Source organism: Bacillus methanolicus PB1 (genome assembly GCF_000262755.1).
Classification (GTDB): Bacteria; Bacillota; Bacilli; order Bacillales; family Cytobacillaceae; genus Bacillus_Z; species Bacillus_Z methanolicus.
Window position 1 is genome coordinate 461,373 of the sequence record NZ_AFEU01000002.1, and the last position, 115,343, is coordinate 576,715.

Annotated in this window: 112 protein-coding genes and 1 pseudogene (2 of these 113 cut by a window edge); 89 read left to right on the plus strand and 24 right to left on the minus strand. The window is 41.4% G+C overall.

Translation table 11 applies throughout. The features are described 5' to 3' along the window. Positions 1-684, plus strand: partial view of an NAD(P)/FAD-dependent oxidoreductase gene (locus PB1_RS07390; RefSeq protein WP_034645100.1) — the 3' portion only. 210 nt of this gene lie to the left of the window's left edge; 684 of the gene's 894 nt are visible here — the last part of the coding sequence; its start codon lies beyond the left edge, outside the window; its stop codon occupies positions 682-684. A gap of 365 nt (positions 685-1,049) precedes the next feature. Here PB1_RS07390 and PB1_RS07395 read toward each other — a convergent pair whose 3' ends face one another. After that, positions 1,050-1,607: a Uma2 family endonuclease gene (locus PB1_RS07395; protein ID WP_003351650.1), complete on the minus strand. Its 558-nt coding sequence runs from the start codon at positions 1,605-1,607 to the stop codon at positions 1,050-1,052. 214 nt (positions 1,608-1,821) lie between these two features. After that, positions 1,822-3,363, minus strand: a complete 1,542-nt coding sequence (locus PB1_RS07400) for an FAD-dependent oxidoreductase (RefSeq protein ID WP_003351651.1) — start codon at positions 3,361-3,363, stop codon at positions 1,822-1,824. 267 nt (positions 3,364-3,630) lie between these two features. On the opposite strand from PB1_RS07400, the gene ybaK reads away from it, so the two are divergent. From ybaK to PB1_RS18555, 4 genes are all read left to right on the plus strand, one after another. Next, a complete protein-coding gene (gene ybaK / locus PB1_RS07405) occupies positions 3,631-4,107 on the plus strand; it encodes a Cys-tRNA(Pro) deacylase (RefSeq protein WP_003351652.1) in 477 nt (158 codons plus the stop codon). Positions 4,108-4,446: 339 nt separating this feature from the next. After that, complete coding sequence (locus PB1_RS17700; protein WP_162139920.1) at positions 4,447-4,623, plus strand: hypothetical protein; 177 nt, start codon at positions 4,447-4,449, stop codon at positions 4,621-4,623. Beyond that, positions 4,616-5,248 (plus strand): Fic/DOC family protein, encoded by a 633-nt coding sequence (locus PB1_RS07415; RefSeq protein ID WP_003351654.1) that lies wholly within the window; start codon positions 4,616-4,618, stop codon positions 5,246-5,248. The genes PB1_RS17700 and PB1_RS07415 overlap by 8 nt, the downstream gene beginning before the upstream one ends. Before the next feature lie 209 nt (positions 5,249-5,457). Further along, complete coding sequence (locus tag PB1_RS18555; protein WP_003351655.1) at positions 5,458-6,180, plus strand: hypothetical protein; 723 nt, start codon at positions 5,458-5,460, stop codon at positions 6,178-6,180. Between the two features lie 62 nt (positions 6,181-6,242). On the opposite strand, the gene PB1_RS07425 is transcribed toward PB1_RS18555, so the two are convergent. From PB1_RS07425 to PB1_RS07440, 4 genes are read right to left on the minus strand one after another with little or no spacing between them, the layout of a single operon-like run. After that, positions 6,243-6,971, minus strand: a complete 729-nt coding sequence (locus tag PB1_RS07425; RefSeq protein WP_003351656.1) for a hypothetical protein — start codon at positions 6,969-6,971, stop codon at positions 6,243-6,245. A gap of 6 nt (positions 6,972-6,977) precedes the next feature. After that, positions 6,978-7,676: a fluoroquinolone export ABC transporter permease subunit gene (locus tag PB1_RS07430; RefSeq protein WP_003351657.1), complete on the minus strand. Its 699-nt coding sequence runs from the start codon at positions 7,674-7,676 to the stop codon at positions 6,978-6,980. Further along, positions 7,673-8,527 (minus strand): ABC transporter ATP-binding protein, encoded by an 855-nt coding sequence (locus PB1_RS07435; protein WP_003351658.1) that lies wholly within the window; start codon positions 8,525-8,527, stop codon positions 7,673-7,675. The genes PB1_RS07430 and PB1_RS07435 overlap by 4 nt, the downstream gene beginning before the upstream one ends. Beyond that, the gene (locus tag PB1_RS07440) at positions 8,520-9,116 is read right to left on the minus strand and encodes a TetR/AcrR family transcriptional regulator (RefSeq protein ID WP_003351659.1); all 597 of its coding nucleotides are present in this window, start codon (positions 9,114-9,116) and stop codon (positions 8,520-8,522) included. The genes PB1_RS07435 and PB1_RS07440 overlap by 8 nt, the downstream gene beginning before the upstream one ends. A 288-nt stretch (positions 9,117-9,404) precedes the next feature. On the opposite strand from PB1_RS07440, the gene PB1_RS07445 reads away from it, so the two are divergent. Both PB1_RS07445 and PB1_RS07450 read left to right on the plus strand, forming a co-directional pair. Next, positions 9,405-10,061 (plus strand): DNA alkylation repair protein, encoded by a 657-nt coding sequence (locus PB1_RS07445; protein ID WP_003351660.1) that lies wholly within the window; start codon positions 9,405-9,407, stop codon positions 10,059-10,061. A 211-nt stretch (positions 10,062-10,272) separates the two neighbouring features. Then, complete coding sequence (locus tag PB1_RS07450) at positions 10,273-11,361, plus strand: PQQ-dependent sugar dehydrogenase (RefSeq protein WP_003351663.1); 1,089 nt, start codon at positions 10,273-10,275, stop codon at positions 11,359-11,361. A 148-nt stretch (positions 11,362-11,509) separates the two neighbouring features. Here PB1_RS07450 and PB1_RS07455 read toward each other — a convergent pair whose 3' ends face one another. The 6 genes from PB1_RS07455 to pdxK all read right to left on the minus strand — a co-directional run bounded on the left by PB1_RS07455 (position 11,510) and on the right by pdxK (position 16,770). Then, complete coding sequence (locus tag PB1_RS07455; protein ID WP_003351664.1) at positions 11,510-12,154, minus strand: TetR/AcrR family transcriptional regulator; 645 nt, start codon at positions 12,152-12,154, stop codon at positions 11,510-11,512. 212 nt (positions 12,155-12,366) lie between these two features. Then, on the minus strand, positions 12,367-13,395 hold the full coding sequence (locus tag PB1_RS07460; RefSeq protein ID WP_003351665.1) for an ABC transporter permease: 1,029 nt from the start codon (positions 13,393-13,395) through the stop codon (positions 12,367-12,369). Next, positions 13,392-14,123 (minus strand): ABC transporter ATP-binding protein, encoded by a 732-nt coding sequence (locus PB1_RS07465; RefSeq protein ID WP_003351666.1) that lies wholly within the window; start codon positions 14,121-14,123, stop codon positions 13,392-13,394. The genes PB1_RS07460 and PB1_RS07465 overlap by 4 nt, the downstream gene beginning before the upstream one ends. A gap of 350 nt (positions 14,124-14,473) precedes the next feature. Continuing rightward, complete coding sequence (bshB2, locus tag PB1_RS07470) at positions 14,474-15,172, minus strand: bacillithiol biosynthesis deacetylase BshB2 (RefSeq protein WP_003351667.1); 699 nt, start codon at positions 15,170-15,172, stop codon at positions 14,474-14,476. 26 nt (positions 15,173-15,198) lie between these two features. Next, entirely contained in the window at positions 15,199-15,546 is a 348-nt protein-coding gene (locus PB1_RS07475) for a YojF family protein (RefSeq protein WP_003351669.1), read from the minus strand. A 384-nt stretch (positions 15,547-15,930) separates the two neighbouring features. Then, a complete protein-coding gene (pdxK, locus tag PB1_RS07480; RefSeq protein WP_003351671.1) occupies positions 15,931-16,770 on the minus strand; it encodes a pyridoxine/pyridoxal/pyridoxamine kinase in 840 nt (279 codons plus the stop codon). Between the two features lie 208 nt (positions 16,771-16,978). On the opposite strand from pdxK, the gene mobA reads away from it, so the two are divergent. The 4 genes from mobA (at position 16,979) to PB1_RS07500 (ending at position 19,395) form a co-directional block, all read left to right on the plus strand. Next, positions 16,979-17,593, plus strand: a complete 615-nt coding sequence (gene mobA, locus PB1_RS07485) for a molybdenum cofactor guanylyltransferase (RefSeq protein ID WP_003351672.1) — start codon at positions 16,979-16,981, stop codon at positions 17,591-17,593. Positions 17,594-17,783: 190 nt separating this feature from the next. After that, positions 17,784-18,248 carry a molybdenum cofactor biosynthesis protein MoaE gene (locus PB1_RS07490; protein ID WP_003351673.1) on the plus strand — a complete coding sequence of 155 codons (465 nt, stop codon included), beginning with the start codon at positions 17,784-17,786 and terminating at the stop codon, positions 18,246-18,248. Next, complete coding sequence (moaD, locus tag PB1_RS07495; RefSeq protein ID WP_003351674.1) at positions 18,241-18,474, plus strand: molybdopterin converting factor subunit 1; 234 nt, start codon at positions 18,241-18,243, stop codon at positions 18,472-18,474. Before PB1_RS07490 ends, moaD begins: the two co-directional genes overlap by 8 nt. Before the next feature lie 234 nt (positions 18,475-18,708). Beyond that, complete coding sequence (locus PB1_RS07500) at positions 18,709-19,395, plus strand: uracil-DNA glycosylase (RefSeq protein WP_003351675.1); 687 nt, start codon at positions 18,709-18,711, stop codon at positions 19,393-19,395. A 685-nt stretch (positions 19,396-20,080) separates the two neighbouring features. Here the strand turns inward: PB1_RS07500 and PB1_RS07510 are convergent. Then, a complete protein-coding gene (locus PB1_RS07510) occupies positions 20,081-21,310 on the minus strand; it encodes an IS110 family RNA-guided transposase (protein WP_003351428.1) in 1,230 nt (409 codons plus the stop codon). 432 nt (positions 21,311-21,742) lie between these two features. Here PB1_RS07510 and iscB point away from each other — a divergent pair, with 432 nt between their 5' ends. The 3 genes from iscB (at position 21,743) to PB1_RS07525 (ending at position 23,939) form a co-directional block, all read left to right on the plus strand. Continuing rightward, on the plus strand, positions 21,743-23,011 hold the full coding sequence (gene iscB / locus PB1_RS07515; RefSeq protein WP_003351677.1) for an RNA-guided endonuclease IscB: 1,269 nt from the start codon (positions 21,743-21,745) through the stop codon (positions 23,009-23,011). A 228-nt stretch (positions 23,012-23,239) separates the two neighbouring features. After that, positions 23,240-23,512, plus strand: a complete 273-nt coding sequence (locus PB1_RS07520) for a YwdI family protein (protein ID WP_003351678.1) — start codon at positions 23,240-23,242, stop codon at positions 23,510-23,512. A gap of 55 nt (positions 23,513-23,567) precedes the next feature. Further along, the gene (locus tag PB1_RS07525; RefSeq protein ID WP_003351680.1) at positions 23,568-23,939 is read left to right on the plus strand and encodes a DUF423 domain-containing protein; all 372 of its coding nucleotides are present in this window, start codon (positions 23,568-23,570) and stop codon (positions 23,937-23,939) included. A 281-nt stretch (positions 23,940-24,220) separates the two neighbouring features. Here PB1_RS07525 and gerQ read toward each other — a convergent pair whose 3' ends face one another. Continuing rightward, a complete protein-coding gene (gene gerQ / locus PB1_RS07530) occupies positions 24,221-24,700 on the minus strand; it encodes a spore coat protein GerQ (protein ID WP_003351682.1) in 480 nt (159 codons plus the stop codon). A 369-nt stretch (positions 24,701-25,069) separates the two neighbouring features. After that, positions 25,070-25,816, minus strand: a complete 747-nt coding sequence (gene hemQ, locus PB1_RS07535) for a hydrogen peroxide-dependent heme synthase (protein ID WP_003351683.1) — start codon at positions 25,814-25,816, stop codon at positions 25,070-25,072. 290 nt (positions 25,817-26,106) lie between these two features. Here hemQ and pta point away from each other — a divergent pair, with 290 nt between their 5' ends. Continuing rightward, positions 26,107-27,084: a phosphate acetyltransferase gene (pta, locus tag PB1_RS07540; RefSeq protein ID WP_003351684.1), complete on the plus strand. Its 978-nt coding sequence runs from the start codon at positions 26,107-26,109 to the stop codon at positions 27,082-27,084. Between the two features lie 128 nt (positions 27,085-27,212). Here the strand turns inward: pta and lgt are convergent, their stop codons facing one another. The 3 genes from lgt to PB1_RS07555 are packed head-to-tail and all read right to left on the minus strand — an operon-like array spanning position 27,213 to position 30,436. Further along, positions 27,213-28,031, minus strand: coding sequence for a prolipoprotein diacylglyceryl transferase (gene lgt, locus PB1_RS07545; RefSeq protein ID WP_003351685.1), 819 nt, complete (start codon positions 28,029-28,031; stop codon positions 27,213-27,215). Between the two features lie 56 nt (positions 28,032-28,087). Continuing rightward, entirely contained in the window at positions 28,088-29,176 is a 1,089-nt protein-coding gene (locus PB1_RS07550) for a class II aldolase/adducin family protein (RefSeq protein WP_003351686.1), read from the minus strand. A gap of 36 nt (positions 29,177-29,212) precedes the next feature. Beyond that, on the minus strand, positions 29,213-30,436 hold the full coding sequence (locus tag PB1_RS07555) for a zinc-dependent alcohol dehydrogenase (protein ID WP_003351687.1): 1,224 nt from the start codon (positions 30,434-30,436) through the stop codon (positions 29,213-29,215). A 269-nt stretch (positions 30,437-30,705) separates the two neighbouring features. Here PB1_RS07555 and PB1_RS07560 point away from each other — a divergent pair, with 269 nt between their 5' ends. From PB1_RS07560 to lipL, 3 genes are all read left to right on the plus strand, one after another. Continuing rightward, a complete protein-coding gene (locus PB1_RS07560) occupies positions 30,706-31,602 on the plus strand; it encodes a diacylglycerol/lipid kinase family protein (RefSeq protein WP_238533111.1) in 897 nt (298 codons plus the stop codon). Between the two features lie 501 nt (positions 31,603-32,103). Then, the gene (locus tag PB1_RS07565) at positions 32,104-32,622 is read left to right on the plus strand and encodes an undecaprenyl-diphosphatase (RefSeq protein ID WP_003351690.1); all 519 of its coding nucleotides are present in this window, start codon (positions 32,104-32,106) and stop codon (positions 32,620-32,622) included. Positions 32,623-32,727: 105 nt separating this feature from the next. Next, positions 32,728-33,576 (plus strand): octanoyl-[GcvH]:protein N-octanoyltransferase, encoded by an 849-nt coding sequence (gene lipL / locus PB1_RS07570; RefSeq protein ID WP_003351692.1) that lies wholly within the window; start codon positions 32,728-32,730, stop codon positions 33,574-33,576. Positions 33,577-33,735: 159 nt separating this feature from the next. On the opposite strand, the gene PB1_RS07575 is transcribed toward lipL, so the two are convergent. After that, entirely contained in the window at positions 33,736-34,440 is a 705-nt protein-coding gene (locus PB1_RS07575; protein ID WP_003351693.1) for an RsfA family transcriptional regulator, read from the minus strand. Positions 34,441-34,749: 309 nt separating this feature from the next. On the opposite strand from PB1_RS07575, the gene PB1_RS07580 reads away from it, so the two are divergent. The 5 genes from PB1_RS07580 to PB1_RS07600 all read left to right on the plus strand — a co-directional run bounded on the left by PB1_RS07580 (position 34,750) and on the right by PB1_RS07600 (position 41,600). After that, a complete protein-coding gene (locus PB1_RS07580; protein ID WP_003351694.1) occupies positions 34,750-34,974 on the plus strand; it encodes a YuzB family protein in 225 nt (74 codons plus the stop codon). A 587-nt stretch (positions 34,975-35,561) separates the two neighbouring features. Next, complete coding sequence (locus tag PB1_RS07585) at positions 35,562-37,682, plus strand: efflux RND transporter permease subunit (RefSeq protein WP_003351695.1); 2,121 nt, start codon at positions 35,562-35,564, stop codon at positions 37,680-37,682. A gap of 40 nt (positions 37,683-37,722) precedes the next feature. Next, entirely contained in the window at positions 37,723-39,231 is a 1,509-nt protein-coding gene (locus PB1_RS07590) for a hypothetical protein (RefSeq protein WP_003351696.1), read from the plus strand. 504 nt (positions 39,232-39,735) lie between these two features. Next, a complete protein-coding gene (locus tag PB1_RS07595) occupies positions 39,736-41,034 on the plus strand; it encodes an HD domain-containing protein (RefSeq protein WP_003351697.1) in 1,299 nt (432 codons plus the stop codon). Positions 41,035-41,090: 56 nt separating this feature from the next. Then, positions 41,091-41,600: a YwgA family protein gene (locus tag PB1_RS07600; RefSeq protein ID WP_003351698.1), complete on the plus strand. Its 510-nt coding sequence runs from the start codon at positions 41,091-41,093 to the stop codon at positions 41,598-41,600. Between the two features lie 23 nt (positions 41,601-41,623). On the opposite strand, the gene PB1_RS07605 is transcribed toward PB1_RS07600, so the two are convergent. Beyond that, complete coding sequence (locus tag PB1_RS07605) at positions 41,624-41,809, minus strand: 2-hydroxymuconate tautomerase (RefSeq protein ID WP_003351699.1); 186 nt, start codon at positions 41,807-41,809, stop codon at positions 41,624-41,626. 150 nt (positions 41,810-41,959) lie between these two features. On the opposite strand from PB1_RS07605, the gene PB1_RS07610 reads away from it, so the two are divergent. After that, positions 41,960-42,619, plus strand: coding sequence for a site-2 protease family protein (locus PB1_RS07610; RefSeq protein WP_003351701.1), 660 nt, complete (start codon positions 41,960-41,962; stop codon positions 42,617-42,619). A gap of 37 nt (positions 42,620-42,656) precedes the next feature. Then, on the plus strand, positions 42,657-43,169 hold the full coding sequence (locus PB1_RS07615; protein ID WP_003351703.1) for a YwhD family protein: 513 nt from the start codon (positions 42,657-42,659) through the stop codon (positions 43,167-43,169). Between the two features lie 268 nt (positions 43,170-43,437). On the opposite strand, the gene PB1_RS07620 is transcribed toward PB1_RS07615, so the two are convergent. After that, the gene (locus PB1_RS07620; protein ID WP_034645010.1) at positions 43,438-45,498 is read right to left on the minus strand and encodes a transglycosylase domain-containing protein; all 2,061 of its coding nucleotides are present in this window, start codon (positions 45,496-45,498) and stop codon (positions 43,438-43,440) included. Between the two features lie 234 nt (positions 45,499-45,732). On the opposite strand from PB1_RS07620, the gene speE reads away from it, so the two are divergent. The 5 genes from speE to PB1_RS07645 all read left to right on the plus strand — a co-directional run bounded on the left by speE (position 45,733) and on the right by PB1_RS07645 (position 50,287). Further along, complete coding sequence (gene speE / locus PB1_RS07625) at positions 45,733-46,560, plus strand: spermidine synthase (RefSeq protein WP_003351705.1); 828 nt, start codon at positions 45,733-45,735, stop codon at positions 46,558-46,560. Positions 46,561-46,679: 119 nt separating this feature from the next. Continuing rightward, on the plus strand, positions 46,680-47,552 hold the full coding sequence (gene speB, locus PB1_RS07630) for an agmatinase (RefSeq protein WP_003351706.1): 873 nt from the start codon (positions 46,680-46,682) through the stop codon (positions 47,550-47,552). Between the two features lie 113 nt (positions 47,553-47,665). Next, the gene (locus PB1_RS07635; RefSeq protein ID WP_420796291.1) at positions 47,666-48,094 is read left to right on the plus strand and encodes a YwiB family protein; all 429 of its coding nucleotides are present in this window, start codon (positions 47,666-47,668) and stop codon (positions 48,092-48,094) included. Between the two features lie 3 nt (positions 48,095-48,097). Next, positions 48,098-49,768, plus strand: coding sequence for an arginine--tRNA ligase (argS, locus tag PB1_RS07640; RefSeq protein ID WP_003351708.1), 1,671 nt, complete (start codon positions 48,098-48,100; stop codon positions 49,766-49,768). Positions 49,769-50,107: 339 nt separating this feature from the next. Next, positions 50,108-50,287: a XapX domain-containing protein gene (locus PB1_RS07645; RefSeq protein ID WP_003351709.1), complete on the plus strand. Its 180-nt coding sequence runs from the start codon at positions 50,108-50,110 to the stop codon at positions 50,285-50,287. Positions 50,288-50,427: 140 nt separating this feature from the next. Here the strand turns inward: PB1_RS07645 and cls are convergent, their stop codons facing one another. Continuing rightward, a complete protein-coding gene (cls, locus tag PB1_RS07650) occupies positions 50,428-51,624 on the minus strand; it encodes a cardiolipin synthase (protein WP_003351710.1) in 1,197 nt (398 codons plus the stop codon). Between the two features lie 206 nt (positions 51,625-51,830). Between cls and PB1_RS07655 the strand changes: the two genes are divergently transcribed. From PB1_RS07655 to PB1_RS07700, 10 genes are all read left to right on the plus strand, one after another. Then, positions 51,831-53,942 carry a (Fe-S)-binding protein gene (locus PB1_RS07655; RefSeq protein ID WP_003351711.1) on the plus strand — a complete coding sequence of 704 codons (2,112 nt, stop codon included), beginning with the start codon at positions 51,831-51,833 and terminating at the stop codon, positions 53,940-53,942. 266 nt (positions 53,943-54,208) lie between these two features. Continuing rightward, positions 54,209-55,399, plus strand: coding sequence for an acetyl-CoA C-acetyltransferase (locus PB1_RS07660; RefSeq protein WP_003351712.1), 1,191 nt, complete (start codon positions 54,209-54,211; stop codon positions 55,397-55,399). A gap of 64 nt (positions 55,400-55,463) precedes the next feature. Beyond that, positions 55,464-56,315, plus strand: a complete 852-nt coding sequence (locus PB1_RS07665; RefSeq protein WP_003351713.1) for a 3-hydroxybutyryl-CoA dehydrogenase — start codon at positions 55,464-55,466, stop codon at positions 56,313-56,315. A 74-nt stretch (positions 56,316-56,389) separates the two neighbouring features. Next, entirely contained in the window at positions 56,390-57,520 is a 1,131-nt protein-coding gene (locus PB1_RS07670) for an acyl-CoA dehydrogenase (RefSeq protein WP_003351714.1), read from the plus strand. A 23-nt stretch (positions 57,521-57,543) separates the two neighbouring features. Continuing rightward, complete coding sequence (locus PB1_RS07675; protein ID WP_003351715.1) at positions 57,544-58,683, plus strand: acyl-CoA dehydrogenase; 1,140 nt, start codon at positions 57,544-57,546, stop codon at positions 58,681-58,683. Between the two features lie 37 nt (positions 58,684-58,720). Continuing rightward, entirely contained in the window at positions 58,721-59,353 is a 633-nt protein-coding gene (locus tag PB1_RS07680; RefSeq protein ID WP_003351716.1) for a TetR/AcrR family transcriptional regulator, read from the plus strand. Positions 59,354-59,359: 6 nt separating this feature from the next. Further along, the gene (gene icmF / locus PB1_RS07685) at positions 59,360-62,608 is read left to right on the plus strand and encodes a fused isobutyryl-CoA mutase/GTPase IcmF (RefSeq protein WP_003351718.1); all 3,249 of its coding nucleotides are present in this window, start codon (positions 59,360-59,362) and stop codon (positions 62,606-62,608) included. A 148-nt stretch (positions 62,609-62,756) separates the two neighbouring features. Further along, positions 62,757-62,984 (plus strand): hypothetical protein, encoded by a 228-nt coding sequence (locus tag PB1_RS07690; RefSeq protein ID WP_238533101.1) that lies wholly within the window; start codon positions 62,757-62,759, stop codon positions 62,982-62,984. Positions 62,985-63,103: 119 nt separating this feature from the next. Beyond that, positions 63,104-63,685 (plus strand): DNA-directed RNA polymerase subunit delta, encoded by a 582-nt coding sequence (gene rpoE, locus PB1_RS07695; RefSeq protein WP_003351720.1) that lies wholly within the window; start codon positions 63,104-63,106, stop codon positions 63,683-63,685. 400 nt (positions 63,686-64,085) lie between these two features. After that, positions 64,086-65,690 (plus strand): CTP synthase, encoded by a 1,605-nt coding sequence (locus tag PB1_RS07700; RefSeq protein ID WP_003351721.1) that lies wholly within the window; start codon positions 64,086-64,088, stop codon positions 65,688-65,690. Between the two features lie 441 nt (positions 65,691-66,131). Here PB1_RS07700 and PB1_RS07705 read toward each other — a convergent pair whose 3' ends face one another. Continuing rightward, entirely contained in the window at positions 66,132-66,653 is a 522-nt protein-coding gene (locus PB1_RS07705; RefSeq protein WP_003351723.1) for a DUF2529 domain-containing protein, read from the minus strand. Between the two features lie 219 nt (positions 66,654-66,872). On the opposite strand from PB1_RS07705, the gene PB1_RS07710 reads away from it, so the two are divergent. The 8 genes from PB1_RS07710 to PB1_RS07745 all read left to right on the plus strand — a co-directional run bounded on the left by PB1_RS07710 (position 66,873) and on the right by PB1_RS07745 (position 74,881). After that, positions 66,873-67,244, plus strand: coding sequence for a response regulator (locus PB1_RS07710; RefSeq protein WP_003351724.1), 372 nt, complete (start codon positions 66,873-66,875; stop codon positions 67,242-67,244). Between the two features lie 223 nt (positions 67,245-67,467). After that, positions 67,468-68,358 carry a class II fructose-bisphosphate aldolase gene (locus PB1_RS07715; RefSeq protein ID WP_003351726.1) on the plus strand — a complete coding sequence of 297 codons (891 nt, stop codon included), beginning with the start codon at positions 67,468-67,470 and terminating at the stop codon, positions 68,356-68,358. A 172-nt stretch (positions 68,359-68,530) separates the two neighbouring features. Further along, the gene (gene fsa / locus PB1_RS07720; protein ID WP_034645110.1) at positions 68,531-69,178 is read left to right on the plus strand and encodes a fructose-6-phosphate aldolase; all 648 of its coding nucleotides are present in this window, start codon (positions 68,531-68,533) and stop codon (positions 69,176-69,178) included. A gap of 186 nt (positions 69,179-69,364) precedes the next feature. Beyond that, a complete protein-coding gene (locus PB1_RS07725) occupies positions 69,365-70,651 on the plus strand; it encodes a UDP-N-acetylglucosamine 1-carboxyvinyltransferase (RefSeq protein WP_003351729.1) in 1,287 nt (428 codons plus the stop codon). Between the two features lie 56 nt (positions 70,652-70,707). Beyond that, positions 70,708-71,673 carry a class II fructose-bisphosphatase gene (gene glpX / locus PB1_RS07730; protein WP_003351730.1) on the plus strand — a complete coding sequence of 322 codons (966 nt, stop codon included), beginning with the start codon at positions 70,708-70,710 and terminating at the stop codon, positions 71,671-71,673. Positions 71,674-72,342: 669 nt separating this feature from the next. After that, the gene (gene rho / locus PB1_RS07735; RefSeq protein ID WP_003351732.1) at positions 72,343-73,611 is read left to right on the plus strand and encodes a transcription termination factor Rho; all 1,269 of its coding nucleotides are present in this window, start codon (positions 72,343-72,345) and stop codon (positions 73,609-73,611) included. Positions 73,612-73,814: 203 nt separating this feature from the next. Then, positions 73,815-74,015, plus strand: a complete 201-nt coding sequence (rpmE, locus tag PB1_RS07740; protein WP_003346847.1) for a 50S ribosomal protein L31 — start codon at positions 73,815-73,817, stop codon at positions 74,013-74,015. 242 nt (positions 74,016-74,257) lie between these two features. Next, the gene (locus PB1_RS07745) at positions 74,258-74,881 is read left to right on the plus strand and encodes a thymidine kinase (protein ID WP_003351733.1); all 624 of its coding nucleotides are present in this window, start codon (positions 74,258-74,260) and stop codon (positions 74,879-74,881) included. Positions 74,882-75,430: 549 nt separating this feature from the next. Here PB1_RS07745 and PB1_RS07750 read toward each other — a convergent pair. Continuing rightward, positions 75,431-75,622, minus strand: coding sequence for a hypothetical protein (locus PB1_RS07750; RefSeq protein ID WP_003351734.1), 192 nt, complete (start codon positions 75,620-75,622; stop codon positions 75,431-75,433). A gap of 136 nt (positions 75,623-75,758) precedes the next feature. Between PB1_RS07750 and PB1_RS07755 the strand changes: the two genes are divergently transcribed. From PB1_RS07755 to spoIID, 41 genes and pseudogenes are all read left to right on the plus strand, one after another. Then, a complete protein-coding gene (locus PB1_RS07755; protein WP_003351735.1) occupies positions 75,759-76,214 on the plus strand; it encodes a hypothetical protein in 456 nt (151 codons plus the stop codon). A 128-nt stretch (positions 76,215-76,342) separates the two neighbouring features. After that, positions 76,343-77,416, plus strand: coding sequence for a peptide chain release factor 1 (gene prfA, locus PB1_RS07760; protein ID WP_003351736.1), 1,074 nt, complete (start codon positions 76,343-76,345; stop codon positions 77,414-77,416). 1 nt (position 77,417) lies between these two features. Next, on the plus strand, positions 77,418-78,278 hold the full coding sequence (prmC, locus tag PB1_RS07765) for a peptide chain release factor N(5)-glutamine methyltransferase (RefSeq protein ID WP_003351737.1): 861 nt from the start codon (positions 77,418-77,420) through the stop codon (positions 78,276-78,278). A 444-nt stretch (positions 78,279-78,722) separates the two neighbouring features. Next, positions 78,723-79,412, plus strand: a complete 690-nt coding sequence (gene spoIIR, locus PB1_RS07770) for a stage II sporulation protein R (RefSeq protein WP_034645113.1) — start codon at positions 78,723-78,725, stop codon at positions 79,410-79,412. Positions 79,413-79,651: 239 nt separating this feature from the next. Next, a complete protein-coding gene (locus PB1_RS07775) occupies positions 79,652-80,710 on the plus strand; it encodes an L-threonylcarbamoyladenylate synthase (protein ID WP_003351740.1) in 1,059 nt (352 codons plus the stop codon). A 229-nt stretch (positions 80,711-80,939) separates the two neighbouring features. Beyond that, positions 80,940-81,234, plus strand: a pseudogene (locus PB1_RS16940) (HAD-IC family P-type ATPase); the annotation flags it as partial. Positions 81,235-81,297: 63 nt separating this feature from the next. Beyond that, positions 81,298-82,344, plus strand: coding sequence for a flavin-containing monooxygenase (locus PB1_RS07780; protein WP_003351741.1), 1,047 nt, complete (start codon positions 81,298-81,300; stop codon positions 82,342-82,344). A 334-nt stretch (positions 82,345-82,678) separates the two neighbouring features. Further along, complete coding sequence (locus PB1_RS07785; protein WP_003351742.1) at positions 82,679-83,230, plus strand: manganese efflux pump MntP; 552 nt, start codon at positions 82,679-82,681, stop codon at positions 83,228-83,230. Between the two features lie 129 nt (positions 83,231-83,359). Continuing rightward, on the plus strand, positions 83,360-83,845 hold the full coding sequence (locus PB1_RS07790; protein ID WP_003351743.1) for a low molecular weight protein arginine phosphatase: 486 nt from the start codon (positions 83,360-83,362) through the stop codon (positions 83,843-83,845). After that, entirely contained in the window at positions 83,823-85,118 is a 1,296-nt protein-coding gene (locus PB1_RS07795) for a methyl-accepting chemotaxis protein (RefSeq protein ID WP_003351744.1), read from the plus strand. Before PB1_RS07790 ends, PB1_RS07795 begins: the two co-directional genes overlap by 23 nt. 255 nt (positions 85,119-85,373) lie before the next feature. Further along, complete coding sequence (gene rpiB / locus PB1_RS07800; protein ID WP_003351746.1) at positions 85,374-85,820, plus strand: ribose 5-phosphate isomerase B; 447 nt, start codon at positions 85,374-85,376, stop codon at positions 85,818-85,820. Between the two features lie 247 nt (positions 85,821-86,067). Then, complete coding sequence (locus PB1_RS07805) at positions 86,068-86,637, plus strand: TIGR01440 family protein (RefSeq protein ID WP_003351747.1); 570 nt, start codon at positions 86,068-86,070, stop codon at positions 86,635-86,637. A 548-nt stretch (positions 86,638-87,185) separates the two neighbouring features. Next, positions 87,186-88,427 carry a serine hydroxymethyltransferase gene (locus tag PB1_RS07810; RefSeq protein ID WP_003351749.1) on the plus strand — a complete coding sequence of 414 codons (1,242 nt, stop codon included), beginning with the start codon at positions 87,186-87,188 and terminating at the stop codon, positions 88,425-88,427. 218 nt (positions 88,428-88,645) lie between these two features. Beyond that, positions 88,646-89,275 carry a uracil phosphoribosyltransferase gene (upp, locus tag PB1_RS07815; protein WP_003346822.1) on the plus strand — a complete coding sequence of 210 codons (630 nt, stop codon included), beginning with the start codon at positions 88,646-88,648 and terminating at the stop codon, positions 89,273-89,275. 293 nt (positions 89,276-89,568) lie between these two features. Next, a complete protein-coding gene (locus tag PB1_RS07820) occupies positions 89,569-90,540 on the plus strand; it encodes a nuclease-related domain-containing protein (protein ID WP_238533102.1) in 972 nt (323 codons plus the stop codon). Positions 90,541-90,701: 161 nt separating this feature from the next. After that, positions 90,702-93,014 (plus strand): S8 family serine peptidase, encoded by a 2,313-nt coding sequence (locus tag PB1_RS07825; RefSeq protein ID WP_003351751.1) that lies wholly within the window; start codon positions 90,702-90,704, stop codon positions 93,012-93,014. Between the two features lie 320 nt (positions 93,015-93,334). After that, the gene (locus tag PB1_RS07830; RefSeq protein ID WP_003351752.1) at positions 93,335-93,556 is read left to right on the plus strand and encodes an AtpZ/AtpI family protein; all 222 of its coding nucleotides are present in this window, start codon (positions 93,335-93,337) and stop codon (positions 93,554-93,556) included. Positions 93,557-93,562: 6 nt separating this feature from the next. After that, complete coding sequence (locus PB1_RS07835; protein WP_003351753.1) at positions 93,563-93,937, plus strand: ATP synthase subunit I; 375 nt, start codon at positions 93,563-93,565, stop codon at positions 93,935-93,937. Positions 93,938-93,959: 22 nt separating this feature from the next. Beyond that, positions 93,960-94,670, plus strand: coding sequence for a F0F1 ATP synthase subunit A (atpB, locus tag PB1_RS07840; RefSeq protein WP_003351754.1), 711 nt, complete (start codon positions 93,960-93,962; stop codon positions 94,668-94,670). A 77-nt stretch (positions 94,671-94,747) separates the two neighbouring features. Further along, positions 94,748-94,960, plus strand: a complete 213-nt coding sequence (gene atpE / locus PB1_RS07845) for a F0F1 ATP synthase subunit C (RefSeq protein ID WP_003351756.1) — start codon at positions 94,748-94,750, stop codon at positions 94,958-94,960. A gap of 155 nt (positions 94,961-95,115) precedes the next feature. Then, entirely contained in the window at positions 95,116-95,649 is a 534-nt protein-coding gene (locus tag PB1_RS07850) for a F0F1 ATP synthase subunit B (protein ID WP_003351758.1), read from the plus strand. Next, a complete protein-coding gene (locus tag PB1_RS07855) occupies positions 95,646-96,182 on the plus strand; it encodes a F0F1 ATP synthase subunit delta (protein WP_003351759.1) in 537 nt (178 codons plus the stop codon). The genes PB1_RS07850 and PB1_RS07855 overlap by 4 nt, the downstream gene beginning before the upstream one ends. A gap of 24 nt (positions 96,183-96,206) precedes the next feature. Beyond that, the gene (atpA, locus tag PB1_RS07860; protein ID WP_003351760.1) at positions 96,207-97,715 is read left to right on the plus strand and encodes a F0F1 ATP synthase subunit alpha; all 1,509 of its coding nucleotides are present in this window, start codon (positions 96,207-96,209) and stop codon (positions 97,713-97,715) included. A gap of 39 nt (positions 97,716-97,754) precedes the next feature. Beyond that, entirely contained in the window at positions 97,755-98,612 is an 858-nt protein-coding gene (locus tag PB1_RS07865) for a F0F1 ATP synthase subunit gamma (RefSeq protein ID WP_003351761.1), read from the plus strand. 108 nt (positions 98,613-98,720) lie between these two features. Then, a complete protein-coding gene (gene atpD, locus PB1_RS07870; protein WP_003351762.1) occupies positions 98,721-100,142 on the plus strand; it encodes a F0F1 ATP synthase subunit beta in 1,422 nt (473 codons plus the stop codon). 22 nt (positions 100,143-100,164) lie between these two features. Next, positions 100,165-100,569: a F0F1 ATP synthase subunit epsilon gene (locus PB1_RS07875; RefSeq protein ID WP_003351763.1), complete on the plus strand. Its 405-nt coding sequence runs from the start codon at positions 100,165-100,167 to the stop codon at positions 100,567-100,569. 1,043 nt (positions 100,570-101,612) lie between these two features. Beyond that, complete coding sequence (locus tag PB1_RS07880) at positions 101,613-101,981, plus strand: NADH-quinone oxidoreductase subunit A (RefSeq protein WP_003351764.1); 369 nt, start codon at positions 101,613-101,615, stop codon at positions 101,979-101,981. Then, on the plus strand, positions 101,972-102,484 hold the full coding sequence (locus tag PB1_RS07885; protein ID WP_003351765.1) for a NuoB/complex I 20 kDa subunit family protein: 513 nt from the start codon (positions 101,972-101,974) through the stop codon (positions 102,482-102,484). Before PB1_RS07880 ends, PB1_RS07885 begins: the two co-directional genes overlap by 10 nt. A gap of 3 nt (positions 102,485-102,487) precedes the next feature. Continuing rightward, complete coding sequence (locus tag PB1_RS07890) at positions 102,488-103,177, plus strand: NADH-quinone oxidoreductase subunit C (RefSeq protein ID WP_003351766.1); 690 nt, start codon at positions 102,488-102,490, stop codon at positions 103,175-103,177. A 3-nt stretch (positions 103,178-103,180) separates the two neighbouring features. Then, complete coding sequence (locus PB1_RS07895) at positions 103,181-104,281, plus strand: NADH-quinone oxidoreductase subunit D (protein WP_003351767.1); 1,101 nt, start codon at positions 103,181-103,183, stop codon at positions 104,279-104,281. Beyond that, positions 104,281-105,279 (plus strand): NADH-quinone oxidoreductase subunit NuoH, encoded by a 999-nt coding sequence (nuoH, locus tag PB1_RS07900; protein ID WP_003351768.1) that lies wholly within the window; start codon positions 104,281-104,283, stop codon positions 105,277-105,279. Before PB1_RS07895 ends, nuoH begins: the two co-directional genes overlap by 1 nt. A 108-nt stretch (positions 105,280-105,387) precedes the next feature. Further along, positions 105,388-105,807: an NADH-quinone oxidoreductase subunit NuoI gene (gene nuoI / locus PB1_RS07905; protein WP_003351769.1), complete on the plus strand. Its 420-nt coding sequence runs from the start codon at positions 105,388-105,390 to the stop codon at positions 105,805-105,807. Next, on the plus strand, positions 105,804-106,325 hold the full coding sequence (locus PB1_RS07910) for an NADH-quinone oxidoreductase subunit J (RefSeq protein WP_003351771.1): 522 nt from the start codon (positions 105,804-105,806) through the stop codon (positions 106,323-106,325). The genes nuoI and PB1_RS07910 overlap by 4 nt, the downstream gene beginning before the upstream one ends. Then, positions 106,322-106,636 carry an NADH-quinone oxidoreductase subunit NuoK gene (gene nuoK, locus PB1_RS07915; RefSeq protein ID WP_003351772.1) on the plus strand — a complete coding sequence of 105 codons (315 nt, stop codon included), beginning with the start codon at positions 106,322-106,324 and terminating at the stop codon, positions 106,634-106,636. The genes PB1_RS07910 and nuoK overlap by 4 nt, the downstream gene beginning before the upstream one ends. A 179-nt stretch (positions 106,637-106,815) precedes the next feature. After that, on the plus strand, positions 106,816-108,681 hold the full coding sequence (nuoL, locus tag PB1_RS07920; protein ID WP_003351773.1) for an NADH-quinone oxidoreductase subunit L: 1,866 nt from the start codon (positions 106,816-106,818) through the stop codon (positions 108,679-108,681). After that, entirely contained in the window at positions 108,678-110,189 is a 1,512-nt protein-coding gene (locus PB1_RS07925) for an NADH-quinone oxidoreductase subunit M (protein ID WP_003351774.1), read from the plus strand. Before nuoL ends, PB1_RS07925 begins: the two co-directional genes overlap by 4 nt. Before the next feature lie 6 nt (positions 110,190-110,195). Continuing rightward, on the plus strand, positions 110,196-111,704 hold the full coding sequence (gene nuoN / locus PB1_RS07930; protein ID WP_003351775.1) for an NADH-quinone oxidoreductase subunit NuoN: 1,509 nt from the start codon (positions 110,196-110,198) through the stop codon (positions 111,702-111,704). Between the two features lie 160 nt (positions 111,705-111,864). After that, positions 111,865-112,101, plus strand: a complete 237-nt coding sequence (locus PB1_RS07935) for a DUF1146 family protein (RefSeq protein ID WP_003351776.1) — start codon at positions 111,865-111,867, stop codon at positions 112,099-112,101. A 220-nt stretch (positions 112,102-112,321) separates the two neighbouring features. Further along, positions 112,322-113,056, plus strand: coding sequence for a YwmB family TATA-box binding protein (locus PB1_RS07940; RefSeq protein WP_003351777.1), 735 nt, complete (start codon positions 112,322-112,324; stop codon positions 113,054-113,056). Positions 113,057-113,088: 32 nt separating this feature from the next. Further along, entirely contained in the window at positions 113,089-114,399 is a 1,311-nt protein-coding gene (gene murA, locus PB1_RS07945) for a UDP-N-acetylglucosamine 1-carboxyvinyltransferase (protein WP_003351778.1), read from the plus strand. A gap of 308 nt (positions 114,400-114,707) precedes the next feature. Next, positions 114,708-115,343, plus strand: the 5' portion of a protein-coding gene (gene spoIID, locus PB1_RS07950) for a stage II sporulation protein D (protein WP_003351779.1). 390 nt of this gene lie beyond the right edge of the window; 636 of the gene's 1,026 nt are visible here — the first part of the coding sequence; its start codon is at positions 114,708-114,710; the stop codon falls past the right edge of the window.

Genomic DNA, 115,343 nt, shown 5'->3' on the forward strand with positions numbered 1-115,343 from the left:
GGAGTCAATTTTGTTGATGATAAAATTGAAAAAGCTGAATCGATTGATGGAAATTTTGTACTTAGCGGCAAGGATGGGAGCAAATACACCGGAAAAAGGCTTTTGATTACAACCGGGGTGATGGATCGGATTCCAAATTTTCCGGAGCTTTTTCCATGTCTTGGCTTAAGTGTGTTTGTTTGTCCGGACTGTGATGGATATGAGGTCAAAAATAAACGAACAATTGTATTGGGATCGGGAAACCCTGGCGCTAATATGGCATTGACGCTATATTATTGGACGAAGGAGCTTATTTATATTAATCATGAGCAAGCCGAAGTAGATGAAAAGGTTTTAGAAAAGTTAAAAGTAAAAAATATTGAGTATATAAATGTTCCTATTCAAGAAGTGATGGCAGATGGGGAGAATTTTCAGGGAGTAAAGCTGGCAAACGGGGAAAATGTCATGAGCACTCGAGCATTTATTGCTTTTGGCGGAAAAGAGGTGCGGTCAGATCTGGCAAGACAGCTCGGAGTAGAAGTCCTTGAAAACAAGCATATTCTTGTCGATTCGAGAACAAAAATGACGAACATCCAAAACGTTTGGGCGGCGGGAGATGTAGTTGCCCATTCCGAGAAAGCAGTAATTGCCATGGGAGAAGGAGCTCAGGCAGCCATTTGGATTCATAAAAGTTTATTGAATTGACACTTTAAAGCGTTAATGCAATGAGGGACAGGCCCGCACCACTTTAAAGCGTTAATGGAGTGCGGGCCAGACCCGCGCTGCTTTAAAGCGTTAACGCATTGAGGGTCTTGCCCGCGCTGCTTTATGCAATTGACAACCCTTCTATGGTTGGAAAAATTGTCCGTGAGGGCGATGTTTACTTTCGCTGTCATGAAATTAAAGAAATTGGCAAACTGGACATGGAAAAGACTATGCCCAGCCTAATATAAGGATAAAATGCCTATAAATATAGGAAGAAATAGACAAACCCAAACTCAAATGGAGAATTTAAGTTTGGGTTTGTCGACAGTCTGGAATTGACGAGAGAATCTCGTAATTCTTTTGTGTTATAGAATATTTTTTAAATTTAGTGTAAAGTCTTTAAAAAGAAAAGATTGTAAGGAACTATCTTCTCCGAATACCTCTCTTTGAGTAAAATGGTTCTCCACTAAACCATATACTTCTATTGTCTTATGAATCGGATCCACCATCCAGTATTCTTTTACCCCGTACTTTTCATACAGCTTGAACTTTTCATTTCGATCTTTTAAAGCGGTAGATGGTGATAGAACTTCTACCACTAAACCAGGAGCACCTTTGCATCCTTTTTCATCTATTTGTTTTGGATTACAAATGACAGATATATCAGGTTGAACAACAGTATCAGGATTGTTATAGTCTTCTGTTTCACTTAATCGTACATCAAATGGAGAAATAAAGGCTTCACAAGTTCCTTTACTTAAATAAGAACTTAGAGCAACATATAATTGTCCGACTATCCTCTGATGCTGTGTAGAGGGTGCTGGTGACATGTTATAGGGAATACCGTTTATTAACTCCCATCTTCCTTCCCATTCACAATAATCTTGATAAGTGTATCGTTTTCTTGGCTCTGGAGTTTTCATGCTTATCCCCCACTCAATGTTCTCACCTTTTCCTTATGTTATCACCATTTCTCCGCCGAAGGAAGCCCCAACTTTAGTCATTGGGTAGTTGACATTTATTTGGTGAAAAGTAGAAGAAATGCCCCTTTCGAAAGAGGCATTTAACAGCTCAAATAGCATCCTGTTACCGTTTAGCTGCACTTTTTTTCATCTAATACACGCGTCAATATAGATGCTATTGATTTTCGATTTGTTTTAGAGGAACTTCCGCAGGACCTTCGACTACTTCTCCTTTATAAGAATAACGCGAGCCATGGCAAGGACAGTCCCATGTTCGTTCCCCATTATTCCATTCCAATTCACAGCCCATGTGCCTACATGTTGTATCTACAATATACAACTTGCCTTCTTCGTCTTTATAAGCTCCGGCGCGTTTGCCATTAACAGTCACAGCCGCTCCTTCATCAGTACCTAATTCTTCAGGATATTTTGCAGGGTGTTCAAGTTTGCCTTCAATGAGATCTTTTGCAACCTGTAAATTTTGTGAGATAACTTTCTTTAAGCTTGGATCAGCATTAAATCTGGATGGCGTAAACAAGTCTTCATAACGGTTTTCTTTATTTAAGATAAGATCTGTAATCAACATGGCAGCTGCCGTTCCGTTTGTCATTCCCCATTTGCGGTAACCGGATGCAACGTATATATTTGGATTGTTTGAGGAAATCGGTCCGATATATGGAACTTTGTCCAATGTAGTTAAATCCTGGGCAGACCATCTGTAGGGGATTTCCTTTATGCCGAATGTTTCTTCGGCAAATGCTTCAAGAGCTTCATAATGTTTCATTGTATTAAAGGCATGTCCGGTTTTATGTCTTTCGCCGCTAAATAAGATAAGCTTTTCCCCGTCTATTTCTGCATAACGAAGAGACCGGGTCGGCTGTTCAGCATTAATATACATTCCGCCTGAATACTCTTTCTCTGTTTTTACCGCGAGTACATATGAACGTTCGGCATACATCCTCGCAAAATATGCACCGGTTTTATCAAAGAATGGGAAATGGGAAGCGATGATGACACTCCGGCATGTGATCTTATGGCCGTCTCTTGTCGTGACAACGGGATGTTCGCCTTTTTCGATATCAACGGCTGTTGTATTCTCGTATATGCTGCAGCCGTTTTGGGATAGATATTCCACAAGCCCGGATAAGTATTTCAAAGGATGAAATTGTGCTTGTTTTTTCATGACAATTGCAGCCTTCATTTTTACCGGAATGGGAATTTCAGATAGGAATTCGACGTCAATCCCCAGTTTTTCATAAGCTTTCAATTCATTGATGATTTTTTGCGTGTAGTTGCTCGAGTTTGTATAAACATAGGCATCCTCTTCATTTAAATCACAATCAATTTGCCGATCTTTTACTGTATTCTTTATAAATGTCAGTGCATCTATGCTTGCTTGATAGTAAAGCTTAGCTTTCTCTTCCCCAAAGTGGCTGATCAATTCATCATAAATCAAGCCGTGCTGGGCAGTGATTTTTGCAGTTGTATGTCCGGTCGTTCCGTTTAAAATATTCCCCGCATCCAGGAGGGCAACTTGAAGCCCCTCTTTTACCAGTAAATAAGCGGCAGTGATCCCGGTTATTCCGCCTCCGACAATGACGACATCCGCTTCTCTGTCGCCCGTCAGTTTTTCAAACGACGGAAGATTGGCAGAATTCCTCCAATACGGTTCGGGAAACTGAGGCATTTTTTTGCTAACTTTGTCATTTTCAGCCATTCTTCTACCTCCTTTAGAATCGGTATTCCTGTATTTTCTTCCACGCAATAAGTCAATGTGAACAAAGTGCCCACTCTGTTACCACTATTTCCCTTGAGCAAGAAAGTTATTCATTTAACATCGGGCTTTATTGCTTTAAAGCATCGCGGGCCAGACCCTCACCACATTAACGCTTTAAAGCGTTGTAAGGGCCAGACCCCTTTTTTTGAAATCGTTCATTCAAGTGCTAAAATAAATTTAGATAACAAGCAAGGGAGCAGCGAAAGAATGGCACAGATAAAAACGAATGCGATGCGAATTCTTGACGCAAAGAAAATTCATTACCAAACTATTACATACGACAATAAGGATGGAAAAATTGACGGGGTTTCCGTCGCGGAAAAAATAAATAAAGACCCGAGGCAGGTTTTTAAAACGCTGGTAGCGCAAGGAATAAGCAAGGAAGTATATGTATTCATCATCCCGGTCGCGGAAGAACTGGATTTGAAAAAAGCGGCAAAAGCCGCCGGGGAAAAGAAAGTAGATCTCATTCCTGTAAAAGATATTCAAAAATTAACAGGTTATATCAGAGGCGGCTGTTCTCCTGTCGGCATGAAAAAGCAGTACAAAACATTTCTCGAAGAAACAGCCTCTGAATGGGAAACGATTGTTGTTAGCGCCGGGAAAATCGGTGTGCAAATGGAACTAGCAGTCGACGATCTTTTAACAGTGACGGAAGGGGTATTAGCAGATTTAATTAAATAAAGATCGCCATGCCTGTAAAAGGTGTGGGTTTTTTCAACATTTTAAAACAAATAGAGTGCTGATGATACAAAAAACGAAAACAAATGTCAATTTCTGATGCATATTGCGATCAATGATATAATAAAAGGTACAATATACGACTGACTTCTTTTTATTGATTTGCAATAATTAATTGGAGTGTTTCTTATGTCATTAAATGGACAAGGAATAAAATTTGCTAAATCGTCTGTTTCAGCTAGGGTAAAAAAGGGCAAATTGGTTAAAAATCGAACATTCTCTCGTGCATATAAGAAAAGAAATAGAATTGAAAGTCATTTTATGAGGGGAGGATTAACTTCTTTGTCAAAAAATCCTTTTTTTGATTTGAATGAAGGAATGAAACAGGTAAAAGGTACAATGGCAATTGAAGGATTTTATTTACGAGCTGAAGAAGAGGAGCTAATAAAAGCAAAAACATTAGGTTTGATTTCTGAAGAGGAATTTCTTAGAAAGGTTCTAGAACTATCGTATGAGTGATCGATATGTATATCCTGGAACCAATGTTTTAAAAAATAAGCTGCATGTTAAAGAACAAGATCGGCTTCACAAAATCGAACGTATTCTTACCGGAAGAAGATTGTTAGAACTTTTTGAAAATCCTATTATTGGGAACTTTGATTTATTACATTTACAAGCGATTCACCGTTATATTTTTCAGGATTTGTATGATTGGGCAGGAGAGATAAGGGTAGTTGATATATCAAAAGGGAACCTTTTTGCACGGCATATGGTATTGAGCACGTATTTTAGAGAATATGTGGAAATACCATTAAGAAATGAAAGCTATTTAAAATATATTGATAATAAAACTGATTTTGCTACAAGGCTAGCGTACTATTTTGACCATGTGAATGCGGCTCATCCCTTTAGGGAAGGAAACGGAAGAACACAGAGAGAATTTTTTAGGATACTAGCACTGAGCAATGGTTTTTTATTGGACTGGTCTAAGGCCAGCTCTGAAGAAATGATAGATGCCTCTATTAAAGCTTTAGAAGATTTAAATCTTAAGAATCTGGAAAAATTAATTTTCAAATGTATTCAAAATGAAACACCTGATGCTAACTTAATTAAGGCATATAATACTCTAAAAGAAAAAGGCTGATATAACAGGATAAAAACCTAATATCAGTCTTTTTTGTTTTTGCAAAAATATTACAGATTTTCTAATTGTCTTATAGGTACTCACCAACTTACGGAGAACATTACAGATGAGTTTAAGAAACTGGATGAAATAACTGTTTAATACTTTTTTCACCATAATAGATGTTTTGCATACATTACAAAGTAAGCCATTTGAAAGGGGATTATCAATTGAATTTTTATCCATATTTCCCGACAGTTTTTCCGAATTTCTCAGTTCAAGACGGATTTCGCCAATTTAATATTCTGCCAGTACCCGGCAGTCATCAAGGGTATTCACCGGTCCCGGCTTACGGCAGTGACGGATCTCCTTCCGACGATTTCAGAAGTTATCCGTACCCCGGAGGCCAGCAGGGATATCCGACAGCCCCGCAGTTCGGCACCCCTGGATTTCCTTCCGGCAATTTCGGAAGTTATCCGTACCCCGGAGGCCAGCAGGGATATCCGACAGCCCCGCAGTTCGGCACCCCTGGATTTCCTTCCGGCAATTTCGGAAGTTATCCGTACCCCGGAGGCCAACAGGGATATCCGACAGCCCCGCCGTTTGGTACTCCCGGATCTCCTTCTGATGATTTCGGAGGTTCTCCATTCCCGGGCGGCCAGCAAACAGGAGGTTCTCCATTCCCGGGCAGCCAGCAAACAGGAGGAGCGCCGACATCGCCTCCGCCTTCGTTTACTCCCCAGCAGTCAGTTTCCCTTCAGGCAGTCGACCCAGGAGCGATAAGGGGCTGTTTATACCGTTATACTTATATTTGGTTAGATAACGGCCGCAGTTTCTGGTTTTATCCAACTTATGTCGGCAGAACATCTGTTTCGGGTTTTCGCTGGAGAGGCAACAGATGGGTGTATTACGGAACAGACTTGCAAAGAATCCGTTCGTTTCAGTGTTTCTAGAAGAGAAAAGAAGAAAAGTACCTGTGCGCAAGAGGGGCTGCCCCGGTTCAGCCCCTCTTTTTCTACAAAACGGCATTTTTAAATCGATTAAATAGAATCGATATACAAAACAAATGGGTAGCAATAGAAATTCCTATAAAAATCAACCACTTTTCGACTTCTGAATGCAATGCTGAAAAGAAGGCAGAAACAAGCCAAAATGGCGGTAAAATCCCTGCAATATACTTCAACGGCCCTTCGATAAATTCGAAAATAAGCGGCACAAGCAGCAAAATGCTTGCTACTTTGGCGACTGCGAGGCCTTCAACTTTATTTTTTGCTGCTCCGGCAACGAACAAAGCAACGAGCGGTGCCTCGAGAGATAGCAGAAATATAACCGGGATCGTCTGCCATGAAAGAATATCCGCGTATCCTGCTATAAAGAGTGCCGCAAAAGTTAGCAGTGTACTGATGAAAACAGGGGTCCCTAACCGGTATGCCAGATATTCTTTTTTCGAAAGAGGGGTAACGGCTAAAAAAGTTAGTACGTTTTCATCCCGTTCATCTAAAATGATGAAAGCTGCAAACATCCCGAGTAAAACTGGCACTGTGATCATAAGGATTATGGCTTGTAATTCGAAATAGTTTTTTAATGTAATCGAAAACCGGCCCTCTAAATAAGAAAAGATGAACGGGACTCCGAAACGGAATACGAGAGCAAGCAACAGAGGGGCAAGGATCGAAACCATAAGCATAAAATCCCGATATGCGTATTTCAGATCAAAAAGAGAGAGAGCGAATATTTTTTTCATGCCCGGTCAGCCTCCGATATTTAAAATAATATGTTGATAGAAAGCTCTGTAGGCAAGTCGGTATGCCAGATAAATATAGACACAAAACATACATATCGCATAGAGCCAATCCGCAGAAGATAGCGGGTGAAAGGCCCCTTCCATCAATAAAAGCCCTGCCTTTCCCGGAATAAGTGAAAACAAAGGAGATTCATAGAAATGCATCACTTCCAAAACGGGAAGGAAGAAGACTGTTGCGAATAAAGGAGAAATCATTAAATACTCATTGATTGATTTGACTCTGACAGTAAAAATCAATCCTAATAAACTTGCAAATACGGAATTAAGGGCAATTCCAATTGCCAGAGGAATTATTTTCAAGGAAAACCCAAATGAAAGCAAAAAGATAAACAAACCTGACACAACTGATAAAACGCCAAGCGAAATAACTTTCGACCAAAGAACTTCGGAAATTTTCAGAGGCGTGACAAACAGGTGGTCGTATATCCCTTGTTCTTTTTCCAAAAGGACAATTCCTCCTATAAAGAAAGACCCGAGGAAAGAACAGTCTGTAAACAACAAAAACATTGCTGTTTCCTCTTTCCAGTGATAAGGAATCCAGTATAAAAGCGCCACATAAAGCATGCAGACAATAAAGTATGCATAGTAAAGATAGTTCCGGAATTGAAACTTCATATCAGTATGAATGGCAGCCAATAGTCTCATAACAGGCTCCTTCCCGTAACCTCAATAAAAATTTCTTCAAGTGAGGCTTCTTGTGTATGAATCGTTAAAATCTGGCCGGACTGGATTAATGTTTGAAATTCGCTGTTGTCCTTTAATGTTGACAACGGAAAATCTTTTTCTTTCGTTTCGTTCCCTTCCATATACTCAATTCTTACTGTCTTTTTTCCTTTTTGGAGTTTTAAACTTTTAGGGGAATCAATCAAATGGATCTGGCCGTCTACGATAAAGGCGACCCGGTCGCACAATTCTTCCGCTAAAGTCATGTTATGGGTCGTAATCACAATGGTTTTTCCAGCTGCTTTTAATTCTAAAATTTTGCTGCGCATCATCTTCCCGTTTACCGGATCCAATCCGGAAGTTGGTTCATCCAGAAAGATAATTTCAGGGTTGTTTAATAATGCACGGCAAAAATTCAGCCGCATTTTCATCCCCTTTGAAAAGGCTGATACTTTTGTATCCCTGTCTTTCCACAGACCCACCATTGAAAGGAGCTCATCCGGATCAGTTGTTTCAACGGAATACAGCCTGCTGAAATGGCGCAAATTTTCGATGGCGCTGAATTTGCTGTAAAAGTTAGGAAATTCAAAAGCAACGCCGATTTTTTCATAATAATCGGATTGAAGGTCGCGAACTTCTTTTCCAAAAACACGGACGGAACCGCTGTATCCTTTCAGAAGCCCGATTAATATTTTTTGCGTTGTGCTTTTTCCAGCACCCGATGGACCAAGAAGGCCGAAAATTTCTCCTTTTTGAATCGACATTTGAATTTCTTTTACTGAAGGGCTTTTTTTCCCCGGATATGCATAAGTTAAGTTTTTTACATCAATCATTAGAATTCACGCCTTTAAAAATTTGATTTGAAATGGCTTCGGCAAGGAAACGTATTGTTTTTTCATAATGGTTTTCACCAATTTCTTTCCGGTGCAGCGTCATTAAGAAAAATGCCCGAATTGCCCCGCTTATTGTCTGTTCATCAAATCCGGAAAAACCCCATGAATATAAAAGCGGCATTAACAAGTTATTGTCTTTTTGAATATGGGAAGCGATCGTTTCAGCGGGAAGTTTTCTGACGAGCAGTTCCATGTCCCCTTCAAAATATAAACGCTGTATAAACGAGTTGCCTTGAATCAGATCAATTCCTTTCAGAAGAAAGGAAGCGAAATCTTCGGGAGTTTCCGGCTTGCTAAGATGATGAAGCAGGCTTTCTTTCATTTGTTCTTCTTCTTTTTCAAGAATCCGAAAATATAATTCCTCCTTTGATTGAAAAAATAAATAAAATGATCCCTGGGCAATTCCGACTGATTCAGTAAGATCTTTAATGCTTGTTTTTTTTAATCCGTGAACAGAGAAAAGCTCTTTACCTTTTTCCAGCAATTGTTGGCGAATATAATCCCGTTCCTGTTCTGTAAAACCTCGCATCGGTCTACCACCTTATGAATATATGAATACTTTATTTTTTTATTCATATAAAGAATACCATAAACCATAAAATAGTAAAATTAAATTTTTCGACAAATTTTTCCTTAAACCATAAATCCTCTTCCATTAGAAATGTCAAGTGAAACATCTTAAAATGGAAATATATAGCGGGGGGGGGGCAGTCCCTCATTGAATTAACGTATTAACGCATTACCGCACTGCGGGCCAGTCCCTCATCACTATAACGCGTTAACGCAGAGCGGGCCAGGCCCCGAAAGGAGAATCAAATTGATAAATGTGTTAAAAGAAATGATGGAATTGAATCGCAATAGTGAAAACGCTGCAGCGATGGAGAAATATATGAAAGGGCATTTTCTGTTCTTGGGGATCAAAAAGCCGGAAAGAGCACAGATAGAAAAAGAATTTTTTAAGGCAACAGGCATTTTAAAGGAGCCCTTTCATCCTGATTTTGTCAAAGAGCTTTGGAATTTGCCGGAACGAGAGTATCAATATACAGCTCTCACATATATCGAGAAATCGCTGAAGAAACTTGGCAAAGAGCACGTAAAGCTGATGGAATTTTTGATTACGGAAAAATCCTGGTGGGATACCGTTGATATGCTTGCACAAAAAGCGGTTGGCAAGATTGCAGCTGATTATCCTGAGGTGATCTCCGAAACAATCGAAGAATGGGCCGGCAGCCATCATTTATGGCTGAGAAGAACGGCTATCTTGTTTCAGCTGAAATATAAGGAAAAAACAAATGAAGAACTTCTTTATCGATATATAAATATGAACGCTGACAGTAAGGAATTTTTTATTCAAAAAGCGGTCGGCTGGGCGCTTCGGGAATATTCGAAGACGAATCCTGATTCCGTCAGACGTTTCATTAAAAACAACAGTCTGGCTCCCTTAAGTATTCGAGAGGGAAGCAAATATCTTTGAAAGAATGTTTAAAATATCAGTCTGAAGGCGAAAACATGATTAAACGTATTGCCATTAATATGGACAGAACATTGTTAACAGCTGAACAGAATGTTACGGAAGAAAATGTAACAACCATTAAAAAGGTTCAAACATAAGTCATTAATGGCGTCATCGCGGCGGGCAGGCCTTTTCAGGAAAAAAGTTTTGTTTTAGGGAAAGGAGTGTACAAATGAAAAAAATCTTATTATCGTTAAGTCTCTTTCTGCTGTTGTTTGGATGTTCAAATGAACCTGAGAAAGAACAAGGTCAGACCCCCACTGATTCCGGAGAGAAGGAAACTATTAGCCCGGTGGCCCAACCGGAAAAAATCGCCGACCTTTTGGATATTCCCTGGTCCATTAATAAGACCGGAAACATTTTTTACATAAGCGAGAGAACAGGCAGCATCGTAAAAATTGAAAATGGCCGAAAAGAGAGGCAAAATGTTTTGCTAAAAAAACGGCTGGCTGGTGCAGAGGAAGCAGGCTTGCTTGGTTTTGTGCTTGCTCCTGATTTCTCTGAGACAAACAAAGCTTTTGCCTATTATACATACGAAGATCCAACAGGCCAGTTCAATCGGATTGTTGAACTCGTTTTACAAGATGGAAAATGGAATGAACAGCGTGTTTTGCTTGATAAAATCCCAAGCGGCCAATTTCATCACGGTGGAAGGCTGGCAATTGGCCCTGGCGGCAAGCTGTACGCAACCACAGGAGACGGTGCCGCCAATCCTGAAACTGCCCAAGATCCTAAATCTCTCGGAGGAAAAATTTTGCGGCTGAATCTCGATGGATCCGTTCCAGATGATAATCCGATTTCCGGTTCCTATACGTACAGTTACGGGCACCGGAATCCTCAAGGGCTTGCCTGGAGTCCTGATGGAACACTGTATGAGAGTGAGCACGGACCGTCCGGCCACGATGAAATTAACTTGATAAAAGCCGGCGGAAACTATGGATGGCCTGTGATTATGGGCGAAGAAAAGCAAGAAGGAATGATCCCGCCGCTTTTCCAATCCGGTGAGGACACATGGGCGCCATCCGGCATGGTTTATTATAATGGCAAACTGTATGTTGTAACATTACGGGGAAACGCTGTAAGAGAGTTTGACTTAGAAAAAGGGACGACAAGGGAAGTTGTGAACGGGCTCGGCCGAATCCGCGACGTTTTTATTGAAGGAAACGATCTTTACTTTATCAGCAATAACACAGACGGACGCGGAACCCCTGACGAGAACGATGATAAGCTATATAAAATATCACTATCGGATTTACAATAAGATGCAAGGCCTGGCTGCACATAAACAGCCAGGCCTTTAACACTTTAAAGCAGAGCGGGCCAGGCCCTCATCACATTAACGCTTTAACGTACAGCGGGCCAGGCCCTCATCACATTAACGCTTTAACGTACAGCGGGCCAGACCCTCTTTACGGTTTCAGTCCTTGCATGATGAAATGGATGGTCCTTTCAATTTCTGCTTCGTCATCCCAATCTGCTTCCGGGAATAACAGATAGCGGCCAAATAAATAGCCGAAAATGGACGAAGCAACAAGCCTGACAACGCTATAAGAAGGCATCTCAATAATCTGTCCTTTATCCTGATAATGTTTGATAAGCTCCATGAACCGTTCATAGACTTTGTTTGCAATATGTTCTTTAAACAGTGCTTTCAGTTCAGGATGAAAAGGAATTTCTTGGATGAAAATTTTAATCATCGGCAAGTTGTTTTTTAAAAACTCTGCCCGGTTTTCAATCATTGCTTTCAAGAAATCTTCAAATCGCTCAAACCGTTGGTCAAGGACTTTATATAAATCTTTAATGACGAATGGCGCAATGAATTTCGCCATCATCGGGGCGACAATCGAAACGAGCAAATCCTTTTTCGTTTTATAATGCCTGAAAATGGTGCCTTCGGCGACTCCTGCTTTTTTGGCTATTTCACTTGTTGAGGTTGCTGCATAGCCTTTTTCAGAAAAAGACTCGATCGCCGCAATGATGATTTTTTTCTGCTTTTCTGTCAATCCTTCTTCATTCTCAAATAATTCCTTCATCATAAAATCTTCGTTGTACATCACGTTCTCCTTACGCTCTTTTCTAAAAGATTGTTGCTTTAAGTGGAAGAGGTTTTAAACCTCCACGGCATATCAGCCTCCACGATTGATGAGTCTTCTGGATAAGACACCGCTTAAAAAGCCTGAGGGTCAGACCCCGTATATTGAAAATGCACATGAGGTCAGCCTCTTATGAGACAGCCTCATGCCGAAAAAGCCAGCGTTCATCGTTCTTAAATCTTTCTGTACTTCTTTAACGCAAAAATATTTAGTGTGATAAATATGGCCGAAAAACCTGCAAGGATGAGCAAATCAACATAAATATCATCCCATCCGTATCCTCTTACCATAACATCCCGGAGTGCATCCGCAGCATAGTAGAGCGGAGTGAACGGTCCAATCCAGCTTAACCATTCAGAAATGGTTTCAAGGTTAAACAACCCGGAGAAGAATATTTGCGGCACTACGATGACCGGAATGAATTGAATCATTTGCAACTCATTATTTGCAAAAGCCGACAAAAAGATTCCAAGTGTTAAAGCTGTCAAGGACAAAAGCAAGATGATCAGCAGGACATAGCCAAATGACCCTTCTATTAACATACCGAGAACATAAATGGCGTACCATGCAATAATCCCTGCCTGAAGCATTGTAAAAATTCCAAAGCCGAGAATATAACCGCAGACTATCTCCCAGCGGCGGAGCGGGCTTGATAAAAGCCTTTCCAACGTACCGGTCGTTCTTTCCCTTAAAAATGAAACCCCGGCAATCAAGAATACGAAGAAAAAGACAAAAAATCCGAGCAGCACAGGCCCAAAGTAATCAAACTGCCCCATATCTTTGGATCCGTGTAAATAGCTGATGTCCGGTTCCGGGGTTGTTCCAGTTTGCTGCAGCGGCTTGAACGCTTCCTGGAACCATTTTAAAACAGCCCCATTGATACTAGGATCGCTTCCTTCGAGCGTGATGGAGGGAATTTGTCCATTAAACGCGATATAGGCGTCCAGCTTTTTCTCTTCAAGATCTTTTTTTGCCAGTTTGCTATTTTCATAGTCTGAAAGATTCGCATTTTTTAAGTTTAATTGATCTTGAACAGCCTTTGGAACATTGGCGAGCCCGATTTTCGGCTTGTAGTCATCGCCGTTAAAAACGAGATGAAGCATTGTCAGAACCAAAATCGGGGCAAAAATCATTAAAGCCATCGTCCGTTTGTCGCGGATAAATTGCCGTAAAATTCGGATAATCAGGGCGCCTACTCTCATGATTCCGCACCTCCGTATATAAGAAAGGCTTCTTCAATATTTGCTGTGTTTGTGTTTCTTCTTAACTCTTCCGGAGTGCCGACTGCGATCAATTCCCCGTTGCGAATCATTCCGAGCCGGTCACATTTTTCCGCTTCATCCATCACATGCGTTGTAACAATGATGGTAGTGCCTTTTTTCTTAAGGTCGTAAAAAGAGTTCCAAATGTTTTTTCTCAGGACCGGATCAATCCCGACAGTCGGCTCATCAAGGATAAGAAGCTCGGGCTGATAAAGCAAGGCAATCGCAAGCGATAAGCGCCGTTTCATTCCACCTGAATAATTGGACACGAGTTTGTTAAGATGCTCCGATAACTCGACAATTTCCATCACTTCTTTTATTCTTTTTTGGCGCCGCTCTCCTTTTAATCCATAGAGAGCTGCAAAGAATTCAAGGTTTTCTTTTGCCGAAAGTTCCCCGTATAACGCATCGGATTGCGCCATATAACCGATTCTTTCAATGAGAGACAAAGAAGGCATCCGTTTTTGAAAAACAAAATTTTCGCCGCTTGTTGGCAAATCAAGCCCCACCAGCTGCTTTACGAGCGTTGTTTTGCCTGCACCGGACGGGCCAAGAAGGCCGAAAATTTCTCCGCGAAAAATTTCTAGGTTAATATCCTTTAGGACTTCCTGTTTGCCGAAAGATTTTGAAACATTCCTAGTGGATATAATGGCTTCCTCATTATTCATAGTTTCACCTCATTATTTAAAGTGAGTGATCACTCATTTGTAGAGTAAAACAAAATAAATGATTTGTAAAGTGAGTAATCACTCATTTTTACAAAAAATTTTTTCTATTCCCTCTTCGCTATCAAAGTAGTGCTCGAAATCTTCCAAAATGGGCAGTAAAAAAGGGGCTGTCTCAAACCTCCATGGTATATCAGCCACCACGATAAATGAAAATGTTTCGAACCTTGACCTGCAATCTATGATGAAATTAGCGAGTCAAAGGTCGTTGCTTTTTTGCTTTTTACCGGACATTTTCGTATAAAAAGCCTAAGGGTCAGACCCTTATGAGACAGCCCTTTTCATTTTTTACTCTACAATGGCGGATGAAAAGTATTAGTTGGAGCAGAAAATTTATAGGTCCAAAATCTTTCGCTCTGCAGCCAGGCGAGTACTTGCGGATCATTCTTTTTTAGTTTTTCCTCCATTTCTGCTGTCATAAGCTGCGTTTGCGACTTATGGGCTTTCATAGCTTTCATTTTCGCTTCTTTTACTGCACTGACATCGTTGACGATATCCGGCGGTCCCAGTTCTTCCTCGCAATTGTTCGAGAAAGCAACGCAATGGAGTTTTGGCCGGTTTTGTACCGGTATCCGCTCAACAGCTTTGACAACTGCGGCACCTGTTGCTTCATGGTCGGGGTGAACAGAATAGCCGGGATAAAATGTGATAATTAACGAAGGATTTAATTCTTCAATGAGGGAAGAAATCATTTTCGTCAGTCTTTCTTCATTTTCAAACTCGATCGTTTTATCTCTTAAACCCATCATTCTTAAGTCTTGAATTCCGAGAATTTTTGCAGCTTCCTGAAGCTCCTGCTTTCGGATTTTCGGAAGGCTCTCCCTGTTAGCAAACGGGGGATTTCCCATATTCCGCCCCATTTCTCCGAGTGTCAGGCATGCATATGTTACAGGTGTCCCATTTCGGGTATAAGAGGCAATTGTGCCGGAAACGCCAAATGCTTCATCGTCAGGATGGGGAAAAACAATTAATATTTGCCGTTCTTTCTCCACTTTTATGCTCCTTTCAAATGTTCTGATTATTCAAATGGGGTCAGGCTGAGTTGCAAGGCTACTGCGAGTTTGCCGTTAAAATCATGGCCGGCGAGCAAAAGCCGTCCGTTTTTGTCGATTTCAAAATGGGTAAGCCCTTCCGCATAAACCCAGCCAAATTCCATTTTAAGTCCGACACGGTATGGGCCATTTCCGGTAATTTTACCGTGTTCATACTGAATTTGAGCATTTCGGATAAAAGCTCCTGCAGAAAAAAAAGATTGATTATAGTGGGAAGCATAAGCTCCATTAGTCGTTTCTAAATGCAAATAAACCTTTTTATTGGCAAATGAATCGATTTCATTTTGAACTTTTTCAGGAATCACTGGTTCCATCGGAGAGTTCTCCTTTCAACACAAAAATATCTATCAGCATGTGATGGCTGCCTTTAGAAAAATTATCTCAGGAACAAATTTCGCTTGTTTCGAAAACGCTTGCGCTTCTTATTATCATACTAAAAATCACTCACAAATGCGAAACTGACGCTTATCACAGCTGCAACAAAAAATTCAATACTTTAAAGCGTTAATTCATTGAGGGACAGGCCCTCAATGGATTAACGCTTTAACGCAATAAAAGGGACAGGCCCCACTACGTGTATGAAAAAAGGCCGGGTTTCTCCCGGCTTTGCTTTTGAAGAAAATTGTTGACGAATTCCCATTCCAAATCATCGATGTTGAAGGGGTAGTAACCAGTAACCGCGGTTTAAGATGCAGCCATTATTTATTTGCAGCATGCTCAAGACGGCGGCCTGCGCCAAAATAGCGGGATGCGCAATGCATAGTCGGTCCGACATATTGGTTTAATTTAAAGCCGTAGCGAATCGCTTCCGTAATAAAATCTTTTGCTGTTTCTACAGCTTCAAGAACAGTCTTGCCTTTTGCCAATTCAGCTGTAATAGCGGAAGAATACGTACAGCCGGCTCCGTGCGTATAGGTTGTATCGATTTTTTCGGACTCTAAAAATCTAAACTCTGTTCCGTCAAATAGAAGGTCGACTGCTTTTTCGTGCTGAAGTTTGCTTCCGCCTTTAATGAGTACAAATTTTGCACCAAGTTCATGGATTTTTGCCGCAGCTTCTTTCATATCATCAATTTTTTTAATTGGACCTGTTTTTGCAAGCTGCCATGCTTCAAACAGATTTGGCGTAACGACGGTTGCCCGCGGGACAAGCACTTCTCTTAAAGCTTCAGCGGTTTCCGGATGAAGCACTTCATCTTCCCCTTTACATACCATAACAGAGTCGATGACGACTTTGTCCAATTTATTTTCGTCAATTGCTTTGGCTGCTAATTCAATGATTTCAACTGATCCGAGCATGCCCGTCTTCATCGCGTCAATACCGACCGAAAGGATGGTTTCTAACTGTGCTTTCAATGTTTCGATTGCAACCGGAAACACGTTATGATGCCAGTAGTTTTTAGGATCCATTGTCACAATCGTCGTCAACGCCGTCATTCCATAGACGCCGAGTTCCTGAAATGTTTTTAAATCTGCCTGAATCCCGGCTCCTCCGCTGGAATCAGATCCGGCAATCGTTAAAACTTTTTTCATTGTCATTTGTTGCTTCCCCCTTGCAGTCCAAAAGTCCAAATATTTCGTTTATTTAAAGATTATATCACTACAAAAAAAGAGTACAAATTTTAAAAACTGCAAAAAAGGTTTTGAACGAATAAACCATAATTTAATGATTGTATGCTAGAATATCAAGAAAAAGGATTCGGAGTTATCGAACAAAAAACGGCCCGCCAAAAAAGAGGTGATAAAGATGCAAGCAACGGGAATTATTCTTGCCGGCGGAAAATCAAGGAGAATGGGAACAAATAAGGCGCTGCTAATAGTGGATGGTTTGACAATCATTGAACGAATCGCTAAAGAACTAGGAAAAATAACCACTGAAATCATCATCGCAACCAATAATTTTGAAGATTATCAATTTCTGAATCTTCCTATGGTTGAGGACAAAATTAAAGGAAAAGGTCCTCTGGCCGGAATTCAGGCCGGTCTGGCTGAAAGCAAAAATGAAAAGAATTTAATTGCCACTTGCGATATGCCTTTTATCTCCGCTAAACTAGGGGCATTTCTTTTACAATCACTCGATGAATACGAGGCAGCCGTCCCTGAAGTTTCCGGAAGGCTCCATCCTCTATACGCCGCCTATCGTAAAGAAACGCTTGGAGCGGTGAATCGCGCCATAGCTGATGAAAATTTAAAAATCCGGCATTTTCTCAAGACGGTGAATGCAAAAATCGTAACGGAAAACGACTTTCCTTTTACTTTGAACGAAAAGTATTTATATAACATGAATCATCCCGAAGAATACGAACAGGCACTGAGAATACAGTCAGAAATGAAAAAAATAGAAGGAGTTAGCGGCAATTGAGATAGGGGGCAAATCTATTTTTCTAGATTCCAAAATACTTCCAGCAAGAATTCCCTTTTCTAAAGGAAATCTGTTAAATATACAGAATATAAAAAAGTAAGGGAAATATCATCATAAAATCGTATGAATTTTGGACTGTTGCTGTACTGGAAATTGACCCGGTGATGTTTTAAAAATAGAGGTGAGCTCGATGAACTACGAAATTTCCAAAATTCCAATCAATATCCAATCGGTTATTGATAAAGTTGTTCAGCGTGAGGCGGGCGCCATCACGGTTTTTATCGGGACGGTACGCGAACTGACGAATGGAAAAAAGACGCTGTTCCTCATATATGATGCATATGAGGCAATGGCGGTGAAAAAGCTTGAGCAGATTGGAAATGAAATCCAGGAGCGGTGGAGAGGTTCAAAAGTTGCGATCACACATAGAGTCGGGAAATTGGATATTTCGGATGTCGCTGTCGTGATTGCAGTTTCCACTCCCCACCGTGCTGACGCCTATGAAGCGAATCGCTATGCTATTGAGAGAATAAAAGAAATTGTGCCGATTTGGAAAAAGGAACATTGGGAAGACGGGGAAGAATGGGTCGGCAACCAGCTGGAAACCGTCGCTTATCCGACTGGAAAACCGGAGGTGGAAGATTTAGATGAATAAAATTTTATTTTTTGCTCATTTGCGGGAATTAGTCGGTGAAGAATTTGTTCAGCTGGATGCAAGCGGAAAGACAATTGCAGAACTAAAAGGTATCATTGCTGAAAAGTACGGGATTGAAGTTCCGAAAACCGTTATGACAGCCATTAATGAAGAATTTGCAAGAAATGAAGAAGTCATCAAGGATGGAGATACAATCGCTTTTATTCCGCCGGTAAGCGGGGGGTAATAAAATGACAATGGTCTGAAGCGGCAAACCGGCTGCCATTGCTTCATAATGAACACGGGTAATAAATTCGATTGAAAAGGGTAAGCTCCTTTCCGTCAACGACAAATATAGAATGGCTTTTTAAAGTATGTCTATAAGTTATATTTGAGGGGTCTGGCCATTTGCTTATGAGTCAGCCCCTTTGGTTTGAAGCCCGTTTATGTAGGGAATACGAATGACCAGCAGGTGAGTGATTTGGAATTTACTGAAAAAATTTTCCGGAATGATTGGGGCCCGCTTTTGGCGGGCGAATTTACGAAAACATATTTTATGAAGCTGCAAAATTTTCTTGAAGAAGAATATAAAACGACAACGATTTATCCTCCTAAAACCGAAATATTCAATGCTTTGCATTATACGCCGTTTAAAGATGTAAAAGCAGTGATTTTGGGACAAGATCCATATCATGGCCCAAACCAGGCGCATGGCCTTAGTTTTTCCGTAAAGCCTGGGGTAGACATTCCGCCGTCTTTGAAAAACATTTTAAAAGAGTTAAACAATGATCTCGGATGCTTCATTCCGAATAATGGATATTTAGTGAAGTGGGCCGAGGAAGGCATCTTGCTCCTTAATACGGTCTTAACAGTAAGAAAAGGACAAGCTCATTCGCATAAGGGGAAAGGCTGGGAAATTTTCACGGATCGCATTATCACCCTATTAAATGAACGTGAAAAGCCGGTTATTTTTGTATTATGGGGCCGTCCGGCAAAGATGAAGCAAAAATTGATAACCAACGATAAACACTTTGTTATTACATCCCCTCATCCAAGCCCTTTGTCTGCTTCCAAAGGCTTTTTTGGCAGCCGCCCTTTTTCAAAAATCAACAAGATTCTACAGGAATTGGGCGAAAAAGAAATTGAATGGCAGATAGAGAATGTTTGATAAGAATTGACATGTTTCACGTGAAACAGACAATAGGGTCTGGCCCCCTCAATGACAATAAATAGAAAGTTTTTTCAGAAATTGTCTAGGGGCTTGACCACCTGAGAAAGCAAAAGGGAAAGAGTTGTAATGGTGTTGCCGAAAGAAAAATATTGTATGATGAATAATAGTTCGCAATGAAAAGGAAGAGGCGAAATTGGAGAATAGAAAAATTAACTGTGTAAAATGGAGGCACTATTACGTTACATGGGATCGGAATTTTCCAAGAGGCTGCAAAGTTTTTCAATGTCAACTACCCACCACTTAAACTCTAACTAGTTTTGAAGTGGGGGCTTGTAAAAGAAGCCCTAGTTGTCTAGCCTAAGTCCTGCGAGGACTACGTTCGTAGGTTGCATACCCTAGAATGATTCCCTAGTTCTAGGCTCTATGGTGGCTCTGTAACAGTTCTGATTGGGTAGGAACGGTCAACCACAAGCCATACTGAATGGTATGTTGCCAACACCTGCAAACATTGGCGAAGGGAAACTACTCCAAAAAAGTCCTGCGGTAATATGTCAAGCACCAAAATCAATGGAATTGGAAATTCTAAACCGCAAAAGTTCTAAAAAAGGCAATACTAAAGAAACCCAGTAAAATTTATTGCATTTACTGGAAATAATAGAAGGATTTAGGGTCTTGTTACTCCCTATTTATCCACCTTCCTTCTAGGCGTGTAAATTTGGTCGTTACGTAGCAGCGCATCGACCAAACGCACAAGTTTTCTTGCAGTTAAGACGAGTGCTCTTTTATGTTGGTGCTTTGGAACCTCATGATACTTTTTCAGGTAGTATGCCCGAAATTCAGGTTCAAGTCGTTGTACCGAGTTGGCAGCTTCAACTAGGTAGTAACGAAGATAATGATTCCCTGATCGTATCATGTTTGTTTCCTCTGCCTGAAACTTTCCTGATTGATGCTTGGACCATGTTAACCCGGCATATTTCGCTAATGATGCTTGATTATCAAAGCGTTCAATTTGTCCAATTTCAGCTAATATTCCGGCACAATAAACGGGTCCGATACCAGGAATCGACTGTAAGGTGTTTGGAATGCCATCTAGTAGCTTTCGAATAGCTTTATCCAATTCCTTGATCTGCTTGGTAATACTGCGAATGGACTCAATGGAAGTTGCCAACAAAAGGTCAATCGAGTCTTCTACACACTTGGATAAACGATAAGAAGATCTGGCTGCCTTTTGAATGGACTTGGCTATACATTCGGCATCAGTAAAGCGATTTTTGCCCTTTTCCTGAAGATAATGCGCAAGTTCCTGGATATCCATGGAGCTGATTTCATCCAGGCTATACTTTTCGAGTAACAGCTCCATCATGGCGTTCCCAAACACGGAGCTTTCCACTTCAGCCGTAAAGGAACTGCACTTGTAAAAAAGGTGTTGGAGGAAATACTGTTTTTCACGAGTTAAATTGTGAACGAGATGATATCTCATTCTCGTTAATCTTTGAAGGGCAATATATTGTTCCTGCATGACAGCCGAAAGTCGAAGGCGCCCGAAACGGAGTCGATCCGCAATAATCCAGGCATCGATATGGTCTGTTTTATCGAGATCCGTATAAGACTCCTTAAACTTCTTAATTAGTTTTGGGTTAATCGTAAACACTTTCGTTTTAAACTTTTTCAAGGATTCATCTTCATGAAAGAACATGGATGGATGCCAACTGTAAACAGATGTTGCTTCCATTCCAATTTGAATCTCTTGAATCAAGTTTTTTTGGGCAATATCTACAATTTGATTTCGTAGATAAGATGCCCCGGTTAAATTGTTTTCAACAGTTTGAGAAGATAATGTTTCACCATCTAAATTCATGACACAAGCTTTCATATCTTGAGAGCTGACGTCTATTCCGACAAATAACTTCATGGGAGAAACCTCCTTTCATTTTAGGATCAGTGGGAAGGACTCTTCGGGATGTCCCCAGCGCACTTGTTGATCAATCACCCTCGCGTATGAGAACTCGCTCTGATCCATGAGCTGCCTGGAAGCTGCCACTTCCAGCATGGGTTGCCAGAGGGAACAGCCTGCGGGTTAGAAGTTCAAACAAGAGCTGGAGAAACAGACTTTATTAAGTAGTCAAAGCTACAGGAGGGAGAAGGATTTCCCCAAATGATCCTTAAAACCATTATCTAGGGACATCACGAAAAGTCCACCCCTAAAATGGAAATTCTTCAGATAGTGGTGGGCTAGCCCACCACTATCTGAACTAGCTCCTATGAAGTTATGAATGAACAGAAATCTAACTGGAAAATACCTCAAAAGAGAATTCTAAAAATACTATACGAGGAGGGATACTTTATGTTAGTGTTCGTGCAAAACAAGCATGGTGAAGCACTTATGCCATGTAAACCAAGAAAAGCAAGGTTACTACTAAAAGCGAAGAAAGCTGTGATTGTCTCCTATAAGCCTTTCACGATCAAACTACTTTACGGCAGCAGTGGATACAAACAAGCAGTCAACGTTGGTGTTGACTTAGGCACAAAACATACAGGTATTGCTATAACAAGTCAAAATAATGTACTTACGAAAGGCGAGATAGAACTACGCCAAGATGTAAAAAGTTTACTAAATACTAGACGTATTTACAGACGTTCAAGGCGTAATCGTAAAACACGTTATCGTAAGCCGAGATTTCAAAATCGTAAACGACCAGAAGGATGGCTGCCTCCAAGCATAAGAAGCCGAGTAGACAATACGTTCTTTTGGATAGACAAGTTTTGTTCACTTGTACCGAATCCAAATCTAACGATAGAAGTAGGCAAGTTCGATCCACATAAGATGATCAACCTCGATATCCAAGGTGTAGACTATCAAAAAGGGCAAACATACGGTTATTATGATGTACGCTACTTTGTTTTTGCGAGGGATCAATACACTTGCCAAGTGTGCAAGAAAAAGAACAAAATCTTGAAAACGCATCATATTGTTTATCGCTCATATGGCGGAACAGATCGTGCAGATAACTTTATTACCGTTTGCACGGATTGCCATACTCATGAGAATCATCAAAAGGGTGCGATATTCTGGAAATGGATGAACGAGGGAAAGAAGCTCTTACGCTATAAAGAAGGTACGTTTATGAACATATTTCGTAAGCGAGTGTTCACGAAGTACCCACAGGCAGAAATCACCTATGGATCAATCACTACTCCTAGACGTAAAGAGCTAGGCTTAGAGAAAAGTCATGCAAATGATGCGATAGCGATTAGCGGGATAGAATTGATTCATCATAACGAGGAATCTATCTTCAAAATCAAGCAGTTTCGCAAAAAGAAACGTTCCTTACATGAAGCAACCGCAAGAAAAGGCCGTACGACAAAGAATGTAACCTGTAAACGCAATCTAAAGAATGTAAAGCAGCTAAAAGGGTTCTATCTCAATGATAAAGTACGAGTGTATGGTCAAGTTGGTTTCATCACTGGTTTCACTGGCACAAGTATGGCGTATGTAAAAGACATTCACAATCAGTATATTAAGAAGTCAAACAAAATATACAAACAAGTGAATCTAAAGGATTTGACACTCATTAGTCATAACAACAATTGGCAGTATGAACAAAGCCTTTAGTCTATCACCTAACCGAAACTCTCTCCTCACCGCCTACTCATTGGGCTACGCCCTTCAAATTCCTTGAGGCGGGAGACTTCTTTCGGAGTTCTGTTAAAACAAGTAACCTTCCTTCTGTTGAAGTTTTTCGCGCTTCCGGCCAGGCTTGCCTGAAATTTGAACGAAAAGAATAGTATTTAAAACGTTTGATGAAAACTCAATTTTAGGAACCGGTTAATGAGGTGAAATATGAGTATTTCTATTCAGAAAATACTTGGAAAAATAGATCAGGAATTACAGGCGGCAAAAAATGTTTCATCCGCTTCGTTGGTTAGGGAAAAAATTTATGCGATTAAAACGTTGTGCGACTTGATTTTGGAAGAGACAGAAACCGAATTGCCGACAGAGGCGGAAGCTGCCAAGTTTGCTTCTGACTCTCCGTCAGGAAAATTACACGTTCAACAGCCACGGCGAATGGAGATGGAAGATGACGCTAACGGCGAGTCAATTTTCGATTTTTAAAATTATGTATGCAGTGAAAAAAGTTTTATGAAAATTCAATCGAGGGGGAGAAAAAATGAAACTTTTTATTATACTGGGAGCCATTAATGCTTTTTTATCCGTTGCTTTAGGAGCTTTTGGAGCTCATGGACTGGAAGGGAAAATCGAGCCGAAATATTTGGAAATATGGAAGACTGGTGTTACATATCAAATGTTTCATGCTGCCGGATTATTGGTCATTGGACTTCTTTTGGGCAAGGTCCATGCTAATTCTTTGTTGGCCTCATCAGGCTGGCTCATGTTTATTGGAATTGTGTTGTTTTCAGGAAGCCTTTACGTTTTAAGCGTAACCCGAATCAGCGTTCTCGGAGCAATTACCCCATTCGGTGGAATTTCATTTCTCGCTGCTTGGGCGCTGCTCGTGATTGTCGCTGTGAAATACTTATAAGAAAAGCATTGTCTGGGTTATGAGCCTTCAATCTGAAATATGATCCTTTATTTGATTTTATAAGCCTTCATTCTGAAATATAAGCCTTTATTTCGATTTATGAGCCCTCATTCTGAAATATGAGCCTATAATTTCGTTTATGAGCCGTCAATCACATTTATGAGCCTACATTCCAATATTCTAAAAAAGAAAAAACCGGGCAAACCTGCCCGGGTCCTTTTCTTAAAAATTTTTAGAGTCTTTCTCCTGTTAGTTTATCCTATATATCTGAAAACCATATGTTACCGCGGAGGATAAGAAGCCAATCCGGGTCCGCCGCCTAATGGATATTCATATTCAATTTCTTCATCAAAAGAAACATAGTTTAAGTAAACCATAGGCAGCAAATAGCGTGTTCCGGTTTGCGGATCACTGATAATAAGGTGGTCTCTTCCGGCTGCTTCAATTATCCCCTTGAAAACTTTCGATTCTTTGTCTTCAAATGTCATATAAACAGTCGCAAGCTTTCCTTTATTCAAACGAAGAATATTCTCAATGTATGATTCTTCTATAGGAAGCATTCCAGGTACTTGAGGCCCTGTCGTTGGAGTGCTTTGCGGCATAGGAACGCTATACATAGGTCCTCCGGCTTGCGGATACGGATAGCCTTGTTGTTGTGAACCAAAGCCTGGTTGCTGGCGCTGGCCTTGAACACCATAATTATAAAAGCCATAGCCATATGGATAGGTACTATAACTTGCATAAGGATTCGTTTGATTCATGCAGTTCCCTCCTAAATATCTGAATCAAAATGAAATATCTTAATCAACACTTGGATGATCTAATGCTATTGACGAAAAAAGCGGTGAAATTCTTAACGTTATACATTGATTTTATAAACATTTTTTTCTGTCTTTCACCTCTCTTTACATCATGGCAGATTTCGCTGGTGAAATGACTTTCGGCACTGAATATAACTATGATAAATATCCACTGTTTCATACATATGTTTCGCTTTGAAGTTTATGCATAAAAAGAAAGGTCCAGTTCGCTTCGCGGAATTGTAACCTTCTCAGTGATGTGGATCTTGCGAAAGAAGATAGATAAAAAAACTCCCGGCATTTCATTACCGGGAGCTTGACAATATTCTATTAATTTACATGTAAAAACTTGCTGATACGGTCGTCCTCAAGAAGATTTCCTACAAAGAAGGAACCGAATTCGCCGTAACGTGCGCTGACTTCATCAAAGCGCATTTCGTAAACAAGCTTCTTAAATTGAAGGACATCATCTGAAAACAGTGTAACGCCCCACTCATAATCATCAAATCCGACAGAACCTGTTATGATTTGCTTTACAAGGCCTGCGTATTTGCGGCCGATCATGCTGTGGCTTTTCATCAAATTGCGGCGCTCTTCCATCGGAAGCATGTACCAGTTGTCATTTCCTTGACGGCGCTTGTCCATTGGATAAAAACAAATATATTTTGATTTCGGTAGAATCGGATAAAGACGTGCCCGAACTTGAGGATTTTCGTATGGATCCCCTTCAGAAGGCAAGTAATTGCTAAGTTCAACCACAGATACGTAAGAATAGGTTGGAATTGTATATCCAGCTAATTTCGTTTTGTTAAATTCAGTTTCAATTTCATTTAATTCTTCCATTGTAGGGCGTAAAATCATCATCATGAAATCTGCTTTTTGGCCGACAATTGTGTATAGAACGTGACTTCCTTCTTTGCGGTTTTGAGTTGCATTCCATTTTTCAAGAAGGCCTAAAAACTCGTGAATGGCTGCTTGGCGTTCATCACTTGAAAGCATTTTCCATGCGGTCCAATCAATTGCGCGGAAATCATGCAAACTATACCAGCCATCGAGAGTTTGTGTTGCTTCACTCATCCACTATCACTCCTAAAAACTAATGATAACAATACTATAACATAGTTTCGCCAAAACAGATGTGAATAAACACTGAATATTGGCAGTTCACGTTTATAGAAACGGAAAACTAGGATAATTTATGAATAGAATGCGGATATTAATGATGCTCCAGCGAATCAGCCGTTTCAAAATTATGAAAGTTTTCAATACAAAAACATTTAGGTTGAAAACGTTTACATAACTCTAAATGATTGAATTTTAAAATGGGTGAAGTATGCTAAACATGTAGATGTAAGGAGGATTTAGAAATGAGCGATTTATTTGCAGGATTAAAACAAAAAATTACAGGGCAAAATTTAAAAATTGTTTTTCCGGAAGGGCTTGATGAACGCATCTTAATAGCAGCGGGAAGACTCGCGGAAGAGAATGTATTAATACCGATCCTTATCGGAAATATTGAAGAAATACAGAAAAAAGCCCATGGCCTTAACGTATCATTGGACGCAATGGAAATCTATGATCCGGCAAACTATGCGATGATGGACGAACTTGTTCAAGCATTTGTTGAAAGACGGAAAGGGAAAGCAACAGAAGAAGATGCACGCAAAATTTTGCTTGACGAAAACTATTTTGGAACTATGCTTGTCCATACAAATAAAGCTCACGGTTTAGTAAGCGGTGCGGCCCATTCGACAGCAGATACGGTTCGCCCTGCTTTGCAAATCATTAAAACAAAAGAAGGCGTAAGCAAAACATCCGGCGTATTCATCATGGTGCGCGGAGATGAAAAATATGTATTTGCAGACTGCGCCATTAATATTGCTCCTGACAGCAAAGATCTGGCAGAAATTGCAATTGAAAGTGCAAAAACGGCAAGAATGTTTGATATTGAACCGCGCGTAGCCATGTTAAGTTTTTCAACGAAAGGTTCTGCAAAATCACCGGAAACAGAAAAAGTTGCTGCAGCTGTTCAAGAAGCAAAATCACGCGATCCGCAACTTGTTTTAGATGGAGAATTCCAGTTTGATGCTGCGTTCGTACCATCTGTGGCGAAAAAGAAAGCCCCGGATTCACCGATCCAAGGGGATGCTAACGTATTTGTGTTCCCAAGCCTTGAGGCAGGAAATATCGGATACAAAATTGCTCAGCGTTTAGGAAATTTTGAAGCTGTTGGGCCAATTCTTCAAGGATTAAACCGTCCTGTAAACGATCTTTCGCGCGGATGCAATGAAGAGGACGTTTACAAACTTTCATTAATTACAGCTGCTCAGGCGCTGCAGCAGTAATTTTGGCACCTTTTCGATTTTCAATTTTAATTTTTACAAAAAAAGATGAAGCGGGGGATTTCTCCTGTTTCATCTTTTTTATATTAGTACAGCATTTGGCCTCATTTACTTTAAATAATCTTATTCTATTAAATGCCATTATCTAAATAGCGGATATTGGCATATCCATTTTTTCGGCGGTACCAGATAATCAAAATCGCGACAAAGATTAAAACGACGGAAACGACTTGCGCCATCCGCAAATTTTCTGTAAGCATTAAACTATCTGTCCTCATTCCTTCGATAAAGAAACGGCCGAACGAGTAATAGATAATATAAGTCAAAAACAACTCGCCGCGCCTTAAATTTACCCGTCGGAGGAACATTAGAACGATAAAACCTGAAAAATTCCAAAGTGACTCATATAAAAACGTCGGATGATAATACGTCCCGTCTATGTACATCTGGTTAATGATAAAATCAGGCAAATACAGATGTTCGAGAAATTCCCGCGTTACGGGTCCCCCGTGGGCTTCCTGATTGATAAAATTTCCCCAGCGTCCAATTGCCTGGCCCAAAATCAGGCTTGGCGCCAAAATGTCGGCAAGTTTCCAAAACGATATTTGACGGACTTTCGCAAAGACGATGATCGACAATACCGCCCCGATTAGTACACCGTGCATGGCCAGTCCGCCTTCCCTGATAGCAAAAATTTTAATAGGATGTTCGGCATAATATTCCCACTTAAAAATGACGTAATACATGCGTGCGAATATGATTGAAACAGGAAATGCATAAATGACGAGATCGGCAAAGGTTTCTTTTGGCAGATCACGCCGCTCGCTTTCACGAATGGCGAGCCAAAGGCCGAGAAGGGCGCCGGCAATGATAATAACTCCATACCAGTAAATCTGGATCGGACCAAGATTAATTGCAACCCTGTCGATCGGTTCAATCGTATTTTCCATATGATAACTCCTTTCCATAAAATCACTTTCAATTTTTAGTTCTAAATCTCGTCTTTTTATGCCATCGGCACCTGGGGGATGACTTGACCTTCAATACGTTCAAAGATGTCATCTAAATCACGGCCTGTTATTGTAAGACCGTGATTTTTAAGTCCAATGATTGCTCTGGTTGGATCATTGGCATTTCGCACTAGATTTGCTACAGTTTCCGCCAATTGAATCGTACCGCAAGGGTAGTTGATTTCCGTTGCTTTTACCCCATCCATCCATGCATGAATATGCACGATTGCCCCTACTTTTGGATGTTCTTTATAAATCATCCAATGTTCAATCGCATCAACCGACGCTCTTCTTGGTGAAATACCCGGAGGAACACTTATTTCCATCGCATTTTTCTTCGAATTAAATCCTTTTATGTGTAAAATGTCTTGACCAATTACTCGCATATTCGCTTTGTTGACTCCGCTGGCGCTCATCCAAAAACTTCTGTCATCGTGCCGGCTGCTTAGATTTCCATAGCTGAGGCCGCCGATCCCGTACAATTTTTTTAATTGGCGCATATCGCGGGATGATAAATATTTTTCGAGTGGAAATGGTGCAGGCAATAAATTCATTTCATCCAATTTTTTGCCTGCTATATACATTTTTTGAGTGATTTCGTTGCCATTCCATAATTTTTGATCCAAATCATCCGCAAAATCATTGTCAATAACTAATTGTGACGATGCAACAGGTTCCAATCTTTCATAAATCTTTTGGAAAAAGTCTTCTTTTTCTATACTTTGGTAACTTAATTTGTAAAATCCTTGTTCAGGAGTGATGAAATAAACATCTGTTTTTTCATTGGTATTTACAATAAAAATTAAATGGTTTGCTAACGATCTGATTAAATACGGATAAGCAGCCTCAAATATATTCTCCGGTTCTTCATTTTTCTCAAGTATAGATACGACAAAAGTCGCCTGTGCTTTTCTGCGAAAAGGACGCGGATTTTCTTGGTCGATCACATGAAATACAATTCGAATATCATCAACCGGCTCTTCAAAAAATTCGTATCCCTCAGCTGAAAATTTTTCTTTTAATCCTTCCGTATACCATGTAAGAAAAGGAGTTTTTTCGGCACCTGTTATTGTAAAGTTTTTCATTTTGTTTTCCTCCTTAATTTCTATTAAGCATGGTTGTTAAGGTTCAAAAACCACTTTGATCGCTGCACGATTTTTCTTATTTGCAGCAGTATCAAGTGCATTTCGGAAGTCTTCTAATGGAAATCGGTGAGTAACTAATGGTGATAGATCGACTTTTCCGACACGCATTAATTCAATTGCTATGTCAAACGTACGTACTCTTTTTCCTTGAAACATTTCCGTACTATAAGCAAAGCTTCCTTTCACATCTAACTCATTAAGCCAAATGGTCGTCCAATCAATTCCGTCCATAATGCCGGCTAGTCCTAACAGAACCACTTTTCCGCCGCTTTTGGAAAACCGAAGTGCATCATTAATACTTTGTTTTTTTCCGACACATTCAAAGACTAAATCTGCACCTCCCTGAATGACCTCAGGACCAAAAAGCGGCTTTAATACCTGTCCATTAAGAGTTTTTGTCAGATCATCAACATAAGTGTTTTTTCGAAGATAGACGATATCGTCCGCCCCGTAGTTGGAAGCCATCTCAGCTTGAAAAGGATGTTTTACCAATGCAGCAATTCTGCACGGGATTTCCAGTGCTCGAATAGCCGCAATGACACATAATCCAATCACGCCTCCTCCGATGACCAACACGGCGTCGTTCTTACTTGGCGGATTCCTTAAAACACTATGTAAAGCGCAGCTAAAAGGCTCTACCATCACGCCGTTTAAATCATTTACAGCTTCAGGGAGTTTAAAGGCTTGGCTTTTGTGAGCCACTAAATACGAACTCCATCCCCCGCCGGTGTCGCGGCAGGCTCCAATTAATAAACCCGGTGACAAGTTTCCTTCAGTTTTATGCACACACAAACTGAAATTGCCTTCAAGGCATGCGGGGCAAGGATTTTCTATTCCTCTCGATATACACGACAAAATGGGGTCTATCACAACTCGATCACCCGGTTGTAAATTAGTGACTTGTGATCCTGTTTCTGCAATTTCCCCTACGATTTCATGGCCGATTGTGAATGGAAATGAAACAAATGGCGAAGTAGCAGGACTATCATTTAAGAAAATGAGATTAAGATCACTGCCGCAAATACCTCCAAATTTCACCTTTACTTTCACCCAATCTTCATTCGGAAGTTCCGGCTCCGATTGTTCTTGAAATCGTAAACAGGAGAATCGAGAATCCCAATAAACGGAAGGAATAAATCTTCCGACTATTTTGCTGGATATATATCGGGGCATTTTATAATCAAATTGCAAAGCTTTCAAAACAAATCACCCAGTTTCTTAAACGAATTTAGATAATACTCTTTCCTGTTAATTACCTTTCTATTCATCATTTTGATAAATGTGGGAAAACTTCTGGAAGAGGAACGAATTTTTGAAGACAAAAAAAGTACATAGGTGATAAATTCGATTTGGAGGTTCTTGTCGTGCGGGGAACATCTTCGTGTTTCAACATCAAAATAGAAAAGGCTTTATTTCTTGTATATTCACATGTAAAATAGGCTATAATTTTGTTAAAATTTTTTGAAAAGGTGAGACTTTTGTATTGTTTTATTGTAAATAAGGCTTCGGGTAATGGAAGAGCTCTTAAAATTTGGCATCAAATAGAAAAAAAGCTCCAAGAAAAAAACGTCTATTACTGTGTTCGTTTAACAGAGAAACAAAAACATGCCACTTTATTAGTTCAAGAGCTTATCAATAAGGAAAAAGTGACTGCAATTGTTGCAGTAGGCGGCGACGGGACGATCCATGAAGTTATTAATGGGTTGGCAGGTACGAATATACCGTTGGGAATTATTCCCGCCGGCTCAGGAAATGATTTTTCAAGAGGACTAGGTATCCCATTAAAACATGATAAAGCTTTAGAACGTATATTAAATGGGAAACCAAAAATCATCGATATCGGTCTTGTAAATTCCACATATTTTTGTACAGTGGCAGGAATAGGATTTGACGGGGAAGTAGCTCATGCGACGAATGTTTCCATATATAAAAAATTGCTTAATTTTGTCCGGTTGGGGCAAATCTCATACATCATTAGTGCAATAAACGTGTTATTCCATTTTAAACCTATGGATATCTCTTTAATGATTGATAAAAAGCTGTACAAGATTCCAAAAGTGTGGCTAATTGCCGCAGCCAATTCACCTTTTTATGGCGGAGGAATTGCTATTTGTCCAAAGGCCGAAAGTAATGATGGGTTATTTGATATATGTATTGTTCAAGGAATGTCTAAGTGGGAATTTTTACGTATATTCCCATTAGCTTTTAAAGGAAATCATACATCCTCCCCTTTTATTAAAATTATAAAAGGAAAAGATCTGGAAATTTATTCCCCAACTCCATTGATGATACATGGAGATGGGGAAATAATCGGCCAAACGCCTGCCCGAATTAGAATTGAACCAAGGGCATTATATGTTATGTGATTAGTTTAAATCAAATAGATGAAATACCCTTATTTCATTGTTGCAGTTGAAATAAGGGATTTTATTTTTTTTTGTTCATTTCTTCGTAAGCCTTTTCATAATCAAATTCAACTAACGCCACGATCATTTGGTTTAATTTTTCAATAATACTTTTTATGAATTCAATCATGTCTGTTTGAAGAACCCCTTTCTTGATTTAAATGAACGTAATAATTTCTACAAGAATGAAACGTAGAATAATTTTAAATTGTTCAGTAGAAATTTTTTTATGCAGCTTTTTCTTATTTATGTAAAATTAAGCTAGTTGGTTTAGGCAAATTTAACTCCTTTAATGTCCTTCGAAAGAAATCTTTAACCTCAAATAATCAAATGGTTTTCTAATAGGGGCCATTATGCCGTTTTGCAAATTTAAACCCGTATCATGAAAACTAATGACTACATAATTTCCCGCTGGGGAGGGAATTTTATAAATATCAACAAAGTTAAGTAAGGAGACATCTTATGAACTACAAGTCAAAACGCAATGATCATTTTTATCCGTTTGATTTGCTGATGATACTGATATCGAATAAGATTCGTTATGTGTTTATTTTCGTTTTGATTTTCATGTGGTTTAGAAACAATTCTTATAAAAAAGCGGCTTTTCATGCGGTGACATCAACGGCGGCTTCTTTGTTTATAAACATGTTGATTAAGTTGTTTTATTATAGGCCCCGTCCGTTTATGAAACGTCGTGTCGGCATACTTATTCCTTCAAAGATGGATTCTTCATTTCCAAGCAAACATACTTTGCTTGCGTTTGCTGTGTCTGCTTCTATTTTTCTTCATCAACGTTTCCTTGGTTCAATTATGTGGGGATTATCTGTGTTAACGGGCTTCTCGCGCATTTGGGTGGGACATCATTACCCATCAGATATTATCGGAAGTGCGCTTATTGGCACATTAACGAGCATCATTATAGACAAAATTGCACGGTTCAATCATTATTTTGATCGTCTAAAACAGCAAAAACTTGATTGAAATCAATATAAGGGGGTGAGATTCTGCAATCCCTTCCCTAAGTGCTTCCTTCTAAATATGATATAATGGTCGCGAAACTTACTTGCGCAAAAAGGAGTAACAACGATGAACGAGGCGCTTTCGTTATTGCACCAGGAAGAGTGGCGGGTTATCGATCAATCAGCTTTAGGAGTTCACTTTAGTGCGCTCCAGTCTTTTGGCATAGATGATGCCCTTTGTGCTTCGGTCGGATCCGGATTGGCTCCGGCAACGGCGAGATCGTGGGTCCATCATCGTACCATTGTATTAGGCATTCAAGATTCAAAGCTGCCATATTTAGAGGATGGGCTGAAATTCCTTGAATCAAAAGGTTATCAATATATTGTCCGAAATTCAGGCGGACTAGCGGTCGTTCTTGATGAAGGAGTATTAAACCTCTCTCTTATTCTTCCTGAAAAAGAAAAAGGAATTGATATCAATCGCGGCTACGAAACAATGTGGCTTCTTGTCAAAGAAATGTTCGCTGATTTTCAAAAGGAAATTGAAGCGGGGGAAATTTACGGCTCCTACTGTCCGGGAAGCTACGATTTAAGCATAGGAGGAAAGAAATTTGCGGGAATTTCACAGCGGCGCCTTAGAAGCGGTGCGGCTGTACAAATCTACTTGTGCGTGAATGGAAGCGGGAGCGAAAGAGCTCAGCTGCTAAAAGAGTTTTATTCGATTTCAAAAAAACAAATACAAACGAAATTTCAATATCCAAATATTATTCCTGATGTCATGGCCTCATTATCCGAGCTGCTCGGGGTAAGTCTCAATATTCAAGATGTGATGCTCCGGTTTTTAAAAGTTTTAAAACAGTACAGTGGGAATTTTAATGCCGGACAGCTGACAGGAGAGGAAATTCCGCTTTTTTACAGTTATTACGACCGTGTCATCGAACGAAACGAAAAAATGCTCGGATTGATTGCAGATTAAAAAAACGCAAGCTTTTTGGTTAACCCGGACATGCGCCGGAGCTGGACAAATAGAAAAAACCGCATACTAATTGCAGCGGTTTTTTCCTATGGAATTCGAGGGGTTGTTGCCTTTTCCTCTCTATTTTCTTAATTATATTTTTTCTTCGCCGCAAAACGATTATTCTGCAACCATTTCTAAGTTTCCGTTCCGGTCCATTTTAAATTTGGTTGACGGACGGTCCTCTTCTTCAAATAAAACAAGCTTTCTTGCCCGGTTCATGATCTTCATCAGCGTCTCGTAATCTTCCTGCATCGTGACTGTATTTTGCTCAAGCTCGCTGATCTTTTTTCCAAGCTCTTCGTTTTGCTTTTTCAAATCAGAGTTTTCCCGCTTTAATCTTTCATTCTCAATTTTTAAAATATCAGCTTGAAGATTAGAACTATTTAAGTTTTGTAAATAAGAAATTACCATGCTCATTGTTATTCCATTTTGGGAAACTGCCGATTGCTCATGATCTGAACCGGTTACGTTTGCGGAAACAGGAACTTGTACGTCCATTGTTTCAGCTGCTTCAATTGGTGATATTTCTTCGATAGTTGGAGCCGGCGGGTTATAAAGAAGCTTTTTCTTGCCGCCTTGGTCTTTTCCAAGGAGTCTTTGTCTTTGTTTGCGCTGCTTTTTCGCCAGCTGCAATGCTTTTTCATAACGGTGGCGGACAACTGCATTCCAGCGAAAACCGCATGCTGCAGATGTTCGGTTAAGCTTATCGCCCACCTCCTCGAACGCGTTTAATTGTGTGCTTCCTTCTCTTACATGGCGTAAGACAGTTTCTGCTAGTAATAAATCATTTTCTTCAGTCCATGCATCTTGACGAACTTTCATTTCCTCAACTCCCTTGTTTGTTTAAAATATGCGATAATTTAAAAGTTCTAGTCTCATCTTGTCCAATTATTTCGAGTTTTATACAGCAGGAATGAAAGGATAGTAGATTTTTTAGCAAAATATATCGTTCAAGGTGGATTTACTCCCGTTCAAGGAGCATTTACTCCCGTTCAGCAGGTGATTACTCTCGTTCAAGATGCTTTTGCTCCCGTTCAGCAGTGTTTTCAGCTTGCATTAGCTGGTTGGAAACTGTAAAATACCCTTTAGCATAATTTAAGAGATCAGACCGCAGAAAGGATTGTAATATAAATGGCAAACGAATTTCGTGTTTGCGATGATTGTCAAGCAGTAAACTTAAAGACGTTAATTCCCCGACTAAAAAAGCTTGATCCGGAAGCAAAAATAGTCATTGGCTGCCAGTCCTACTGCGGACCCGGACGGAAAAAAACATTCACATTCGTTAACAACCGTCCAGTGGCTGCATTAACAGAAGAGGAATTAATGGAAAAAATCGAGAAAAAACTAAAAAAATAAATCAATAATCTCTCGGAAATTCGATTTCCTTGATAGCTCTAGTCTCGGCTAGGGCTTTTTTTACAATCTCTTTATATAGGTTAAACCACAAAAAAACTAATAAATAAGGAAATCTATCAAACAATCCATCAAACTTATTTCTCAAAGGATAAGCTTAATCGATAAAGGGAGTCAAACAGTTTTTTCTTTTTTGGGTTATTGACAACATTTTTGAATTAGAATTATATTTAATAAGAACTTGTTTTTTGGTCTTTTGGGGATGCGAGGGAAATATTTAAGTCTGGTCCACGAAACCGAATTTTTCAGAAGAATAAAGGTAACGGAAATGCTCTTGATTTTCTGAATGGAGCTTTAACATGTTGTTGGTCAACGGTTTAAACCTTGACCATTTATTTGGTCTTGTTTTTTGGTTTTTTGGGTTATTTGTGTTTTTTTATGAATAAAATTAAGAAAAAAGGGGGGGTGAGGTGATAGATAACAATGATGAACGATTTTCTCTAGAAAATTTTCAGAAAAAATGGATGTCCGTTAGACCGTACCTAACACTTGGATGATAGCCCAATAAATTACTTTGGTAGGTGATCGAGATGCTTGAATTATTTGGGAAATTTGTTGTGAAAAGTAAGGCTTTAATCATCGTTTTATCACTTATATTAATAGTCCCCGCATTGCTCGGAATAGTAAAAACACAAATCAATTATGACATTTTTGCTTACTTGACGGAAAAACTCCCTTCTGTGCAAGGTCAAAACATTATGAACAAAACGTTTGGGTTCGGCGGAACAGGCATCCTGATGGTAAAAAATCAAACTGATGCAGAGGTGGAGAACTTAAAACTAAAACTGGAACAAGTTGACGGTGTTGAAACAGTCAATTGGATCACCGACTTGGCCGATCTCGCGTTGCCTCGTGAATTTCTTCCGGAAGAATTGGTGAGTCAGTTTTACGCCGGAAACAGTACCATGATGCAAATTCAGTTTAAAGAGGAAGCGGCATCAGAAAAAACCCATCATGCTGTACAAGAAATCAAGAAAATTCTTGGGCCGGACACATATTTTGCCGGAACCCCTCCGATGTTGACGGAACTGCGTCAACTGCTTGAAAGTGAAAAGTTTATCTATGCGGCGTCGGCGCTTGGGTTTATTCTGCTGCTTTTGGGATTAACACTCCCATCGTTTTTACTTCCGTTCCTGATCCTATACTCAATCGGGGTCTCAATTCTTTACAACTTGGGATTGGCATACTACTTAAACGGCTCAATGTCGTACATTACCGCAGCGATTGCAGGTGCTTTGCAACTAGGCGTTACCATGGATTTTTCTATTTTCTTAGTGCATCGTTACGAGGAGGAACGTAAGACGAAAGAAAAGAACGAGGCCATGATCGATGCCATACGGCACACGGCGATGGCGATTTTAACAAGCTCGGCAACGGCAGTAGCCGGTTTTATAGCGATGGTAACCATGTCGCTTGGACTGGGTGAAGACTTGGGAATGACGATGGCACGTGGGGTTATCCTTAGCGTTTTGATGATTTTGACATTGTTGCCGTCGTTAATGTTGGTGTTTGATAGGTGGATTCGAAAATATCAACATCGAGTGATGATCCCTAATTTTCATCTGTTAGCAAAATTTGTCACGAATCGTCACAAACTTATTTTTGCAGTGTTCCTGCTTTCATTCATCCCTGCTTTCATCGGTTACAAACATGTGCATATCGTGTATGACTTAGAGCAACTAATGCCGAAGACATTACCTTCTATCCAAAATCTTGATGAAATCAAAAAAGAATTTACATCGACCGATTCGGCTTTCCTCGTCATGGATAACAAGGTTTCTGATCAAGATCGGCTTAAAATCAAAGAGCAGATCGAAAAAACAGATGGAATCAAGAAGGTAATCGGATACGACAATTTTGCAGACCCTGCGATTCCTTCAGAATTTGTCCCTGAAAACTTAAAAACCATGTTTATCAAGGACCAATACAATTACATGTTGGTGCAAATGGAATACGGGTCTTATGATGAACGTACGACAAAAGCCATTAAACAGATCAACAAATTAACCCAGCCATATAAGGGACATATGTATCTGACTGGTCAAGCGGTTTTGCAAAACGATCTGACTGCCACGGTACGGGATGATATTAAAAAAGTGGATTTGATTTCGATTGTCGCAGTATTTTTAATCATTGCGTTGGCCTTCCGCTCCGTGGCGTTGCCGGTGATTTTGGTTGGAGGAATTGAATTGGCGATTTTGTTCAACCAAGGGCTCGATTTCTATCTTGGCCGCTCCATGCCGTTTATCGGTACATTCGCCATTGGAGCCATTCAGCTCGGCAGTACGATCAACTATGCCATTTTGCTCGTAACACGCTATAAGGAAGAGTTGGCGAACTATCCAAAAATTGAAGCCATGTATCGAGCCATGACAGCAAGTGGAGAAGCGATAGTGAGCAGTGCACTTGCCTTGTTTGCCGCTGTCATTGGAATTTGGATGTTCTCTGATATCACTTTGCTCAAGGACTTGTCCTTTATGATCGCACGAGGAGCGATTATTTCTCTTGCCGTGATCCTATTCCTGCTTCCGGCCGTGTTGCTCACATTAGAAAGCTTCACATCCAAAATGACATTCGGCTGGCCCAAGACTGAATCCACGAAGCAAGAAGAGATAGTTTCAAAATCAACTGTGTTGGAAAATAACGCCTAAAAACCAATAACAAACAATATGAAGGAGCTGAAGAAGCACAATGAAAGCGATGAAAAACGTGATACCCGTATTTACTGCCGCCGCCCTCATTTTTTCGTCTGCAACCGGTACTTATGCTATGACTCCCGATAATGTGGTTGACCGTGAAACGGTTTATACACTCCTCCATTCCGATGGAACCGTGAAAAAAACGATTGTTGTAGATTGGTTACATATGAAAGGAAATGGAAATGTCACCGTGACTGATTTCGGGCAATTAAAAAATATTCGCAATATTAGTGGATTGGAAAAACCGGTTGTGCAAAACCGACAAATTATCTGGAATGCGGAAGAAGTGAAAGGAGAAAGGTCGATTTATTATTCCGGCAACACCAATCAACCACTTCCTGTGGACGTCTCGATCAACTACTACCTAAATGGGAAAAAAGTGAATGCTTCTTCATTAGCCGGGAAAAGCGGTTCAGTAAAAATCGAGATTACATTAAAGAACCGGCTGCAACAAAAGAAAAGCATATCATTTGCAGGCTTTAAGGGAGCAAAACATCAGGTAGAAAAAGAGCTGTACACACCGATCCTGTCGCTTGTTTCCCTCAACATTCCGACGGAACATTTCACTGACACGAAAGTCGGCGACGCAATGACTGTAATGACGGGGAAAACCATGAATGCGACCTGGATGGTTGTACCGAATCCGGAAGAGACCATCACCCTTGAAATGAAAGGAACAGATATTGAACTTGAACCAATCTCTATTACCCTGATACCTAAGCTTCCTCCTGTACCGGAAGTACCAGTCAAAGAACAATTGGAAAAATTGGCAGAGGGTGTTCAGCAAATATCTTCTGCATTGGATCAATTGGGAGATGGCGCCAATCAACTTGCCGCTGGTAACCGTCAAGTAAAGAGCGGTTTAAACCAGCTTTCAGAAGGGATTGGACAATTAAACCAGGTAAATCAGGCTCATATGGGCCTTGTGAAACAGTCGATTGATACAAACCGACAACTCCTGACATTGGCTCAAAATATGGCTGCCAAGAATTCGCAGGATGCGAATTTACAGGCTCTCATACAAGGACTAAAAGGCCAGCAACAAATGCTTGCGATGCTTGCTGAAGGGGGAAATTTGCAAGGGCAACCGTTTCCCGGCCTAAATAAGATGGAAGAAGGCTTAAAAGGTTCTAAAGGTGGAGTTGAACAGTTAGGGATTGCAGCGGATCAACTGGAAAAAGGTGCTCTAAATCTTAAAACAGGTATAGAGAAGTTATCCGGCGGAACGGTTGAAATGAAGAATGGGCTGATTACCGGATTAAATAAACTGTATGAAGGGGAAGCCGTTTTAAAACAATCAAAAACGGCTGCGGAACAATACGATACATTTCTCGGTAAACCAAAAGGCGCGAAAGGGGAAGTTCGTTTTATATTAAAAACAGATCCTATTAAATCGGTACAGGTGCAAGGTACTACAGAACAAAAGCCAAACACGAACAACAAGGAAGAGAGCATCTCTTTCTTTGAAAAAATAAAAAAATTTTTCACCAACCTATTTTAATGGTAACATTACACTGCGAAATATTTTGATGCGCACGGAAAAGAGGGGCCGACTGTTTCTAAAAGCAAAAAGCCCCTCTAACTTTTGCCTAGACACTTACTCGATACCTTAGAAAGGCTTTTTGAAACTCTATCACCACTCCGATGGCGATTTTGTCGAAAAATGCGTCGAAATTTGCCAAAAATTGAGGTGAATTGGTGATAGAAACGGGATATAATAGATAACGAGCATGAGTTTTAAACCATGGAAATAGCTTTCATTATAAAACAGAACCAACATAATAAGGCGGTGTGAGCGAAGCCAAGCTCTAAATATTTACAAAGCTGAACAAGTATCTTGCTAAAGATAAGTTGGCCTTTCTATTTTTGTTAGCGTAGCTCCGCCCCTTTTCCACAGAAAAAAGAAAAATGCGAAATTGTCATAAGCATGTTCGCTTGTTTTTGAAAAATTCAGGGAGAAATCTTGCAAAAAAGCAGAACGGGATATTCAGGAAGAGGGTAAAAAATGGACTATTCGGTTGAGAAATTAAGAGAAGAAAAAGTTTTTAAAGATCCGGTTCACCGTTATGTTCATGTTCGTGATAGAGTCATTTGGGATTTAATCGGCACGAAAGAATTCCAGCGCCTCCGCAGAATTAAACAGCTCGGAACTACTTTTCTTACATTTCATGGAGCGGAGCACACCCGGTTTACACATTCTCTCGGAGTTTACGAGATTATCCGGCGCATTGTTGATGATGTATTCGACGGCCGGCCGGAATGGAACAAAGAAGAGAGATTGCTGTCATTATGTGCGGGTCTGCTCCACGATCTTGGCCATGGTCCATTCTCCCATTCGTTTGAAAAAGTTTTTAACCTCGACCACGAAGAATTTACCCTTAAAATTATTTTAGGAGATACCGAAGTTAATAAAATTCTCTCAAAAGTATCTGAGGATTTTCCGAAAAAAGTAGCGGAAGTCATTGCAAAAACTTATAAAAATAAACTGGTTGTAAGTTTAATTTCAAGCCAGATTGATGCAGACAGGATGGATTATCTGCAGAGAGATGCTTATTTTACAGGGGTGAGCTACGGGCATTTTGACATGGAACGGATTTTGCGTGTCATGCGTCCGAGGGAAGATCAAGTTGTTATTAAACATAGCGGCATGCATGCAGTTGAAGACTACATAATGAGCAGGTATCAAATGTACTGGCAGGTTTATTTCCACCCGGTAACCCGGAGTGCTGAAGTCATCTTGACAAAAATCTTTCATCGGGCAAAACATCTTTATGAGCAATCATATTCCTTTTCACTGCCCCCTGTCCATTTTTATTCATTGTTTGAGGGAAATTGTACATTGCAAGATTATTTAAAGATGGATGAAGCAGTATTCCAATACTATTTTCAAATTTGGCAGGATGAAAAAGATTCGATTTTAAGCGATTTATGCCGAAGGTTTATGAACCGGAATTTATTTAAGTATGTTGAGTTTGATCCGGCAAAAGAGTACAAGAAATTGGCGGAACTGTCAGCTCTGTTTGCAAAAGCAGGATTGGATCCGGAATATTATCTTGTCGTCGATTCCTCGTCCGATTTGCCATATGATTTTTACCGTCCGGGAGAGGAAGAAGAAAGGCTGCCGATCCATTTGTTGATGAAAAACGGAGACATTCGGGAGCTGTCCAGAGAATCGGAGATTGTCGATGCCATTTCAGGAAAACGAAGAACAGACCACAAGCTTTATTATCCGGCTGACTTCATTCATGACGATCGTACAAAGAGAAACATTAAGAAGCAAATTCGTACGCTTTTGGAGATTTAGCAACACGCCAATTATTACCAACAAGCGGTATTAAACGTAGTAGGAGATGACGAGTTTTGTTAAAAGACCATGCAAAAATCATGTACGCTGTTGCAGCATCAAGGGAAATAATTGGACGGAAAAAGCTGCAAAAAATTATTTACATTGCGAAAAAAATTGCCTTTCCTTTTCAAGAAAGATTTCAATTTCACTTCTACGGTCCATATTCTGAAGAATTAACTTTAAGAGTCGAAGAACTTTGCAATATGGGATTTTTGAATGAAGTAAAAGAGAAAAAAGGCGGGTATTATCAATATCGCTACACACTGACAGAGTCAGGCAAAGAGTTTTTGAGTTTAAATGAGATTGAAATACCTTTTTTAGAAGACTGCTTAACAGATATGAACAGTAAAAGTGCCAGGTTTTTAGAGCTTGTTTCGACCGTCTTATATTTTGATAATTTAACAAAAGAGGAAGTCCGCGAGAAAATATACACGCTGAAAAGCAAGCAGCGCTATACAGAAGACGAAATTGAAGAAGCTTACTCCTACATTGAGAAACTAAAACAAAAAGCTAAGCTCCAATAATAGCCGGGCTTAGCTTTTTTGTATTATTCGTCGCTCAGACGTTTTCCGGCAACTGCGTAGTGGTTTCTTGACATTTCTTCAATAAAAACAACAATTTTTTCTTTAGAAGCACCGGTTGTTTCGCTGACGGCTTCGGTTACTTTTTCAACGAGCGCTTTCTTTTGCTCTTCAGAGCGCCCTTCCAGCATTTTTACTGTTACATATGGCATGTGAATACCTCCTTGTCCATCTCATTCTAGAAGTAGTTTTTCATATTTTTAAGAAAAGTGCAAGATTTTTCACGTCTCCATTTTTCACAACTGCGATTTGTTCATGTATACTTGAAACATATAAATTTTAGGAACAAAGGAGCCGGGGAAGTGGAACAATTTTTAGCTTTTTCATTCGAGAAAATCCCGTATGTTGCTATAACGTTAATGATTGCATTTACGCTGCATGAGTTTGCCCATGCGTATGTTGCTTATAAATTCGGGGATCCGACCGCACAAAAACAAGGAAGATTGACGTTGAATCCGATTCAGCATTTGGATCCGATCGGGACAATTTTGATTTTTATTGCCGGTTTTGGCTGGGCAAGACCTGTTCCTGTTAACCGCTTTTATTTTAAAAATCCTCGTCTTGCCGGAATTCTTATTTCTGTTGCAGGGCCGCTCAGCAACTTGTTTTTAGGTGCGATTGGATATATTATATGGTATTCGCTTGCAGGAGCGGGGCTTTCAGCAGAAATCCCGGAATTTGTACCGAAGTTTCTCAATATCTTCATTCAATTGAATTTCGTGCTTTTTGTTTTTAATCTTTTGCCGTTTCCTCCCCTTGACGGATTCCGGATTCTCGAAGATTTGGCTCCCGCGGACATTCGTGTAAAAATGACGCAGTTTGAGGCTTACGGCTCATTAATATTTTTAATACTTGTCATTACTCCTCTCAATGAATATACGATACAGCCCATCTTCAATACTGTCTTGCCTGTACTTTTAAACGGATTTAACTATTTTTTCTACCAGTTGTTTATGGGGTAGAATAAATGTAAGGATGTTTTACAAGGAGGAAAGACCAGTGGAAGAAAAAAAGAAAAAGAGCATCGGTTTTAATATAATCAAAAATGATCCGACTGACGGCCATGGCGGATTCGGAACCGGCGCGCTCAGCCTTGAAAATGTATCACCGGTAATTATTGATGTCGAGGCCGGAGAAGCCGTGGTTGATGTCGGAGCAATGCATGCCAGAAGTGCGGTTGAAAAAGGGATAAAGTTCCTTCCTGACCGGGAAGCTGTTCCAAATGGAAAGGCGTATTGGCTTGTCTGGGTAACCATTGACAGAAAAGAAGAAGGGCCCTATTATGCAGGCGTAACTGCTTGTGAAATGACCGTTGACAGAGAAATAAAGAGAGGCTATAAATTGCTTCCAGAGCATGTAAACCGTCTAGATAAATCAATCAAACGCCATATTATCGTTGATCATATGGATGATAAATCAAAAGCGGTATTGGCAGACTTTTTGCGCAATCATGACAGCGGCATGTGGGAACGTTCTTCAGAACAGTTAAAGAAAGATTTGAAGGAGAACTGAGAAAAATATACAAATTTTTTGACGGAATTTTGACATATTTTCGAACAAACTTTTTAACCTACTTGCTCAAATTGGTTAAAAAAAGTAAACTTATATTCAACGTGAACACACGTAAAACTAGGACACGAAAAAGAGGCTGTCTCAAGAGCAAAGGGTCAGACCCTTCCAATACAATATATAGACAATCACTAATAAAACCATTCTATATATTGTAAAAGTTGGAGGGGTCAGATCCTTATGAGACAGCCTCTTTTTCAATTTCTTATGACTAGTCAAAAATCCTTTTATACCATGGTGTCGGGTGTTTTTTTTCTTTCTTTTCGGGTCCGGAGCCGTCGGAATCTTTAAGATGCACGTTGCAATATTCGATCGGTTCGGTTCCTTTAGCAAAGTAGGTAAACCTTTTGACAGGACAATCGTCCGTTGCCAATTTGCCGTTTTGCGGGTTGATATAAACACCCACCACTCCGTCGGGTGCCTTAAAAGTTTTTACAGGCTTATCTTTTAAGGCATTTTCCATAAAATGAATCCAAATATTTTTTGCGTACATTTTATCAACGGTTCGTTCGAGCGGCTTTCCTTTATCAAATCCTGTCCAGACTGCCGCAACAAGCTGGGGGGTAAACCCGACCATCCAGCTGTCCGTTTCTGTCGACCCGGATTTTCCTGCATATGGCCTGGTCATATCTTTGATCATCGTACTTCCGGTCACGCTCGCATATCCATTCAGTTTTGTGTCAAACATCCCTGTCATCATGTGGGTCATCACAAAAGCAAGATCAGGGCGCAGAACGGTTTCTGAATTCTCTTTTTTCTCATAAATCACTTCGCCGCGATGGTTTTCTACCCGGGTGATCAAAACAGGTTCCACCTTTTTGCCGCCGTTTGCAAATAAACTGTATGCATTGGCCATTTCGATGACACGGACACCTGAAGTTCCAAGAGCTAAAGAAGGCACTTTTGACATTTTTGTATGAATGCCGAATTCCTTTGCTTTTTCCACAAGGGAGTTTTCGCCTAAAAATAAATGAGTCTTTACTGCATAAATATTGTCTGACAAAGCGAGTGCCTGGGCCATTGTAATGTCGGAATTCGCATATTGGTTGTTAAAATTATGAGGTGTGTAGTCAGGCCTTCCATCTTCAAAGCGAAAAGTTGTTTGCTCGCTTCTCATTAATGTTGAAGGAGTAAACCCATTTTCAAGGGCCGCATAATACAAAATCGGTTTTATTGTTGATCCCGGCTGCCGAACTGCTTGAACTGCCCTGTTGAAAGGGCTTTGTTCATAATTTCGCCCTCCGACCATAGCTTTTACGTGCCCGTTTTTCGGATTCATCGACACGAGGCCGACTTGAATTTCCGAATCTTTTGAAATCAATTTTTCGATGGTTTCTTCTGCTTTTTTCTGCTGGTCCAGATCAAGTGTTGTATAGACCCTCAGGCCGCCGAGAGCAATCGTCCGGTCATCAAGATGTAATCTTGTTTTTAAAGCATTCCGAACGGCGTCTTGGAAATAAGGCGCCAATTCTGTTTTTGTATGAAGATGTTTTCCGTTAAGATCCAATGGTTCGAGTGCAGCTTCGTCTGCTTTGGCTGAACTGATATATTTGTTCTCGACCATTGATTTCAGCACAACTTTTTGCCGCTGTTTCGCTTTTTCATAATTGGCAAGAGGTGAGTAAATTCCCGGTCCTTTTGGAATTCCCGCCAGCATCGAAGCCTCTGCAACGGATAATTCATTACTGTTTTTTCCAAAATAATATTGGCTGGCTGCTTGAGCACCATATGCGCCATTTCCATAATAAATCGTGTTCAAATATCCTTCCAAAATCTCTTTTTTGGAATAATTCATTTCGAGCCGGATTGTATAAAACGCTTCAAGCAGCTTTCTCTTCCAAGTTTTTTCATGTTCAAGAAAGAGGTTTCTGGCATACTGCTGAGTGATTGTACTCGCGCCCTGCACTTTTGCCATCGCTTTCATATCAGCTAGAGCGGCACCGGCAATTCGCTTGAAATCAAAGCCGTTATGATCATAAAAGTTTTTATCTTCGATTGAAATAGTCGCTTCAACAAGAGAAGGCGAAATTTCATCAAGAGAAATCCAGTATCGTTTTTGGCCGCTGTTGCTTTCTCCAATAACGGTTCCGTCATCTGAATAGTATAGTGTTGATTGCGGAACAGCGAGGGGCGGGGGGCCCAGCAGCTTTGCATAACCGAAAATGCCGAGAAGGATAAGCAGCATAAAGGCAATTCCTATTAAACTTAGGATCACTATGGCTCTAAAGTATTTAATGGTTTTGCGAAAGCGCTGATCCGTAATAATTTCCATCTGAATCACCCCACTGTTTTCCTTTGTAACCAAGACAAAATAAATACCTTAGTCACAGTATGAAAAAAACAGCGGAGTTTTAAACATTCTCTATGAAAAAAACAAATTTTTTCTTGCAATTTTGCTAGATTCCACTATACTTTTTCTCATGTTTGGAATTATCATGTTGGGGAAAGATTAAGAAGAAACTAGACGTAGAAATAGCCATTCAATAGATGAAAGGAAGAATGCAAAATGGGACTTTGGTTTACTGAAAAACAAACAGAAAACTTCGGAATAACGATGAAGGTAAATCGAACATTACATACAGAACAAACAGAATTCCAAAAGCTTGATATGGTTGAAACAGAAGAATGGGGCAACATGCTGCTGTTGGACGGAATGGTGATGACATCTATTAGAGATGAGTTTGTTTACCATGAAATGGTGGCCCACGTTCCTCTTTTCACGCATCCAAACCCTAAGAACATCCTCGTTGTTGGCGGCGGCGATGGCGGGGTAATCCGTGAAGTGCTAAAACATCCGAGCGTGAAAAAAGCGACGCTTGTTGAAATTGACGGCAAAGTAATTGAGTATTCAAAGAAATACTTGCCTGAGATTGCCGGAAAGCTTGATGATGAGCGCGTTGAAGTGAAAGTGGATGACGGTTTTATGCACATTGCCAACAGTGAAAATGAATACGATGTGATTATGGTCGATTCGACTGAACCTGTTGGACCTGCAGTGAATTTGTTCACAAAAGGTTTCTATGCGGGAATTTCAAAAGCGTTAAAAGAAGATGGTCTTTTTGTAGCCCAGTCTGACAACCCATGGTTTAAAGCGGATTTAATCCGCAATGTGCAAAAGGATGTGAAAGAAATTTTCCCGATTACACGCCTATATATTGCCAACATTCCAACATACCCAAGCGGCATGTGGGCATTCACGCTTGGATCTAAAAAATATGATCCTTTAGAAGTAAGCGAAGACCGCTTCCATGACATTGACACGAAATACTACACAAAAGAACTCCATAAAGCGGCATTCGTACTGCCAAAATTCGTCAGCGACTTAACAAAATAATAAATCGGACTCGGGTACATCTCTGCAATACTTTAATGCGGCGGGGGTCAGGCCCTCATCACTTTAAAGCGTTAATATCTGATAGGGGCCTGGCCCCGGACTGTTTAGGAGGGTGAACAATGCGTTTTGATGAAGCTTATTCAGGTAATGTGTTTATTAAGAGCCATCCGAGCTATGAGGAGAGCGAGGCTGTGTTATATGGAATGCCAATGGACTGGACGGTCAGCTACCGGCCCGGATCCCGGTTCGGTCCTGCGCGCATTCGGGAAGTATCGATTGGCCTTGAAGAATACAGCCCATATGTAGACAGGGAACTGGAAGAGGTAAAATATTTTGATGCCGGCGATATCCCGCTTCCTTTTGGTAACGCTCAGAAAAGCCTTGACCTTATCGAAGAATTTGTTGATAAATTACTGGCAGATGGCAAGTTTCCATTAGGGATGGGCGGAGAGCATTTAGTTTCCTGGCCCGTTATCAAAGCCATGTACAAAAAGTATCCCGATCTGGCGGTTATTCATATGGATGCCCATACCGACTTGCGTGAACATTATGAAGGGGAACCGCTTTCCCACTCTACGCCGATTCGGAAAGCAGCGGATTTAATCGGTCCGACAAACATTTTTTCATTCGGGATTCGTTCCGGAATGAAAGAAGAGTTCGAATGGGCAAAACAAGTAGGGCTGCACATTTCTAAATTTGAAGTTCATAAGCCTTTAAAAGAAATATTGCCGAAACTTGCCGGCCGCCCTGTATATGTCACGATCGATATTGACGTCCTCGACCCGGCTCATGCTCCGGGAACAGGAACAGTTGATGCCGGGGGCATTACCTCAAGTGAGCTGCTCGCTTCCATTCATGAAATTGCTCATTCAGATGTAAAAGTAGTAGGCGCAGACCTCGTGGAAGTCGCCCCTATTTACGACCCCTCTGAACAAACAGCCAATACAGCAAGCAAGCTACTAAGAGAAATGATACTAGGCTGGATAAAATAAAACGAGGGTCTGGCCCGCACTGCTTTAAAGCGGTAACGTAATGAGGGCCAGACCCTCAATGCTTTAAAGCGTTAATATATGACAAGGGCCTGGCCCCAATTTGTTAAAAGGAAGTGTTGCCGTTGTCGCTTCGTCCAGCGGAACAAATGCCTGTTAAAATTAAGATAAAAACTGAAATTCACCAAGATGGAAATAAAGAAACTTTTGAATTTATTACATTTGGGCGATATTATCAAAAAGGCGAAAGCTCCTTTTTGCAATATGAAGAAGTATTGGAAGATGGCCGAATTAACACTACCGTAAAAATATCCGGACAGGAAGTCCTCATTTTAAGAAGCGGAGCTGTTAAAATGAGAATGAGGTTTCAAGAACAAAAAACGTTAGCTGGAACATACGAAACGCCTTATGGGGTCCTGCAAACTTCTGCTTCTACAAAAAGAATATATAAAAATACCGGTTTCCTTGAGATTGTTTACGATTTGCAGATGCAAGGCCAAGACGCGGGTACATATCATATGACAATCCGATATGAGGAGGAATGAAAAATGAACATAGTCGAGCAAGTCCAAAGCAAATTAAAGGAAGAAATCAAAGCTGCTGTATTGAAAGCAAATCTGGCTGCTGCTGACGAGATCCCTGATGTCATTTTAGAAGTGCCGAAGGAAAAATCCCATGGCGACTATTCTACTAACATGGCGATGCAGCTTGCCCGGATTGCAAAAAAAGCGCCGAGAATGATAGCGGAACAATTAGTTTCCCAATTTGACCGTTCAAAAGCATCGATCGAAAAAATCGAGATTGCCGGGCCGGGTTTTATTAATTTTTACATGAATAATAGCTATTTGACAGACTTGATTCCAACGATCCTTGACAAAGGCGATGCTTATGGAGAAACAACAGTCGGCGGAAATCAAAAGATTCTGGTCGAGTTTGTTTCGGCCAATCCGACGGGCGACCTTCACTTAGGCCATGCCCGCGGTGCAGCGGTCGGGGATTCTTTGTGCAATATTTTAGACAAAGCAGGGTTTAACGTTTCCCGTGAATATTATATTAATGATGCCGGAAATCAAATTAACAATCTGGCCCGTTCGGTTGAAGCCCGCTACTTCCAGGCTCTTGGAATTGAAAAAGAAATGCCGGAAGACGGCTACTATGGCGAGGACATTGTTGAAATTGGCAAAAAATTAGCTGAAGAGTTCGGAGACATGTATGTAAATGCCGATGAAAAAGAGCGTTTTGACTTTTTCCGCGAATACGGATTGAAGTACGAAATGGAGAAATTAAAAAAGGATTTAGAGAATTTCCGCGTAAAATTTGATGTATGGTATTCGGAAACTTCTCTTTACCATAACGGAAAAATTGATGAAGCTCTTAAAGTGCTTAAAAACAACGGCCATATTTATGAAAAGGATGGAGCTGCATGGTTCCGTTCGACAGAACTTGGCGATGACAAAGACAGAGTATTAATCAAACAGGACGGCTCGTACACGTATTTAACTCCCGATATCGCTTACCATAAAGATAAACTTGAGCGCGGATTTGAAAAATTGATTAACATCTGGGGTGCGGACCATCACGGCTATATTCCGCGCATGAAAGCCGCCATTGAGGCGCTCGGCTATGACCGCGACGCTCTTGAAGTGGAAATCATTCAGCTCGTTCACCTATACAAGAACGGTGAAAAAATGAAAATGAGTAAACGGACAGGAAAAGCAGTTACAATGCGTGAACTTGTTGAAGAAGTAGGCCTTGATGCTGTGCGCTATTTCTTTGCGATGAGAAGCTCGGATACTCATATGGATTTTGATTTGGATTTAGCTGTTTCACAATCGAATGAAAACCCGGTTTATTATGCTCAATATGCGCATGCCCGAATTTGCAGTATTCTGCGCCAGGGAGAAGAACAAGGATTAACAATTGACCGGAATGCAGATTTTTCTGTTATTCAGTCTGAAAAAGAAACAGATCTGTTGAAAAAGCTCGGCGAATTTCCGCAAGCCGTTGGAGAAGCCGCCCAAAAGAGGATGCCGCATCGGATTACCAACTATATTTTTGATCTCGCTTCCGCATTCCACAGCTTCTATAACGCGGAAAAAGTACTTGATCCGGAAAATGAAACAACAACAAAAGCGCGCCTTGCACTTGTCAAAGCAGTTCAGATTACGTTGAAAAATGCTCTTGGTTTAATCGGCGTTTCCGCACCTGAAAAAATGTAAAGCCAAGCACAATAAAGAGGCTGTCTCATAAAGGGTCTGACCCCATGTGCATTTAGGGGTCTGACCCTTAGGCTTTTTATACGAAAATGTCCGGTAAAAAGCAAAAAAAGCAACGACCTTTGATCCGCTAATTTCATTAATAAATTGCAGGTCAAAGGTCGAAACATCTTCATTCATTGCGGTTGCTGATATGCCATGGAGGTTTGAGATAGTTTCTTTTCTAATGACTGTCATCACATTTTCCGTAAAACCGCGAAAAAATTGGAAAAATCTAAGATAATTCTTAAAACAGATTTTTTGGTAAATATAACAGTAGATTGTCTAATCAAGGAGGTAACCGTGAAAATCGTTATTTTATCATTAATTACAGGCTTTGCAGTCGGTTTTATCTTTGCCTTATTCAAGCTTCCGATTCCGGCGCCGCCTGCACTGGCAGGTGTGATGGGCATTATCGGCATTTATCTTGGTTTTAAAGCCTTTGAACTGATAACTCCTTGGCTGGTGAATTTTATTAAGTAAAACTTCTATCAGCGGGGGCTTACGAAATATACAAAGGGTGGGTCCAAACGCAATTACCGGAGAATCCATTTCGGTATCAAAAACGATGACGAAATATACAAAGGGCGGATCCAAACTCTTCGGGCCCGCCCTCAAAAGTATTATAAAAAATGAGAAATCAACTTTGCTGCCATTTCTTTTATTTTTCCCCATAACCCGATATTGTACAAATCGCTTAACTCCATTTTTTTCGCATCTTGGATATCCTTTTGCAAGATTGCTTTTACCTCGCCGATAAAAACTTTGTCAAATACATAACAATTTATTTCATTATTTAAAAAAAGGCTTCGTTTGTCAAAATTTGCAGTTCCAATATCACAAATACAATCATCAATGATAATGACTTTCGCGTGATAGAACCCTTTCATATATTCATAGACCTCTGCTCCTTCCTTAATCAACCTCCTAAAATAGATATAAGACGCTTCCTTTACAAGCAAATGGTCCGATTTAAACGGGACAAGAATCGTTACAGTGATCCCTCTTTTTAAAGCATTTCTCAAATCGTTGAACAGCTGCTGGCTCGGAATAAAATAAGGCGATCCGATAATGATGGATGATTCCGCCTTTCGAATAAGCGCAGAATAGGTTTCTTCAAGAAAGAAACCTTCATACGGAAAAATCTGATGGCGAATCCGGCCCTTCGAAAGGTTAGGGAAATAGGCAGTATTATGCAGCAAATCTGTCTTTGCAGCCTCGCGCCAGTCAAATAATAATTCCCTTTGCAGGTCATGAACTCCCTCGCCAGTCATCTTTAAGTGATAATCCCGCCACGGGTTCAACTTCGGATCTTTATTAATGTATTCGTTTCCGATATTAAAACCGCCCATATAACCAATTTTTCCATCGATTACAGTAATTTTCCGGTGGTTTCTAACCTGCGAAGAATAAAAAAGGAAGGGCAGTTTTGGAACTTGGCTAAAGGAAAAATTAACTCCTGCTGATTTTAAATCACGTATTGTTTTTCGGGAGATTTTCAAGCTTCCGACCCAGTCAAGAAGAAGCCGGATTTCCACGCCCGCTTTCGCCTTTTCTTTTAAAATGGAGAGAAACTCTTGGCTGAATTGATCATTTTTCACAATGTAAAATAAAATATGAATATGCTGTTTGGCAGCTTTCAATTCTGAAAATAAATCATGAAAAAGCTCGGGTCCATTTGTAAAAATTTGAAAATTGCTTTCGCGTATCGGCAAAGTTCTCCGTTCTAACTGAGAAAAGTGCTTTTTTCTTCCTAGTGTATAATCAATAGCCAGCCATAAGACGATGATCAAAAGAATAAGAATGATGATAAAAGTCAATAGAATCTCCACCTCAATTCATATCTCTTATTGTTGCCGAAAATCGTTCCTCTATTACGATTTTCTTTTCATTTTTGAATCGAGCCGAAGTTTTAAAAAATGGTTGACTGAATGCTCATTCATTATATAATGGAACTATAAATGTATTCTGAAAATTTAAAACAATAAAATTTAATGAATTTCCGATGGAAGGAGCGTTGCACATAATGACCCCATTGTTATGGGTGAACCTTATTGCTTTTTTTCTTGTAACCGCTTACGCTGCCGGTTTGTTTGTATACGTGGTGAAGACAAGAATTGCATTCATTAAGTTCGGAAAAAAGACGGAATTTGACAACCGCGTGAAGGAACGTCTTAAAAATATCTTGGTGAATGTATTCGGTCAAAAAAAGCTTTTGAAAGATAAAAAAAGCGGGGCCATCCATGTCATGTTTTTTTATGGATTTATACTTGTCCAATTCGGAGCAATTGATTTTATTTGGAAAGGATTAAAGCCGGGTTCCCATTTGCCGCTCGGGCCTCTGTATTCCGGTTTTACATTTTTTCAGGAAATCGTAACGCTCATCATTTTAGCAGCGGTTTTATGGGCTTTTTACCGCCGCTACATTGAAAAGTTAGTTCGTCTGAAAAGAGGATTTAAATCAGGTATCGTATTGCTGTTTATCAGCGGATTAATGCTTTCTGTTTTATTTGGCAACGGCATGAGCATCATTTGGAACGGACATGAGCCGAGCTGGACGGAGCCGGTTGCTTCGACCATAGCCCAAGCCTTTTCGTGGGCAGGAGAAACAGGTGCGGCTGTTTTATTTTATATCGCCTGGTGGGTTCATTTATTATTCTTGCTTGCATTCCTCGTATATGTGCCGCAATCAAAGCATGCCCACTTGATTGCAGGGCCCGTAAACGTTTATTTTGACCGCCTTGATAAAAAAGGAAAATTGACAAAAATCGATTTTGAAGACGAATCTCAAGAGTCATTCGGAGTAGGAAAAATTGCAGATTTTACCCGGCTTCAAATGATTGATTTCTACGCCTGTGTGGAATGCGGGCGTTGTACAAATATGTGTCCGGCGACCGGAACTGGAAAAATGCTTTCCCCAATGGATCTGATTGTAAAACTCCGCGATCACTTAACAAATTATGGGGCAGCTGTTACTTCAAAGCAGCCGTGGGTGCCGGCATTTGCGTTTAAGCATACACAAGGAAATCAGCTGGCGCTTGCGGCAGCCGGAAAAGGTGCAGAAGAATCGGCAGCCGGGTTAGCTTACAATTCAAGCTTGATCGGCGATGTCATTACGGAAGAGGAAATATGGGCATGTACTACTTGCCGGAACTGTGAAGACCAGTGTCCCGTCATGAATGAGCATGTTGATAAAATCATTGACCTTCGCCGCTACCTAGTTTTAACCGAAGGAAAAATGGATGCAGATGCACAGCGCGCCATGACAAACATTGAACGCCAAGGCAATCCTTGGGGGCTAAACCGCAAAGAGCGCGAAGACTGGCGTGAAGCCCGCGAAGATGTTTATATTCCTACGGTAAAAGAGTTGAAAAAACAAGGGGAAGAGTTTGAGTACTTATTCTGGGTCGGCTCGATGGGATCGTACGATAACAGAAGCCGGAAGATTGCTCTTTCTTTTGCCAAACTGTTAAATGAAGCAGGTGTAAAATTTGCCATCCTCGGCAATAAGGAAAAGAACTCAGGCGATACGCCGCGGCGCTTGGGAAATGAATTCTTATTCCAGGAGCTTGCGGCGAAAAATATTGAAGAATTTGAAAAGAATGAAGTGAAAAAGATTGTTACGATCGACCCGCATGCCTACAACATTTTTAAGAATGAGTACCCTGATTTCGGGCTTAAAGCGGAAATTTACCACCATACGGAACTGCTCGCAAAACTCGTAAAAGAAGGAAAGCTTGTACCGAAATATGCAGTCAATGAAACAATCACATTCCACGATTCCTGTTATTTAGGCCGATATAATGACGTGTACGATCCGCCGCGGGAAATTTTAAAATCCATTCCGGGCGTGAAACTTGTGGAAATGGAGCGCAACCGTGAAACAGGCATGTGCTGCGGTGCCGGCGGAGGCTTAATGTGGATGGAAGAAAAAACAGGCCATCGAATCAATGTCGCGCGTACAGAGCAGGCTTTAGCAGTTAATCCTTCTGTTATCAGCTCCGGCTGTCCGTACTGTCTGACTATGCTGTCAGATGGAACGAAAGCGAAAGAAGTGGAAGAAACCGTTCATACGTATGACGTGGCAGAACTCTTGGAAAAGGCAGTGATCGGGGAAAAACAAACCCTTGTATTATAAAAAATCTATTTAATTTCTCAGTAGAAATTGAATCACATATTATTAATTTTTTCGAAAAGTGTTTCAATTTTTACTTTTCTTGCAGTAAAATAGAGTTTAGGTAAACGCTTTCAATTCGCCGTTTTTCTTTCCGCATTAATTGAGCGAGCGTTCAGTCGCCAAACCGCGCGGTATTTAGAATACATCAATCATGAATAAATGAGTTTTTTTGTTTGCAGTTTTTTGATTATTTAAAATAATAAGTAAATAAAAAGGAGAAGAATGGAATGGGAAAAACCGTCATTTTAAGCGGAGTCCGGACACCTTTTGGAAAATTGGGCGGGAGCTTGAGCAGCCTCAAAGCTTCTGAACTTGGGGGAATTGCCATTAAAGAAGCGCTGAAACGGGCAAACGTGAACCCGGAAGAGGTGGATGAAGTCATTATGGGAACCGTTTTGCAAGGAGGGCAGGGGCAGATCCCATCCAGACAGGCGGCCCGCTATGCAGGAATTCCATGGGAAGTAAAAACGGAGACAATTAATAAAGTTTGTGCATCGGGAATGAGGAGCGTTACCCTTGCGGACCAAATGATCCGCGCCGGTGATGAGGAACTGATTGTTGCCGGAGGCATGGAATCGATGAGCAGCGCTCCTTATTTATTGCCGAAAGCTCGCTGGGGATTCAGGATGGGTGATTCTGCCATAAAGGATTTGATGATTCATGACGGCCTCACATGCAGCTTTACCGGCGTTCATATGGGAACTTACGGAAACAGCACGGCGAAAGAAATGGAAATCAGCCGCGAGGAACAGGATCAATGGGCCTGCAGGAGCCATGAACGCGCGATTGCCGCAATCGAATCCGGAAAGCTGGCTGAGGAAATTGTTCCGGTAGAAGTTCCCCAAAGAAAAGGCGAACCTGTGATTGTGCAAAACGACGAGTCTCCAAGAAGGGACACCTCTTTAGAAAAACTGGCAAAGCTCGCGCCTGTTTTCGATTTTGACGGAACGATTACAGCAGGGAATGCACCCGGAATCAATGACGGGGCGGCAGCTTTAGTGTTGATGAGCGAAGAACGGGCCGAGCGTGAAGGCAGAAAGCCGGAAGCTTATATTTTGGGACATGCAGCTGTTGCGGTGGAAGCGAAGGATTTTCCGAAAACACCCGGTCTTGTCATTCAACAATTGCTAAAGAAAACCGGAAAATTGATAGAGGATATTGATTTATTTGAAATCAATGAAGCGTTTGCAGCTGTTGCTCTTGCAAGCGGAAAAATTGCAGATGTCGATCCTGAAAAAATAAATGTAAACGGCGGTGCAATTGCGCTCGGCCATCCGATTGGCGCCAGCGGAGCCCGCATCATTATCACATTGATGCATGAGCTGAAACGCCGCGGCGGAGGAATCGGAATCGCAGCCATTTGCTCGGGCGGCGGCCAGGGTGACGCTGTGATGATCGAAGTTCCGAAGCAGCAATGAACAAAAGCGATGCCGGAATCGATTTTAGGAGTGTCAAAGGTTTGCTTTTAGAGGGGGAAAAACAGTGAATGTAAAAAAAATCATGGTTGTCGGTGCAGGCCAGATGGGCTCCGGAATTGCCCAAGTATGCGCCCAATCAGGCTACAGCGTCATTTTAAATGATGTAAAACCGGAATTTGTCGAGCGGGGCTTTAGGGTGATCAATAAAAACCTTTCCCGCCAAGTGGAAAAAGGCCGCATGTCCAATAAACAAAAAGAAGAGATGCTTGGAAGCATTCAAGTTTCCACAGACCTTCACGATGCGAAAGATGCGGATCTTGTAATCGAAGCGGCAGTGGAGAACTTGGAAATCAAGACGAAAATCTTTGCCCAGCTGGATAAGATCGCCCAAGAACACGCAATTCTTGCGAGCAATACATCATCGCTCCCAATAACGGAAATTGCCGCGGCGACGAAAAGGCCGGAAAAAGTGATCGGCATGCATTTCATGAACCCTGTGCCGGTTATGAAGCTTGTTGAAATTATCCGTGGGCTGGCGACAGCGGATAAGGTTTATCAAACAATTGAAGACATTACGAAAACGTTAAATAAAGTGCCGGTAGAAGTAAATGACTTTCCGGGATTTGTTTCCAACCGTGTGCTGATGCCGATGATCAACGAAGCGATTTATACATTGTACGAAGGAATAGCAACAAAAGAAGCAATTGATGAAGTGATGAAACTGGGCATGAATCACCCGATGGGGCCGCTTGCGCTTGCTGATTTCATTGGCCTTGATACGTGCCTGTATATTATGGAAACTCTCCACGTAGGATTTGGAGACGATAAATACCGGCCTTGTCCGCTGCTTCGGAAATATGTAAAAGCAGGCTTGCTCGGCAAGAAAACAGGCCGCGGCTTTTATGTATACGAATAACATCTGAGGAAAGTTTCCTTTACGTTCTGACGGAATGGCAAATGAATGTTTTTCTGCATCAGGAGGATCAAAATATGAACCTGAGATTTACGGAAGAGCAAGAAATGATTAGAAAAATGGTCTGTGATTTTGCCCAAAGCGAAATTGCGCCATTTGTTAAAAACATGGAAAAAGGAGAATTCCCGCGCTGCATCCTCAAAAAAATGGGTGAACTTGGTTTAATGGGCATACCTGTGCCGGAACAATACGGCGGTGCGGATATGGATTTTACATCCTATATAATTGCCATTCAAGAACTGTCAAAAGTAAGCGCAGCCGTAGGTGTCATCCTGTCCGTCCACACGTCTGTCTGCACAAATCCCATCCTTTATTTCGGAACGGAAGAACAAAAGCAAACGTATGTGCCGAAATTGGCTTCAGGCGAATATTTAGGGGCATTTTGCCTTACAGAAACGGGCGCGGGCTCCGATGCCGCAAGCCTCAAGTCCAGAGCAGTGAAAAATGGAGACGACTATATTATCAACGGGTCAAAAGTTTTTATTACAAATGGCGGCGAAGCAGATGTTTATATCGTGTTTGCATCAACCAACCTTGAGGCAGGCAAGAAAGGCATCTCTGCGTTTATTGTTGAAAAAGGGGCACCCGGATTTATTGTCGGCAAAGACGAACATAAAATGGGGCTCCACGGTTCAAGAACCGTTCAACTGACATTTGAAGATATGCGCATTTCCGCAAAAAACCTGCTTGGAAAAGAAGGCGAGGGCTTTAAAATTGCAATGGCAAACCTTGATGCCGGCAGGATCAGCATTGCGGCCCAGGCACTAGGAATTGCAGAAGCCGCACTCGAGGCCGCAGCAGGCTATGCAAAAGAGCGGCACCAGTTCGGCCGTCCGATTGCCGCCCAGCAAGGCATTGCTTTTAAGCTTGCAGATATGGCAACAAATGTTGAAGCTGCAAAACTGTTAATCTATCGGGCAGCTAACTTAAGGCAGAAAGGGATAAAATGCAGAAAAGAAGCTTCAATGGCGAAGCTGTTTGCATCAAAAACAGCAGTTGAAGCAGCAACGGAAGCGATTCAAATTTTTGGCGGCTACGGCTATACGGAAGATTATCCTGTTGAACGGTATTTCCGTGATGCCAAAATAACGGAGATATATGAAGGAACAAGCGAGATTCAGCGGCTTGTTATCAGCAAACAGCTGTAAAACAGGAAACGGGGGATAAGGACATGAACTTTCAACTTACGGAAGAACATGAAATGATTCGAAAAATGGTCCGCGATTTTGCCAAAAATGAAGTAGCGCCGACAGCGGCCGAACGGGATGAAGAAGAACGGTTTGACCGGGAGATTTTTGATAAAATGGCCGAGCTCGGCTTAACCGGAATTCCGTGGCCGGAAGAATACGGCGGAATCGGAAGCGATTATTTGGCGTATTGCATTGCAGTGGAAGAATTATCAAGGGTCTGCGCTTCAACAGGTGTCACATTATCTGCCCACACTTCCCTTGCATGCTGGCCGATTTACAAATTTGGCACTGAAGAGCAAAAACAAAAATACTTGCGGCCAATGGCACAAGGAGAAAAAATCGGCGCTTACGGTCTGACAGAGCCCGGAAGCGGTTCCGATGCCGGTGCAATGAAAACTGCGGCCCGTCTTGAAGGGGACCATTACGTATTAAATGGTTCAAAAATTTTTATAACAAACGGCGGGATAGCAGATATATATGTCGTCTTTGCCCTTACCGATCCATCAATGAAACATAAAGGAACAAGCGCTTTTATCATTGAAAAAGACTTCCCCGGCTTTTCAGTCGGCAAAAAAGAAAAGAAACTCGGAATCCGTTCGTCCCCAACAACCGAGATTATTTTTGAAGATTGCAAAGTTCCGAAAGAAAACCTTCTCGGCCAGGAAGGAGAAGGCTTCAAAATCGCGATGATGACCCTTGACGGCGGCCGCAACGGCATCGCAGCCCAAGCAGTCGGCATTGCCCAGGGAGCATTGGATGCTGCTATTGAGTATGCGAAAGAGCGCCATCAGTTCGGCCGTCCGATTGCCGCCCAGCAAGGGATCGCTTTCAAGCTGGCCGATATGGCAACGAGCGTTGAAGCGGCAAGACTATTAACCTATCAGGCGGCATGGCTTGAGTCCGCCGGCCTTCCATATGGAAAAGAATCGGCGATGTCAAAGCTGTTTGCGGGCGATACGGCGATGAAAGTGACAACCGAAGCAGTCCAAGTCTTTGGCGGATATGGATATACGAAGGATTATCCGGTCGAACGCTTTATGCGTGATGCGAAGATTACACAAATATACGAAGGAACCCAGGAAATTCAGCGTCTTGTTATTTCCCGGATGCTGACGAAATAGTTTTTAAAAAGTGTTTTGCAAAGGCGGTAAACATACAATGGAAAAACGTGAAGTGCATGCTTCTGTCAAAGATGAGAGCCTTGTCAATAAACGACGCAATCAAATGATTAAAGGTGCTGTAACCCTTTTTAAACAAAAAGGGTTTCACCGCACAACAACAAGGGAGATAGCGAAAGCAGCCGGATTCAGCATCGGTACGCTATATGAATACATTCGGACGAAGGAAGATGTGTTATACCTTGTCTGCGACAGCATTTATGATCAAGTGCGGGAGCGCCTTCAAAAAGACCTTGATACGAAACAGGGTACACTTGAAAGCTTAAAGCGCGGCATTGCCAATTACTTTCGGGTAATGGATGAAATGCAGGATGAAGTGCTTGTTATGTACCAGGAAGCGAAATCACTCTCAAAAGATGCGCTTCCATATGTGCTGAAAAAAGAAATTGAAATGGTCGGCATGTTTGAAGATGTCATTAATCGATGTGTGGAAAACGGGGAACTGGTACTGGCAAAACAGCAGGTGCAAATGATTGCCCACAATATTTTCGTTCAGGGGCAGATGTGGGGATTCCGCCGCTGGGCGCTTCAACAAATTTACAGTCTTGAAGAATACATTGAATTGCAAACGGAATTGCTTTTTAAAGGGATCACCTTAAACGAACGGGGGTAGAGAAGCGTGTATAAGCCAAAGCATCATATTCGTTTTGTTACTGCCTCGAGTTTATTTGATGGGCACGACGCCTCCATTAATATTATGCGAAGGCTTCTGCAAGCGGGCGGAGCAGAAGTCATCCACCTTGGCCATAACCGGTCTGTCGAAGAAGTAGTGAATGCAGCTATCCAGGAAGATGTCCAAGGAATTGCGGTTTCCTCTTACCAGGGTGGACATGTCGAATACTTTAAGTATATGTATGATTTGTTAAAAAAAAAATGTGCTTCCCACATTCGCATATACGGAGGCGGAGGCGGTGTCATTATTCCGCGTGAAATTAAGGAACTACACGAATATGGAATTGCAAAAATTTTTTCGCCTGAGGACGGACGCATGTATGGCCTTCAAGGCATGATTGAACTCATGTTAAAAGAATGTGATTTTCCAACGGCTGCTCTTGATGCGGAAGGCTATGTCGAAAAACTTCAAACCGGCGAGGTGAACGCCGTTTCCAAACTGATCACCCTTGCCGAACAGCATGTCAGCTTTCAGAAAACAGCTGCGTCCGTTGAATCGGTAATGGAAAAAGTGAAATTACTGGAAAAATCCGCCCCTGTCGTCGGGATTACCGGAACCGGCGGCTCCGGAAAAAGCTCTTTAACCGATGAACTGATCCGACGCTTCCTTAATAAAATTCCCGAAAAAAGAGTGGCCATTTTATCCGTCGACCCAACCAAGCAAAAAACGGGCGGCGCTCTTCTCGGAGACCGGATCCGCATGAATGCCATTTTTTCACCGCGAGTTTATATGCGGAGTCTGGCAACGAGGAAATCAAAAAATGAACTCTCATTAGCCATTAAAGATGCGATTTCCGTTGTAAAAGCAGCCGGCTTCGACCTGATTATTGTCGAAACAAGCGGAATCGGACAGGGAGATGCCGAAATTGCCGAAATCTGCGACGTTTCCATTTATGTCATGACAAGTGAGTTTGGAGCGCCGTCGCAGCTTGAAAAAATCGATATGATTGACTATGCGGACTTAATTGTGATTAACAAGTTTGAGAAGAAAGGTTCAGAGGACGCGAAGCGGCAAGTTCAAAAACAGTATCAGCGCAGCCACATGCTTTTTGACAAAGATTATTCGGAAATGCCTGTTTACGGGACGATTGCAAGCCAATTTAATGACCCGGGAACTAATGCACTTTTTGCGGCATTAATTGAAAAAATTAATGAAAAAGCAGGAACGGATTGGCCGGCATCCTACTCAAAAGAAGCGCATGTCGAAAAGCAAAATGTCATCATTCCTAACGATCGCCGTTATTATTTGCGGGAAATTGCCGAAACGGTCAGAAGCTATCATAAAAAGGCGGAAGAGCAGGCTGCATTGGCCCGCCGCTTGTTCCAAGTAGAAGGTGCCATTGAAGCTGTGAAAGAACGGGAAACAAATGAGGAAATCCTCGCATCTCTTGAAGCGCTGAAAGAAGACATCGAGTCTAAGCTTTCACAGGAATCAAAAAAGATTCTGTCTGAGTGGGAACAGCTGAAAGAAAAGTATTCCGCCGATAAGTTCGTTGCGAAAATCCGTGATAAAGAGATTGTTACAGAATTAAAAACAAAGAGCCTTTCAGGATTAGAGATTCCTAAGGTTGCATTACCCAAATACAAAGATTACGGAGAGATTTTAAGATGGATATACCGTGAAAATGTTCCAGGGTCATTTCCGTATACGGCCGGTGTTTTTCCTTTTAAACGCCAGGGAGAAGATCCGAAACGCCAGTTTGCCGGCGAAGGAACGCCTGAGCGGACAAACCGCCGTTTTCATTACTTGTCAAAAGAAGATCGGGCTAAGCGCTTAAGCACTGCTTTTGATTCCGTCACCCTTTATGGCGAGGATCCTGACTACCGGCCGGATATTTACGGTAAAGTGGGTGAAAGCGGTGTCAATGTCTGTACGCTTGATGATATGAAAAAGCTCTATGCCGGTTTTGATTTATGCCATCCGTCGACATCTGTTTCGATGACAATCAATGGTCCTGCGCCGATTATTTTAGCAATGTTTATGAATACGGCGATCGAACAGCAAGTAGAAAAGAAAGAAGCAGAACTTGGACGAAAGCTGACCGGCGAAGAATATGAACAAGTGAAAGCAATGACTTTGCAAGCGGTCAGGGGGACGGTTCAGGCCGATATTTTAAAAGAAGACCAAGGACAAAATACATGTATTTTCTCGACAGAGTTTGCATTGAAAATGATGGGAGATATTCAGCAATACTTTATTGATCATAAAGTGCGAAATTACTATTCGGTGTCAATATCAGGCTACCATATTGCCGAAGCCGGGGCCAATCCGATCACCCAGCTTGCGTTTACGCTTGCAAACGGGTTTACCTATGTCGAATATTATTTGAGCCGCGGGATGAAGATAGATGACTTTGCGCCAAACCTATCGTTTTTCTTTTCAAATGGACTTGATCCGGAGTATTCAGTCATTGGCCGGGTAGCGCGCCGAATTTGGGCAATCGTGATGAGGGACAAATACGGGGCGAATGAAAGAAGCCAGAAATTGAAGTACCATGTTCAGACATCGGGCCGGTCGCTGCATGCCATGGAAATTGATTTTAATGATATCCGGACAACACTACAGGCATTAATGGCACTTCATGACAACTGCAACTCGCTTCATACAAATGCTTATGACGAGGCGATCACAACCCCGACAGAGGAATCGGTTCGCCGGGCGATGGCCATTCAAATGATCATTACAAAAGAACATGGATTAACGAAAAATGAGAATCCTCTTCAAGGCTCCTTTATTATTGAAGAGCTGACAGATCTTGTGGAAGAAGCAGTCCTTCAGGAATTTGACCGCCTGAATGACCGCGGCGGGGTTCTCGGTGCGATGGAAACCCAGTATCAGCGCGGCAAAATCCAGGATGAATCGATGTATTATGAAATGAAAAAACATTCAGGAGAACTGCCGATCATCGGTGTGAATACGTATGTTAATCCGAATCCTTCATCAGACGAAGAGCTTAACAACATGGAATTGGCGCGGGCAACGAAAGAAGAGAAAGAGCTGCAAATCCAAAACCTCCGTTCATTTCAAGAACGAAATAAAGACCGCGCAAACGAGGCGCTTATCCGGTTGAAGCAAACAGCCGTAAGCGGGGGAAATATTTTTGCGGAGCTGATGGAAACAGTCAAAGCAGCCAGCCTCGGCCAAATCACTCAAGCTCTTTACGAAGTTGGAGGACAATATCGCAGAAATATGTAATCATCATAAAAATAATGGCTTATGTTCGAGGATCTAAGCCGTTTTTTTTATGTAAAGATTTTTAAATTTACACACTTTCCTTTATAATCAAACTATATGGAAGCTGGGGGTTTAAGTCCGCCGTCATATGAAGATGAAAATACAGGAAGTGACTAATTTGAAATCATTTTTTTTTATCGCTTCAATTATCGGTGCCTTAGGTACACTATATTATCTTTACCAACGCCAGTTAGGCGCCATATCCTTTTTCATTTTATCGATTTTTTTCTTCAGTTTAGCTTTTAACCAGCTTTCCAAACGTCCGGATGAAACGAAAACAGACCAATCATTAACTAATAATGATTATATTAAAAAAAGTGAGAGAAACAAAAAATAGAACTAGCATAAACGGGAAGAATTTGTTTATAATGAAGAATATGTATTTTGGGAAACCCTTGCCAATAAAGGGATGAAGCCCTTTATATGGGTTTGATATAGAGAAAGGAAGTGCCAATATTGAGTCTGAACCAATTCTCAAAAGAGGAATTGCAAGAAATGTCTTTCATTGAAATTGCTTATGAACTGTTGAATGAAAAGAAACAAGCATTTCCATTTAAAGACATTGTAGATGAAGTTTCGCAGCTTCTTGGCCTCAGCGAAGAAGAAGTAAGAGCGAAATTGGCTCAATTCTATACAGATATGAACATAGACGGCCGGTTTATTTCACTTGGAGAAAACCGGTGGGGACTTCGTGTTTGGTATCCTGTAGATCAGACTGAGGATGAAACGATTACAACCGTTAAGCCTAAAAAGAAAAAAGCGAAGAAGGCTCTTGATGATGATCTTGATGTTGATGATTATGACGTCATCGATGAAGACGAAATTGATTACGATGATCTCGATGCGTTTGAAGAAGATGAGGACGAGGAACTTCTTGACGACGATTTAATTGATGACGACTTAGATGCTTTAGACGAAGAAGATGACGATGGTGATTTAATAGATAATGAGGATGATTATGGCCTCGATGATGAAGAAGAACTGATCGATGATGATGAATTAATCTCTGAAGATTTAGAGGACGAAGAGGATATATAATCAGCTTGACTTTTTTCGACAAGGCTTGTACAATCTTTTTTGGGCTCTATTAATAAGGAACGGTCTTAAAACAAAGCGGTAAAACGCTCCCTTACAAGATGTAGGAGGAGCGTTTTTTATTTTTTTACTTTTAAAGTTTAACTTTTTTAAGCGGAAAAGGCCCTTAATTAGTTGCGCAGTCTAGCTCCAGCGCCTAGCCACTCAAGGTCGCTTCGGTCATGCCAATGAAGTCAAAAATCGACTTCACTTGCAGGACCGCAAGCAGCTGTCGGGGCTAACCAAGGCGCTTGCGCTTTTCATTTTATTGAATCGTTTTCCCTGTTTTTAAATTAATTTTTTACTGATTAGCCTTTAAAGAGAAGGCATAATGCACAAACTGTTCAAGAGGGGGAATACACACATGACGAAGTATATTTTTGTAACAGGCGGCGTTGTGTCGTCACTTGGGAAAGGAATTACGGCAGCTTCATTAGGGCGGCTGCTGAAAAACCGCGGTTTAAAAGTAACCATTCAAAAATTTGATCCTTATATAAACGTCGATCCTGGGACGATGAGCCCTTACCAACATGGGGAAGTGTTTGTAACGGATGACGGAGCTGAAACGGATCTTGATTTAGGCCATTATGAGCGGTTCATTGATATTAATTTAAATAAATACAGCAATGTTACGACCGGGAAAATTTATTCAGCGGTTTTAAAAAAGGAACGCCGCGGCGACTATTTGGGCGGAACCGTTCAAGTCATTCCGCACATTACGAACGAAATTAAAGAACGTGTTTTCCGCGCAGGCCGCGAAACGAATGCAGATGTTGTGATCACCGAAATCGGAGGAACAGTCGGGGACATTGAATCATTGCCGTTCTTGGAAGCAATCCGCCAGATGAAAAATGATGTCGGCAGGGAAAATGTCATGTATATACATTGTACACTTGTTCCTTATATTAAAGCAGCAGGTGAAATGAAAACAAAACCGACCCAGCACAGCGTAAAAGAATTGCGCAGCCTCGGAATTCAACCAAATGTGATTGTCGTGCGTACTGAACTGCCAATCTCGCAAGATATGAAAGATAAAATTGCCCTGTTCTGTGATATTGATCCGAAGGCAGTCATCGAGTGCCGCGATGCAGATACGCTTTATTCGATTCCGTTAGCACTTCAAGAGCAGAACATGGATAAAATTGTATGCGAACATTTAAAGCTTGAGTGCGGTGAGGCGGACATGACCGAGTGGGTCGAGCTCGTGGAAAGGGTAACAAATCTTTCTCGGAAAACGAAAATAGCCTTGGTCGGAAAATATGTTGAACTGCAGGATGCTTATCTTTCCGTTGTCGAAGCTTTGAAACATGCAGGCTATTACTTTGATGCGGAAGTAGAAATTAAATGGATTAATTCAGAAAAAGTCAATGCTGAAAATGTGAAAGAGCTTCTGAATGATGCAGATGGAATTTTAGTACCGGGCGGATTCGGAGACCGCGGTATTGATGGAAAAATTTTCGCAATCCAATATGCTCGTGAACAGAAAAAGCCATTCTTCGGCATTTGCCTTGGAATGCAGCTGGCTTCCGTTGAATTTGCCCGCAATGTTCTTGGCTTGGAAGGAGCACATTCCTCTGAAATAGATCCTGACACAAAGAATCCCATCATTGACTTGCTTCCTGAACAAAAGGATATTGAAGACCTTGGCGGAACACTTCGCCTCGGCCTGTACGCATGCAAGCTCTCTGAAAATACGAAAGCTTACAAGGCGTATCAAGACGAAGTTATTTACGAACGCCATCGCCACCGCTATGAATTTAACAACCAGTACCGCGAGGCAATGGAGGAGGCCGGATTTGTATTCTCAGGCACAAGCCCTGACGGCCGCTTAGTAGAAATTATCGAAATTAAAGACCATCCATGGTTTGTTGCATCACAATTCCATCCGGAATTTACATCGCGGCCGACCCGTCCGCAGCCGTTATTCCGCGATTTTATTGAAGCATCTTTAAAAGCAGCAGAAAAATAATGGAAAAAGAGGCTGTCTCATAAGGGTCTGACCCTTAAGCTTTTGAGATAGCCTCTTTTTTTAAAAATTACATACTTTGTACTTGTTTTGTTAGCTTCTTTCAGTTGTTTGAACCATTTATGAGCATTTATTCAGAAAAATGAGCCTTCATTTTCATTTATGAGCCTTCGTTCGGAAAAATGAGCCTTCAATCAAAAAAATGAGCCTTCATTCGATTTTATGAGCTTTGGTTCAAACATATGAGCCTTCGTTTGGAAATATGAGCCTTCGTTTTCATTTATGAGCCTTCGTTCCAAAAAATGAGCCTTCATCCAAATTTATGAGCCTTCATTCACTAATATGAGCCTCCATCCTAAATTATGATCCAGCAGCCTCATTAATTAGCCTTCATCCTCATTCATGAACTTTCCAAAATAAATCATAAACCTTCGTCAGCAAGCATCATTCATATTCAGCAATGATTTCATCAATGGTAAATTTAAGCCCGAAGTAAACAAATAACGCAGCGATCGACGCCGGGCAGCCAAACCGGCCGCCTTCTTCATCGGGAAGCAGACCTTTTACAAGCCTTAAATCGATATGAATATCCGCGAGGCTGGTTAAATCGTCACCGTCTTTTTCTACAGCAGTAGAAACTGCAACAAAGGGAATATTTTTTTCGGATAAAGTCCGTGCGATCTCAACAGCTTCCTTGTCCAGAGAAAAGCGGGATAATAGCAGAACTCGATCCGTTTCTTGTATGTCACTAAGATCAGTCCATTTTTTTGCAGAAATCAAAGGTTCGGCACCCTCTATCGCTTCCGCTTCAACAGCAGCCATTTCTTTTAATCCGCAAATATAAATAGATCCGTCGCCGACAGCTGCTTGGGCAAGCAAGCGGGCGCCATCCTCAATTGAGAACTCTTCCTTGTCCTGAATTCTATTAAAAAGCCCTGATAATTGGGTGGAAAACATTTTCAGCAATTGTATTCGCCTCCATCATTCCATTTTCATAAAAAATGCTATTTAATTATAAAATTTTTTTCGGGCGCGGTAAAATTTGAATCCGATAAGAAAAAATAACGTCAATAAATAGGCAGGAATCATCAGAAAGAAAATAGAATATAGCTAATGAAAGTATACATATATATCCGCCAAAAATCGCTGTCAACAGGGGAAAAAAGATAATAGGAAGGTGAGTTTATGAAAGGAAAAGTGCTAATTGTCGACGATCAGTTTGGTATACGAATACTGTTGAATGAAGTGCTGCAAAAAGAAGGATATGATACATACCAGGCCGCAAACGGAGTCCACGCTATTGAAATTGTTACCAAGTACTCCCCGGATCTAGTCCTTTTAGATATGAAAATTCCCGGAATGGATGGAATCGAAATTTTAAAAAGAATGAAAGTCATTGACCCTGACATCAGAGTCATTATTATGACTGCATACGGCGAATTGGATATGATTCAGGAAGCAAAAGAATTGGGTGCTCTCACTCATTTTGCCAAACCGTTTGACATTGATGATATTCGTGCGGCAGTGAAAAAATATATACCGATTTCGACAAACTAAACAGAAATGATGCCAGCGATTGCAGTTCGCCGAATATATAAATAATTTGAAAAATCAAATCTTTAATAGCATTTCTATTTTCTTTTTGGTATGATACAAGTAAAATTCTAAAGGATCGTTTGACTGAGTTTCAAAAGGTACATATTCAAATATGATGCAGGAAAACCTTTATTTGGTTTGTACGGTTAAAATGAAAACGATCCTCTATTGAGGAGGAAGAAAAATGCCTTTAGTTTCAATGACTGAAATGCTGAATAAAGCAAAAGCAGAAGGCTACGCTGTAGGACAATTTAATTTGAATAATCTTGAGTTTACTCAAGCCATTCTTCTGGCAGCAGAAGAAGAAAAGTCCCCTGTTATTTTAGGCGTTTCTGAAGGAGCCGGCCGCTACATGGGCGGTTTTAAAACTATTGTCAACATGGTTAAAGGATTAATCGAAGATTATAAAATTACCGTTCCGGTGGCGATTCACCTTGATCACGGTTCAAGTTTCGAAAAATGTAAAGAAGTGATCGATGCAGGCTTTACTTCCGTTATGATCGATGCTTCCCATCATCCTTTTGAAGAGAACGTTGAAGTGACTAAAAAAGTAGTAGAATATGCTCATGCGAGAGGCGTTTCTGTTGAAGCTGAACTTGGAACAGTTGGCGGTCAAGAGGATGACGTAATAGCAGACGGAGTAATTTACGCAGATCCAAAAGAGTGTGAAGAACTTGTAAAACGTACAGGCATCGATTGCCTTGCTCCTGCATTAGGTTCTGTTCATGGCCCTTATAAAGGGGAGCCGAATCTTGGTTTTAAGGAAATGGAAGAAATAGGAAAAATTACCGGTGTTCCACTAGTATTGCACGGCGGTACCGGAATTCCATTAAAGGATATTCAAAGAGCGATTTCCCTTGGTACTGCAAAAATTAATGTAAATACAGAGAACCAAATTGCTTCGGCAAAGAAAGTCCGTGAAGTTCTTGCAGAAAACCCAAATATGTACGATCCGCGCAAGTATTTAGGCCCTGCCCGCGATGCAATTAAAGAAACAGTCATCGGCAAAATGCGCGAATTCGGTTCTTCCGGAAAAGCGCAAACCGAAGAAAACTCTCAGATGATTAAAGCTTGAAACCGCCTTTTTTGAGGCGGTTTCATTTCATTTTTACATGGTTGAACATTTCTTCGAATACTTTTGGAACGTGCAGTGTAAAATGTTTTTATAATAATTTAAGGTAATATAATATATTCTATGTAAACTAATGATTCAAAACAGCATCCAACGAAATAAAGGAGGAGTCATTATAAAATTTTTTATTGATACCGCTAACATAGATGAAATTCGCGAGGCCCATTCTTTAGGAATTTTATCAGGTGTAACGACAAATCCATCACTTGTTGCAAAAGAAAAGAACGTTAAGTTTCATGACCGGCTTCGTGAAATTGCAGGTCTTGTTCCCGGTTCTGTCAGTGCTGAAGTCATTGCTCTTGATACGGAAGGAATGATCAAAGAAGGAAGAGAACTGGCTTCGATTGCTCCGAATATCACAGTGAAAGTTCCGATGACCCCGGAAAGCTTAAAAGCAGTTCATGCATTGTCAAAAGAAGGAATTAAAACAAACGTGACCCTTATTTTCAGTGCCAACCAGGCTTTGCTTGCTGCACGTGCAGGTGCAACATATGTTTCTCCGTTCTTAGGACGATTGGATGATATAGGACATAACGGCCTTGAGTTAATATCGACAATTGCTGACATTTTTGCGATTCACCAGATTAAAACGGAAATCATTGCGGCGTCCATTCGCCACCCCCAGCATGTGACCGAAGCGGCACTAAAAGGGGCGCATATTGCGACTTTACCTTACAAAGTCATTCTTCAATTATTTAAACATCCATTAACAGATAAAGGGATTGAAGCCTTTTTAGCAGATTGGAAAAAACGCGGGCAATAAGATTGTGGAATGCGGTCATCAGCCATCCGATCAAAAAAATTTAAAAATTAAATTTTTTTTGGATATCTATACATGTAAAACCGTCATTTCGTGTAAACTATAAACTAGGACAAACTGTCGAAATATACCTTATTTTGTTGGAAAAATATGATAATAAGTGTAAAGCAAGGCAGAAGGGAGTCAATAATGGAAAAGCTAAAGATCGCAGGCGGTTATCCGTTAAAAGGTACTGTTCGTATTAGCGGTGCAAAAAACAGTGCAGTTGCATTGATTCCCGCAACAATTTTAGCTGATTCGCCTGTAACCATTGAAGGTTTGCCTGATATTTCGGATGTTCAAACTTTAAAGGCTTTGCTTGAGGAAATTGGCGGGAAAGTTGAATTTGCTAATAATGAGATGACTGTTGATCCGTCTTCCATGATTTCTATGCCTTTGCCGAATGGAAAAGTGAAAAAGCTGAGAGCATCTTATTATCTAATGGGTGCAATGCTGGGCCGCTTTAATAAAGCAGTAATTGGTTTACCCGGCGGGTGCTATCTCGGTCCGCGCCCGATTGACCAGCATATTAAAGGATTCGAAGCGCTCGGTGCAAAGGTTACCAATGAGCAGGGTGCCATCTATTTGCGAGCCGATGAACTCAAGGGAGCGCGTATCTATTTGGATGTTGTCAGTGTAGGGGCAACCATAAATATTATGCTTGCTGCTGTCCGTGCAAAGGGCCGGACAATCATTGAAAATGCCGCAAAGGAACCGGAAATTATTGACGTAGCAACTTTGCTGACCAATATGGGCGCGAAAATTAAAGGTGCCGGAACGGATGTTATTCGCATTGACGGAGTGGAACAGCTTCATGGCTGCCGGCATACAATCATACCTGACCGGATTGAAGCCGGAACGTATTTAATTCTTGGAGCCGCTGTCGGAGACGGAGTCCTTATTGACAATGTGATTCCGAACCATCTTGAATCGCTGATTGCCAAATTAAGGGAAATGGGTGTCGAGGTCGAGTCAGGAGATGACCAAGTCTTTGTTTCTCCTGCGGAAAAATTGAAAGCAGTCGATATTAAGACGCTTGTTTATCCCGGTTTCCCGACAGATCTTCAACAGCCGTTTACATCATTGCTGACGAAAGCAGAAGGGACAAGTGTTGTCACAGATACAATATATAGCGCCCGCTTTAAACATATTGACGAACTTAGGAGAATGAATGCTAATATTAAGGTGGAAGGCCGTTCAGCAATAGTAAACGGGCCTGTGCGTCTTCAAGGGGCAAAAGTGAAAGCCAGTGACCTCAGGGCTGGCGCCGCTCTTGTTATAGCCGGGCTTATGGCAGAAGGGATTACAGAAATAACCGGCATTGAGCATATTGACAGGGGCTACAGCCACCTTGTCGAAAAACTAAATGGCCTCGGTGCGGCGGTATGGCGGGAAGATTTAAGCCAGGAAGAAAAAGAACAAATGGAAAATGCTTGATCCGGTTCTTCCAAAACGACTGACAGGAACAAACATCATGGGGGAGGAACTTAATGATGGAAAGAAGTTTAACAATGGAGCTTGTCCGAGTTACCGAAGCGGCGGCCCTTGCTTCGGCCCGCTTGATGGGCCGGGGAAAAAAAGATGAAGCTGATGAAGCGGCAACATCGGCAATGAGAGATGTTTTTGATACGGTGCCAATGAAAGGGACGGTTGTAATTGGAGAAGGGGAAATGGATGAGGCTCCGATGCTTTATATCGGCGAAAAGCTCGGTACAGGTTATGGACCGCGGGTAGATATTGCCGTTGATCCGCTTGAAGGCACCAATATCGTCGCATCAGGAGGATGGAATGCCCTAGCTATTTTGGCTGTAGCTGATCACGGAAACCTGCTTCATGCACCTGATATGTATATGGATAAAATTGCAGTAGGTCCTGAAGCAGTTGGAATGATCGATATTAACGCACCTGTTTTGGATAATTTGAAAGCGGTAGCAAAAGCAAAAAACAAAGATATTGAAGATTTAGTGGCAACAGTGTTAAATCGTCCGCGGCACGCGCATATTATTGCCCAGCTTCGCGATGCAGGAGCGAGAATTAAGCTGATCAATGACGGGGACGTTGCCGGGGCGATCAATACTGCGTTTGAGTCAACCGGGGTTGATATTTTATTCGGTTCTGGCGGAGCACCGGAAGGAGTGCTGTCTGCAGTAGCGCTGAAATGCCTTGGCGGCGAGATGCAAGGAAGGCTGCTGCCGCAAAATGATGCAGAGGCAGAGCGGTGTAAAAAAATGGGGCTTGATGTCAATAAAGTGCTGCGCATGGAAGACTTTGTAAAAGGGGATGACGCGATCTTTGCAGCAACCGGCGTTACAGACGGAGAACTGCTTCGCGGCGTACAATTTAAAGGCTCATATGGCTCAACGCATTCCGTTGTGATGCGTGCAAAATCAGGAACAGTGCGCTTCATCGAAGGCCGGCACAGCTTGAAAAAGAAACCTAACTTAGTGATCAAACCTTAAAATTTCTAAAAACGCCGCTATTCCTTACACCATGAGGCTTTATCATAAGGGCCTGACCTCATGTGCATTTATCAATATATAGCACATTTATCCAACATTATGTCCTAAATATTGTGTTATGGGGTCTGACCTTAGGCTTTTTATACGAAAATGTCCGGTAAATAGCAAAAAAAGCAACAACCTTTGACCCGCTAATTTCATTAAAAATTGCAGGTCAAAGGTCGAAAACATTTTCATTCATCGTGGTGGCTGATATGCCATGTAGGTTTGAGACAGCCTTCTCTATTTCTTTTCCTCAAAACCCCTTGTAAAAAATAAGTTGATTAAATTTAAAGAAAAAGGGTAAAATATAATTTGTTTTAGCGAATTTAACAGCATTTATATTAAGGCTCCTTTTGCTGCTATTGCTAACATGGGAACGTTCGTTCTATAATAAACATGATATTCTATAGATTTCTAAATTGCCGTGAATGTACGCTTTGTTTGACGGGAACAGACACAAGCAGCCCGCAGTTTTTCTAAAAGCAGCAATCTTTTGAAAATAGCGTCTTCATTAACCCTCTAGTTGGTGAAAACTTATCTTCTTTTTCCATCCATATCTTCTTAAAACCAATCTCTAAAAAATTCATATGGAGGAAATAATCGAATACGGTAAAGCGTGGTGTCTAAATGGAATTAACTATTTCAAGCTTAGAAAATATGAAATTAAAAGAACTGTACGAGCTTGCTCGAGAATATAAAATATCCTATTACAGTAAATTGACGAAAAAAGAACTGATTTTTGCCATTTTAAAAGCAAGAGCCGAACAGCAGGGCTACTTTTTTATGGAAGGCGTCCTTGAAATCATCCAGTCCGAAGGTTTTGGTTTCCTCAGGCCGATCAATTATTCGCCGAGCTCCGAAGATATTTATATCTCTGCATCGCAAATTCGCCGTTTTGACTTAAGAAACGGGGATAAAGTATCCGGAAAGGTGCGTCCTCCAAAGGAGAATGAACGGTATTTTGGTCTTCTGCACGTAGAAGCTGTAAACGGGGATGACCCTGAATCAGCGAAAGAACGGGTTCACTTCCCTGCATTAACCCCGTTGTATCCAAACCGCCAGATGAAACTTGAAACAACCTCCCAAAATTTATCGACAAGAATTTTGGACTTAATTGCTCCTGTCGGTTTCGGCCAGCGCGGATTGATTGTTGCTCCGCCAAAGGCAGGAAAAACGATGCTGTTAAAAGAGATCGCCAACAGCATTACAACCAATCATCCGGAAGCTGAACTGATTGTATTGCTCATCGACGAACGCCCGGAAGAAGTAACCGATATTGAACGATCGGTTGCAGGTGATGTTGTAAGCTCAACATTTGACGAAGTTCCGGAAAACCATATTAAAGTCGCAGAGCTTGTTTTGGAACGGGCGATGCGCCTCGTTGAGCATAAAAGGGACGTCGTCATATTAATGGACAGCATTACCCGTCTTGCCCGCGCTTATAACCTTGTCATTCCTCCAAGCGGACGTACATTATCCGGAGGGATTGACCCAGCCGCGTTCCATCGTCCAAAACGCTTTTTCGGGGCTGCGCGTAATATTGAAGAAGGCGGAAGCCTAACAATTTTAGCAACAGCTCTTGTTGATACCGGTTCACGAATGGACGATGTCATTTATGAAGAATTCAAAGGAACGGGAAATATGGAGCTGCATCTTGACCGTTCACTGGCTGAACGGCGGATTTTTCCGGCTATTGATATTCGCCGGTCCGGAACGCGTAAAGAAGAGCTGCTCATTCCGAAAGAGCACCTTGATAAATTATGGGCAATCAGGAAATCAATGTCCGATTCCCCTGACTTCGCCGAGAAATTTTTGCGCAAATTAAAGCAAACTAAATCAAACGAGGAGTTTTTCGCTCAGCTTGACGAAGAAATGAAGGCGAAACGCTCTATGTAAGTTGTAAAAACCTTATGGCGGAGCGACTAATACGGCTGCACAATATTGCTGCGAAACACCCTTTAAACTTGTAAAACCTTTCTTGCAAAATGAAGGTCTGGTTGTTATAATAGGTTCAGTGTTTTTTTGAAGATTGCGGTTTATGAAGCCGTAACATATATAACTCTGTTTCGAAAGATTCAGGGCGGAAGGAGATGAAAAGAATGAAAGCAGGAATTCATCCAAACTACAAAAAAGTAATGGTGAGATGTGCTTGCGGCAATGAGTTCGAAAGCGGATCAGTAAAAGACGAGGTGCGCGTTGAAACTTGCTCCGAGTGCCATCCATTCTATACCGGTCGTCAAAAATTCGCCGATGCAGGCGGACGTGTTGACCGATTCAACAAAAAATACGGCCTTAAATAATGATTGGAATAAAACAGGCAAGAAGGTTTCGACGCTTGCCTGTTTTTTATTATTACGATTTCAATATAATATTCAAAACAAAGGGGCTGTCTCATAAGGGTCTGACCCCATGTGCATTTATCAATATATAGCACATTTATCCAACACTATGTCCTATATATTGTGTTATGGGGTCTGACCCTTAGGCTTTTGAGACAGCCCCGGATTTTCATTTGTATGAACGAGGAAGGAGAGGCCGCACCATGTACGTCATGAAGCAAAGCGGATGGATTGAAGTTATTTGCGGCAGCATGTTTTCCGGAAAATCGGAAGAATTAATCAGGCGTGTACGAAGAGCTCTATTCGCTAAACAAAAAATTGCAGTTTTTAAGCCGAAAATCGACAATCGCTACAGTGATGAAGCAGTTGTATCCCATAACGGAACATCCTTTACGGCAACCCCGATTTCCCATTCGACTGAAATTTTTCAGCATATTGACACGGATGTAGATGTTATTGCAATTGACGAAGTTCAATTTTTTGACAAAGACATTGCGGATGTGCTTCAGCAGTTGGCCAACAGCGGATATCGCGTCATCGCAGCCGGATTGGACCAAGATTTTCGCGGCGAGCCATTTGGGGAAATGCCAAAAATAATGGCGATTGCCGAGCAAGTGACTAAACTCCAGGCAGTATGTGCTGTTTGTGGATCACCGGCAAGCCGCACACAACGCTTAATCAACGGTAAGCCTGCTTCTTACGATGATCCGGTTATTTTAGTCGGTGCCTCGGAAGCTTATGAACCGCGATGCCGCCATCACCACGAAGTGCCGAAAACTACAAATGCAAACTCCAATCAGGAAACTTCTGAAACATTGTTATCATAACTTCGTACAAATCTCATTCTGCCTGCTTATGGATATAAGCGGGTTTTTTATATTGAACCGCAACATCTCCAACATGATCGCGATTTCAATTTCATATTGTTTAACGGATTATAGGTTTATGATCATTTTTAAAGAGTAATCCATTGAAGCAAAAGCAGTAACTTATGATAGTTGGATTAATCATGATAAAGACAAATTAGAAATAGTCCGTTAAGGATTTTCAATACACTTAACTACCGTCAGCTACCAGCGGACAGAACGTTAACTAACGAGAGAAAGAATCAAAAAATGGAATATTCACATTATGCGAAATTATTTTTATGTAAAGTCAAAAATAAAAAGAGGCTGAAGAGCCTCTCATTAATAGCAAGTATTTACTGATTACAATTTCTCTACTGCCGGACTTCCTCGCTCCCTATAAAGTTTTTCCCCTTTGGTTTCAAGAAGGAGAGGTGGATCACCTATACGATCTGACATATGATCCAATATTTTTAGATTAAAAGGAAATAAATTGCAAATTGTAAATAAGGACTACTACCGCTTATAGCTTTATGTCTTTTTTTTATTAATACCATAATTATAGTTCATTTTTTGGAAAATTTTATTAGCTTTTTCAATCTTTGTTTCATCTTCAATATCAATGCCAATATAAATGGATGGCTCATAAAAGCTTGAAATTGGATCATAAATGGTTAAAATTTCCTCATTTAATACAAGCATTACTTTGTTCAGAAGTTGCATGCACTTTTCATACTGCTGTTTTTTAGTTTTGAAAAAACTGATTCAAGAACAATTTCCCTTAAATTTTTTCCCTAAAATTGGCCTAATGACACCTCCGTGAATGTGGAAATTCTAATAATGGAGGTGTAAATAAGCAATGAAAAAAGCGATCTATATGATGTTCTTGCTGCTTATATTGATAACGGGGTGCAGACAAAATGCTGCAGACGGCTGGATTTACGGCCAAAATGATAAAGATGGAGCACGTCTCATAACAAGCCGTAAGGAAGCACTGCAAAAAATAGATATCGACAACGACCCACGCATGGATCGGACGATGAGCGATCAAAACCCGAATTTTGTTAATTTCAGCGGCAACCGCAACGATATTGGAAAAGATGTCGAAATGGCGCGCCAAGTAGTGAAACAGACGAAAGAATTTGAGCCCGGCCCGATTTGGGTAAATGGAGAGGATATGTGGGTTACTGTTTATAAAAAAGGAATGCTTTCCGAAAGAGATCAAATGGACGCACAATCCCGCATCCATAAAATGTTGCTGAAAGCTTTGCCCCGTTATGACATCGAAGTCAGAGTCCGGGAAGACCGGACTTAGTGATGGTGGAGCACTCGAATTTTTGAAAAATTACCAACTCGACAGGCATTTTTCTTGATTTCGTTTTGACTGTGTCTTTCACCTATACTATAATTAGAATGTTATGGAACAAAATGAGGTGAATGACTGTGTTCGATCGACTTCAAGCTGTTGAGGACCGCTACGAAAAGTTAAATGAACTTTTAAGTGATCCTGAAATTGTAAATGATCCAAAAAAACTGCGGGAATATTCAAAAGAGCAGTCTGATATACAAGAAACCGTGCAAACGTACCGTGAATATAAAGAAGTAAAAAAGCAGTACCAAGATGCAAAAGCGATGCTTGAGGAAAAACTTGACCCGGAAATGCGCGAAATGGTAAAAGAAGAAATCGATGAACTTGAAGAGCGCATTGAAAATCTTGAAGAAAAGCTGAAAATCCTCTTATTGCCGAAAGATCCTAACGATGATAAAAACGTTATTTTTGAAATCCGCGGTGCTGCCGGCGGGGATGAAGCGGCGCTGTTTGCCGGAGACTTATACCGGATGTACAGCCGTTATGCGGAAATGAAGGGCTGGAAAACAGAAGTGATCGAAGCAAGCCCCACCGGTTTGGGCGGCTATAAAGAAATCATTTTTATGATTTCCGGGAAAGGCGCTTATTCGAGGCTGAAATTTGAAAATGGAGCACACCGTGTTCAGCGTGTCCCTGAAACGGAGTCAGGGGGGCGTATTCATACGTCAACTGCAACGGTTGCATGTCTGCCCGAAGCAGAAGAAGTTGAAGTTGAAATTCACGAAAAAGATATCCGCGTTGATACATTTGCGTCAAGCGGACCGGGCGGACAAAGTGTAAACACGACCATGTCGGCTGTCCGCCTTACCCATATACCGACAGGAATCGTCGTATCCTGCCAGGATGAAAAATCACAAATTAAAAACAAAGAAAAAGCTATGAAAGTTTTGCGTGCCCGTATTTATGATAAATACCAGCAAGAAGCGCAGGCAGAATACGATCAACAGCGTAAATCCGCAGTCGGTACCGGTGACCGTTCGGAAAGAATCCGTACGTATAATTTCCCGCAAAACCGCGTCACGGACCACCGCATCGGCTTAACGCTTCAAAAACTTGATCAAATCCTTGAAGGAAAGCTTGATGAACTGATTGATGCGTTAATTCTTGAAGACCAGTCCAAGAAACTGGAAAGCGCGGGTGAAGTATAAAATGGTAAAAGTGTTTGAAGCCCTGAATTGGGCTTCTTCTTTTTTAAAAAAACATGGGCGTGACGAAAATGCTGGAGAAATATTGCTGCGCCATTATACGAAAATGGACCGGTCCCGGCTTCTCGCCGAACTGAAAATGGATCTGGACCTTGAAACAGAGAACCTTTTTCAGGAAGCTGTTTTGCTTCATGCAAACGGAAAACCGGTTCAATATATTACAGGTGCTGAAGAATTTTACGGCAGAACATTTTGTGTGAGCGAAGCCGTCCTTATCCCAAGACCTGAAACAGAAGAACTCGTTTTTGGTGCGCTAAAGCGAATTGAAAAATTTTTTCCGGGAAAAAAAAAGCTTGAGCTTCTTGATGTCGGTACGGGCAGCGGAGTCATTGCCGTTACAATGAAACTCGAATTTCCCGATTTAACGGTAACCGCATCCGATCTATCAAAAGCAGCTCTCCATGTTGCGGAAAAAAATGCTTCTCATCTCGGTGCATCCATTCATTTTGTACACGGAGATTTATTACAGCCTTTTATCGAGTCCGGAAAAAAATTCGATATCATTCTTTCCAATCCACCCTATATTCCTGTCGGAGATTTGGCCGTGTTGTCCGAGATTGTGAAAGGCCACGAACCGCATCAAGCTTTGTTTGCCGGTGAAGACGGACTTGATATATATAGAAGATTGACAAAGGAACTGCCATTTGTAGTACGTGAAAAAGCGCTCATAGGCTTTGAAATTGGAGCGGGTCAGGGAAAAGCAGTTGCAAAGCTTTTACAACAGGCTTTTCCGAATGCTGCGGTGGAAGTAGTTAACGATATAAACGGCAAAGACCGGATCGTTTTTGCCAAAATTAACAACTAGCTCCTTGCTCTTTGGGTAAGGGGGTTTTTTAGCTTTGTAAATGTCATTGGATTCGTTGAATTATCCGTCTGAATGGAGATTTTTTCGTGAAAAAAGCCGATTTTTAGCTTGAAAGAGCGATTTACAACAAGATCAAGGGAATGTTATACGCCTTAATTTTTATTTATGAGCCTTTAATTTGATATATGCGCCTTAATTCTCGTTTATGAGCCTTTAATTTGAGATATGAGCCTTAATTTTCGTTTATGAGCCTTTAAATTCATATATGAGCCCTTAATTGGTTTTATGAGCCTTTATTTCAATTTTTGAGCCTTCGATCAAATTTATGAGCCTTCATTCCAAAGACCGTGCCTTTTTAAAAGTTTTCTAGAAATTTTTTCATTTTACTAGTTTAACAATCTGGCATTTTGTCCACACTGAGGCTAGGAAGGGACGGTGCTGGATATGAAAACAAAAACAATCTCAATTACTTATGTTATTCTATTATCGATTGCAACGATTTTACATTTATATATGCCAAAGACGGAAGCGGTCGCTAATGAAGCGATTGTCATCCCAGATGAAGCGATTCGTTTACGGATCCTCGCCAATAGCGATTCAGAAGCTGATCAGGCCTTAAAGCGAAAAGTGAGAAATGCGGTAAATGCAGAGATTACAAAATGGGTGGAAGAGTTAACCTCTATTGAAGAGGCAAGAAGCTTAATCAAGTCGAGGCTTCCGGAAATCAAGCAAATTGCAGAAGAAGTTGTCGAAAAAGAGCATTCTTCTCAAGCAGTAAAAGTAGAGTTTGCTAAAGTTCAATTCCCTACAAAACTTTACGGCCAATTTCTTTATCCGGCCGGTGAATACGAAGCCATTTTAATTACATTGGGAGAAGGAAAAGGGGCCAACTGGTGGTGCGTGCTATTTCCTCCATTGTGTTTTCTTGATTTTTCAAACGGAGTAGCAGTAAGCGACGAAAAGAATAAGGAAACATCAGAAAAGGCAGAAGGAAAAAATAAAAAAATTGCTGTAACAGGCGAAGCGAAAACGACGGAAGAAGAGAAGCCTGCACTTTATACAGCTAAAGATGAAGAACCGGTTAAAGTAAAATTCTTTCTAGTAGAACTGTGGGAAAAGATTTTCAAATCTTAAACAAGTTTTTATCTGTGGATAACTCTTAAATTTAAAAGCGAAAATTTGTGAGGTTGTGGATACAACCATAAAGTTATCCACAAATTTACCTTTGTTATACACAAATTGTGGATAAAAACTTGTGTTCCCCTTTATCTTCTTTTATACTTTCAAAGGATAATAGATTCTAAATACCTGTAAAACCAATATTTTTTTGAAAGTGACAGGCATTTAGACCTAAGGATAAAAGGTGGATGAAAATGAAAACACAATTTTGGTTTGTGGACAAATCTGTGGATAATATCGAAAATTATCCACAAATTTCACAAGCAGCTGATTTGTTAAAAAAAAATGAAGTAATTGCGTTCCCTACGGAAACTGTATACGGCCTTGGCGGCAATGCGGAAAGCGATGAAGCGGTACAGAAGATTTTTGAAGCAAAAGGCAGGCCGTCTGATAACCCGTTAATTATCCACATAGCTGAAATAAGCCAATTAAATCGTTTTGCCAAGAACATTCCTGAAAATGCAAAAATATTAATGGAGACATTTTGGCCGGGACCGCTGACGCTTGTCTTAAACAAACGGGATGGATTTCTATCAGAAAAAGCGACAGCAGGATTGTCAACTGTTGCGGTGCGAATGCCCGATCACCCTGTCGCACTTGCGGTGATTAAGGAATCCGGGCTTCCAATTGCAGCACCGAGTGCGAACCGTTCAGGAAAACCAAGCCCGACAACGGCAAAACATGTCGCTGATGATTTAGATGGGCGGATTGCCGGCATCGTCGACGGCGGACCAACAGGTGTCGGAGTAGAATCAACGGTGCTTGATTGTACAGAACCGGTTCCGGTCATTTTGCGGCCGGGCGGAATCACAAAGGAACAGATTGAGAAAGCCATTGGCCCGGTTAAAGTCGATCCTGCTCTGCTTGATACAGGACAGGCTCCGAAATCACCCGGGATGAAATATCGGCATTACGCTCCAAATGCACCTTTTTATTTAGTGGACGGAAGCCGGGAGTATATCCAAAAATTGATATCAGAAAATCAAGCCAAGGGGCTGAAGGCAGGCGTCCTGACGACAGAGGAAGGAAAAAGGTTCTACGATGCCCATCTGGTTCTTGCATGCGGCAACCGCTCAAACATTGAAAAAGTTGCAAGTTCACTTTATGAAACATTGCGGAAATTTAATGAATCGGATGTCGATATAATATTTAGCGAAATGTTCCCGGAAGAGGGCGTCGGACAGGCAATTATGAACCGCCTTTTAAAAGCGGCCGGTCACCGGGTCTTGACAGAATTTCAAAAGATGGATTGAGAATTCGGATTTCGTTTAGCCTCAGATTTTTCAGAACATGGGATGAACAAAACCGCATTTTTTCATGCGGTTTTTTCATTATTAATGAGCTTTTTTTAAAAGAAAGTTAACGTTAAGAAGCAGAAAAAGTCATTGGATTAGATGTACTGTCGCTCCAAAGCTTGTCAGGGCTAACCAAGGTGCTTGCGCTTTAGATATATATGTCTAAAATTTCATTTGGTGTTAATGCGGTTGCGCTGAGAATATACTAGGTATTATCACTGTTGTTGATACCATTCGCGAGACAACGGTAAAAGTATTACAAGGGCTTAAAAGTGTGGGTGATGAGCAAATAGTAATGCTCAACGGGTGATAACAAAGGAACTGTTGAAATAATAGCTTATCAAACAGGTGTCAATCGTTATTTTGCCGAACTATTGCCAGAAGACAAGGTAAAAGCCATTAAACAGTTACAAGATGAAGGGAAACTGGTTGCAATGGTTGGTGACGGTATAAACAATGCTTCTACTCTTGCGACAGCGAACTTTTAGCCTTAGAATTATTAAGACGGGGAAATGAAAGTCTAACTCTTTTTGGAGATGGTTGAAATGCAACAAAACGTTGATGTTCTTGTTATCGGTGCGGGTCAAGCGGGATTAGCGATGGGATATTATTTGAAACAAAAGAATATATTGTTTGCCATTGTTGGCAAGGAAAATCGAATCGGAGATGTTTGGAGAAATCGTTATGATTCCTTAGTTCTTTTTACTCCTCGTTGGTTTAGTTCCTTGCCAGGAATGGCTTTAATGGGAGACCAGAACGGAAATGCAACCAGGGACGAAATTGCCGATTATTTAGAGGATTATGCTCAGAAATTTGAGTTGCCTGTTCATCTGAACAAAGAAGTCATTTCCGTTCATAAAGAAAATGGGACTTTTAAGGTCACAACCAACAATGGTAATTATGTAGCAGAGAAAGTGGTTGTGGCAACGGGTCCTTTCCAGAAGCCATACATTCCACCCTTTGCAGATAGTTTATCCGATAATGTATATCAAGTGCATACATCCCGTTATTTGAACTCATCTCAATTACTAGAAGGCTCTGTTTTGGTAGTCGGTGCGGGAAATTCAGGGGCGCAAATTGCTGTTGAACTGTCCAAAGACAGAGAAGTTTTTTTATCTGTAGGTCATAAAATGAAGTTCTTTCCACTTGAAATAATGGGTAAAAGTATTTTCTGGTGGTTTAAAAAATTGGGTTTATTAAATAGCAATATCAACAGCAAATTAGGTCAGATTATCAGTAAACAAAGTGACCCCATTTTCGGGAAAGAACTCAAATACTTAATTCAAGAAGACAAAATCAAAGTTAAACCCAGAACGGAGAGTATTTCAGAGGATATAATTTATTTTCAAGATAACAGTCAAATTCAGGTTCAAAATCTGATTTGGGCAACTGGATTTTATTCTGATTACAGTTGGATTCAAATTCCAAATGTTTTAGACCATAAAGGGAAGCCTGTTCACAACAGAGGAGTAACTTCTGTAAAAGGATTGTATTTCTTAGGATTGCCGTGGCAGTATCGAAGAGGATCCGCTCTTATTGGAGGCGTAGGTACTGATGCAGAGTATTTAATAAATGATTTTTTTAGCCATTGAAGGTGAAAGGTATTACGTGAAATACCTGCTTTAGGAGCAATAAAAGCATAGTTTCCTGTTTCTAGTGCCATCCGAACATATTTCTTTTAGATATGATCCGTCAATCTAACTTATGAGCCTTCATTCAGATAAATGCTCCGTCATTCAAATTTATGAGCCTTCACACCGATATATAAGCCGTTGAACACAATAATAAGCTTCCGTCCCCAATACTTGAAAAAAACCGGGTTATCGAATGCACGCCCGGTTCTTTTTTATAGCCGATTCTAATCAGATTCTATTTTCTCTTGGACGTGCATATATTGAATTAGCATGTCCAAGGGGGCGAAAATAGATGGCACCAATGATTGGAGAAGTTTTAGCTTTAACATTAATGGCATTCGCCTTGGGAATGGATGCCTTTTCCGTCGGCCTCGGAATGGGGATGTTCAAACTCCGGCTGAAGCAAATTTTTAAAATCGGAATTACAATCGGGATGTTTCACGTATGGATGCCCCTCTTAGGGATCACTGCGGGCAAATTTTTGTCAAATCAATTTGGAGCCATTACCGGTTATATTGGCGGATTGCTCCTTCTTGTTCTCGGGTTGCAAATGATTTTGGCCAGCTTTCAAAAAGAAGAAAACAAATTTATTACACCTGTTGGCTTTGGCTTGCTTTTTTTTGCACTAAGCGTAAGCCTTGACAGTTTTTCTGTCGGATTAACATTAGGGATATTTGGAGCAAAGACGATTCTTGTCCTCATTTGTTTTGGCGGAGCGGCAACCATACTGACATGGACCGGCCTATTAATTGGCCGTAAAGTCCAGGGCTGGATAGGTACATATAGTGAAGCACTCGGAGGAAGCATTTTGCTTGTTTTCGGGATTCAGCTTCTTCTGCCTTAAACATACATAACAGAAGCAGCAAGCAATCACTTCATTTATTTTTTTTATGTAAAATTTTCAAAAACTTCATAAAGAGAGTCTATTGAAATACTTAAATTTGGCTTATAATGAAAAAAAAGGAGGTATTCCATGACTCGCATTTTATTTATATGTACAGGGAATACGTGCCGAAGTCCGATGGCTGAAGCTTTTCTAAAAAGCAAATCCATTCCCGGTGTTGAAGTCAAGTCGGCAGGTGTCTTTGCCGTTAATGGTAGCGAGGCATCTCCAAACGCAAAAAAAGTGCTGGAAGAAAACAACATCGAATACAATCATCAATCTACTTCATTGACGAATGAATTAATTGGATGGGCTACACACATTTTAACAATGACATCAGGACATAAAACTTCTGTGATCAGCCAATTTCCGGAAGCCGCCGGAAAAACATTTACGTTAAATGAGTTTGCAAACGGCAAGGCAAGTGATATTGCAGATCCTTTTGGCGGTTCGATCGAAGCATACCGGAAAACGTTTACTGAAATAAAAAAAGCAATTGAGAAATTGATTGAGAATCTAGAAAAAGATTGTACTAAGTTTCAGGGGGAAAATGATGAAGGAGAAAAAACGTTATAAGTTCGGGCTAAAAAAGAAACTAGTTTTATTCACAACTATTCTTGCTGTTATTACATATACAACGAGTGCATTTTTTATTTATGTACTTTATCCCTTGATCAATGACTTCATCGGGATAGGAGAAATGGTTTTTACGATTACCACACTTTGTTTAGGCATTATTTGGTCGGGTATTTTAGCATATTTCGCAGCAGGCTTCATTACGAAACCACTTCAAAAACTTGAAAAAACGGCGATAAAAGCAGCCCAAGGAAATATACAAGATGATGTAGAATTATCTAAATCGGATGATGAAATCCGCTCACTTGGCATGGCTTTCAATCATATGCTGTTTTGTTTAAGAGAAATGGTTCAGAGCATTGAAGAGAATTTCCGTGAAACAAATGAGAAAGTCATCTCCATTTCTCAAGAATCAGCCGCTGCTGCTGACCAGGCTAAAGCGATTGCCCGGACGATAAACGAAATTTCACAAGGTGCCGATAATTCCGCCGTTTCTATTCAAGCGACTGCTGAATCCGTTGAAGATGTGATCAGAATTGCCGAACAAGTTCAGGAAAAAGCGAAAGCTTCCGGCGACGTTTCGAAAGAAATGGTAAAAGATCTTCAGGAATCGAAAAAAGTGATCCATTCTTTGATTGCCGGAATCGAACGCCTCGCAAAAGAAAACCAGGAATCTTTGCATACGGTTAAGCGACTCGAGGAAAATGCAGCAAAAGTTGAACAAATCATTCAGCTGGTCGGGGATATCGCCGCTCAAACAAACCTGCTTGCGCTCAATGCGTCGATCGAAGCGGCCCGGGCAGGCGAGCATGGGAAAGGGTTTGCAGTCGTGGCGGAAGAAGTACGCATCCTTGCAGATGAAAGTGCTAAGGCTGTTCAGGGAATCTCGGATCTTATTAAAAATATTCAGCAAGAAGTGCAAAATGTTGTAAAACAAATTGCTGAACAAGTTGAAACCGCCAACGAAGAAGTGTCAAAAGGGACAAAAACAAACGAAGCCATTGAAGAAATGACAAAAACTGTTAACGAAATGGCGGAATCCGTTGAAACAATAACAGAATTGGTTGACCAGCAAATGGCAAGCATCATGCATACTTCCACACAATCACAGGAAGTTGCCGCCATTGCAGAAGAAACTTCAGCAGGCGCCCAGGAAGTGGCTACTGCTACACAGCATCAGACAGAAGTTATCGCCAATGTCGAAAACCTTGCTGTTGAGCTAAAAGAACAGGCTGAAAAACTAAAAAGCACCATTACAAGGTTCAAGCTATAAGATACAACTCTCATCCAAGAAATATTAACCTGCTATTCAAGGTGCATCGGGGTTCAAGCTATAAGAAACAAGCTCTTTTCCCTTTTGGAGGAGAGCTTTTTTAACTTTCAAAGAAAGGCCATTGGGAGAACATTCCTATATATATAAAATGGAATCTTTGTAAAATAAGAAATTCTTTATAATTTTTTTATTTTATGCAATAATAAAAAAAACTGGCCAAGATGCGGCCGTAATGAAAAGATTGGAGGAGTTTTCATGAAAGTAGCAATTGCATCGGATCACGGCGGTGTAAATATACGTCAAGAAATTATTAATTTATTAGAAGAAATGGGCATCGAATACGAGGATTACGGCTGTGAATGCACAACATCCGTCGATTATCCCGATTATGCTTTGCCGGTTGCAGAAAAAGTGGCAAAAGGCGAGTTCGACAGAGGGATTTTAATTTGCGGAACAGGTATCGGGATGAGTATTGCAGCAAATAAAGTAAAGGGCATTCGCTGTGCACTTGTCCATGATGTTTTTAGTGCAAAAGCAACCCGTGAACATAACGACAGCAACATTCTCGCAATGGGAGAACGTGTAATCGGACCTGGACTGGCCAGGGAAATTGCCAAAACATGGCTGACAACAGAATTTCAAGGCGGACGACATGCAAATCGAATAGAAAAAATCTGCGAATACGAAAAAGTAAACGTGTAAAAGTGCGATCAAGCATTTATTTAATTTTTTAAGGATGTAAGTAAAGAGATAGCGGAACGTGCTTTGGTTCAGGGCATTCTTTTCTGGTAAATTTCGAAAAGCAAAAGAGGCTAGTAAATTGCGAAAATTGGTATAAATGCCCCAAGCGTTTATGAATTTTGTGCAGATTTAAGCGGCCAGTTGGCATGCGCCGCTGGAAAAAAGAAGCGATTTGTTTTTAAATAGCTTCCTGAAAGGATGTGTTTTCATGTCCATCTTACAATGGGAAAAAGAATTAGCAACGATCTTAGAGGAATTTAAACAGCAAATTTCATTGACAGGAAGCGATATTTTTGTCGTTGGCTGCAGCACAAGTGAAGTAACGGGAAACAAAATTGGAACGGCCGGAACAGAAGAAGTTGCTGAGATGATTTTTAGGCAATTAAAAAAATTTCAAGAGCAAACCGGCGTCCAGCTTGCTTTTCAATGCTGCGAACATTTGAACAGGGCGCTCGTCGTCGAACGCGCTACCGCAATAGAAAAAGGCCTAGAGGAAGTGTCCGTTATTCCGGTCCGCAATGCCGGCGGAGCGATGGCAACGTATGCTTATGAACATTTTAAAGAACCCGTGGTAGTGGAATTTATTAAAGCCAATGCCGGGATTGATATTGGCGATACGTTCATTGGCATGCATTTGAAACATGTTGCGGTACCTGTCAGAGTATCGTTGAATCATGTTGGCCATGCTCATGTCACTCTTGCTAAAACCCGCCCAAAGCTGATCGGAGGCGACCGCGCAGTTTATGAACTGAATCCAGATACGAATACATGTCATTGAGCAGAAGAGTTAAGAAAAAGTGAACAGCGAAGTTCAGACCGTCTTTAGAGAAGGGCATTACCTTCAGGCTACAAAGAATATGGCGGTTTGGGTTCTTATCGGTTAAATTTGCTGTACATACAGCAAGCTGACACATAAGTGCCTTGCTCCCCATGGGTGCTTGGCTCTCTTAGATTGGGTCAGCTTTTTTTATTAGAGCAAATATTTATCGCGGAAAAAATAACCGGATAACAGTAAAACGTTGACCGGAAAAGGAAAGTAGCGCGGAAAAATTTGGAGGAAAAAACAAGAAAAGAGAGTTTCTACTTTTGCTCTTTCTTTTTGCGGCTGACTCAAAAGCAAAGGGTTAGACCCCTCCAATAAAATAAATCCCTTCTATATATTGTTATTGTTGGAGGGAGTCAGACCCTTTTGAGTCAGCCCCGGTTTTTCTTTTCATCCCGAAAACGGGATAGTTATTTCTTTTCATCCCGAAAACGTGATAAAATATAAAAGAATTTTCAAAAGGATACATATTTTATGAATGCAATTCAAAAGGGAGGATAACGATGAAGCACATAGCGCAACAGGACGAGCATGTATTACAAGCAATTCAAGATGAGTTAAAGCGGCAGCGTACAAAAATCGAATTAATCGCATCTGAAAACTTTGTCAGTGAAGCCGTAATGGAAGCACAAGGTTCGGTTTTAACGAATAAATATGCAGAAGGATATCCGGGCCGCCGTTATTATGGCGGTTGCGAACATGTAGATGTAGTAGAAAACCTTGCACGGGACCGTGCAAAGCAAATTTTCGGTGCCGAACATGTCAACGTGCAGCCTCACTCCGGTGCTCAAGCAAACATGGCGGTTTATTATGCGGTGTTAGAGCAGGGCGATACAGTGCTGGGCATGAACTTGTCCCACGGCGGCCATTTGACGCATGGAAGTCCGGTTAACTTCAGCGGAGTTCAATATAACTTTGTTGAATATGGTGTAGATGAAAAAACGCACCGGATTAATTTTGACGATGTCCTTGAAAAAGCACGAGAACATAAGCCTAAAATGATTGTTGCGGGTGCGAGCGCTTATCCTCGTGAAATTGACTTTAAAAAATTTCGGGAAATTGCCGATGAAGTCGGCGCATATTTAATGGTCGACATGGCCCATATCGCCGGTTTAGTTGCAGCAGGCCTGCATCAAAGCCCGGTCCCGTATGCTGATTTTGTGACAACGACAACCCACAAAACATTGCGCGGTCCCCGCGGCGGAATGATCCTCTGCAAAGAAGAGTATGCTCAGAAAATTGATAAATCAATTTTCCCGGGTATTCAAGGCGGTCCGCTCATGCATGTTATTGCGGCTAAAGCCGTTGCTCTTGGCGAAGTATTACAGGACAGCTTTAAAGAATATGCGAAAAATGTGATTGCCAACGCGCAGCGTCTTGCAGAAGGACTTCAGAAAGAAGGCCTTAACCTAGTTTCCGGAGGAACAGACAACCACTTGCTGCTCGTCGATGTTCGTTCATTGGGCTTAACCGGAAAAGTGGCGGAAAAAGTTCTTGATGAAATTGGAATCACTGTAAATAAAAACACCATTCCGTTTGATCCTGAAAGCCCATTTGTCACAAGCGGTATCCGCATCGGCACACCGGCAGTAACATCCCGCGGTTTCGGTCTTGAAGAAATGGACGAAATTGCATCGATTATCGGCTTTACTCTTAAGAACCATGAAGACGAAGAAAAGCTTGATGAAGCCAGACAGCGCGTCAAAGCTTTAACCAACAAATTCACATTATATCCAGAATATTAATATGTTGTGCAGGGCCATCCCTTTAACGATTTAAAGCATTGAGGGACTGGCCCTCTTTGCTTTAAAGCGTTAAATCGTTAAGGGGGCTTGGCCCCGGTCAATTACTTTTTTCTCCTTGTTGCTCTAAGCATTTTTTTTCTGTAAAATTAGACGAAGCGTGTAGTTCGTATTTCTTACATACATCACGGTTTTACGAATCAGAAAAAGGAGAGATTGTCATGGCAAAAGTTTATGTTTTTGATCATCCACTCATTCAACACAAACTTACATATATTCGGGATAAAAATACAGGTACGAAGGAATTTCGCGAACTTGTCGATGAAGTCGCTACATTAATGGCATTTGAAATCACCCGTGACATGCCTCTTGAAGAAATTGAAATTGAAACACCAGTAAGCTCAACAAAATCAAAAGTATTGTCCGGCAAAAAACTGGGAATCGTTCCGATCTTGCGTGCAGGCATCGGAATGGTGGACGGCATATTAAAACTGATTCCGGCTGCGAAAGTTGGTCATATCGGCCTATATCGCGATCCTGAAACATTAAAGCCGGTTGAATATTATGTAAAGCTTCCAAGCGATGTGGAAGAAAGAGACTTCATAGTCGTCGACCCGATGCTTGCAACAGGCGGTACTGCCGTTGAAGCGATAAACTCACTGAAAAAACGCGGAGCAAAACACATTAAATTCATGTGCTTAATTGCGGCTCCTGAAGGAGTAGAAGTCGTGAAGAAAGCCCATCCGGACGTTGATATTTATATCGCAGCCCTTGATGAAAAGCTCAATGACCACGGTTATATCGTACCTGGACTTGGAGATGCAGGAGACCGATTATTCGGAACGAAGTAATAGAAAGCCGGCCTATCATGGGCCGGCTTTTTAACTTTAATTTTCAATAAATATTTCATAAAATCTGGAAAGTGGTCGATATAACCCGGAAATTGGTCGATAAATCGAAAAAGTGGTCGATATAATATGAAAAGTGGTCGATATAATCGAAAAAGTGGTCGATAAAATCAAATCCGTGTCAAAAAACCTGATTCTGGTTATAAAAAAAATACCATTAGTCGGTAAATTTGTCTAAAATTTGCAGGAAAGATAGGAAAACACATAGAATTTTATACAAAAATTACTTTAAAGGAGTGTGTATATTGATTCTAAAAGAACTTAGAGAACCGATCAGGATTAAACAAGCAAAAGCACTATTCAGGAGAATTCGTAAAGACCATCATAAGCTGCCAATAATAGAAGATGATTTAAAGAAACGTACATCCGGCTATCGAGGCGAAGAAGAACTTGCATACTATCTTAAATATTTAAATGAAAATCAATATTATATTTTTTACGATCTCCGCCTTTTGCATAATCAACCATTTCAAATTGATACCCTCATAATTTCTCCATTTTTTGCTCTCATTATAGAAGTGAAAAACTATTCCGGAACTTTATTTTTCGATAAATATTCAAAACAGTTAATTCGTATAAGCGAAAACAAGGAAGATGGATTTCCTAACCCACTGACTCAGGTGAAACGCCAGAAGGGGCAATTAAAATTATGGATGGAAAAACGAAAAATTGATTTCTTGCCAATTGAATATCTTGCCGTCATTAGCCAATCAAAAACGATAATGAAAACAACAAATGGGAACCAACATATTTTTCAAAGGATCGTTCATGCCGACCAGCTGCTAGAAAAGATTGCAGAATTTGAATCAAAGTATAGTAAGGAATCAATTAGTAAAAAAGATATACAAAAAATAAATCGGCTTTTACTAAAAGAACATACTCCTCATTTCCCCAATATTCTCCAAGCATTCGGAATTGACGGTTCGGAAATTATAAAAGGAGTTCAATGTCCAAATTGTCTTTCTTTCCTAATGATCCGCAATTTCGGAACATGGTACTGTCCTGTCTGCAAAACTCAATCTAAATCAGCTCATCAACAAGCGATTTATGATTATTTTCTTCTCATTAATTCCACACTCACAAACAAGGAATGCAGGGAGTTTCTACAAATTTCTTCGGAAAGAATCGTTAGAAATCTTTTGACTTCCATGAATCTCCCCTTCTCAGGCACCAATAAAGGAAGAATTTATCACCGTTCAGAGATGTAAATCTTATTTCGCATGTCCTTACAATGTACATGAAATGAAAGTCATATTTCCCACATCCCTCTCCCTTATTCCATTATTTGCAAACAAAAAGCAAGTGATTTTCAGCTGCATACTCTCCCCACGTCGTGAAATCCTATGAAAAAAGAGAAGGGGGTCTTGGTTTGAAAAAAATAATCCCGTTTTTGACCGCGATATTGTTACTTATGACTCTCACACAAGCTTATGCCCGAAACCTCAATCATCCGCCAATACCAAAAGAGTCGCCGGAAACTGAAAAAATTGCCATTATTTTATTAAAAGAAAAAAGAACGTTGCCTGAAATCAAAACATTGATCAGCAAGTACCCAAATGTAAAACTTCGCTATGTTTTTGAACATACGATCAACGGATTTTCCGTAATAGGAGACGCGCGTTCATTGAATGAGCTGTCAAAAGGAAAGGAAGTAGCGCTTGTTTCTCCGGTGAAGACGTACCGCGTGGAAACATTAGAAAATATAAAGCTAATTGGCGGCGACAAAGTGAGAGGAATCTTTGACCGTGCGAACAGACGTCTGACGGGAAAGGGTGTCACTGTCGGTGTTATCGACACCGGGATAGACTACAACCACCCTGATTTAAGAAGAAGCTACGGGGGAGGGCATGATTTTGTTGATGGCGACAAGGACCCGATGGAAACGAGAGCATCCAACTCAGGGATCGACAATGGAAAAGACTTTGTCGATGGTGACAACGATCCGAAGAAAGCGAAAATGTTTAATTGGCAAAGTACGCTTCACGGAACCCATGTTGCAGGGATCATTGCAGCAAATGGAAAAATTCGAGGAGTTGCTCCTGAAGCTACCATAATTGCTTACAGAGCTCTTGGTCCGGGCGGAGCGGGAACTTCCGAACAAGTCATTGCTGCTATAGAACAGGCAGTAAAAGATAAAGTGGATATTTTAAATTTATCGCTCGGCAACAATGTGAACGGCCCGGATTTGCCCATCAGCCTTGCTCTTAATAAAGCGGTCGAAAGGGGAATTACAGCAGTTGCTTCTTCGGGAAACTCAGGTCCAAACGTTTGGACCGTCGGCTCCCCGGGAACCGCCTCAAAAGCAATCTCAGTGGGAGCATCGACACCTCCCCAAAAAATTCCCTTTCTTACCATTGAAGGCGAAGGCGATCGAATCAAGCTTCAACCTATGCATGGATCTAATCATTGGAAGATTGACAGGACAAAAGAAATAACTTTCGGATATTTGGGAGAAGAAAAGGATTTGAAAAATTGTGCAGGAAAAATTGTACTTATAGAAAGAGGAAAGCTAACATTTACGGAAAAAGCAAGAAATGCACTAAAAGCAGGTGCTTCGGCCGTTATTATTTACAACAACACAAATGGGAATTTCATTGGAAATCTTGATGGAAATATCCCGATTCCCGTAGCTTCTCTTTCGAAAAAGGATGGAGAACGAATCAAGAGACTGATCGAAAATGGAAAGAGTTTTACAAGAACAATATTAATAGAAGAAAAGGATACTTTAGCATCGTTCAGTTCGCGTGGTCCGGTCACGGGTACGTGGGAAATTAAGCCTGATGTCGTCGCCCCTGGTGTAGCAATCGAGAGCACGATTCCCGGCGGATACTTGTCGCTTCAGGGAACAAGTATGGCTGCGCCTCATGTTGCCGGTGCTTGTGCTTTAATTAAACAAGCGCATCCTGATTGGGGGCCTGCGCAAATAAAGTCGGCTTTAATGAACACTGCAAAACCGCTCGTGAACGAAAACGGAACACAATATCGAACATTTGAACAAGGGGCGGGAAGAATTCAGATTGAGAAAGCTGTAAAATCAGAATCACTTGTGATACCCGGTTCGCTTCAATTCGGAAAGTTTCAGCTTTCAGATAAAATGCATGAGCATAAAGCAGTAATCGAAGTGCAAAATGTCGGCTCACGTACGAAAAACTACTCTTTTTCGATTCCAAAACAGACCGCGGGCATCCGATGGGAAATTCCTCTCTCTTTTCGCTTGGAACCAAGGGAAAAAAAGAAACTGGAGATTCGAATGAGTGCAGATCCTGCCGTTTTAACAAAAAAGCTTTATGACGGGAATCTTATCCTTCATGAAGACTCAAATGAAATTAGAATTCCGTATATATATGTACTGGAAGAACCTGATTATCCACGAGTCATGGGATTTGATTTTGGAATAGGAGATAATGGAAACACTTACCGTTATGAAGTATATTTACCGGGCGGGGCAGAAGAATTTGGAATTGCGCTTTTTCAGCCGGATGATTACCTGTTTATCGGATTCCTTGATTGGGAGAAAGATGTCGGCAAAGGGCTCCTTCAAAAGGAGATTAAGCGCGACCGGCTTCCAAAAGAAGGATTGTATCTAGTAAAAGTATTTGTAAAGAAAAAAGGGAAAGAAGACATGATTGAAACAATGATTGAGATACTTCCTGAATTAAGGGAAAACAGACGATGGAAATAAGCGGCTATAAACAGGAAAAATTGACGATTAAAACGGACTCAGATGGTATGAAATGATTCTCGCGTAAAATGCAAGACAAAAAACGTAAAATAAATTCGAAAAATTTGTGAACATACTCTATATGAGTCGATGTAATTGTGAAGTTTTCCCCAAAAACACATTGACATTGACATGCCCCTATTGTATGCTTACAAAGGGTATAAATGACAAGGTTTTCAGAATAATCATGCAGTTTAATTTCTCACTTGAGCATGATGTTAATGTGAAATATTTTTCCGCAGCCTGCTTTTACCATTCTCTGAATGTGAGGATGCGTTAATATGCGTCATAAAGACCGCCACCCATTTCAAGCAATGGCATTAATGTCCGCCATTCTTTCACAATTAGTAGGTTCCGTTTTAATAGGAATATTCTTAGGAAGATGGTTGGATCGTACCATCGGAACCGAACCGCTTTTCCTAATAATTGGGCTTATGCTGGGACTTGCAGCAGGAATTTTTGCCATGCTTCGATTGGTCCGCCACTTCTTTTCAGGAGATTAAACAACAATGCCGGAAATGAATCAAATGATTGCAAGACAGCGCAAATACATATTTTATTTATTGGCTGTATATGTTCTCGGCTGGGGGTTTACATCATTCAAATCAATCTTTTTGGGCTTGATTTTCGGGACAAGCTTAAGCTTTTTTAACCTATGGCTCATAGGTAGAAAAATGCGAAAATTCGAAAAAGCGGTAACGGAAGGGAAAAAAACGGTCTCTCTCGGGTCGTTTTCCCGAATGGCAACAGGCGCCTTTGCCGTAATCATTGCGATGAGGTATCCGGACACCTTTCACCTTATCAGCGTTATTATTGGATTAATGACATCTTATTTTGTCATTATGATAGATTTTTTTCTTCAGTCTTTTTATTTACGTAACTAGCGGGGAAGAGAGGTGAATTACTATGCATCATGAAGCTCCATTATGGGAGTTTATGGGACTAACCTTCAACTTGGCAAACGTATTAATGATCACCATTGCAAGTCTAATTGTTTTCATCATTGCTGTTCTTTCCACCCGTAGACTCGCCATGAAACCTGCCGGTATGCAAAACTTTATGGAATGGGTTATGGACTTCGTCAAAAATATTATTAACAGCACAATGGATTGGAAAACCGGAGGACGGTTCCATGTTCTTGGAATCACATTAATTATGTATATTTTCGTATCCAACATGTTAGGTCTTCCGTTTTCAGTCGTAATTGACGATAAGTTATGGTGGAAATCGCCAACTGCCGACCCGGTTGTTACCTTAACGCTGGCTGTCATGGTAGTGGGACTTTCACATTACTACGGAGTTAAGATGAAGGGAGTCGGGGAATACGGTCGCGAATTCCTGAGACCGTTTTGGTTTATGTTCCCGATCAAACTTATAGAAGAATTTGCTAACACATTAACCCTTGGTCTCCGTCTTTACGGTAACATTTTCGCCGGGGAAATCCTTCTCAGTTTGCTTGCCGGAGGTCTTGCAACCGGAGTGGGAGGACATATCGCAGCCGTCATTCCGATGCTTGCTTGGCAAGGATTCTCCATTTTTGTAGGCGCGATCCAGGCATTTATCTTTACAATGTTAACAATGGTTTATTTGTCTCACAAAGTGAGCTCAGACCATTAATTATATAAACTGTTCTTTTTATGAACAAACCCTAACAAACAATTATTTATCTATACAATTAAAGGAGGAACTTTAAAATGGGTTTATTAGCAGCAGCAATTGCAATTGGTTTAGCGGCACTAGGTGCTGGTGTCGGTAACGGTCTTATCGTATCTCGTACAGTTGAAGGTATAGCTCGTCAACCTGAAGCTCGCGGTATGCTTCAAACAACAATGTTTATCGGGGTAGCGTTAGTTGAGGCGATTCCTATCATCGCGACAGTAATCGCGTTCATGGTAATCGGCCAATAATTATTACGCAAACTTAACGTTCAAAATGGCGAAGATCATTCGATGAGAACCTTCGCCATTGCTTTATGCCCATAATATCTGAAGCATTTGGATATTCATATAAACTTCATCAATTGTTTTCCTAAGTAGCGACTCTTGAAGGGAGTGAATCGAGGGTGTTAACAAGCAGTTTTGTATTAGGTACAGCTGAGAGCGCGGCTCACAGCGGCTTTAACGGCGGGGACATTGTGTTCCAGTTATTGATGTTCATCATCTTGTTGGCATTGCTTAAGAAATATGCATGGGGTCCATTAATGGGCGTCATGAAACAGCGTGAAGAGCATATTGCAAATGAAATTGAATCGGCTGAACAAAGCCGTGCTGAAGCAAGCAAACTTTTGGAAGAACAGCGCAGCCTTTTAAAAGAAGCGCGCGCAGAAGCTCAAGGACTTATTGAAAATGCGAAAAAGCAAGGTGAAGTGCAGCGCGAAGAAATCATCAGTACTGCACGTGCTGAAGCTGATCGCATAAAAGAACAAGCAAAACTTGAAATTGAACAGCAAAAAGAAAAAGCTGTTGCAGCTATTCGTGAGCAAGTGGCTTCATTATCTGTTTTGATCGCTTCAAAAGTAATTGAAAAAGAACTAAGTGCAGAAGACCAGGAAAAGCTTATTAACGAATATATTCAAGAGGCAGGAGAAGAGCGATGAGCAGCTCTGCAGTAGCAAAACGTTATGCGTTGGCTCTTTTCCGGCTTGCGAAAGAACACCAGCTTCTTGACCAAATGGAACAAGAACTGCGTGTTGTAAAAGAAGTGGTCACTCAAAACAATGAATTAAAAGCTGTATTAAAATCTCCAAAACTTCCGAATGAGAAGAAAAAAGAGATTTTGAAAGAAGCATTTTCTTCTGCAAATAAGTATGTATTAAATACACTGATGATATTAATCGACAGGCATCGGGAAGATTACATAGCCGATATGGCTGATCATTTTATCGAACTGGCAAATGATGAAAGAGGGATAGCAGAAGCAAAAGTGTATTCTGTCCGTCCTTTAACAGAGGCTGAAAGCGAAGCATTATCCTCTGTATTTGCATCGAAAGTCGGAAAACAATCGCTTCGAATTGAAAATATTATCGATTCCAATTTGCTCGGGGGCATTAAGCTTCGCATTGGAAACCGTATTTTTGACGGCAGCCTGCGCGGCAAGCTTGAGCGCTTGGAACGTCAATTGTTAGGCTAAGATTCGTAGATAGGGGTGAAATTCATGAGCATCAAAGCTGAAGAAATCAGTGCGCTGATAAAAAAGCAAATAGAAAACTATCAGTCGGAAATTCAAGTAAGTGATGTAGGTACTGTTATTCAAATTGGTGACGGTATTGCCCGTGCTCATGGCCTCGACAATGTCATGCCCGGAGAACTTGTTGAATTTTCAAACGGCGTTATGGGTATGGCGCAAAACCTTGAAGAAAATAACGTCGGTATCGTTATCTTGGGACCATTTACAGAAATCCGCGAAGGCGATGAGGTACGCCGTACGGGCCGCATCATGGAAGTTCCGGTAGGTGAAGAGCTGATCGGACGCGTCGTAAACCCGCTTGGACAACCTGTTGACGGAATGGGTCCAATCCATACAACAAAAACTCGTCCAATCGAAAGTCCGGCTCCTGGAGTTATGGATCGTAAATCCGTACATGAGCCTCTTCAAACAGGTATTAAAGCGATTGACGCTCTAGTTCCAATCGGACGCGGTCAGCGTGAGTTAATTATCGGGGACCGCCAAACAGGTAAAACATCTGTTGCAATCGATACAATCTTAAACCAAAAAGATCAAAACATGATTTGTATCTATGTAGCAATCGGACAAAAAGAATCTACAGTGCGTACTGCGGTTGAAACACTTCGCAAATACGGTGCATTAGATTACACAATTGTCGTAACAGCGTCTGCTTCCCAGCCTGCGCCATTATTGTACCTTGCTCCGTATGCAGGCGTTACAATGGCTGAGGAATTTATGTATAACGGCAAGCACGTATTGGTTGTTTACGATGACCTTTCAAAACAAGCTGCCGCTTACCGTGAGCTGTCTCTATTATTACGCCGTCCGCCGGGCCGTGAAGCGTATCCAGGGGATGTATTCTACTTGCACTCCCGCTTATTAGAGCGTGCTGCTAAATTAAGCGATGCGAAGGGCGCAGGTTCGATTACAGCACTTCCATTCATTGAAACACAAGCAGGGGACGTTTCTGCTTACATTCCAACAAACGTTATCTCCATCACAGATGGACAGATTTTCTTACAATCAGACCTATTCTTCTCCGGTGTGCGTCCGGCGATCAACGCAGGTCTTTCCGTATCCCGTGTAGGCGGAAACGCACAAATTAAAGCAATGAAGAAAGTTGCAGGTACGCTGCGTCTTGACCTTGCTTCCTACCGCGAGCTTGAAGCATTTGCTCAGTTCGGTTCTGACCTTGATAAAGCAACGCAGGCAAAACTTGCGCGCGGTGCCCGCACAGTGGAAGTATTAAAGCAGGACTTGAACAAACCGCTTAGAGTTGAAAAGCAAGTTGCGATTTTGTACGCATTGACTCGCGGCTTCCTTGATGATATTCCGGTACAAGATATTCGTCGTTTCGAAGATGAGTTCTTAAATTGGCTAGACCATAACCGCAAAGATTTGTTAGACCATATCGTTACAACTAAAGAACTGCCTGCTGATGAAGATATGGCTGCTGCGATCAACGAATTCAAGAAAACTTTCGCAGTATCCGAGTAATTAAGGGTCTGACAAACTTTGAAAGGGTGGTGAGAACTTGTGGCATCATTACGCGATATTAAATCTCGGATTAATTCCACGAAGAAGACAAGCCAGATTACAAAAGCGATGGAAATGGTATCTGCTGCGAAACTGAACCGGGCGGAAATGAATGCGAAGTCATTCGTTCCGTATATGGAAAAAATTCAAGAGGTTACTGCATCCATCGCGCTTGGAAGCAAAGATGTGACACATCCAATGTTAATTTCCCGCCCCGTGAAAAAGACCGGCTATTTGGTTATTACGTCCGACCGTGGACTTGCGGGCGCTTTTAACAGCAACGTTTTGCGTCACGTATTCCAAACCATTCAAGAACGCCATAAATCGAACGATGAATTCGCCATCATTGCAATAGGGAGAATCGCACGTGACTTTTTCAAGAAGCGCGGCATGAATGTCATTCTTGATATTGTCGGAGTGGCCGACCAGCCATCTTTTGCCGATATTAAAGATATCGCATCGAAGACAGTCGGCATGTTTGCGGATGAAACATTCGATGAACTATATATGTATTACAACCATTATGTCAGTGCTATTCAGCAGGATGTAACTGAGAAGAAACTTCTTCCTATTACGGACATCGCTTCGTCCAATAAACTTACATCCTATGAGTTTGAACCATCCGCTGAAGAAATTCTTGAAGTATTGCTGCCTCAATATGCTGAAAGCTTAATTTATGGAGCAATCCTTGACAGCAAGGCAAGTGAGCATGCTGCACGGATGACAGCAATGAAGAATGCAACGGACAACGCAAAAGAGCTTATCAATACATTAAGCCTTAGCTACAACCGTGCACGTCAGGCTTCAATTACGCAAGAAATTACCGAAATCGTCAGCGGTGCTGCGGCACTTGAATAAAAGATAGAACGGCTTAATGCCGAAATATAAAGCATAACTGGCGAGGATGCCTCATCCTCCCGGTTCAATGCACGTATTTGTGTTAAGAGAACGATAGGAGGGAAAAAGATGAACAAAGGACGCGTTCTTCAAGTTATGGGTCCGGTTGTTGACGTGAAGTTCGAAAGCGGACAGCTTCCTGAGATCTATAATGCGTTGCGCATCGGGCATAAAGCTCGGAGCGAATCTGAAGTTGACATCAACTTAACCCTTGAAGTGGCCCTTCATTTAGGTGATGATACAGTTCGTACCATTGCAATGGCTTCCACTGACGGTTTAACTCGCGGTATGGAAGTGATTGATACTGGTGGACCAATTTCCGTTCCTGTAGGGGACGTAACACTTGGCCGTGTATTTAACGTTTTAGGCGAACCGATTGACCTTGACGGACCGATTGATGCAAATGCACGACGCGATTCCATTCACAGAGAAGCACCTTCATTCGAACAGCTTTCAACAGAAGTTGAAATTCTTGAAACCGGAATTAAAGTAGTAGACCTGCTTGCACCTTATATTAAAGGTGGTAAAATTGGTCTCTTCGGAGGTGCCGGTGTAGGCAAAACCGTATTAATTCAGGAATTAATCAATAACATCGCTCAAGAACACGGCGGTATTTCTGTATTTGCCGGTGTAGGTGAGCGTACTCGTGAAGGTAACGACCTTTACCATGAAATGACGGATTCTGGCGTTATCAAGAAAACTGCGATGGTATTCGGACAAATGAACGAGCCGCCTGGAGCACGTATGCGCGTTGCTCTTACAGGGCTGACAATGGCTGAATATTTCCGTGATGAGCAAGGACAAGACGTATTGTTCTTTATCGATAACATCTTCCGTTTCACTCAAGCAGGTTCTGAGGTTTCCGCGCTGTTAGGCCGTATGCCTTCTGCCGTTGGTTATCAGCCGACGCTTGCAACTGAAATGGGTAAATTGCAAGAACGTATCACATCGACTAACACAGGTTCTGTTACATCAATCCAAGCGATTTACGTACCGGCCGATGACTATACAGATCCGGCTCCGGCTACAACATTTGCTCACTTGGATGCGACAACAAACCTTGAGCGTAAGCTTACTGAGATGGGTATCTACCCTGCAGTGGATCCGCTCGCTTCCACTTCTCGTGCATTGGCTCCTGAAATCGTTGGAGAAGAGCACTACACAGTAGCACGCCGGGTACAGCAAACATTGCAGCGTTATAAAGAATTGCAAGATATTATCGCGATCCTTGGTATGGATGAGCTTTCTGACGAAGACAAGCTTATCGTGCACCGTGCGCGCCGTATCCAATTCTTCTTGTCGCAAAACTTCCACGTTGCAGAACAGTTTACTGGTCAGCCGGGTTCATACGTACCTGTTAAAGAAACTGTCAGAGGATTCAAAGAAATTCTTGAAGGTAAATACGACCACATTCCAGAAGATGCATTCCGTCTCGTAGGTCGAATCGAAGAAGTTATTGAGAACGCGAAAAACATGGGTGTACAGGTCTAATTTCGGATCAGGAGGGTAAAAAATGAAGACGATTAAAGTCAGTGTTGTTACTCCTGATGGCCCGGTGTATGAATCAGATGTGGAAATGGTCAGCACAAAAGCTCAAAGCGGTGAGCTCGGAATTTTACCTGGGCACATTCCAATAGTTGCACCGTTGCAAATTGGTGCTGTCCGCCTAAAAAAAGGCGGCAAAACAGAATACGTGGCAGTAAGCGGCGGATTCTTGGAAGTTCGTCCTGATCAAGTGACGATTTTGGCGCAAGCTGCTGAAACATCAGAACAAATTGATGTGGAGCGTGCGAAACGGGCAAAGGAACGTGCCGAAGAACGTTTGCGGGCACAAAATAAGGGTGATATTGACTTCAAACGTGCTGAGCTTGCTCTGCGACGTGCCATCAACCGTATCTCTGTTGCGGAAAGAAGGTAATAAGTGTTATCCAAACACCTTTCGGTTTTCTCGAAAAGCCGGGGGGTGTTTTTTAATTAGGTTTAAGAAGTCCCGGTAATTGTTCAGTAATGGGAGGAGTTGCAGTATTTTATTAACGGTTTATAGACCGGATCTATCAAATTATAAAAAAGGCAAACTTGCATAAAATTTTATTGACGACTTTTCATGATTTATCGACCACTTTTTTGAAATTACCGACGAAATTTCACTATTTAACAACTAAAATTTGAAATTAACAACCATTTTTCATGATTTATCGACTCCGAAAAAACTTTATGAGCCTTTATTTTGTTTTATGAGCCTTCAAATCAATATATGAGCCTTTAAATTTATTTATGAGCCTTTAAATAAATATATGAGTCTATAATTTTATTTATGAGCCTTTAATTCTTTTTATGAGCCGTTAGCAAGTATATATGAGCTTTCGTTAATTTGATGATTTATCAAACACAGCTACAACTTCTCCACAGTTTAATATGTTTCTATTAATTCCTCTTTTGATTATGTTTCTGTTAGAGCACATATTGCTGTTTTTTCCTCTTTTAAGATTTGCTGAATAAATTGTTCTCCTAAACCATTATCATTTTCCCATCCAAAAACCGATTTAAATATATATCTTTGATATTTTTATTCCTCCGTTATCCTTTTGTTCATCTTAATGGCTCATTTCAGTTTGTCCAATGGCGAACATATATTTACTAAGATAATCGGCACGGAACTTCGTTGTTTCAGATTTTAGCAGAAAAACTTAATTAAACAATCAATAAAAATAAGAAAGATATTTATTTAGGTTAATACACTATTAATGAGACAGCATTGTTAGAGACTCTTTTGGAACTTAAGGATGTTTTTTATGGCGGTTCTTGCAAAATTTGGATCCATCTAAGCTTGTCAATGGGGAGGGCGAGAGTAAATCCAACATATCGTCGAGGGCTTGTCGACATATATTGGTAAAAGTGTTATAATGATATCGGTTACATTTTTAAAATTTAGAAAATTTACGATTTCAAGGAGGTATAAAGATGCTGAATGTGTATCAGAATAACTATCTCTTTGTTTTTGTGTTCTTGTGTCTTGGGGTGCTGTTGCCAGTGGCGGCTCTTTCTTTAGGAAAGCTTTTGCGTCCTTTTAAGCCTCATGATGCAAAGTATACTACTTATGAAAGCGGTATTGAACCATTTCACGATTCTCGGATCCAGTTCAATGTCAGATATTATATTTTTGCTTTAATGTTTGTCATTTTTGATGTGGAGACTGTGTTTTTGTATCCATGGGCAGTTGCATATGAAAAACTCGGAATCTTTGCATTACTAGAAATGTTTATATTTGTTTTTATGCTCGTCATTGGACTTGTCTATGCATGGAAAAAGAAGGTGTTGAAATGGATTTAAAATTAGAAAATATTTCGTCTGAGGAAATGAAAGAGCTGAAGCGAAATGTATTTTTGACGACATTGGAGCAGATTAAAGCCTGGGCGCGGAGCAATTCTTTATGGCCGATGACGTTCGGTCTTGCGTGCTGTGCGATTGAGATGATGGGAGTCGGTTCTTCTCATTACGATTTAGATCGGTTCGGTTCTTTTTTCCGTACGTCTCCCCGCCAGTCGGATGTGATGATTGTATCCGGTACAGTTACGAAGAAAATGGCACCGATTGTACGCCGATTGTATGATCAAATGCCTGAACCGAAATGGGTAATCGCGATGGGTTCCTGTGCGACGGCAGGAGGTCCGTATGTGAAGTCGTATTCGGTTGTAAAAGGCGTCGACCAGATTGTGCCGGTTGATGTTTATATTCCAGGTTGTCCGCCGAATCCGGCTGCGTTAATTTACGGGATTAATAAATTAAAAGAAAAAATCCGTTACGAGGCGAAAACCGGGAAGAAGGTGATCTAACCGATGAGCGGTGAAAAGGATCTTGAACAGTTAAAGAAAGAAGCTGCCGCTAAAGCAGCAGCAAAGGCAAAACAAGCAGCAGGCGGAGCTGGTGATGACGAAAAGGCAAAGGCAATCGCCGCCGCGAAAGCAAAAGCCGCGGCAGCTGCAAAAGCGAAAGCGGCTGCCGCGGCAAAAGCCAATGAAGAAAATGAAACGGCAGAAAAGAAACCGTCGACAAACCAGCCTTATCTCGAGAAATACACAAAAGTAATCGAAGAACACCTCGGAAAAGAAATACTCGAAGACTACTATATCAATACTCTGTCAAAAGATGTGCCTACCCTCGTTGTTAGACGTGAGACGTATTATAAAGCGGCCCAATTTCTGAAATACAATGAGCAGCTTGGATTTGATTATTTATCTGAATTGCACGGCACAGATTTTGAAACACACATGGAAGTTTATGTGCACTTATACTCATACAAGAATCGGCAATCGGTGGCATTAAAAGTAAGAATTGACCGGGATGAGCCTACAATTGATTCTCTCGTGCCGTTGTGGGCGGGTGCAAACTGGCCCGAGTGTGAAGCATACGATTTATTGGGGATCAAGTTTACAGGACATCCAAATCTGCACCGGATCATGCTTGGTGAAGAATGGGTTGGCCATCCACTGAGAAAAGATTATGAACCGTATGATGTGGAGGTGTAACCAATGATTCGGACAGAAGAAATGCTGCTCAATGTCGGGCCTCAGCATCCGAGTACGCACGGTGTATTCCGTCTAGTTATTAAGATCGACGGGGAAATCATTACAGAAGCAAAACCGGTCATCGGCTATCTTCACCGCGGAACAGAAAAACTGGCTGAAAACCTTCAATACACACAAATCATTCCTTATACAGACCGGATGGACTATTTGTCTGCGATGACAAACAACTATGTCATTTGCCATGCAGTTGAAACGATGATGGGCATTGAAGTTCCGGAGCGTGCTGAGTATTTGCGGGTTATTGCGATGGAACTTGGAAGGATTGCAAGCCACCTTGTTTGGTGGGGAACATACCTTTTGGATATCGGTGCCGTCAGTCCGTTTCTTTACGCTTTCCGGGAACGTGAAATGATCATCAACCTTCTGAACGAGCTGTCTGGCGCCCGATTAACCTTCAACTATATGCGTGTTGGAGGAGTGAAATGGGACGCGCCAGAAGGCTGGATTGAAAAAGTAAAGGATTTTGTTCCTTATATGAGAAATCAGCTGAAAGGCTATCATGAACTTGTAACAGGCAATGAAATCTTTATATACCGTGTTAAAGGAGTCGGAAAGTACACGAAGGAAGACGCGTTAAACTTTTCTTTGAGCGGTGCGAACCTTCGCTGCACCGGCGTAAAATGGGATCTTCGCAAAGATGAGCCATATTCAATTTATGATCGTTTCCAATTTGATGTCCCCGTCCAAACCGGGGGAGACGCATGGGCCAGATACCACGTCCGGCTCGCGGAAATTGAAGAATCCCTTAAAATTCTTGAGCAGGCTGTTGAACAATTCCCATCAGAAGGAAAAATTATGGCGAAAGTCCCAAAAATCATCAAACCTCCAAAAGGGGAAGCCTATGTCCGGATTGAGTCTCCGCGCGGAGAAATTGGCTGCTACATTGCCAGTGACGGGAAAAAAGAGCCATACCGATTAAGGTTTCGAAGACCGTCATTTTATAATCTTCAAATTCTCCCGAAATTGTTAGTTGGCGAAAATATTGCGAACTTAATTGCAATACTGGGAGCGATTGATATTGTCCTCGGGGAGGTGGACGGTTAATGGTAGATGATCTGCTGAATTCAAGTCCCGGCCTGCAGAACTTTGGAATCTTTTTCTTGCTTGCAGCAGGTCTCATGTTGGTCGTACTCGGATTCGTGACATACGCTATTCTTGCAGAACGAAAAGTCATGGGATTTATGCAGCTGCGCCACGGCCCGAACCAAGTGGGCGGCCGGTGGGGGCTATTGCAGACGGTTGCGGACGTATTAAAGCTTTTATTAAAAGAAGACACGATTCCAAAATTAGCTGATAAACCATTGTTTATTCTCGCACCGGTGCTTGCATTTGCCCCGGCGTTTATGGTGCTGGCAACAATCCCGTTTACAGATAAATTGCAGTTTGCCGATATTGGCGTAGGGCTCCTTTACTATATCGCGATTTCCGGGTTAAGCACAATTGGCATTGTAGTCGGTGGCTGGGCCTCTAATAATAAATATGCGCTTCTCGGGGGAATGCGTGCGGCAGCGCAGATGATTTCATATGAAATTCCGCTCGTCATGTCTGTGCTCGGAGTCATTCTCTTAAGTGGAAGTTTAAACTTAAATGAAATTGTCGAAGCGCAGAAAGACGGCTGGTTCATTATCTTGCAGCCAATTGCGTTTATTGTATTTTTTATTGCGTCAGTCGCTGAGCTGAACAGGGTGCCGTTTGACCTTCCGGAAGCTGAATCTGAGCTTGTCGCGGGGTTCCATGTTGAATACTCCGGTTTCCGCTGGGCGTTTTTTATGCTCGCCGAATATGTGTATTTATTTGCAATGGCATCGCTTACGACTGTTCTGTTCCTTGGCGGATGGCTGCCGCTTCCGTTTCTTGATTTTATCCCGGGAGCTGTCTGGTTTGCCATTAAATTTAGCATAATCGTCTTCGTCTTAATCTGGTTCCGTGTTGCGTTTCCGCGCATTCGCGCAGACCAGTTGATGGAGTTCGGCTGGAAGGTTCTCTTGCCGGCCGCACTGGCAAATATTTTCTTGACCGCTTTCATAAAAGAATTGTTTTAAAAAGCAATCTCTCATTTTACGGACAACGGTGGAAAAAATGCTTGGATTAGCGAAAGGCACCGGCAAACGCGAATACTTTCATAACGTCACCGACAAGGGGTGGAAAAAATGCGTGGATTAGCAAAAGGCTTAAAATATACCCTGAAAAATTTAACGCGGGAAAAAGTCACATATGGGTATCCGCACGAACCGCTCCCTCTTCCGGATCGGTTTCGTGGCATTCAAAAGTTTTATCCGGAAAAATGCATCGTCTGCAACCTATGTGCAAATATTTGCCCGACCGATTGTATTCAACTGACCGGAAAAAAGCATCCGGATCCTACGAAAAAAGGGAAAATCATTGATACGTATGATATCAATTTTGAAATTTGCATCCTTTGTGATTTATGCACAGAAGTTTGTCCGACAGAAGCGATCGTCATGACGAATAACTTTGAGCTCGCGGAATACAGCCGAGATGAACTTTTTAAAAATCTTGAGTGGCTTGATCAAAATGACGATAACGTGCGGAGGGAGAATAAAGCATGACGTTTTCAGGTGAATTTCTGGCATTCATCTCCCTGGCGCTAGTTGCAGTAATCGGCGGTGTGCTTTTGCTGAACCTTTCGAAAGTCGTCCATATGGTAGTGGCGCTCGTCTTTACATTTGTCAGCATTGCCGGGATTTACGTGCTTCTCTCTGCTGAATTTGTTGCTGCTGTACAGATCCTGATTTATTCCGGAGCGATTACAATTATTATGTTGTTCGGAATCATGTTAACGCGCCATGATGATCAAAGTGAGGCAAAGCCAGGTAGTTGGCGCAAACTGCTGTTATTGATAAGTGTAATTGGTTTCTCATTTGCGGTTTATATCGGAATCTATAACCTTGACATTCCACAGACTGACACGGCGCTTCACGAAAAGAATACGGAACAAATCGGGATTGCGCTTTACTCAAAATATGTGATTCCGTTCGAAGTGACTTCCGTTCTATTATTGGTTGCACTTGTCGGTGCGATCGTGCTTGCAAGGAAAGATGATGAAAAGGGGGCAGATAAGAAATGAATTCAGTACCAGTTTCAGCCTACCTGGCCCTCGCGTTAATTTTGTTCTGTATAGGGTTATACGGGGCACTGACAAAGCGCAATACCGTCATCGTGCTCATATCGATTGAACTTATGCTTAATTCAGTCAACATTAATTTAGTTGCATTCAGTAAGTTCGGTGTTGCACCTTCCATTTACGGCCAAGTATTTGCACTATTTTCAATGGCCGTAGCTGCAGCAGAAGCCGCTGTCGGATTAGCCATTCTGTTCTCTTTATACCGAAACAGCAAAACCGTGATGATTGACGAGATGAACAAATTGAAGGACTAGCCTCATGAAAGACATAAAAGAAGCTGGTTAATCCAGACTGGAAAGGTTCCGGTTCATATTGGTGCTTATTCATGCAGTCTGATAGACCCGCGAGATCAAGCGGGCCTAATTCAAACGCGCTTGACGAAATGGTCTTAAGACTGGCGCTCGCGCGTTAAAAAAAGGGGATTGTGATAGAGATGGAAAATGCATGGATCATACCGCTTTTCCCGCTTTTATCGTTCGTCATTCTACTTCTATTTGGCAGACGGCTAAAAGAAGCAAGTGCGTTCGTTGGCATTCTCCTTACACTTGCTTCGTTCGTCTATTCCATGTTGGTGCTGTTTGAACGATTTTCCGCGCCGACATTCAAGACGGAAGCTGTATGGCTTTCAATAGGAGATATCCAATTAACATCGGGTTTTGAAGTGAATCAGTTAAATGCGTTAATGCTGTTTATTGTTTCGCTCGTCAGCTTTCTCGTACATATTTACTCAAAAGGTTATATGAGCGGCGATGAGCGGTTTTCCGTTTTTTATGCTTATTTAGGGTTGTTCACCTTTGCAATGCTCGGCCTTGTTTTATCGCCAAACCTTCTGCAAACCTATATTTTCTGGGAACTCGTCGGTGTTGGTTCCTTTCTATTAATCGGGTTTTATTTTTACAAAGAAGAAGCAAAGGCAGCAGCAAAAAAAGCGTTTATAATGACTCGCATTGGGGATGCAGGCCTCTTCATTGGAATGATTCTCTTATTCTGGCAAGTTGGCAGTTTTGAATATGATGAAATTTTTCGTGCAGTTGACAAAGGAACGATTTCAACCGGAATGATTACGTTGACAGCGATTTTGATTTTTGCAGGAGCGGCCGGGAAATCAGGCCAGTTTCCTTTGCATACATGGCTTCCGGATGCGATGGAAGGCCCGACTCCGGTATCCGCTCTCATCCACGCAGCGACAATGGTTGCGGCCGGGGTTTATCTCGTTGCGGCGCTGTTCCCGCTCTTTACCGCAAGTGATACGGCATTAATGACAGTAGCTTTAGTAGGCGCATTTACCGCCATTTTCGCAGCGAGCATCGGGCTTGTTCAAACGGATATTAAAAGAGTTCTCGCATATTCAACGGTCAGCCAGCTCGGCTATATGATGCTTGCGCTTGGATCAGCCGGTTATGCGGCAGGAATTTTCCACTTAATGACGCATGCATTTTTCAAAGCATTGCTGTTTCTGGCAGCTGGGAGTGTGATTCACGCTGTCCACACGCAGGACATTGAAAAAATGGGCGGTTTATGGAAAAAGATGCGTCTTACCGGGCCGTTATTCCTGATTGGAACATTGGCGATCAGCGGCGTTCCGCTGTTTTCAGGTTTTTTTAGCAAAGATGAAATTTTGATTGCTGCCTGGGCGCACGGACACACGGTTCTGTTCTGGCTTGCAGTCGTTTCGGCTTTCTTTACGTCCTTTTATATGTTCAGGCTGTTCTTTATGGTGTTCAGCGGCGAACCGCGAACGGACATAAGCAAAGTTCATGAGCCGCCAAGTGCCATGACGCTGCCGATGGTCGTTCTCGGCATTCTTGCGGTTGTTTCCGGTTATGTGAATACACCTTGGTTCGGAACGTTTTTAGGTGATTGGCTTACAGAAGGAAATGAAGCCCTGGGCAATGGGCATATGGAAGGTTCGGCATGGATCATGCTCGTTGCTACTGTAGTTTCCTTGCTGGGAATCTTTCTTGCCTGGCTGATTTACGGCAAAAAGACATTATCAAGGGATTGGCTTGCAGGCAGTTCATCAATGACTTACAGCATACTCTATAACAAATATTATATTGATGAATTTTATCAATTGTCATTTGTGAAGATTGCAAAAGGAATTAGCAATTTTCTACGGATATTTGAAGCCTTTTTTGTCGAAGGAATCGTGAAAGGAATTGCCGGTGCCGTTCAAGGCCTTGGAAAAACAGGAGCAAAGCAGCAAGACGGCCAAGTACAGACATACGGTGCGGTTGCGTTTTTTGGACTTGCAGTCTTGATAGTCATATTTGCGCTGACAGGGGGGTATTTATTATGAACATTTACGTTCTTTCATTCTTAGTTTTCTCCCCTTTACTAGGAATTTTGATCCTTGCGTTCGTACCAAAGACCCGGGAATCGGTAATTAAGCTGGTCGGATTTTTAGCGACATTGCCGGCATTAATCATATCGCTGATCATTTATTTCCAATACCGTGCCGGTACGGATTTATCCGAATATGCAGAACATGTAGGCTGGATCAAGTTTGGAAACTTTGAAGATCCTAATCTATTTACGATTGATTACGAACTTGGGCTGGATGGTTTTTCTTTAGTTATGATCGTCTTAACCGCTGTTTTGTCGGCTCTTGCAGCGATTGCTTCCATTCATATTAAAAAAGAATGGAAAGGGTATTATATGCTTTTTCTGCTCCTTGAGATCGGAATGCTTGGCGTTTTCGCTGCGGAAAACTTGATCCTGTTCTTTATCTTTTTTGAAATCACGTTAATTTCGACATTCTTTTTAGTCGGAAAATGGGGATATTTTGAAAAAGAAAAGGCGGCATTTAGCTTTTTAATTTATAACGGTTTAGGCTCTGCCGTCCTCTTGATCGTCATCATGGTGTTGTTCTCCCGGACAGGAACATCAAACATCGCGGAGCTAACGGAGCTTTTGAGTGAGGACGGAAGAGAAACGCTTCTGCCGATTTCAGAATCGGCCCGTTTTGGCCTTTTGGCTGCATTGTTGATTGCATTTGGCGTGAAGCTTCCGATTTTTCCGCTTCACAGCTGGATGCTCCGTGTTCACGTTGAGGCTCCGCCGCCCGTTGTGATGCTTCACTCCGGAATCTTGTTGAAAATCGGGGCTTTCGGTTTGATTCGGTTCGGGATGGGAATTTTTCCGGAACAGTTTTCAAAGTCGGCAGGCCTGATTGCGGTACTGGGAATCGTGAATTTGCTTTATGGGGCCTTCCTGGCGTTTGTACAGAAAGATTTTAAAATGGTCCTGGCCTATTCTTCCATTTCCCACATGGGCATCGTATTAATCGGGTTGGGAGCATTAAATGAAGCAGGAATTCAAGGGGCTGTTTTCCAGGTCGTTTCACACGGTTTAATTTCCGCATTGCTTTTCTTCCTTGTTGGGGTATTTTATGAACGAGTCCAAACCTCTTTCATTCCGAATCTTGGCGGAATGGCAAAAGGGATGCCTATCTCTTCAGGATTTTTGCTCGCAGGAGCTATGGCTTCACTCGGACTTCCCGGCATGTCGGGATTTGTCAGTGAGTTTATGGCATTCCTCGGGCTGTTTGAAGCAAGGCCAATTTTGGCTGCTGTTGGTGCGTTCAGCATTATTATGACAGCCGTTTACTTGCTTAGGGCAGTGCTGGGCATCACTTTTGGAAGAACAGAGCGGAATTATGCGGGCGTGATGGATCTTCGAGCTGTTGAGTTTGTACCTGTCCTGGCTTTAATGGGTTTAATTGTTCTGATCGGTGTTTATCCGGCAGTTTTGGCAGAACCGCTGCAAACAACATTAGAAACAATTCTGCTTGGGATCGGAGGATGATGAAGGATGGATATGAAAACATTTTTATCATTGGAATGGGAAATCATGGCACCTGAGTTCATCATCCTTGGAATAATTATACTCATCTCTCTTCTTGATATATTTATGTCGAAACGAGCGGACCGGAAAGTGTTAGGATGGATCGGAATAGCGGGTGTAATCGGAGCGGCCGTCTCGCTTGCCCTGCTCATTGACCATAGCGCCGCTTCGATTCTGTATGACACATTTCGTCTTGATTCTTTTTCAAAAGCATTTAAATTATTGCTTTTAATTGGCGCCGTTTTAGTCCTGTTCTTGGCGGTAAGCTATGAACCGAAGGAAGGAATAGAGTATAAGGGAGAGTTTTACTACTTATTTTTAGCAGCTTTGCTGGGCGCGATGATGATGGCGTCAAGCGGTGATCTCATTTCCCTTTTTACAGGGCTTGAGCTGTTATCGATCTCTTCCTATATTTTAGCAGGAATGAGAAAAAAACATTTGCTTTCAAATGAATCGGCTATGAAATACGTAATCAATGGCGGAATTTCAACGGCTGTTACGCTGTTTGGGATGAGTTATGTTTACGGGTTGGCGGGAACAACAAATTTAAAGGCAATAAGCACCTATTTAACAAGGAACCTGGATGAACAGCATATTTATTTACTAGGATTAGCATTCTTTATGATTTTTATCGGTTTATCGTTTAAGCTGGCATCCGCCCCGTTTCATATGTGGGCTCCTGATGTATACGAGGGGGCGCCGACGCCTGTAACGGCGTTCTTGGGAGTTGCCTCAAAAACAGCCGGGTTCGTTCTTTTGGTACGGGTTCTGCTTGTGATTTTCTTAAGTGTTCCTTCAGATAGCTGGCCGGGGTCTGATCCGCTCCTCATCAAGGTTCAGGATTATATGGCTTTTCTTGCCGGCGCCACAATGATCATCGGAAATGTAATCGCCTTGAGGCAGCGGAATGTAAAGCGTTTATTCGCTTATTCGAGCATCGCTCATGCAGGTTATCTTTTAGTTGCTGTAGCGACGGTTTCAACACTTTTTGAGACAATGTGGTTTTATTTACTGGCTTATCTGTTTATGAATTTGGGCGCGTTTGCTGTTATTCAATTGCTGACAGAAAAAGCAGATTCGGAAGATATTAGCCATTTTTCCGGATTGTATCGCCGGTCTCCGGTATTAGCTGTGGCCATGGCGATCTTCATCCTTTCATTAGCCGGAATTCCGGGAACAGCCGGTTTTATCGGCAAGCTGAATATTTTTATTGGGGCACTGATCACAACTCCGGCCCATTACGTTCTTGCTTCTGTCATGATTGCCGCAACAATTGTTTCTTACTATTATTACTTTGGCATTATGTCACAAATGTTTTTCCGGCCGCAAGAAAATGGGGAGAAAGTAATGATTCAGGCAGGTATTGGCGTTGTAATAGGAATTTGTGCAGTTGGAACGATTTTATTCGGTATCATGCCAAACCTGGCGCTCGACTTCTTGCACACAAACTTTGATTTTACGGATCTATTTCAATAAGGGAGGGAAACCCCCTCCCTTACTGGGGGACAAGACCACACTTTCACTTTAACGCGTTAATTCGGTGAGAGGGCCAGGCCCTTTACAAAGCAAGCTGCTTTGCTGACAAAGCAGGCAGTGCTAAAATGAGAATGGTGCCATTTAAAAGGAGGTCAAGGCTATGATTTCAGGATTTGGACATCAGGCTTTAATCAGTATTCTCTCACACCTGGTTTTTATTGCTCTTGCCTGGTGGGCATTGCAATCGCTGCAATTTGAAAAACTTCTTCGTGCGAATCATGTTTTTCAGGCAAGAGTGTTGTACATAATGTTATCGATTGCGTTAGGCTCTGCAGTTAGCAACTTTTTTCTTGATTACTTATTATGGTCCCAGCAGCTTCCTCTCATTTTTCAATAAAGCCGAATAGGAAAAAATTTAGGTCTTCGTACATGTTCTCAAATGATCTCTTTTTAAGTAAAATTCTCTTTGTTGTTGAATTTTAAAAAGCGAATGGCGATTAGTTGAAAAAACAAATTTTCACAAAAAAAATTTTTGCGTTTGTCAAAAAATGACGAGAATTCCCAAGTATGCTCCTCGTTTCCTTGGTAACAATGAAACTAAGGGGAGGAGTATAACTATGAACAAGAAAATGACATTTATTTTATCATTTTTTGGCATTATAGGTTTTATCCTTTTGCAAGCTGGGAATAAATCGACTGTGGCAAATGGACATCAGGATCTGCCGGCTATGGCGAAAATTTTGAAAGCAGAAAATATTATGATCAATGAATGGTCTTTATATGCAAGAGAAAAAATGGACGCGTCTTTTCAAGAAGAAACAGCGAATGATTTAATGGAGCAATTTTCCGATTGGGAATGGTCCACATCTTTTGATGCAAAGCATAAAGAGTTTAAAGCGATTTCGGCATCTTCAAAATTCCAGGAAATTATCAGGATTGTATCAAGTCCCGAGAATCTTCAAGCACCTGCTTATGTGATCTATGAGGTGAAGGGTCCTGGGTGGGGAAAAGATGCGGAAACCTTTATGAAAAATCAATTCCCAGAACGGTTATCTGACATTTTTCGTGGAAATGCCACAATTTTCTCTTGTATCAAAGGCGAATTCAATGATAATATTGAAAAGGCTTTGCCTAATAATGTCAACAGATTATTGCATGCTTTTAATGGTAAAGAAATCGAAGCTTTAAAAGAAAATAAGTTTATTTCCTTATCGGCATATTCGCCATTATTCACGACTTCTATTAAAAAGAATCAAGACCGCATGAATTTACAGATTGCAGTACGTGATGACGGATTGGGTGATAAGACTGCCGTTGTAATTGGCACACCAATCATTACGATTGAATATTAATATAGAGAAATTGGACGCGGAGGGGAATACATTTGGAAAAGATCATTGTCCGCGGCGGAAGAAGGCTAAACGGTTCCGTAAAAGTAGAAGGGGCTAAAAACGCCGTTTTGCCAGTAATCGCTGCAACACTATTAGCAAGTAATGGAAAGAGCGTAATTCGAGATGTCCCAACTCTCTCCGATGTATATACCATCAATGAAGTGTTGCGTTATTTAAACGCCGAAGTGGAGTTTAGAAATAATGAAGTAGTTGTAAATGCATCAAGAGAGTTAAAAATCGAAGCCCCTTTTGAGTACGTTCGAAAAATGCGCGCTTCAGTACTTGTGATGGGATCACTTTTAGCACGCAATGGCCGTGCGCGGGTAGCATTGCCTGGCGGCTGTGCAATCGGTTCCCGTCCGATCGACCAGCACCTGAAAGGCTTTGAAGCAATGGGTGCAACCGTCAAGGTTGGAAATGGCTTCATTGAAGCAGAAGCAAAAGAAGGTCTGCATGGAGCTAAAATATACCTTGATTTTCCTAGCGTTGGTGCTACGGAAAATATTATGATGGCTGCAACTCTTGCAAAAGGAACCACTATCATTGAAAACGTGGCAAAAGAACCGGAAATCGTCGATTTAGCCAACTTCCTTAATAAAATGGGTGCTAAAGTAAAAGGTGCCGGGACAGGCACGATTAAAATTGAAGGTGTGGACGTCCTGTCCGGAGCAGAACATACAATTATTCCTGATCGAATTGAAGCCGGCACATTCATGGTGGCCGCCGCGATTACAGGCGGCAATGTTCTTGTACGCGGGGCAGTTCCGGAGCATTTAACTTCGTTAACTGCAAAGCTGGAAGAAATGGGTGTTATCGTTGAAGAAGAAGTTGAAGGCATTCGGGTCATCGGTCCTGACGAACTTAAAGCCGTTGATATTAAAACAATGCCTCACCCGGGATTCCCAACTGACATGCAATCACAAATGATGTCCCTTCTTTTGACTGCAAAGGGCACGGGTGTGATTACTGAAACAGTTTTTGAAAATCGATTTATGCACGTTGAAGAATTCAGACGTATGAATGCAGATATTAAAATTGAAGGCCGTTCTGTCATCATTAACGGACCTGCTAATTTACAAGGTGCGGAAGTGGCCGCTACAGACCTTCGTGCAGCAGCGGCATTGATTTTGGCCGGCCTTGTTGCTGAAGGAGTAACACGCGTAACACAATTAAAGCATCTTGACCGCGGTTATGTGGCATTCCACGAAAAGCTTGCATCCCTTGGCGCAGACATTGAACGTGTCCATGAAATTGATGAAATCGAAGTATTCGAACAAAAAATGGTAACAGACATCAATGCATAACCATTAACTGAATAACTACCAAAACGAGGAGAGCAGCAATGTCAGATATCTGACAAATCGTGCTCTCCTTTTTTGGGGCCAGGCCCCCTTAACAAAGTAACGCGTTAAAGCATCGCGGGCCAGGCCCTCATCATAGTAACGCGTTAAAGCGATGAGGGTCTGGCCCCTGTTGCGGTGAAGGGGTAAAGTGTTCATAGGGATTCTAAATTTACAGTCATAAATGCTTGTCCGTGCCCATATGAATGAATTGAGACGTGGCTCGAGGAAGCCGTCAAAACTCGTCTACTTTTCATATGGAGGCTATTGTCATGATAAAAATCAAACCTTTCATTGTACTAACAGCAATTCTAATTGTTGTAACACTCATGCTTCCGACTTTGCTTGTACTTCCTTTTTCGGATGATAAACCAAGCAGACAGCTGGGAGAAGAATCGATTCAAAAATCTGTACAAACCGAAAATACCGCTGATGCTGCAGTGGAAGTGGCAGTCTATCGCACCGCAAAAAAGAAAATTGAAACCCTTCCGCTTGATAAATATTTAATTGGTGTAGTTGCTGCTGAGATGCCGGCTGATTTTGAAATCGAAGCTTTAAAAGCTCAAGCATTGGCTGCCAGAACATACATCGTCAGCCAATTGTTAAACGAAGAAAAAATCGGCATGCCTGAAGGAAATGCCGATGTAACGGATACTGAAATCCACCAAGTATATAAGAATAATGAAGAACTGAAAAAACTTTGGGGAATGGACTACAAGTGGAAAATATCGAAAATAACCGAGGCAGTGAAAGAAACAAGCGGCCAAATTTTAACCTATGAAGGAAAACCGATTACTCCGACATTCTTCTCGACAAGCAACGGCTACACAGAGAATTCCGAAGACTACTGGTCAAACTCATATCCGTATTTAAGAAGTGTTGCAAGCCCATGGGATAAAAACTCACCA

Coding starts and splice junctions, on each gene's coding strand:
- PB1_RS07395 (WP_003351650.1), bottom strand. CDS start 1,607: ATGAAAACTCCAGAGCCAAGAAAACGATACACTTATCAAGATTATTGT.
- PB1_RS07400 (WP_003351651.1), bottom strand. CDS start 3,363: ATGGCTGAAAATGACAAAGTTAGCAAAAAAATGCCTCAGTTTCCCGAA.
- ybaK (WP_003351652.1), top strand. CDS start 3,631: ATGGCACAGATAAAAACGAATGCGATGCGAATTCTTGACGCAAAGAAA.
- PB1_RS07415 (WP_003351654.1), top strand. CDS start 4,616: ATGAGTGATCGATATGTATATCCTGGAACCAATGTTTTAAAAAATAAG.
- PB1_RS07425 (WP_003351656.1), bottom strand. CDS start 6,971: ATGAAAAAAATATTCGCTCTCTCTCTTTTTGATCTGAAATACGCATAT.
- PB1_RS07430 (WP_003351657.1), bottom strand. CDS start 7,676: ATGAGACTATTGGCTGCCATTCATACTGATATGAAGTTTCAATTCCGG.
- PB1_RS07435 (WP_003351658.1), bottom strand. CDS start 8,527: ATGATTGATGTAAAAAACTTAACTTATGCATATCCGGGGAAAAAAAGC.
- PB1_RS07440 (WP_003351659.1), bottom strand. CDS start 9,116: ATGCGAGGTTTTACAGAACAGGAACGGGATTATATTCGCCAACAATTG.
- PB1_RS07450 (WP_003351663.1), top strand. CDS start 10,273: ATGAAAAAAATCTTATTATCGTTAAGTCTCTTTCTGCTGTTGTTTGGA.
- PB1_RS07455 (WP_003351664.1), bottom strand. CDS start 12,154: ATGTACAACGAAGATTTTATGATGAAGGAATTATTTGAGAATGAAGAA.
- PB1_RS07460 (WP_003351665.1), bottom strand. CDS start 13,395: ATGAGAGTAGGCGCCCTGATTATCCGAATTTTACGGCAATTTATCCGC.
- PB1_RS07465 (WP_003351666.1), bottom strand. CDS start 14,123: ATGAATAATGAGGAAGCCATTATATCCACTAGGAATGTTTCAAAATCT.
- PB1_RS07475 (WP_003351669.1), bottom strand. CDS start 15,546: ATGGAACCAGTGATTCCTGAAAAAGTTCAAAATGAAATCGATTCATTT.
- pdxK (WP_003351671.1), bottom strand. CDS start 16,770: ATGACAATGAAAAAAGTTTTAACGATTGCCGGATCTGATTCCAGCGGA.
- mobA (WP_003351672.1), top strand. CDS start 16,979: ATGCAAGCAACGGGAATTATTCTTGCCGGCGGAAAATCAAGGAGAATG.
- PB1_RS07490 (WP_003351673.1), top strand. CDS start 17,784: ATGAACTACGAAATTTCCAAAATTCCAATCAATATCCAATCGGTTATT.
- moaD (WP_003351674.1), top strand. CDS start 18,241: ATGAATAAAATTTTATTTTTTGCTCATTTGCGGGAATTAGTCGGTGAA.
- PB1_RS07510 (WP_003351428.1), bottom strand. CDS start 21,310: ATGAAGTTATTTGTCGGAATAGACGTCAGCTCTCAAGATATGAAAGCT.
- iscB (WP_003351677.1), top strand. CDS start 21,743: ATGTTAGTGTTCGTGCAAAACAAGCATGGTGAAGCACTTATGCCATGT.
- PB1_RS07520 (WP_003351678.1), top strand. CDS start 23,240: ATGAGTATTTCTATTCAGAAAATACTTGGAAAAATAGATCAGGAATTA.
- PB1_RS07525 (WP_003351680.1), top strand. CDS start 23,568: ATGAAACTTTTTATTATACTGGGAGCCATTAATGCTTTTTTATCCGTT.
- gerQ (WP_003351682.1), bottom strand. CDS start 24,700: ATGAATCAAACGAATCCTTATGCAAGTTATAGTACCTATCCATATGGC.
- hemQ (WP_003351683.1), bottom strand. CDS start 25,816: ATGAGTGAAGCAACACAAACTCTCGATGGCTGGTATAGTTTGCATGAT.
- pta (WP_003351684.1), top strand. CDS start 26,107: ATGAGCGATTTATTTGCAGGATTAAAACAAAAAATTACAGGGCAAAAT.
- lgt (WP_003351685.1), bottom strand. CDS start 28,031: ATGGAAAATACGATTGAACCGATCGACAGGGTTGCAATTAATCTTGGT.
- PB1_RS07550 (WP_003351686.1), bottom strand. CDS start 29,176: ATGAAAAACTTTACAATAACAGGTGCCGAAAAAACTCCTTTTCTTACA.
- PB1_RS07565 (WP_003351690.1), top strand. CDS start 32,104: ATGAACTACAAGTCAAAACGCAATGATCATTTTTATCCGTTTGATTTG.
- lipL (WP_003351692.1), top strand. CDS start 32,728: ATGAACGAGGCGCTTTCGTTATTGCACCAGGAAGAGTGGCGGGTTATC.
- PB1_RS07575 (WP_003351693.1), bottom strand. CDS start 34,440: ATGAAAGTTCGTCAAGATGCATGGACTGAAGAAAATGATTTATTACTA.
- PB1_RS07580 (WP_003351694.1), top strand. CDS start 34,750: ATGGCAAACGAATTTCGTGTTTGCGATGATTGTCAAGCAGTAAACTTA.
- PB1_RS07585 (WP_003351695.1), top strand. CDS start 35,562: ATGCTTGAATTATTTGGGAAATTTGTTGTGAAAAGTAAGGCTTTAATC.
- PB1_RS07590 (WP_003351696.1), top strand. CDS start 37,723: ATGAAAGCGATGAAAAACGTGATACCCGTATTTACTGCCGCCGCCCTC.
- PB1_RS07595 (WP_003351697.1), top strand. CDS start 39,736: ATGGACTATTCGGTTGAGAAATTAAGAGAAGAAAAAGTTTTTAAAGAT.
- PB1_RS07605 (WP_003351699.1), bottom strand. CDS start 41,809: ATGCCATATGTAACAGTAAAAATGCTGGAAGGGCGCTCTGAAGAGCAA.
- PB1_RS07620 (WP_034645010.1), bottom strand. CDS start 45,498: ATGGAAATTATTACGGATCAGCGCTTTCGCAAAACCATTAAATACTTT.
- speE (WP_003351705.1), top strand. CDS start 45,733: ATGGGACTTTGGTTTACTGAAAAACAAACAGAAAACTTCGGAATAACG.
- speB (WP_003351706.1), top strand. CDS start 46,680: ATGCGTTTTGATGAAGCTTATTCAGGTAATGTGTTTATTAAGAGCCAT.
- argS (WP_003351708.1), top strand. CDS start 48,098: ATGAACATAGTCGAGCAAGTCCAAAGCAAATTAAAGGAAGAAATCAAA.
- PB1_RS07655 (WP_003351711.1), top strand. CDS start 51,831: ATGACCCCATTGTTATGGGTGAACCTTATTGCTTTTTTTCTTGTAACC.
- PB1_RS07660 (WP_003351712.1), top strand. CDS start 54,209: ATGGGAAAAACCGTCATTTTAAGCGGAGTCCGGACACCTTTTGGAAAA.
- PB1_RS07670 (WP_003351714.1), top strand. CDS start 56,390: ATGAACCTGAGATTTACGGAAGAGCAAGAAATGATTAGAAAAATGGTC.
- PB1_RS07675 (WP_003351715.1), top strand. CDS start 57,544: ATGAACTTTCAACTTACGGAAGAACATGAAATGATTCGAAAAATGGTC.
- PB1_RS07680 (WP_003351716.1), top strand. CDS start 58,721: ATGGAAAAACGTGAAGTGCATGCTTCTGTCAAAGATGAGAGCCTTGTC.
- PB1_RS07700 (WP_003351721.1), top strand. CDS start 64,086: ATGACGAAGTATATTTTTGTAACAGGCGGCGTTGTGTCGTCACTTGGG.
- PB1_RS07710 (WP_003351724.1), top strand. CDS start 66,873: ATGAAAGGAAAAGTGCTAATTGTCGACGATCAGTTTGGTATACGAATA.
- PB1_RS07715 (WP_003351726.1), top strand. CDS start 67,468: ATGCCTTTAGTTTCAATGACTGAAATGCTGAATAAAGCAAAAGCAGAA.
- PB1_RS07725 (WP_003351729.1), top strand. CDS start 69,365: ATGGAAAAGCTAAAGATCGCAGGCGGTTATCCGTTAAAAGGTACTGTT.
- glpX (WP_003351730.1), top strand. CDS start 70,708: ATGGAAAGAAGTTTAACAATGGAGCTTGTCCGAGTTACCGAAGCGGCG.
- rho (WP_003351732.1), top strand. CDS start 72,343: ATGGAATTAACTATTTCAAGCTTAGAAAATATGAAATTAAAAGAACTG.
- rpmE (WP_003346847.1), top strand. CDS start 73,815: ATGAAAGCAGGAATTCATCCAAACTACAAAAAAGTAATGGTGAGATGT.
- PB1_RS07745 (WP_003351733.1), top strand. CDS start 74,258: ATGTACGTCATGAAGCAAAGCGGATGGATTGAAGTTATTTGCGGCAGC.
- PB1_RS07750 (WP_003351734.1), bottom strand. CDS start 75,622: ATGCAACTTCTGAACAAAGTAATGCTTGTATTAAATGAGGAAATTTTA.
- PB1_RS07755 (WP_003351735.1), top strand. CDS start 75,759: ATGAAAAAAGCGATCTATATGATGTTCTTGCTGCTTATATTGATAACG.
- prmC (WP_003351737.1), top strand. CDS start 77,418: ATGGTAAAAGTGTTTGAAGCCCTGAATTGGGCTTCTTCTTTTTTAAAA.
- spoIIR (WP_034645113.1), top strand. CDS start 78,723: ATGAAAACAAAAACAATCTCAATTACTTATGTTATTCTATTATCGATT.
- PB1_RS07775 (WP_003351740.1), top strand. CDS start 79,652: ATGAAAACACAATTTTGGTTTGTGGACAAATCTGTGGATAATATCGAA.
- PB1_RS07780 (WP_003351741.1), top strand. CDS start 81,298: ATGCAACAAAACGTTGATGTTCTTGTTATCGGTGCGGGTCAAGCGGGA.
- PB1_RS07785 (WP_003351742.1), top strand. CDS start 82,679: ATGGCACCAATGATTGGAGAAGTTTTAGCTTTAACATTAATGGCATTC.
- PB1_RS07790 (WP_003351743.1), top strand. CDS start 83,360: ATGACTCGCATTTTATTTATATGTACAGGGAATACGTGCCGAAGTCCG.
- PB1_RS07795 (WP_003351744.1), top strand. CDS start 83,823: ATGAAGGAGAAAAAACGTTATAAGTTCGGGCTAAAAAAGAAACTAGTT.
- rpiB (WP_003351746.1), top strand. CDS start 85,374: ATGAAAGTAGCAATTGCATCGGATCACGGCGGTGTAAATATACGTCAA.
- PB1_RS07805 (WP_003351747.1), top strand. CDS start 86,068: ATGTCCATCTTACAATGGGAAAAAGAATTAGCAACGATCTTAGAGGAA.
- PB1_RS07810 (WP_003351749.1), top strand. CDS start 87,186: ATGAAGCACATAGCGCAACAGGACGAGCATGTATTACAAGCAATTCAA.
- upp (WP_003346822.1), top strand. CDS start 88,646: ATGGCAAAAGTTTATGTTTTTGATCATCCACTCATTCAACACAAACTT.
- PB1_RS07830 (WP_003351752.1), top strand. CDS start 93,335: ATGCGTCATAAAGACCGCCACCCATTTCAAGCAATGGCATTAATGTCC.
- PB1_RS07835 (WP_003351753.1), top strand. CDS start 93,563: ATGCCGGAAATGAATCAAATGATTGCAAGACAGCGCAAATACATATTT.
- atpB (WP_003351754.1), top strand. CDS start 93,960: ATGCATCATGAAGCTCCATTATGGGAGTTTATGGGACTAACCTTCAAC.
- atpE (WP_003351756.1), top strand. CDS start 94,748: ATGGGTTTATTAGCAGCAGCAATTGCAATTGGTTTAGCGGCACTAGGT.
- PB1_RS07855 (WP_003351759.1), top strand. CDS start 95,646: ATGAGCAGCTCTGCAGTAGCAAAACGTTATGCGTTGGCTCTTTTCCGG.
- atpA (WP_003351760.1), top strand. CDS start 96,207: ATGAGCATCAAAGCTGAAGAAATCAGTGCGCTGATAAAAAAGCAAATA.
- atpD (WP_003351762.1), top strand. CDS start 98,721: ATGAACAAAGGACGCGTTCTTCAAGTTATGGGTCCGGTTGTTGACGTG.
- PB1_RS07875 (WP_003351763.1), top strand. CDS start 100,165: ATGAAGACGATTAAAGTCAGTGTTGTTACTCCTGATGGCCCGGTGTAT.
- PB1_RS07880 (WP_003351764.1), top strand. CDS start 101,613: ATGCTGAATGTGTATCAGAATAACTATCTCTTTGTTTTTGTGTTCTTG.
- PB1_RS07885 (WP_003351765.1), top strand. CDS start 101,972: ATGGATTTAAAATTAGAAAATATTTCGTCTGAGGAAATGAAAGAGCTG.
- PB1_RS07890 (WP_003351766.1), top strand. CDS start 102,488: ATGAGCGGTGAAAAGGATCTTGAACAGTTAAAGAAAGAAGCTGCCGCT.
- PB1_RS07895 (WP_003351767.1), top strand. CDS start 103,181: ATGATTCGGACAGAAGAAATGCTGCTCAATGTCGGGCCTCAGCATCCG.
- nuoH (WP_003351768.1), top strand. CDS start 104,281: ATGGTAGATGATCTGCTGAATTCAAGTCCCGGCCTGCAGAACTTTGGA.
- nuoI (WP_003351769.1), top strand. CDS start 105,388: ATGCGTGGATTAGCAAAAGGCTTAAAATATACCCTGAAAAATTTAACG.
- PB1_RS07910 (WP_003351771.1), top strand. CDS start 105,804: ATGACGTTTTCAGGTGAATTTCTGGCATTCATCTCCCTGGCGCTAGTT.
- nuoK (WP_003351772.1), top strand. CDS start 106,322: ATGAATTCAGTACCAGTTTCAGCCTACCTGGCCCTCGCGTTAATTTTG.
- nuoL (WP_003351773.1), top strand. CDS start 106,816: ATGGAAAATGCATGGATCATACCGCTTTTCCCGCTTTTATCGTTCGTC.
- PB1_RS07925 (WP_003351774.1), top strand. CDS start 108,678: ATGAACATTTACGTTCTTTCATTCTTAGTTTTCTCCCCTTTACTAGGA.
- nuoN (WP_003351775.1), top strand. CDS start 110,196: ATGGATATGAAAACATTTTTATCATTGGAATGGGAAATCATGGCACCT.
- PB1_RS07935 (WP_003351776.1), top strand. CDS start 111,865: ATGATTTCAGGATTTGGACATCAGGCTTTAATCAGTATTCTCTCACAC.
- PB1_RS07940 (WP_003351777.1), top strand. CDS start 112,322: ATGAACAAGAAAATGACATTTATTTTATCATTTTTTGGCATTATAGGT.